The organism is Paenibacillus sp. BSR1-1, from assembly GCF_030403775.1.
In the GTDB taxonomy this organism is placed as follows: Bacteria; Bacillota; Bacilli; order Bacillales; family Cytobacillaceae; genus Neobacillus.
Window position 1 is genome coordinate 1 of the sequence record NZ_JAQMWQ010000016.1, and the last position, 115,343, is coordinate 115,343.

At 39.0% G+C, this 115,343-nt stretch carries 101 protein-coding genes, 1 riboswitch and 4 other annotated features (1 of these 106 running past the window's edge); of the genes, 91 read left to right on the plus strand and 10 right to left on the minus strand.

Features of this window, described 5'->3' with window-relative positions; genetic code table 11:
- Positions 1-87: 87 nt before the first annotated feature.
- Positions 88-1,005 carry a nuclease-related domain-containing protein gene (locus tag PH210_RS19705; protein WP_289987896.1) on the minus strand — a complete coding sequence of 306 codons (918 nt, stop codon included), beginning with the start codon at positions 1,003-1,005 and terminating at the stop codon, positions 88-90.
- 152 nt (positions 1,006-1,157) lie between these two features.
- On the opposite strand from PH210_RS19705, the gene PH210_RS19710 reads away from it, so the two are divergent.
- The 24 genes from PH210_RS19710 to PH210_RS19825 all read left to right on the plus strand — a co-directional run bounded on the left by PH210_RS19710 (position 1,158) and on the right by PH210_RS19825 (position 24,757).
- A complete protein-coding gene (locus tag PH210_RS19710; RefSeq protein ID WP_289988003.1) occupies positions 1,158-1,352 on the plus strand; it encodes a hypothetical protein in 195 nt (64 codons plus the stop codon).
- Positions 1,288-2,841: a spore germination protein gene (locus PH210_RS19715; RefSeq protein WP_483312127.1), complete on the plus strand. Its 1,554-nt coding sequence runs from the start codon at positions 1,288-1,290 to the stop codon at positions 2,839-2,841. Before PH210_RS19710 ends, PH210_RS19715 begins: the two co-directional genes overlap by 65 nt.
- 30 nt (positions 2,842-2,871) lie before the next feature.
- Positions 2,872-3,963, plus strand: coding sequence for a GerAB/ArcD/ProY family transporter (locus PH210_RS19720; protein ID WP_289987897.1), 1,092 nt, complete (start codon positions 2,872-2,874; stop codon positions 3,961-3,963).
- Positions 3,960-5,165 carry a Ger(x)C family spore germination protein gene (locus PH210_RS19725; RefSeq protein ID WP_289987898.1) on the plus strand — a complete coding sequence of 402 codons (1,206 nt, stop codon included), beginning with the start codon at positions 3,960-3,962 and terminating at the stop codon, positions 5,163-5,165. Before PH210_RS19720 ends, PH210_RS19725 begins: the two co-directional genes overlap by 4 nt.
- 236 nt (positions 5,166-5,401) lie before the next feature.
- A complete protein-coding gene (locus PH210_RS19730; protein ID WP_289987899.1) occupies positions 5,402-6,118 on the plus strand; it encodes a response regulator transcription factor in 717 nt (238 codons plus the stop codon).
- Positions 6,115-7,527 carry a two-component system histidine kinase PnpS gene (pnpS, locus tag PH210_RS19735; protein WP_289987900.1) on the plus strand — a complete coding sequence of 471 codons (1,413 nt, stop codon included), beginning with the start codon at positions 6,115-6,117 and terminating at the stop codon, positions 7,525-7,527. The genes PH210_RS19730 and pnpS overlap by 4 nt, the downstream gene beginning before the upstream one ends.
- 12 nt (positions 7,528-7,539) lie before the next feature.
- Positions 7,540-10,176: a DNA polymerase I gene (polA, locus tag PH210_RS19740; RefSeq protein ID WP_289987901.1), complete on the plus strand. Its 2,637-nt coding sequence runs from the start codon at positions 7,540-7,542 to the stop codon at positions 10,174-10,176.
- Between the two features lie 17 nt (positions 10,177-10,193).
- Positions 10,194-11,021 carry a DNA-formamidopyrimidine glycosylase gene (gene mutM / locus PH210_RS19745; protein WP_289987902.1) on the plus strand — a complete coding sequence of 276 codons (828 nt, stop codon included), beginning with the start codon at positions 10,194-10,196 and terminating at the stop codon, positions 11,019-11,021.
- A 91-nt stretch (positions 11,022-11,112) separates the two neighbouring features.
- Positions 11,113-11,748, plus strand: coding sequence for a sporulation membrane protein YtaF (gene ytaF, locus PH210_RS19750; RefSeq protein WP_289987903.1), 636 nt, complete (start codon positions 11,113-11,115; stop codon positions 11,746-11,748).
- Between the two features lie 21 nt (positions 11,749-11,769).
- The gene (gene coaE / locus PH210_RS19755; protein WP_289987904.1) at positions 11,770-12,375 is read left to right on the plus strand and encodes a dephospho-CoA kinase; all 606 of its coding nucleotides are present in this window, start codon (positions 11,770-11,772) and stop codon (positions 12,373-12,375) included.
- 358 nt (positions 12,376-12,733) lie between these two features.
- Positions 12,734-13,765, plus strand: a complete 1,032-nt coding sequence (locus tag PH210_RS19760) for a glyceraldehyde-3-phosphate dehydrogenase (protein ID WP_289987905.1) — start codon at positions 12,734-12,736, stop codon at positions 13,763-13,765.
- A 281-nt stretch (positions 13,766-14,046) separates the two neighbouring features.
- Positions 14,047-14,421 carry an adenosylmethionine decarboxylase gene (gene speD / locus PH210_RS19765; RefSeq protein ID WP_223591041.1) on the plus strand — a complete coding sequence of 125 codons (375 nt, stop codon included), beginning with the start codon at positions 14,047-14,049 and terminating at the stop codon, positions 14,419-14,421.
- 108 nt (positions 14,422-14,529) lie between these two features.
- Positions 14,530-14,910: a hypothetical protein gene (locus tag PH210_RS19770; protein WP_289987906.1), complete on the plus strand. Its 381-nt coding sequence runs from the start codon at positions 14,530-14,532 to the stop codon at positions 14,908-14,910.
- A 91-nt stretch (positions 14,911-15,001) separates the two neighbouring features.
- The gene (gene nrdR, locus PH210_RS19775; protein WP_223591044.1) at positions 15,002-15,463 is read left to right on the plus strand and encodes a transcriptional regulator NrdR; all 462 of its coding nucleotides are present in this window, start codon (positions 15,002-15,004) and stop codon (positions 15,461-15,463) included.
- Between the two features lie 46 nt (positions 15,464-15,509).
- The gene (locus tag PH210_RS19780) at positions 15,510-16,913 is read left to right on the plus strand and encodes a replication initiation and membrane attachment family protein (protein WP_289987907.1); all 1,404 of its coding nucleotides are present in this window, start codon (positions 15,510-15,512) and stop codon (positions 16,911-16,913) included.
- A gap of 13 nt (positions 16,914-16,926) precedes the next feature.
- Complete coding sequence (gene dnaI / locus PH210_RS19785; protein WP_289987908.1) at positions 16,927-17,853, plus strand: primosomal protein DnaI; 927 nt, start codon at positions 16,927-16,929, stop codon at positions 17,851-17,853.
- Between the two features lie 141 nt (positions 17,854-17,994).
- Positions 17,995-18,870, plus strand: coding sequence for a putative sporulation protein YtxC (gene ytxC / locus PH210_RS19790; protein WP_289987909.1), 876 nt, complete (start codon positions 17,995-17,997; stop codon positions 18,868-18,870).
- Positions 18,871-18,959: 89 nt separating this feature from the next.
- Positions 18,960-19,203: a binding site (T-box leader), on the plus strand.
- 69 nt (positions 19,204-19,272) lie between these two features.
- Positions 19,273-21,207, plus strand: a complete 1,935-nt coding sequence (thrS, locus tag PH210_RS19795) for a threonine--tRNA ligase (RefSeq protein ID WP_289987910.1) — start codon at positions 19,273-19,275, stop codon at positions 21,205-21,207.
- 162 nt (positions 21,208-21,369) lie between these two features.
- Positions 21,370-21,504 (plus strand) — a sequence feature (ribosomal protein L20 leader region).
- A gap of 146 nt (positions 21,505-21,650) precedes the next feature.
- Positions 21,651-22,154, plus strand: a complete 504-nt coding sequence (infC, locus tag PH210_RS19800; RefSeq protein ID WP_289987998.1) for a translation initiation factor IF-3 — start codon at positions 21,651-21,653, stop codon at positions 22,152-22,154.
- Between the two features lie 16 nt (positions 22,155-22,170).
- Positions 22,171-22,371, plus strand: coding sequence for a 50S ribosomal protein L35 (gene rpmI, locus PH210_RS19805; protein WP_101649425.1), 201 nt, complete (start codon positions 22,171-22,173; stop codon positions 22,369-22,371).
- A gap of 37 nt (positions 22,372-22,408) precedes the next feature.
- Positions 22,409-22,768, plus strand: a complete 360-nt coding sequence (gene rplT, locus PH210_RS19810) for a 50S ribosomal protein L20 (RefSeq protein WP_289987911.1) — start codon at positions 22,409-22,411, stop codon at positions 22,766-22,768.
- A 62-nt stretch (positions 22,769-22,830) separates the two neighbouring features.
- Positions 22,831-23,091 (plus strand): DUF1294 domain-containing protein, encoded by a 261-nt coding sequence (locus PH210_RS19815; RefSeq protein WP_289987912.1) that lies wholly within the window; start codon positions 22,831-22,833, stop codon positions 23,089-23,091.
- 14 nt (positions 23,092-23,105) lie between these two features.
- Positions 23,106-23,597 carry a dUTP diphosphatase gene (locus PH210_RS19820; RefSeq protein ID WP_289987913.1) on the plus strand — a complete coding sequence of 164 codons (492 nt, stop codon included), beginning with the start codon at positions 23,106-23,108 and terminating at the stop codon, positions 23,595-23,597.
- Between the two features lie 74 nt (positions 23,598-23,671).
- Positions 23,672-24,757, plus strand: a complete 1,086-nt coding sequence (locus PH210_RS19825; protein ID WP_223591052.1) for a M42 family metallopeptidase — start codon at positions 23,672-23,674, stop codon at positions 24,755-24,757.
- Positions 24,758-24,903: 146 nt separating this feature from the next.
- On the opposite strand, the gene sspI is transcribed toward PH210_RS19825, so the two are convergent.
- Positions 24,904-25,110, minus strand: coding sequence for a small acid-soluble spore protein SspI (gene sspI / locus PH210_RS19830; RefSeq protein WP_289987914.1), 207 nt, complete (start codon positions 25,108-25,110; stop codon positions 24,904-24,906).
- Between the two features lie 116 nt (positions 25,111-25,226).
- On the opposite strand from sspI, the gene PH210_RS19835 reads away from it, so the two are divergent.
- The 4 genes from PH210_RS19835 (at position 25,227) to PH210_RS19850 (ending at position 31,061) form a co-directional block, all read left to right on the plus strand.
- Positions 25,227-25,976: a TrmH family RNA methyltransferase gene (locus PH210_RS19835; RefSeq protein ID WP_289987915.1), complete on the plus strand. Its 750-nt coding sequence runs from the start codon at positions 25,227-25,229 to the stop codon at positions 25,974-25,976.
- A gap of 60 nt (positions 25,977-26,036) precedes the next feature.
- Positions 26,037-26,283 (plus strand) — a binding site (T-box leader).
- A gap of 74 nt (positions 26,284-26,357) precedes the next feature.
- On the plus strand, positions 26,358-27,395 hold the full coding sequence (gene pheS / locus PH210_RS19840; protein ID WP_289987916.1) for a phenylalanine--tRNA ligase subunit alpha: 1,038 nt from the start codon (positions 26,358-26,360) through the stop codon (positions 27,393-27,395).
- A 15-nt stretch (positions 27,396-27,410) separates the two neighbouring features.
- Entirely contained in the window at positions 27,411-29,825 is a 2,415-nt protein-coding gene (gene pheT / locus PH210_RS19845; RefSeq protein ID WP_289987917.1) for a phenylalanine--tRNA ligase subunit beta, read from the plus strand.
- Between the two features lie 258 nt (positions 29,826-30,083).
- Positions 30,084-31,061: a nuclease-related domain-containing protein gene (locus PH210_RS19850; protein WP_289987918.1), complete on the plus strand. Its 978-nt coding sequence runs from the start codon at positions 30,084-30,086 to the stop codon at positions 31,059-31,061.
- Between the two features lie 267 nt (positions 31,062-31,328).
- Here PH210_RS19850 and PH210_RS19855 read toward each other — a convergent pair whose 3' ends face one another.
- A complete protein-coding gene (locus PH210_RS19855; protein WP_289987919.1) occupies positions 31,329-31,619 on the minus strand; it encodes a 4a-hydroxytetrahydrobiopterin dehydratase in 291 nt (96 codons plus the stop codon).
- 51 nt (positions 31,620-31,670) lie between these two features.
- Positions 31,671-32,603 carry a ribonuclease HIII gene (gene rnhC / locus PH210_RS19860; RefSeq protein WP_483312128.1) on the minus strand — a complete coding sequence of 311 codons (933 nt, stop codon included), beginning with the start codon at positions 32,601-32,603 and terminating at the stop codon, positions 31,671-31,673.
- A gap of 114 nt (positions 32,604-32,717) precedes the next feature.
- Between rnhC and zapA the strand changes: the two genes are divergently transcribed.
- From zapA to PH210_RS19995, 27 genes are all read left to right on the plus strand, one after another.
- Positions 32,718-32,978: a cell division protein ZapA gene (zapA, locus tag PH210_RS19865; RefSeq protein ID WP_289987921.1), complete on the plus strand. Its 261-nt coding sequence runs from the start codon at positions 32,718-32,720 to the stop codon at positions 32,976-32,978.
- Between the two features lie 6 nt (positions 32,979-32,984).
- Complete coding sequence (locus tag PH210_RS19870; protein WP_289987922.1) at positions 32,985-33,506, plus strand: CvpA family protein; 522 nt, start codon at positions 32,985-32,987, stop codon at positions 33,504-33,506.
- Positions 33,507-33,600: 94 nt separating this feature from the next.
- Positions 33,601-35,316 (plus strand): DNA polymerase/3'-5' exonuclease PolX, encoded by a 1,716-nt coding sequence (polX, locus tag PH210_RS19875; RefSeq protein WP_289987923.1) that lies wholly within the window; start codon positions 33,601-33,603, stop codon positions 35,314-35,316.
- A 188-nt stretch (positions 35,317-35,504) separates the two neighbouring features.
- Complete coding sequence (locus tag PH210_RS19880) at positions 35,505-37,862, plus strand: endonuclease MutS2 (RefSeq protein ID WP_289987924.1); 2,358 nt, start codon at positions 35,505-35,507, stop codon at positions 37,860-37,862.
- An 18-nt stretch (positions 37,863-37,880) separates the two neighbouring features.
- Positions 37,881-38,288 (plus strand): DUF350 domain-containing protein, encoded by a 408-nt coding sequence (locus PH210_RS19885; RefSeq protein WP_289987925.1) that lies wholly within the window; start codon positions 37,881-37,883, stop codon positions 38,286-38,288.
- Between the two features lie 386 nt (positions 38,289-38,674).
- Complete coding sequence (locus tag PH210_RS19890) at positions 38,675-40,381, plus strand: AMP-binding protein (protein WP_289987999.1); 1,707 nt, start codon at positions 38,675-38,677, stop codon at positions 40,379-40,381.
- 176 nt (positions 40,382-40,557) lie between these two features.
- Complete coding sequence (fadR, locus tag PH210_RS19895; protein ID WP_289987926.1) at positions 40,558-41,142, plus strand: fatty acid metabolism transcriptional regulator FadR; 585 nt, start codon at positions 40,558-40,560, stop codon at positions 41,140-41,142.
- A gap of 21 nt (positions 41,143-41,163) precedes the next feature.
- On the plus strand, positions 41,164-41,937 hold the full coding sequence (locus PH210_RS19900) for an enoyl-CoA hydratase (RefSeq protein ID WP_289987927.1): 774 nt from the start codon (positions 41,164-41,166) through the stop codon (positions 41,935-41,937).
- A 116-nt stretch (positions 41,938-42,053) separates the two neighbouring features.
- Positions 42,054-42,827: an electron transfer flavoprotein subunit beta/FixA family protein gene (locus tag PH210_RS19905; protein WP_223591068.1), complete on the plus strand. Its 774-nt coding sequence runs from the start codon at positions 42,054-42,056 to the stop codon at positions 42,825-42,827.
- Positions 42,828-42,866: 39 nt separating this feature from the next.
- On the plus strand, positions 42,867-43,844 hold the full coding sequence (locus PH210_RS19910; protein ID WP_289987928.1) for an electron transfer flavoprotein subunit alpha/FixB family protein: 978 nt from the start codon (positions 42,867-42,869) through the stop codon (positions 43,842-43,844).
- Positions 43,845-43,966: 122 nt separating this feature from the next.
- Positions 43,967-44,281, plus strand: a complete 315-nt coding sequence (gene trxA / locus PH210_RS19915) for a thioredoxin (protein ID WP_335444028.1) — start codon at positions 43,967-43,969, stop codon at positions 44,279-44,281.
- A 237-nt stretch (positions 44,282-44,518) separates the two neighbouring features.
- Positions 44,519-45,463, plus strand: a complete 945-nt coding sequence (locus tag PH210_RS19920; RefSeq protein ID WP_289987929.1) for a carbohydrate ABC transporter permease — start codon at positions 44,519-44,521, stop codon at positions 45,461-45,463.
- Between the two features lie 60 nt (positions 45,464-45,523).
- A complete protein-coding gene (locus tag PH210_RS19925) occupies positions 45,524-46,312 on the plus strand; it encodes a carbohydrate ABC transporter permease (RefSeq protein ID WP_289988001.1) in 789 nt (262 codons plus the stop codon).
- 124 nt (positions 46,313-46,436) lie between these two features.
- Positions 46,437-47,780, plus strand: coding sequence for an ABC transporter substrate-binding protein (locus PH210_RS19930; protein WP_289987930.1), 1,344 nt, complete (start codon positions 46,437-46,439; stop codon positions 47,778-47,780).
- Between the two features lie 163 nt (positions 47,781-47,943).
- Positions 47,944-49,665, plus strand: coding sequence for a sensor histidine kinase (locus PH210_RS19935; protein WP_289987931.1), 1,722 nt, complete (start codon positions 47,944-47,946; stop codon positions 49,663-49,665).
- Positions 49,666-51,252: a response regulator transcription factor gene (locus PH210_RS19940; protein WP_289987932.1), complete on the plus strand. Its 1,587-nt coding sequence runs from the start codon at positions 49,666-49,668 to the stop codon at positions 51,250-51,252.
- Positions 51,253-51,459: 207 nt separating this feature from the next.
- On the plus strand, positions 51,460-55,107 hold the full coding sequence (locus tag PH210_RS19945; RefSeq protein WP_289987933.1) for a polysaccharide lyase family 8 super-sandwich domain-containing protein: 3,648 nt from the start codon (positions 51,460-51,462) through the stop codon (positions 55,105-55,107).
- 255 nt (positions 55,108-55,362) lie between these two features.
- Positions 55,363-56,484 (plus strand): glycoside hydrolase family 88 protein, encoded by a 1,122-nt coding sequence (locus PH210_RS19950; protein WP_289987934.1) that lies wholly within the window; start codon positions 55,363-55,365, stop codon positions 56,482-56,484.
- Positions 56,477-58,498: an alginate lyase family protein gene (locus PH210_RS19955; protein ID WP_289987935.1), complete on the plus strand. Its 2,022-nt coding sequence runs from the start codon at positions 56,477-56,479 to the stop codon at positions 58,496-58,498. Before PH210_RS19950 ends, PH210_RS19955 begins: the two co-directional genes overlap by 8 nt.
- Before the next feature lie 45 nt (positions 58,499-58,543).
- Complete coding sequence (locus PH210_RS19960; protein WP_289987936.1) at positions 58,544-59,206, plus strand: YesL family protein; 663 nt, start codon at positions 58,544-58,546, stop codon at positions 59,204-59,206.
- The gene (locus tag PH210_RS19965) at positions 59,187-61,769 is read left to right on the plus strand and encodes a beta-galactosidase (RefSeq protein ID WP_289987937.1); all 2,583 of its coding nucleotides are present in this window, start codon (positions 59,187-59,189) and stop codon (positions 61,767-61,769) included. The genes PH210_RS19960 and PH210_RS19965 overlap by 20 nt, the downstream gene beginning before the upstream one ends.
- A gap of 82 nt (positions 61,770-61,851) precedes the next feature.
- Positions 61,852-62,505, plus strand: a complete 654-nt coding sequence (locus tag PH210_RS19970) for a bifunctional 4-hydroxy-2-oxoglutarate aldolase/2-dehydro-3-deoxy-phosphogluconate aldolase (protein ID WP_289987938.1) — start codon at positions 61,852-61,854, stop codon at positions 62,503-62,505.
- A complete protein-coding gene (locus PH210_RS19975) occupies positions 62,502-63,515 on the plus strand; it encodes a sugar kinase (RefSeq protein ID WP_289987939.1) in 1,014 nt (337 codons plus the stop codon). Before PH210_RS19970 ends, PH210_RS19975 begins: the two co-directional genes overlap by 4 nt.
- 41 nt (positions 63,516-63,556) lie before the next feature.
- Positions 63,557-64,387 carry a 5-dehydro-4-deoxy-D-glucuronate isomerase gene (gene kduI / locus PH210_RS19980; protein ID WP_289987940.1) on the plus strand — a complete coding sequence of 277 codons (831 nt, stop codon included), beginning with the start codon at positions 63,557-63,559 and terminating at the stop codon, positions 64,385-64,387.
- Between the two features lie 12 nt (positions 64,388-64,399).
- A complete protein-coding gene (gene kduD / locus PH210_RS19985) occupies positions 64,400-65,182 on the plus strand; it encodes a 2-dehydro-3-deoxy-D-gluconate 5-dehydrogenase KduD (RefSeq protein ID WP_289987941.1) in 783 nt (260 codons plus the stop codon).
- 134 nt (positions 65,183-65,316) lie between these two features.
- On the plus strand, positions 65,317-67,089 hold the full coding sequence (uvrC, locus tag PH210_RS19990; RefSeq protein WP_289987942.1) for an excinuclease ABC subunit UvrC: 1,773 nt from the start codon (positions 65,317-65,319) through the stop codon (positions 67,087-67,089).
- A gap of 70 nt (positions 67,090-67,159) precedes the next feature.
- Positions 67,160-67,337: riboswitch (Lysine riboswitch) on the plus strand.
- 113 nt (positions 67,338-67,450) lie between these two features.
- Entirely contained in the window at positions 67,451-68,668 is a 1,218-nt protein-coding gene (locus PH210_RS19995) for an aspartate kinase (protein WP_289987943.1), read from the plus strand.
- Positions 68,669-68,711: 43 nt separating this feature from the next.
- Here PH210_RS19995 and PH210_RS20000 read toward each other — a convergent pair whose 3' ends face one another.
- Positions 68,712-69,164 (minus strand): YslB family protein, encoded by a 453-nt coding sequence (locus PH210_RS20000; protein WP_289987944.1) that lies wholly within the window; start codon positions 69,162-69,164, stop codon positions 68,712-68,714.
- A 448-nt stretch (positions 69,165-69,612) separates the two neighbouring features.
- Between PH210_RS20000 and PH210_RS20005 the strand changes: the two genes are divergently transcribed.
- The 18 genes from PH210_RS20005 to yihA all read left to right on the plus strand — a co-directional run bounded on the left by PH210_RS20005 (position 69,613) and on the right by yihA (position 88,808).
- Positions 69,613-70,221 (plus strand): succinate dehydrogenase cytochrome b558 subunit, encoded by a 609-nt coding sequence (locus PH210_RS20005; RefSeq protein ID WP_289987945.1) that lies wholly within the window; start codon positions 69,613-69,615, stop codon positions 70,219-70,221.
- A 62-nt stretch (positions 70,222-70,283) separates the two neighbouring features.
- On the plus strand, positions 70,284-72,035 hold the full coding sequence (gene sdhA / locus PH210_RS20010) for a succinate dehydrogenase flavoprotein subunit (protein ID WP_289987946.1): 1,752 nt from the start codon (positions 70,284-70,286) through the stop codon (positions 72,033-72,035).
- 20 nt (positions 72,036-72,055) lie between these two features.
- Positions 72,056-72,817, plus strand: a complete 762-nt coding sequence (gene sdhB / locus PH210_RS20015) for a succinate dehydrogenase iron-sulfur subunit (protein WP_289987947.1) — start codon at positions 72,056-72,058, stop codon at positions 72,815-72,817.
- A gap of 109 nt (positions 72,818-72,926) precedes the next feature.
- The gene (gene srtD / locus PH210_RS20020) at positions 72,927-73,505 is read left to right on the plus strand and encodes a class D sortase, LPxTATN-specific (RefSeq protein WP_289987948.1); all 579 of its coding nucleotides are present in this window, start codon (positions 72,927-72,929) and stop codon (positions 73,503-73,505) included.
- Positions 73,506-73,752: 247 nt separating this feature from the next.
- Complete coding sequence (gerE, locus tag PH210_RS20025) at positions 73,753-73,977, plus strand: spore germination transcription factor GerE (RefSeq protein ID WP_026572264.1); 225 nt, start codon at positions 73,753-73,755, stop codon at positions 73,975-73,977.
- A gap of 177 nt (positions 73,978-74,154) precedes the next feature.
- Complete coding sequence (locus PH210_RS20030) at positions 74,155-74,604, plus strand: MarR family winged helix-turn-helix transcriptional regulator (protein WP_289987949.1); 450 nt, start codon at positions 74,155-74,157, stop codon at positions 74,602-74,604.
- Positions 74,605-74,618: 14 nt separating this feature from the next.
- Positions 74,619-75,413 (plus strand): glutamate racemase, encoded by a 795-nt coding sequence (racE, locus tag PH210_RS20035; RefSeq protein WP_289987950.1) that lies wholly within the window; start codon positions 74,619-74,621, stop codon positions 75,411-75,413.
- A 133-nt stretch (positions 75,414-75,546) separates the two neighbouring features.
- Positions 75,547-76,602, plus strand: coding sequence for a GerMN domain-containing protein (locus PH210_RS20040; protein WP_483312129.1), 1,056 nt, complete (start codon positions 75,547-75,549; stop codon positions 76,600-76,602).
- 103 nt (positions 76,603-76,705) lie between these two features.
- Positions 76,706-77,461, plus strand: coding sequence for a ribonuclease PH (rph, locus tag PH210_RS20045; RefSeq protein ID WP_289987951.1), 756 nt, complete (start codon positions 76,706-76,708; stop codon positions 77,459-77,461).
- A 43-nt stretch (positions 77,462-77,504) separates the two neighbouring features.
- Positions 77,505-78,116, plus strand: a complete 612-nt coding sequence (locus PH210_RS20050) for an XTP/dITP diphosphatase (RefSeq protein ID WP_289987952.1) — start codon at positions 77,505-77,507, stop codon at positions 78,114-78,116.
- Positions 78,113-78,631: a metallophosphoesterase family protein gene (locus PH210_RS20055; protein ID WP_289987953.1), complete on the plus strand. Its 519-nt coding sequence runs from the start codon at positions 78,113-78,115 to the stop codon at positions 78,629-78,631. The genes PH210_RS20050 and PH210_RS20055 overlap by 4 nt, the downstream gene beginning before the upstream one ends.
- Positions 78,632-79,193: 562 nt before the next feature.
- Positions 79,194-79,616: a group I intron-associated PD-(D/E)XK endonuclease gene (locus PH210_RS20060; RefSeq protein ID WP_289987954.1), complete on the plus strand. Its 423-nt coding sequence runs from the start codon at positions 79,194-79,196 to the stop codon at positions 79,614-79,616.
- An 83-nt stretch (positions 79,617-79,699) separates the two neighbouring features.
- The gene (locus tag PH210_RS20065) at positions 79,700-80,725 is read left to right on the plus strand and encodes a tetratricopeptide repeat protein (RefSeq protein ID WP_289987955.1); all 1,026 of its coding nucleotides are present in this window, start codon (positions 79,700-79,702) and stop codon (positions 80,723-80,725) included.
- 170 nt (positions 80,726-80,895) lie between these two features.
- Entirely contained in the window at positions 80,896-82,173 is a 1,278-nt protein-coding gene (tig, locus tag PH210_RS20070; protein WP_289987956.1) for a trigger factor, read from the plus strand.
- A 375-nt stretch (positions 82,174-82,548) separates the two neighbouring features.
- Complete coding sequence (gene clpX, locus PH210_RS20075) at positions 82,549-83,808, plus strand: ATP-dependent protease ATP-binding subunit ClpX (RefSeq protein WP_223591105.1); 1,260 nt, start codon at positions 82,549-82,551, stop codon at positions 83,806-83,808.
- Positions 83,809-84,034: 226 nt separating this feature from the next.
- Positions 84,035-85,702, plus strand: a complete 1,668-nt coding sequence (gene lonB, locus PH210_RS20080; protein WP_289987957.1) for an ATP-dependent protease LonB — start codon at positions 84,035-84,037, stop codon at positions 85,700-85,702.
- A 200-nt stretch (positions 85,703-85,902) separates the two neighbouring features.
- Entirely contained in the window at positions 85,903-88,230 is a 2,328-nt protein-coding gene (lon, locus tag PH210_RS20085; RefSeq protein WP_289987958.1) for an endopeptidase La, read from the plus strand.
- Positions 88,227-88,808 carry a ribosome biogenesis GTP-binding protein YihA/YsxC gene (gene yihA / locus PH210_RS20090; RefSeq protein ID WP_289987959.1) on the plus strand — a complete coding sequence of 194 codons (582 nt, stop codon included), beginning with the start codon at positions 88,227-88,229 and terminating at the stop codon, positions 88,806-88,808. Before lon ends, yihA begins: the two co-directional genes overlap by 4 nt.
- 30 nt (positions 88,809-88,838) lie before the next feature.
- Here the strand turns inward: yihA and PH210_RS20095 are convergent, their stop codons facing one another.
- Positions 88,839-89,327 (minus strand): LiaF transmembrane domain-containing protein, encoded by a 489-nt coding sequence (locus PH210_RS20095; RefSeq protein WP_289987960.1) that lies wholly within the window; start codon positions 89,325-89,327, stop codon positions 88,839-88,841.
- Positions 89,328-89,529: 202 nt separating this feature from the next.
- On the opposite strand from PH210_RS20095, the gene hemA reads away from it, so the two are divergent.
- The 9 genes from hemA to ysxE all read left to right on the plus strand — a co-directional run bounded on the left by hemA (position 89,530) and on the right by ysxE (position 99,452).
- Complete coding sequence (hemA, locus tag PH210_RS20100) at positions 89,530-90,873, plus strand: glutamyl-tRNA reductase (RefSeq protein ID WP_289987961.1); 1,344 nt, start codon at positions 89,530-89,532, stop codon at positions 90,871-90,873.
- Between the two features lie 14 nt (positions 90,874-90,887).
- Positions 90,888-91,721 (plus strand): cytochrome C assembly family protein, encoded by an 834-nt coding sequence (locus PH210_RS20105; RefSeq protein WP_289987962.1) that lies wholly within the window; start codon positions 90,888-90,890, stop codon positions 91,719-91,721.
- Between the two features lie 9 nt (positions 91,722-91,730).
- Positions 91,731-92,669: a hydroxymethylbilane synthase gene (gene hemC / locus PH210_RS20110; RefSeq protein WP_289987963.1), complete on the plus strand. Its 939-nt coding sequence runs from the start codon at positions 91,731-91,733 to the stop codon at positions 92,667-92,669.
- Positions 92,663-93,439, plus strand: a complete 777-nt coding sequence (locus tag PH210_RS20115) for a uroporphyrinogen-III synthase (protein ID WP_289987964.1) — start codon at positions 92,663-92,665, stop codon at positions 93,437-93,439. The genes hemC and PH210_RS20115 overlap by 7 nt, the downstream gene beginning before the upstream one ends.
- A gap of 43 nt (positions 93,440-93,482) precedes the next feature.
- Positions 93,483-94,463, plus strand: a complete 981-nt coding sequence (gene hemB, locus PH210_RS20120) for a porphobilinogen synthase (protein WP_289987965.1) — start codon at positions 93,483-93,485, stop codon at positions 94,461-94,463.
- 25 nt (positions 94,464-94,488) lie between these two features.
- Positions 94,489-95,775 carry a glutamate-1-semialdehyde 2,1-aminomutase gene (gene hemL / locus PH210_RS20125; protein ID WP_289987966.1) on the plus strand — a complete coding sequence of 429 codons (1,287 nt, stop codon included), beginning with the start codon at positions 94,489-94,491 and terminating at the stop codon, positions 95,773-95,775.
- A 139-nt stretch (positions 95,776-95,914) separates the two neighbouring features.
- Positions 95,915-97,063, plus strand: coding sequence for a serine hydrolase domain-containing protein (locus tag PH210_RS20130; RefSeq protein WP_289987967.1), 1,149 nt, complete (start codon positions 95,915-95,917; stop codon positions 97,061-97,063).
- 157 nt (positions 97,064-97,220) lie between these two features.
- Positions 97,221-98,327: a stage VI sporulation protein D gene (gene spoVID, locus PH210_RS20135; protein ID WP_289987968.1), complete on the plus strand. Its 1,107-nt coding sequence runs from the start codon at positions 97,221-97,223 to the stop codon at positions 98,325-98,327.
- A gap of 90 nt (positions 98,328-98,417) precedes the next feature.
- Positions 98,418-99,452, plus strand: coding sequence for a spore coat protein YsxE (gene ysxE / locus PH210_RS20140; RefSeq protein ID WP_289987969.1), 1,035 nt, complete (start codon positions 98,418-98,420; stop codon positions 99,450-99,452).
- A gap of 20 nt (positions 99,453-99,472) precedes the next feature.
- Here ysxE and PH210_RS29975 read toward each other — a convergent pair whose 3' ends face one another.
- The gene (locus tag PH210_RS29975; protein WP_223591134.1) at positions 99,473-99,664 is read right to left on the minus strand and encodes a YszA family small membrane protein; all 192 of its coding nucleotides are present in this window, start codon (positions 99,662-99,664) and stop codon (positions 99,473-99,475) included.
- 203 nt (positions 99,665-99,867) lie between these two features.
- On the opposite strand from PH210_RS29975, the gene PH210_RS20145 reads away from it, so the two are divergent.
- From PH210_RS20145 to PH210_RS20160, 4 genes are all read left to right on the plus strand, one after another.
- Positions 99,868-101,187 (plus strand): O-antigen ligase family protein, encoded by a 1,320-nt coding sequence (locus PH210_RS20145; protein WP_289987970.1) that lies wholly within the window; start codon positions 99,868-99,870, stop codon positions 101,185-101,187.
- Between the two features lie 111 nt (positions 101,188-101,298).
- Positions 101,299-101,533 (plus strand) — a binding site (T-box leader).
- A 208-nt stretch (positions 101,534-101,741) separates the two neighbouring features.
- Positions 101,742-104,384 (plus strand): valine--tRNA ligase, encoded by a 2,643-nt coding sequence (locus PH210_RS20150; protein ID WP_289987971.1) that lies wholly within the window; start codon positions 101,742-101,744, stop codon positions 104,382-104,384.
- Positions 104,385-104,456: 72 nt separating this feature from the next.
- On the plus strand, positions 104,457-105,779 hold the full coding sequence (locus PH210_RS20155) for a bifunctional folylpolyglutamate synthase/dihydrofolate synthase (RefSeq protein WP_289987972.1): 1,323 nt from the start codon (positions 104,457-104,459) through the stop codon (positions 105,777-105,779).
- Between the two features lie 71 nt (positions 105,780-105,850).
- On the plus strand, positions 105,851-107,566 hold the full coding sequence (locus PH210_RS20160) for a sensor domain-containing diguanylate cyclase (protein ID WP_289987973.1): 1,716 nt from the start codon (positions 105,851-105,853) through the stop codon (positions 107,564-107,566).
- Between the two features lie 99 nt (positions 107,567-107,665).
- Here PH210_RS20160 and PH210_RS20165 read toward each other — a convergent pair whose 3' ends face one another.
- Genes PH210_RS20165 through PH210_RS20175 form a run of 3 tightly spaced genes read right to left on the minus strand, consistent with a single transcriptional unit; the run spans position 107,666 to position 109,922 of the window.
- Complete coding sequence (locus PH210_RS20165) at positions 107,666-108,997, minus strand: hypothetical protein (RefSeq protein WP_289987974.1); 1,332 nt, start codon at positions 108,995-108,997, stop codon at positions 107,666-107,668.
- Positions 108,997-109,473: a prepilin-type N-terminal cleavage/methylation domain-containing protein gene (locus PH210_RS20170; RefSeq protein ID WP_289987975.1), complete on the minus strand. Its 477-nt coding sequence runs from the start codon at positions 109,471-109,473 to the stop codon at positions 108,997-108,999. Before PH210_RS20170 ends, PH210_RS20165 begins: the two co-directional genes overlap by 1 nt.
- A gap of 5 nt (positions 109,474-109,478) precedes the next feature.
- On the minus strand, positions 109,479-109,922 hold the full coding sequence (locus PH210_RS20175) for a type IV pilus modification PilV family protein (RefSeq protein ID WP_289987976.1): 444 nt from the start codon (positions 109,920-109,922) through the stop codon (positions 109,479-109,481).
- A gap of 258 nt (positions 109,923-110,180) precedes the next feature.
- Here PH210_RS20175 and PH210_RS20180 point away from each other — a divergent pair, with 258 nt between their 5' ends.
- The 5 genes in view from PH210_RS20180 to PH210_RS20200 are tightly spaced (at most 23 nt apart) and all read left to right on the plus strand, a layout consistent with a single transcriptional unit that may run on beyond the window.
- The gene (locus PH210_RS20180; RefSeq protein ID WP_289987977.1) at positions 110,181-110,957 is read left to right on the plus strand and encodes a hypothetical protein; all 777 of its coding nucleotides are present in this window, start codon (positions 110,181-110,183) and stop codon (positions 110,955-110,957) included.
- 23 nt (positions 110,958-110,980) lie between these two features.
- A complete protein-coding gene (locus PH210_RS20185; RefSeq protein WP_289987978.1) occupies positions 110,981-112,291 on the plus strand; it encodes a G5 domain-containing protein in 1,311 nt (436 codons plus the stop codon).
- Complete coding sequence (locus tag PH210_RS20190) at positions 112,275-113,969, plus strand: GspE/PulE family protein (RefSeq protein ID WP_289987979.1); 1,695 nt, start codon at positions 112,275-112,277, stop codon at positions 113,967-113,969. The genes PH210_RS20185 and PH210_RS20190 overlap by 17 nt, the downstream gene beginning before the upstream one ends.
- 12 nt (positions 113,970-113,981) lie before the next feature.
- Entirely contained in the window at positions 113,982-115,031 is a 1,050-nt protein-coding gene (locus PH210_RS20195; protein WP_289987980.1) for a type IV pilus twitching motility protein PilT, read from the plus strand.
- Positions 115,024-115,343, plus strand: partial view of a type II secretion system F family protein gene (locus PH210_RS20200; protein WP_289987981.1) — the 5' portion only. The gene runs 886 nt beyond the window's last position; 320 of the gene's 1,206 nt are visible here — the first part of the coding sequence; the start codon lies at positions 115,024-115,026; its stop codon lies beyond the right edge, outside the window. Before PH210_RS20195 ends, PH210_RS20200 begins: the two co-directional genes overlap by 8 nt.

The window sequence follows — 115,343 nt, forward strand, 5'->3', positions numbered from 1 at the left end:
CATCAAGCCTTCATGAGGACAAAATCCATCATGCAAAAGCCAAAATTGTCCTCATGAATCTTCTAATAGACCATAACAGGAAATTAATTATTCACTTACATAGTAAGAATACTTACCTTGCCCCATCCTCTTAAACTTCTTAGTCAATAGCCTATTTATTTTCTTCTTTGAAACTGCTCCTCCACACCACTCAAAAACACAATTAGTTGTAATTTTCTTATCCGGAAACAAAAGTTTTATTTCCTCGACACACCGTAAAATCGCAGATTCAACCTCTTCCTCGGATCCACAATCATTACAGGACATTTTCCCGCCTGAAACTGAAATTGAAACCTCAAATGAATTGCAGATTTCACAAGTAAGCCCCTTTCGCATTCTTTCAAAAGAATAAGTGGGCAGCACTGTATACGTGGATTCAACCTGATGTAAAGAAACCAGCTTCTCAGCCAGCAATTTATGCTTATTAGATAGTTTTGACGGCTGGGAATTTAATTTTTTCATGAACTTTTTTAATTGTGTTGGATGAATAATAGGCTCGTTAGGAGGTGATTGATATAAGGTGAACTCGGGGTTGATAAATATAACGTAGCCCTTAATAGGGATATTATATCCCATATTTTGGAGTAATTGACGGAGCAGTAAAGTATTCCTATTCAGCTGATCCAATGGATTCTGATATTCCTTCCCAGAAAATGATTCCAACCTGTTAGTTTTGAAAATAAGATCGTATTCATAATTTTTAACCTCAAATAGATGGATCGTTTCTTGAAAAAGAATCACTGTATCATTTTGGAAACTAGTATTACCTGCCTTAAGCAGCAAATCATTTAAAATATAGCATTTATTCTGGAGCTGCTCTGTTAATAAATCAAACTGAACTTCCCCTTCATAGCCTTTCTTAAGGTTGAAATAGTGCTTTTTTTCATCTGCGGTTAATTCCATTCGTGTGTTTAAAATTCTTAATATTTTTAACTCCTTTGATTCAATGCGAGGTTTAAAAGCCATTATCCACTTCCTTTTAGTTTCAACCTTAATTTTACAAAGAAATATATCTGCGGCCGAGCGACAAAAACGACTATTTTGTTAACTATTCTACTTGGATTATTTTCTCAAATAATAGGAAAGATAAAAATAAATCATGGAAGGAAATGGTGAGTATGTGGAAAGCTGTAGTCGATTATCTTCCTGACTGGGAAGTTTTTATCCAAGCCTTCATTACCTTCCTTATCCCATTTACAATTTCACGATTATTTAGATGGATAAGTTCTTCTAAGGAGAGGTATGTAATTGAAACGACGGAAGATCGAGATAAAGCTGTCCCAGCAACAACAACAACAGACCAGTCAAATTGAAAAGCAGCCCGAGACTGCTAAAGTTCCGTTTACAGGTAATATCACTATTGATTTAGACCAAGTCAGGAAAGAACTCGGTCATAACTCTGACGTGGGGTTTCGTGAGTTTTTTTTAGGAAACACAGGAATTCGAGCGTCCATTATTTTCCTTTATGGGTTAACAGACAAAGAGCTCATTAACAAATACATTTTAAAATCGCTTATGACCAATTTTCCAGAAAGACATGAACACCGTGAAGTAAGTCTAAAAGAATTTATTACTAATCAAGCTCTTACTATTAGTGACTTAACAGAAGTTAATAATTTGTATGATACGGTATCTAAAATATTAACAGGTAATACAGCACTTTTAGTCGATGGCATACAGGAAGTCATCATTCTCGGCACGACAAAAGAGAAAGCGCGCAATATCGAAGAGCCTGTTTCAGAGGCTTTGGTTCGAGGCCCAAGGATTGGGTTTACAGAAACGTTAAGCGATAATACAGCTATTTTACGACAGCATGGATGTAATCACAATTTATCTATTATACAAATTCAAGTTGGTGCCAGATCTAAAAAAGAACTTGTTATTGCTTTTATAAACGACATTGCAGACCCAGCATTGGTGGACGAGGTTAAAGAAAGAATTAAGACAATTAATATCGATGATCTGCCGGAATCAGGCTATGTGGAGCAGCTAATCGAGGATAATTACCTCAGCCCATTTCCTCAGGTACAGAATACGGAGCGTCCAGACAGGGTTTTCAGTGCTTTGATGGAAGGCAAAATCGCGATTTTATTAGATGGATCACCTTTTGCTTTAATTGTCCCAGTTACCTTTAGCATGCTGCTACAATCACCAGAGGACTATTATGAACGCTGGATTCCTGGCTCACTAATCCGCCTCTTACGCTTTTTAGCTGCCATTTTATCTCTTTTTGCACCTTCGATGTATATTGCTTTCATCTCGTTTCATCCAGGATTAATACCGACCAAGTTAGCTTTGTCTATTATTTCATCAAGGGAAGGCGTTCCTTTTCCAGCGTTGATAGAGGCACTAATTATGGAAATATCGATTGAAATATTACGGGAAGCAGGTCTCCGCCTGCCCAAACCAATTGGGCCTGCAATGGGGATTGTCGGCGGATTAATCATTGGGGAAGCAGCAGTACAAGCTGGGATTATTAGTCCTATTATGGTAATTGTGGTGTCCATAACCGCAATCTCCTCCTTTGCAATCCCACAATATAGTGCCGGGATCACGTTAAGAATTCTTCGTTTTGTGGCAATGTTCTGTGCTGCAGTGTTTGGGTTGTATGGAATTATTTTATTTTTCCTCCTTCTTTGCAGTCACTTGGTGAAATTGAAAAGCTTTGGAGTACCATATGTCAGTCCAGCCGTTCCTTATCGAATAAGTGACTGGAAAGATTTTATCTTAAGAATGCCTCTATTTATGATGAAACGCCGTCCGAAAATGCTGCACACAAGAGATTCCAATCGTAAAGGGTAGCTGACTTTAAAAAAAGGGGATGAGCAAGCGATGAAAGTAAGTCATAAGGACCGTATTACAACGCCTCAAGCAGTAATTGTCCTAATCAATTATATTCTTGCTGCTGGAATCCTCACCCTTCCACGTACTTCTGTAGAAAAGGTGAAAACACCTGATGTCTGGTTGTCAGTTATCATTGGCGGTTTGATCGCAATAATTGCAGGTGTAATCATGGTCAAATTGAGCCAGCAATTTCCTGGAAAAACCATATATCAATACAGTCAAGTGTTGCTGGGAAAATGGTTAGGAGGCCTGCTCAGCTTGCTAATTGTAGGCCACTTTTTTACCCTTGCAGCCTATGAAGTTAGAGCGCTGGCTGAGGTAACAGGTTTTTTTTTGCTGGAAGGCACCCCGATTTGGGCCATCATAATGCCGTTTATGTGGGTAGGACTTTATTTAGTTTTTGACGGAATAAACCCGATTGCGCGACTGTTTGAAATCATTTTTCCGATCACAGTAGTTATCTTTTTGCTTGTAACCTTTATGGGATTCGAAATTTTTGAGATAGATAATGTACGTCCCGTCTTAGGTTTAGGACTAATTCCGGTGTTAAAAGGTATTAAAACAACGGTTCTAGCATTTTTAGGACCGGAAATTATGCTGCTCCTTACAGCATTTATGCAAAAACCGAATAAAGCCACCAAGGTTATTCTTGTTGGAATTGCTATTCCTATGATTTTTTACATCATAACCGTTATTATGGTCATCGGAGCTTTATCAATTGATGGAGTGGTTTTGAGAACATGGCCCACCCTTGACCTCATAAGGAGCTTTGAAATCCAAGGGTTGATTTTTGAACGCTTTGAATCATTGTTACTAGTTATATGGATTATGCAAATATTTTCCACCTTTACGATCACGTATTATGCCGCTTCCTTGGGTTTGTCCCAAATTTTTAAAATGAAGATGAATCCATTTATGTATGGTTTATTATTCATTATTTATGTCATAGCTTTAATTCCCAAAAATATAAATGACCTTTTTAAATTTGGCGACTTAATTGGCAATGCTGCGTTGGTGTTATTTGGTGTATTGCCGCTGCTATTATTGCTAATTTCGAAAGTGAAGGGTGGGAAAACATGAAACGAAGAAATTTTTTTTGGCTTCTTAAATGTTCCCTAGTCCTTCTGCTCCTGCTGCAGCTTACTGGATGCTGGAGTAGTAAAGAAATTGAAGAGTTGGGTCTTGTTGCAGGTACAGCACTGGATTTAGAAAAAAAGGCAGACTTAAGTGAAGAAGTTGAGGGGCATGAGGAAAGGTATCCTAATAGGGTTATGATTACGATAACAAACCAATTAATCACCTCCCAAACAACGGAGAGTGGAAAAAAAACAGGTGCCCCGCAGCAAAAATCTTTCAAAAATGTATCGGAAACAGGGGATTCCATTCTTCCTGTATTACGAAAAATGATATTAAAAATTGATAAACGTGCATTTGCTCAACATTCAAAAGTGATTGTTATTGGAGAGGATCTTACACGTACTTTGAATCTACAACAGATTTTGGATTTTTTTCTTAGAGAACAAGAGATGAGGTTAAGTGGTCAAATACTTATCGCCAAGAACAACGCTAAAAAAACTTTGGAATCGCAAGAAACCTCCGTTATTCCAGCCTTTCATCTTTTTCAGATTACAAAAAGTCAAGAAAGAACCACGAAGATTTTGCCTCCCTTATCATTGGCTAAAGTAATGGGTAAGTTGCATTCTGGATCCAGCTTTCTTGTACAGACTGTGGTCTCAGAGAAAGGAGAAGTCAAATTTGCAGGTGCGGCAGTAATAAAAGGGAAGACAAAAAAACTGCTCGGGTTTTTGAATGAAAAAGAATTAGAGGGAATAGTTTGGCTAACGGGTAAAGGAAAAGGCGGTGTTGTGAAAAGCTTTGATAAAGCGACCAGTCAGCCGATTATTTACGAGATAAAATCAATGAAAAGTAAAATTCAGCCTCGGATTGTGAATAATAACATTTCATTTGATGTAAAGATCGAATCTGAAGGAAGTATTGCCGAGCATTGGGTTCCTTCAGGAAAACCCTTTGAAAATGAATTTCTAAAAAAAGCGGAAAAAACGACTGAAAAAGAAGTGGAGAGTTTAGTTAAAAATGTATTAGTCAAAACCCAACAAAACTATAGGGTTGATGTAGCAGGGTTTGGAAACAGATTAAGAATTGAATATCCCCGAGTTTGGGAGAAGGTTAAACAAGATTGGGATCACACTTTTAGTAAGATTCCTATCAAGTACAATGTAAATCTTACCGTAAAGGATTATGGGACCAGTGGGTCAAATTAGCTTTTCAGCAATAACAAAATAATTAAATGAAGCCTAATTTTTCCTTTAGAGATAAATTAGGCTTTGTTAAGTTTTTGTAAAGATAATCACAATTAAAATCTTTGACCAAAGACCGGACCTAGGTTTTTAACGATTTTTTTTGCTTCAGCCATACTAATTTAGTTCAGCCCGTAAAACTAGATAATACGCATAATTTATTATTATAATGAAGGTAACTTATGTAGGCGGAGGATATGATGAAAAATAAAATACTAGTAGTCGATGATGAACAGTCTATAGTCACCCTGCTTCAATATAATTTGGAGCAGGCTGGGTTTGAAGTTATTACAGCGATGGATGGGGAAAAAGGAAAACAATTAGCTGAAATTGAATCGCCAGATATTATCGTTCTCGATTTAATGCTTCCAAAGATGGATGGGATGGAAGTATGTAAACAGCTTCGCCAGGAAAAAATCATGACGCCAATCTTAATGCTGACTGCCAAAGATGATGAACTCGATAAAATAATAGGCCTCGAGCTCGGTGCAGATGATTACATGGTAAAACCATTCAGCCCAAGAGAAGTGATCGCAAGAGTAAAGGCCATCTTAAGAAGAACGCAGGTTCAACAAGAAACTTCTGAAGAAAGCGGCAAAGAGGAATCACAAATTTTGATTGGAAATTTATTGATTCATCCAGAAAAATATGAAGCCTATTTTAAAGAGAATCTCATTGAGTTAACCTTAAAAGAATTTGAACTGCTTCTGTATCTTGCTCAAAATAAGGGACGAGTATTAACCCGTGATCAATTACTAAGCGCAGTTTGGAATTATGACTTTGCTGGCGATACTAGAATCGTGGACGTCCATATCTCACATTTAAGGGAAAAAATTGAGGAAGACACCAAAAAGCCTGCCTATATTAAAACCATTCGCGGCCTCGGCTATAAACTGGAGGAGCCAAAAGGAGAATGATAAAATTTCGGACCAGAATGATCATTGCTCTAATCACCTTAATTATTTTTGTATTAGTTGGTATAGGATTATTGCTTGGTCAGTTATTGAAAAACTATTTATTAGACTCACTTGATGATCACTCAAAAATAGTCATCTTGTGGAGCATTTCGTTATTTCTGGGGCTTGCTTTAATTGTCATCATCATTCTTGGATTAAAAATAACTTCGAGGTATACGAAGCCCATTGTCGAAGCGACCAATGTTGCCATTGAGTTGACAAAAGGAAATTACCGGGCGAGAACAAGGGTCGACCAGCTCGATGAAACCGGTATGCTGGGCTCATCGATAAACAGGCTGGCTCAAAACCTTCAAGAGCTTGTGAAAACACAAGAAATGCAACATGATCGTTTGAAGGCATTGATTGAAAATATGGGTGCCGGTCTAGTTTTCATTGATAGCCGCGGGTACATAAATTTAATCAATAAAGGCTTTATTGATATTTTCCAAGTCAGCCCGTCTGATTACTTAAATAAACTTTACTATGAAGTCATTGAAGAAGAAGAAATTAGTGGTTTAATTGCAGAAGTATTTCGAACTGAGAAAAAGGTTAATAAACAAATATTAATTCCTTTATTTATTGAAAGAAAATATTTTGTCGTATATGGTGTGCCGATCATTGGAACCAACAATGTTTGGAAAGGGGTTTTGCTCGTTTTTCATGATATTACCGAACTGAAAAAACTCGAGCAAATGCGGAAGGATTTTGTGGCGAATGTTTCCCACGAATTAAAAACTCCTGTTACTTCTATTAAAGGATTTGCGGAAACACTTCTCGACGGAGCCATGAATAATAAAGAGACTTTAGAAGCCTTCCTTTCTATTATTTTAAAAGAAAGTGACCGGCTGCAAACGCTCATTCAGGAATTATTAGATCTTTCAAAAATTGAGCAGCAGGGCTTTCAATTAGCGATGCAGGATTTAGATTTACATACTTTATTGGAAGAAGTTATTACACTTCTAAATGGTAAGGCACAAACAAAGGGAATTCATCTGGAACTTATAAGTAAACAGCAGCAAGTAATCATAAAAGGTGATGTCGACCGACTAAAGCAGGTATTTATCAATTTAATTGCCAATGCCATTACATACACACCGGCTGGGGGAGAGGTAAAAGTTATCCTGCTTGAGCATGGTGAAAATGTTCGGATACATGTGAAGGACTCTGGTGTCGGAATTAAAAAAGAAGAAATTCCCCGTATTTTTGAGCGTTTTTATCGGGTCGACCGTGCTAGGAGCAGAAATTCGGGCGGAACGGGTCTTGGACTTGCTATTGTAAAACATTTAATCGAAGCTCATCATGGTCAAATCAGTGTTAGAAGTGAGCTTGGTGAAGGAAGCGAATTTATCATTGAACTTAAAAAAGAATAGAGGGTGAAATTGTTGGAAAAGAAAAAGCTTGTGCTGATTGACGGCAATAGTATAGCCTATCGTGCTTTTTTTGCACTGCCGCTGCTTAATAATGACAAGGGGATCCACACAAATGCGGTATACGGCTTTACAATGATGCTTATGAAAATACTCGAAGATGAAAAGCCTACACATATGCTTGTTGCTTTTGATGCCGGTAAAACGACCTTTCGTCATAAAACCTTTGGAGAATATAAAGGCGGAAGACAAAAAACCCCGCCTGAATTATCGGAGCAATTTCCGTTTATTCGCGAATTGCTCGATGCCTATGGAATTTCGAGGTATGAACTGGAAAATTATGAGGCGGACGATATAATTGGAACGCTTTCGTTGTCAGCGGAAAAAGATGGCTATGAAGTGAAGGTTATTTCAGGGGACAAGGATTTAACGCAGCTTTCCTCTGCTCAAACTACGGTTGGAATCACACGAAAAGGGATTACCGATATTGAAGAATACACTCCGGACCACATTGGGGAAAAATATGGACTGACTCCAGAGCAAATTATTGATATGAAGGGATTAATGGGTGATACCTCCGATAATATTCCTGGTGTTCCAGGGGTTGGAGAAAAGACGGCGATAAAGCTGCTTAAGGAATTTACAACGTTAGAAAATTTGTTAAACTCGATCGATCAAGTCAGCGGGAACAAATTGAAGGAAAAGCTCGAGGAATTTAAAGACCAGGCCTTGATGAGCAAAGAACTCGCGACGATTGAAAGACAAGCACCGGTTGAAGTAGACCTAGAAAGCATCCATTACGAGGGTCTTATTCGTGAAAAACTAGTACCTTTCTTTAAAGAATTAGGTTTCAATTCCCTTTTGGATAAACTTGGGGAGGATACAACCGTAACTGAGGAGAAGGAGCTGGAGGATGTTGAAGTCAATATCCCGTCTGAAATAACGCAAGAGATTTTTGCAGACAACAATTATTTTTACGTTGAAATGCTTGATGATAATTATCATTATGCAGATGTAATAGGTTTTTCCATCGTTAATAAAAATGGACACTTTTACTTGCCAACGGAGCTAGCCCTGCAATCGGAAGCTTTTAAAAATTGGGCTGAGGATGAAAGCAAGAAAAAAACGGTTTATGATGTCAAACGTTCCGAGGTTTCATTAAGGAGGCATGACATCCATTTAAAAGGAGCCGATTTTGATATTTTGATGGCTTCCTATATCATAAATCCTTCTGAAAACATCGAGGATCTTGCCGCGATTGCGAAACGATATGACTTACATAATATCCAATCAGATGAATCGTTCTATGGGAAAGGGGCAAAACGTAAAGTTCCGGAAGCTGTCAAGCTTGCGGAACATCTTGTTCGCAAAAGCCTGGCCATGTCCGATTTGAAAGAAAAATTGGAAGATGAATTAAGAAGCAATGAACAGTATGAATTGTTCACAGAGCTCGAAATGCCATTATCGCTTATTTTAGCGGATATGGAATCTTGCGGTATCAAAGTAGAGCGGGAACGACTTGAAACGATGGGCAGGGAACTAAATGAACGGTTAATTGATATTGAGGAGAAAATTTGTGAATTAGCCGGTGAAAAATTTAATATCAATTCAACCAAACAGCTAGGTGTAATTTTATTTGAAAAGCTAGGGCTCTATTCATTTAAGAAAACGAAAACGGGCCATTCTACATCCGCAGATGTCTTAGAAAAATTAGCAGGCGATCATGAAATTATTGAGCATATCTTGCTCTACCGGCAATTAGGGAAGCTTCAGTCCACCTATATTGAAGGGCTGCTTAAATTTATTAATCCAAAAACTGAAAAGGTACATACACGATATCAACAAACGTTAACGGCAACTGGTCGATTAAGCTCGATTGATCCTAATCTGCAAAATATTCCAATCCGACTTGAGGAGGGCCGCAGGATTCGACAGGCGTTTGTTCCGTCTGAACCGGGCTGGGTTATTTTTGCGGCCGATTATTCACAAATTGAGCTCCGCGTTTTAGCAGATATTGCTGGTGATGAAAAACTGATACAAGCATTTAAAGAAGATCTGGATATCCATACTAAAACAGCGATGGAGGTCTTCCATGTCGACAAAGATGAGGTCACCTCAAATATGCGACGGCAGGCAAAGGCAGTGAATTTTGGTATTGTCTATGGAATAAGCGACTACGGTTTGTCTCAATCGTTAGGAATCACAAGGAAGGAAGCGGGAGAATTTATTGAGCGCTACCTTGAGACCTATCCCGGTGTGAAGGAATACATGGATGACATTATCCATTCAGCAAGACAGAAGGGGTATGTTACCACGTTGCTGCATAGAAGAAGATACCTTCCTGAAATAACAGCCCGTAATTTTAATCTTAGAAGTTTTGCAGAGAGAACAGCGATGAATACACCAATCCAGGGAACTGCTGCAGATATTATAAAAAAAGCAATGATTGATATGGCTGAAGCCTTAAAGGATAAAGGCTTAAAAACCCGTCTATTACTTCAGGTACACGATGAATTAATTTTTGAAGCGCCTGAGGAGGAAATAGAAATCCTAAAAAGCTTAGTGCCGCTAGTTATGGAAAATGCGCTCGAATTAAAAGTACCATTAAAAGTCGATTATGCTTATGGTTCGACTTGGTTTGACGCGAAATAAAAAGGGGGCCAAACGAAGTGCCAGAGCTTCCAGAAGTAGAAACAGTCAGGAAAACCTTAAAAAAACTAGTACTCCATAAAACAATCGAAAGCATTTCAGTTTTCTGGCCCAAAATCATAAAGAATCCTGTCGAAGTGGAGCAGTTTACCGATGCTCTAAAAGGTGAGACGATTCTGGATGTCGGCAGACGAGGGAAATTTTTAATTCTGTATACGAACCAATTCGCCATGGTATCCCATTTGCGGATGGAAGGTAAATATGGTCTGCACTCTAAAGAAGAGCCATTTGATAAGCATACACATGTCATTTTTCATTTTACAGATGGAACGGAATTAAGGTACCGTGATGTTCGCAAATTTGGAACGATGCATCTTTATAAAAAAGGCGAGGAATTTCTCAAGCCGCCGTTAATTGAACTGGGTCCTGAACCCTTTTCCAAGGAGTTTACAGAAGAGTATTTAGCTGAGAAATTGAAAAAAACGAATCGTAAAATAAAACCGGCTTTATTAGATCAGAAGCTCTTTGTTGGCCTTGGAAATATCTATGTCGATGAAGCCCTTTTTCGTTCAGGGATCCATCCTGAGAGGATTGCCAGCACGCTAAACAAGAATGAAATATCCATTCTGCACCGTGAAATTGTTGCGACCTTAAGTGAGGCCGTCAAAAAGGGCGGCAGCACCATTCGATCGTATGTGAATTCTCAAGGTGAAATCGGTATGTTTCAGCTCGAATTATATGCATACGGACGAAAGGGCGAAGAATGTAAACGATGCGGGACACCCCTGGAAAAAACAACGGTAGGCGGCAGAGGCACCCACTATTGCCCAAGCTGTCAAAAACTTTAAGTTTGTAAGAGTGGAGGATAATTGAATAACATCGGATAGGCTCCTGCCATATACTATCTTAGTGATTTTGGAGGAAGGAGTCCTAGACGTCATGGTTCAGTTGTTCTCACTTCTTATTCTGGCATTTGCCCTTAGCCTTGACAGCTTTAGTGTAGGTTTTACCTATGGACTGAGGAAAATGGTAATGCCGTTAAAATCAATTCTTATTATTGCAACATGTTCGGCGGTTTCTTTATTAATTGCCATAACAATCGGACATGGTCTTGAAAGGGTTTTGTCCCCGAAGATCACCGCAAGCCTGGGAGGCTTCATTCTGATTGCTCTTGGCGCTGGGGTGCTCTATCAATTTTTCCGGCCTGAGAAAGAAAAAGAAGTCCTTAAACATGAAAAAACTATAGTGAATTTTGAAATACGCTCACTAGGAATAGCCATTAATATTTTGAAAAAACCAATGTCAGCCGACTTTGACCAGTCCGGTACCATTACGGGAATAGAAGCGTTAATGCTTGGTTTAGCCCTGTCACTTGACTCTTTTGGAGCAGGCATTGGGGCTGCGATGCTTGGTTTCTCTCCGTTAATTTTATCCTTTACCGTAGCAACAATGAGTTCCCTCTTTGTTCTATTTGGGATAAAAAGCGGAACCTTTTTTCATAAATTTGAATGGATTCAAAAGTTTACATTCATTCCTGGTATCTTATTAATTATAATTGGAATATGGAAATTATAAGAATCGAGAAAGGAAAAGAGCATGTCACTAATTATCGGTTTAACAGGCGGAATTGCCAGTGGAAAAAGTACCGTATCAAATATGTTTAAGGAAATGGATATTACAGTTGTCGATGCAGACGTTGAAGCACGCCTTGCCGTCATGAAGGGAGAATCTGCTTACAATCAAATTGTTGAAGAATTTGGTAAGGAGGTTTTGCTTGAGGATGGTGAAATCGATAGGCCGAAATTAGGCTCGATTATTTTTCACCAAGCTGAAAAAAGAAATCAATTAAATCAAATTGTTCATCCGGAAGTACGGAAAAGAATGAACGCAAAAGTTGAAGATGCTAAAATTCGTAAGGAACAAGTTGTGGTTCTAGATATTCCATTATTATTTGAAAGCAAGCAAACTTATTTGGTGGAGAAAACCATCCTCGTCTATGTAGACAAACAAACTCAATTAAAGCGATTAATCGAGCGAAATAATCTTTCAATAGAGGATGCGGAAGCAAGAATCCATTCGCAAATGCCACTCTCTGACAAAGTCAAATTAGCCGATGCCGTAATTGACAATAATGGATCAATTGCAGATTCAAAAAAACAGCTCATTGAAATATTAACAAGCTGGGGAATCAATCAGAAATAGATTAAGAAGGAGCCAATCCTTCTTATTTTTTTTTTGAGCTAGACTGTATTAAAAAGCATTGTTGATATTAAAACACTGTTGATTGGAGCGGAAGGCGCGAGACTCCTGCGGGAGTACGGAGCAGGGGAGACCCCACAGGCGCTTTAGCGCCGAGGAGGCTCCCCGAACCGCCCGCGGAAAGCGAAGCGCCTGGAGCGGAAATCAACAGCAAAGTTTACCTCACCCTTGGGTTGAAAAGTCAGAATAATAAAACATTAAAAAATCCGCTTTTTATTCATCACAATTAAGTTTAAATATGTTATACTAATTACATCAAGAGATATAAAAAGTATAACATTAATGTGGAAGGGGTCATACAATGAAGGCAAGAGTAGCAATTAATGGATTTGGGAGAATCGGAAGGATGGTTTTTAGAAAAGCGATTCTTGAAAATAAACTTGATATTGTAGCAATCAATGCAAGCTATCCAGCCGAAACGTTAGCTCATTTATTGAAATATGATACGAACCATGGACCTTTCCAAGGAGAAGTCATTTCATTAGATAATGAATTAATTGTAAATGGAAAAAGAATTAAGTTGCTAAGCAACCGTAATCCTGAAGAACTTCCTTGGAGAGAACTAGGGATTGATATTGTTATTGAAGCTACAGGGAAATTTAATGATAGAGAAAAGGCTGCGCTTCATCTAGAAGCAGGAGCAAAAAAAGTAATCTTAACAGCACCAGGTAAAAATGAGGATGTAACAATCGTTATGGGTGTAAATGATGAAATGCTCGACATCACACAGCATGATATTATTTCAAATGCGTCTTGTACAACAAACTGCCTTGCACCTGTTGCAAAGGTATTAGATGATAAATTTGGAATTGAAAGCGGTTTGATGACAACCATTCATGCTTATACAAATGATCAAAATAATATTGATAACCCGCATAAAGATTTAAGAAGAGCCCGTGGATGCGGACAATCTATCATTCCAACAACAACGGGAGCTGCTAAGGCTTTATCCCTAGTACTGCCTCAGTTAAAGGGAAAATTGCATGGAATGGCACTAAGAGTTCCGACACCAAATGTATCATTAGTGGACTTAGTGGTTGATTTGAAACAAGATGTAACTGTTGATGATATTAATAGAGCGTTTACTGAAGCAGCTGATGGTGCATTAAAAGGCATTTTAGATTTGACAATGGAACCACTAGTATCCGTGGATTTTAATACAAACGAACATTCCGCTATCATAGATGGTCTTTCCACCATGGTAATGGGAACAAGAAAAGTAAAAGTACTAGCTTGGTATGATAATGAATGGGGTTATTCTTCACGCGTAATCGATCTTACACTATACGTGGCAGAGGAAATTGCCAATATATCAAAGGTTAAGGTTGGGTAAAAAAGCTGTCGACTGACAGCTTTTTTTGTTGCCATTTTGACTAATTTGAATATCATTACATGGGAATTATTTAATACTTGCAAAAATTTCATTTTGATAGGTTGCAAAAAAAATATAAACAAAGTATACTAGTCATCGTGAACTTCTTGAAATTGGGAGTGAATAATTACTTAAAGGGTTAGGACCTCTCTGGACTAACTTTCCCCCGTGGTAATTGTTCTGTACCGTCAATAACAGAATTTCAAGAACGGATCTGAAAAAGGTTAGAGGGGGAATTGAATATGGAAACAATGGGACGTCACGTAATCTCTGAATTATGGGGATGCGACTTTGAAAAACTAAATAATATTGATTTTATTGAACAAACCTTTGTAGAAGCGGCTCTTAAGTCAGGTGCAGAAATTCGTGAAGTAGCTTTTCATAAATTCGCTCCACAGGGTGTCAGCGGGGTAGTCATTATTTCTGAATCACATCTAACCATTCACAGCTTCCCTGAGCACGGCTATGCAAGCATTGATGTATATACTTGCGGTGATTTAAATCCAAATATTGCAGCGGATTATATTGCTGAGGCGCTAAATGCCGAAACACGCGAGAACATTGAAATTCCACGCGGAATGGGCCCTGTTCAAGTTAAACAAGCAAGAATTCTTTAAAATTTAAATAAAACAAAAAATGTTAGAGGTGTATTCAGTACACCTCTTTTTATATTTTGGGTGTAATGTTGTACACTATAATAAAAGTGCAATTTGCAGGGGGTTTTTATGGCCAATTTATTTACTCGATTTAAAAGAGAAATTGAAACATCAGAAGGGAACTCTGATGCTTCACTGAAAACTCATTATTATAAAGCTACTTTTAATCAATTATTTGAATCAGCAGAAAAAATGTTTCGTGAAGACGCTGATTGCCGGATAACGACCGTTTCAAAAGAACATGGAGAAATTGCCGTTGAAATCAATAAACCATTTTCCTGCTTCCTTATTGCGACAATCGTTTCGGTAAAACCAATGCACACAGCTGTTGATTTTAATATTTCATCTGAGAAATTCTCCTTGCTGGGCATCTATCCAGACTTGAAAAAGCGAATCGACTCTTATTACCAGCGGTTGAATCAATTACATACGACTATAAAAAACTCTTAATACTTCTACTTGTGAAAAGGTATTCTTTTTTATAAGATAATAGTAAGGATGTTGAACGGATTTATTGTGTAGAGTTGGAGTTGATTAGCAAATGAAATGCCCTTCATGTCAAAATTATGGAACTCGTGTGCTTGATTCTCGGCCTGTTGATGAGGGACGTGCGACAAGACGTCGAAGAGAATGCGAAGAATGCGGCTATCGCTTTACCACTTTTGAAAAAATCGAAGAAATTCCTTTAATTGTCGTGAAGAAGGAAGGCACAAGGGAAGAATTTAGCCGTGATAAAATACTTCGCGGATTGATAAAAGCATGTGAAAAACGTCCGGTTGCCCTAAAGGAATTAGAGGATATTACACATGGAGTGGAAAAGGCACTTCGCAGCCAGGGTGTTTCAGAAATCAAAAGTGAAGCAATCGGCGAAATGGTCATGGACAGATTGGCGCATGTTGACGAAGTAGCCTATGTCCGCTTTGCTTCGGTTTACCGGCAGTTTAAGGATATAAATGTTTTTATTGAAGAATTGAAGGAACTAATCAATAAAGAAAAATCTTAAGGGAGCTATCGCTCTCTTTTTAAATTGAAGGGAGAGTTGAATAGGTATGGCGCAGCATTGGCAGGAAATTCTTCCAATCGACCGTTACCGGGTAGCGGCAAATGGGATCTTGCATGAGTATGACCGAAAAGTGCTGACGTTTTTATATCAGCCCTTAATTGGATCAGTCTGTTTTAGCCTCTATATGACACTTTGGTCGGAGCTAGAAGAAAATAGACTGTGGTCGGAGCACTCTACACATCATCTCTTAATGAACCTGTTAGGGATGAATTTAAAGGATATCTATGAAGCACGCTTAAAGCTTGAGGGTATTGGTTTATTAAAGACATATGTGAAGAATGATGAAGGTGAGAGATCCTTCATTTATGAACTTCACCCTCCCTTAAATCCTGAACAATTCTTTTTAGATGGAATGTTAAATATTTATCTTTATCGAAAAATAGGAAAAAAACATTTTAACCGGCTTAAACGCTTTTTTTCGGATCAGAAAAAACCAAATGGAGAAGAATTCCAGGATGTAACGAAAGCTTTTCAAGATGTGTTTGCTTCAGCCACACCAGGAAGTATGCAGTATTTACAGGATACTTCAAAAGATTTGGAAGCGGAAGAAAATCAGCAATTTATTGGCCGTAATGATCAAAGAGGAATTCAAATTGAAGTTGGTACCTTCGATTTTGATTTGCTGATGGCTGGTTTAAATGAATCGTTAGTACCAAAGAAGGCCTTAACTCCTAAAGTAAAAGAGGTTATTAGCAATTTGGCTTTCCTATACACAATTGACCCGCTGCAAATGAAAAATATTATTTTCAGTGCCTTAAATGAATCCAATGAAATTGATATTGAAGAATTAAGAAAGGGCGCACGCGATTGGTACCAATATGTTAATCATGATCAACTGCCCAACCTGGTTGAACGGATTCAGCCGGCTATTCATCAGGTTCAAATAACCGAGCCGAAAACACAAGAAGAACAACTGATTCGCTATTTGGAAACGACCTCTCCTTTGCAATTTTTAATAGATCTTTCAGGGGGAGCAGAGCCTTCAAAATCGGATATCCAAATTATTGAAGAGGTTATGTTTAAACAAAAGCTTCTACCTGGCGTGATTAATGTCCTCATTCATTTTGTCATGCTTAAAACCGATATGAAGCTGACAAAAGGCTATGTAGAAAAACTTGCCAGTCACTGGGCAAGATTGCAGATGAAGACCGTTAAAGAGGCAATGGACCTGGCGAAGAAAGAACATCGAACCTATCTTGGCTGGACGGAAAATAAAAAAACCGGTGGAAAAGGGACAACAAACAAAAAGCCAATCCGGACAGAACTTATTCCAGATTGGTTTGACGAAAGTTCTAATCATACTGCTAAAGACCATTCACAAGCAAATATTTCTGAAGATGAGGCCAAAAAACGCGCCATCGAAGAGAAATTAAAGGCTTTTCGAAAATAGGGGGTGACGAAGGATGGAGAGAATTAATAAAACATTGCAGCGGCTCTCGGGAAATGAAAACTTTCAAAAACGGTTTGAAGAGCAGCGCCAAGAGGTGCTCCAAAATCCTGGTGTAAGAGCCTTTTTAATGGAGCATCAAGATGAAGTGACGCATGACATGATTAATAAGGGCCTGATAAAATTATTTGAATTCACCAAACAAAGCATTGGATGTAATAAATGTCCAAGTCTTGATGGATGTGTCAATATGATGCAGGGTTATCACCCCGAACTAGTGATCAATCGGGGCTCCATTGATGTTGTTTATAAACGATGCCAGAGAAAAGTAATCGCAGATGAAAAACGGAAAAACGAACAGCTCATCAAAAGCTTGTATGTCCCACGGGATATATTGGAAGCATCCTTCGAGGATTTTGAAGGAGATTCGGGCAGGCTGGATGCCGTAGATAAAGCAGCCACTTTTTTAATGAACTATGAAAAGGGCAAGAAACAAAAGGGATTATATTTTCACGGCAAATTTGGCGTAGGAAAATCCTATTTGTTAGGAGCCATTGCCAATGAACTTGCAAAGAAACAGATTTCTTCGATGGTTGTTTATGTGCCAGAATTGCTAAGGGAAATGAAAAGTTCCATTGCCGATTCCACCTTAAATGAAAAAATCGAAGCGCTAAAAAAAGAACCTATCCTTATGATGGATGATATTGGTGCAGAAGCAGTATCCAGTTGGACGAGGGATGAAGTATTGGGGCCGATTTTACAGTTCCGGATGCTGGAAAGCCTGCCGACCTTTTTTACTTCAAACTTTGATTTTGCCGGGCTGGAACACCATTTGACCTATAGTCAGCGCGGCGAAGAGGAAAAAATGAAGGCGCGCCGGATTATGGAGCGGATTCGTTCTTTAAGTGAACCTGTTCTTGTGGACGGTCCGAACCGTCGTTAATCATCTTAATTTGGGATTGCCTAAGAAAAGGGCAGTCCTTTTTTTTATCTAAAATACAAATGCATCCATTCGCTAACTTCTATTTTGGCCAAGTCCCCCATATATATTTAAAACAAAGATTTGGTTAAAGGGGGGATTTGGTTGGTTGAAATCATTTTCCAAAGTAAGATGGATGCAATGAGGTTTTATAACCACTTACAAAAGTGTTTAAATAAATTGGAATGTGAAAATATTCTTCTTTTTGAAGATCGACATATAGTGAAAATTTTAAATGGCTCTTTTATCGATAACGTTTTTGAAACAATCAAAAATGCATTTTATGAGTTTATTACCGTTATTAAGAGGGATGATTGGTTTTGTGATATTTTGAAGAATCAATATTATTACGAGGATCAAGAAGAACAGCAGCAAATTTTAGAGATTATCTATTCCATACTAGAAGATCAAAGAGAAGACTTTAAAGGTTTATTGAAGGAAACGAGTGAGGAACCGAAAATTAAAGAAGCGATTGAGCAAATTTTTCAGGACAATGTCTCATTTTCATTTGATTCATTGCTGAAATTTCGCTTGCGCCCCTATCTCCAGCTGCTCGAAAGCTATGTAGAGATTTCAATTGACGAATACAAAATGGAGCAGGAGTATCAAATGTTTGTCCAAATGCTCAGGGATTTTTTAGCGAACCGGGAACCGAAAATGGATGTACTGCACATTTTGTTTGATGAGGAAATCACTTTTTACAATGAGCAATTGGTTGAAATGAAAAGGGGAGAATTAACAAGATTGATTGATCGGAAATTACTTTTTAATCACCCAGTTTATGTGGATTCTGCTTCAATCGCACCGCTTCTATCCATTGCACCGAACTCTATTTTTATTTATACAAAAAACGCTGATGAGCCATTGGTTAGAACCATTAAAAACATTTTTGAAGAAAGAGTGTCGATTCATTCGTATGATGCTCTCAGGGGAACAAAAAAATGGGCATCAGATACAAATTCTTCAGAAAATCATGCATAGGAAAATAAAATTTTGTCAATATTTAGTTTTATGTACCTTGATTTTTTAAAAATTAATCATTATAATAACCTACATAGCAAAATACCACAGTAAATGTAATGATGAGGATAACAGTATTTCTTTACGGTTTCTAGAGAGGGAGTCCAACGGCTGAAAGTCTCCCAACACGGAAAAATACTTACCGCCTTTAAACTTCGGCAGTGAACACTTCATTCTCCTGAAGTCAGTAATCGCCGACGGCTTCAACCGTTACCCAATCCTAAAGTCATGTTAAGGAAGGATTTAACATGAAAAATTGGGTGGAACCACGTGTTTATTAAACTCGTCCCTTTTCCAGGGACGGGTTTTTTTATTTTTATAAAGCGACCTATTATGGCGCTCAAAATGAATGGAGGAATTGTTATGTCAGACGTTGTGAAAATTTCGTTTCCTGATGGGGCAGTAAAGGAGTTCCCTAAAGGAACAACAACGGAAGATATTGCCGCATCCATCAGCCCTGGCCTCAAGAAAAAGGCCATTGCGGGTAAATGGAACGGAGAAATGTATGATCTTCGCCGTCCAATCCTTGAGGATGGTCCTATAGAAATTGTTACACCAGAATCCAAAGATGCTTTAGAAGTGTTACGTCACAGTACAGCACACTTAATGGCTCAGGCTGTAAAGAGGCTTTTTCCAAACGTTAATCTTGGTGTTGGTCCTGTAATTGAAGGTGGATTTTATTATGATATGGATTTAGAAGAATCACTAACACCTGAAGATCTGCCAAAGATTGAAAAAGAAATGGCGAAAATCGTCAATGAAAATATTGAAATTGTCCGCAAGGAAGTCAGCCGATCCGAAGCCGTTCAGATTTTTAAAGAAATGGATGATCCATATAAGCTTGAGCTTATTGAAGCAATTCCAAATGAAGAAACTGTAACTATTTATCAGCAAGGTGAATTTTTAGATCTTTGCCGTGGTGTCCATGTTCCATCGACTGGGAAAATTAAAGAATTTAAGCTATTAAGCATTGCCGGCGCTTACTGGCGAGGCGACAGCAACAATAAAATGCTGCAGCGTGTTTATGGAACTGCCTTTTTCAAGAAAGAAGATTTGGCGGAACACCTTCGCTTATTAGAAGAAGCAAAAGAGCGTGACCACCGCAAAATTGGTAAAGAATTGAGCCTTTTTACTAATTCGCAATTGGTTGGTCAGGGCTTACCGATTTGGCTTCCTAAAGGAGCAACCATCCGCCGTATTGTGGAGCGCTATATTGTTGATAAGGAAACTCGCTTAGGGTATGACCATGTATATACTCCTGTTATGGGCAGTGTTGATCTGTATAAAACTTCCGGTCACTGGGATCATTACCAGGAAGACATGTTCCCAGTAATGGACATGGATAACGAGCAGTTGGTATTACGTCCAATGAACTGTCCGCATCATATGATGGTTTATAAAAATGCGATTCACAGCTATCGTGAGCTTCCGATCAGAGTTGCTGAACTTGGTACAATGCACCGCTACGAAATGTCAGGTGCCCTATCAGGATTGCAGCGTGTTCGTGGAATGACATTGAACGATGCCCATATCTTTGTTCGTCCTGATCAAATTAAAGATGAATTCAAACGGGTTGTAAACCTGATTTTAGATGTCTATAAGGACTTTAATCTGAATGAATATTCCTTCCGTCTTTCCTACCGTGACCCGCAGGATACTGAAAAGTATTTTGACGATGATGCCATGTGGGAAAAGGCACAGGGCATGCTGAAGGAAGCAATGGATGACCTTGGACTTGATTATTATGAGGCAGAGGGAGAAGCAGCTTTCTATGGTCCTAAGCTTGATGTTCAAGTGAAGACTGCATTAGGTAAGGACGAAACACTCTCAACTGTCCAATTAGACTTCTTATTGCCAGAACGCTTTGATTTAAACTATGTAGGTGAGGACGGCAAACAACACCGTCCGGTTGTTATTCACCGCGGTGTCGTGTCCACAATGGAACGTTTCGTGGCCTTCTTAATTGAAGAATACAAAGGAGCCTTCCCAACTTGGCTCGCACCTGTTCAAGTTCAGGTTATCCCTGTTTCACCTGGCGCGCATTATGATTATGCCCGCAAGGTTCAGGAGCAGCTTCAAAATGAAGGTTTCCGCGTTGAATTAGATGGCCGTGATGAAAAAATCGGCTACAAAATCCGCGAAGCTCAAATGCAAAAAATTCCATATATGCTCGTTGTCGGCGACAAGGAAGTTGAAAACGATGCTGTTAACGTCCGTAAATATGGCGAGCAAAACTCAGAAACAAAGCCATTTGCAGACTTCCTTGCTTCTATCAAAGCAGAAGTGGAAAAAGGTTAAGGTTCTTAAGGGAGGTTTTTCCTCCCTTTTTTTATGAAAAAAACTATTGAATAATTTTTTATTTCTTGCTAAAATAAATTTCGTTGTCATAAGAAATGTTCATTTGACATTACATCTTTGCTTATGTTATAGTTACTAAGGTAAAAATTGAATACGAGTTTTTGGGAAAAGAAGAAGCACCCGCTTCTCACCTGATTTGACGCTGTTTAAGCAGTTGGCAGGTTTTACGTGAACTTTTTTGTTTATTACTTATGTTTCGTAAAGTGTGGGTGTATTCATCCGCACTTTTTTATTTGTGTACTTAATGAAAAGCTCTGCTTGATCCTGTCGATTCAACATAGTGGCACAAATCAAGGTTCGAATGGTGAGCCTTTCAAATCTTCTTGAACCCGATAAAAGTATTCGTGATTAAACCTTGGAGGTGGCTAATTATTAGCAAAGATATGTTGTTAAATGAGGGAATTCGCGCACGAGAAGTTCGCTTAATTGATCAAAATGGCGAGCAGCTAGGAATTAAATCCAAAAACGATGCGCTTGAAATTGCTGGAAGAGTAAATCTTGATTTGGTACTTGTTGCACCAAATGCAAAGCCTCCGGTAGCCCGGATTATGGACTATGGCAAATTTAAATTCGAGAATCAAAAGAAAGAAAAAGAAGCTCGAAAGAATCAAAAAATCATCACTACAAAAGAAGTTCGTCTAAGCCCAACGATTGATGAGCATGACTTTAATACAAAGCTTCGCAATGCAATTAAGTTTTTGGAAAAAGGCGACAAGGTAAAAGCTTCAATCCGTTTCAAGGGCCGGGCGATTACCCATAAAGAAATCGGTCAGCGTGTGTTAGACCGTTTTAGTGAAGCGTGCAAGGAAGTTGCAACGATTGAATCTCATCCGAAAATGGATGGCCGGAGCATGTTCCTGGTTTTAGCACCGAAAAACGATAAGTAATAAGGAGGATATCCCAATGCCAAAAATGAAAACTCACCGCGGCGCTGCAAAGCGTTTCAAGAAAACAGGTTCTGGTCAATTAAAGCGTGACCACGCTTATACAAGCCACTTATTTGCTAACAAATCAACAAAAGCTAAGCGTAAACTTCGCAAAGGAACTCTTGTTTCTAAAGGCGATTTCAAGCGCATTCGTCAATTATTAACTTACGTAAAATAGTCTCGGACAGATTGATTTATTATAGGAGGGAAATTACATGCCACGTGTAAAAGGCGGTACTGTTACTCGCAAACGTCGTAAAAGAGTTCTTAAATTAGCTAAAGGTTATTTCGGTTCAAAACATACATTATATAAGGTTGCTAACCAACAGGTTATGAAATCTTTAATGTATGCATTCCGCGATCGTCGTCAAAAGAAGCGCGACTTCCGCAAACTTTGGATTACTCGTATCAACGCAGCAGCTCGTATGAACGGTCTTTCTTACAGCCGTTTAATGCATGGCTTAAAGCTTGCTGGTATCGAAGTAAACCGCAAAATGCTTGCTGAATTAGCAGTTAGCGATGCAAACGCATTTGCTGAATTAGCAAACGTTGCAAAACAACAAAATAACAAGTAATTTTAAATAAATGCCATTCTCATTGATGAGGATGGCTTTTTCTATAAGGGGGAAAGGTTTGGATGGCACTATTGGTTGCGGCCTATTTTATCATGAATATAGCAGGCCTTGTGATTATGTGGGAGGACAAGAGACGGGCTAAAAGGCATGAATACAGAATCCGTGAGAGAACGCTATGGCTGGTGGCCTTGTTTGGAGGAGCGGTTGGTACAACTGCGGGAATGCAGCTTTACCGGCATAAAACAAAGCATTTAAATTTTAAAATAGGATTTCCTATTCTTGCAATTATAGAAGTAATTCTGTTATTTAAAGTATTATTATAAGGAGTGATTTTAGGATGAACCTTGAAAAACTGTTTCAAATGCAAAAAGCTTTAGATTTGCATATAGAAGAAAAACATCAATTGCAAGACGAGGATTTATTCAGCCGGAAGGTGCTCGCCTTGCTTGTAGAAATAGGCGAATTGGCCAATGAAACACGCAGCTTTAAATTTTGGAGCGTGAAGCCGTCATCAGCTAAAGATGTTATTTTAGAAGAATTTGTTGACGGTGTTCACTTTATTTTATCGCTGGGAATTGAATGTGGCTTTGACCAGCAAGATTTTGAACTGTCTATGAAGTCCTCGTTGTTGACCGTCACAGATCAATTCCTGAAGGTGTATGCAGGAGTAAGTATGTTTCAAACGAGTAAAAGCATCCATGATTACGTAGGATTATTAGAGGAATATTTAGAATTAGGATTTCTCCTAGGAATCACCTCTGAAGAAATGGAACAAGCATATTTTCATAAAAACGAAGTAAATTATCAAAGACAGCAAAATAACTATTAGCAGAAAATTTGTTAATTTCATTATTGTTTCGGTATAATGAATGCTGTACATACATAAAAAGGGGGTCTACTAGAATGGCAAAATTAGATGAAACATTGTCGATGTTAAAGGATTTAACCGATGCCAACGGAATTCCTGGCAATGAGCGTGCCGTACGCGAAGTCATGAAAAAATACATAGCTCCTTATGCGGATGAAATCACTACAGATGGCCTTGGCAGTTTGATTGCTAAAAAAGTAGGAAAAGAAGGCGGACCGCGGATTATGGTGGCGGGACACTTAGACGAAGTCGGCTTCATGATTACTCAAATTGATGATAAAGGCTTCCTTCGTTTTCAAACTGTCGGCGGCTGGTGGGGACAGGTTATGCTCGCACAGCGCGTGACGATCGTTACAAGAAAAGGCGATGTTACAGGTATTATCGGCTCAAAGCCGCCGCATATTCTATCGCCTGAAGCCCGCAAGAAACCAGTTGAAATTAAAGATATGTTTATCGATATTGGTGCTTCAAGCCGTGAAGAAGCGATGGAATGGGGAATCCGTCCAGGCGATATGGTGGTCCCATACTTCGAGTTCACCGTAATGAACAATGAAAAGATGCTTTTGGCAAAAGCCTGGGATAACCGTATTGGCTGTGCGATTGCAATTGATGTCTTGAAACAGCTTAAGGGTGTTGACCATCCAAACGAAGTATATGGAGTAGGGACGATTCAAGAGGAAGTGGGTACCCGTGGTGCCCGCACTTCAGCGACACAAATTGAGCCGGATATCGGTTTTGCAGTGGATGTCGGTATCGCCGGCGATACCCCGGGAATTTCAGAAAAAGAAGCGATGAGCAAAATGGGTAAAGGTCCGCAAATTATTCTTTATGATGCAACCCTTGTTTCTCATAAAGGCTTGCGTGACTTTATCACCGATCTTGCCGATGAATTGAATATTCCGTATCAATTTGATGCAATTCCAGGCGGAGGAACCGATGCAGGTCCGATTCATATCACTCATAATGGTGTTCCAGCGCTTGCGATTACGATTGCAACTCGTTATATTCATACACATGCTGCAATGCTTCACCGCGACGATTACGAAAACGCCGTTAAGTTGATTGTTGAAGTGATTAAGCGTTTAGATCGTGAAACGGTTGATAAAATTACGTTTGAGTAAAAATTGGTGTTGGTCCCCGGCTGCTGCATTTGCCGGGGATTTTTTTGATTCGCAAATAAAACCTGATTTTCCTCAAATAAACATGGAAGGACCCCACAAAAAAAGCCGCCGACCGTATTTGATCGACAGCTAAAACAAAAAAACTATCACTTCAACCCGCTTTCAAGGGTAGAAAGCATCTCTTTTTTCTCTTCTTCAGATGAATTTTTCCAAATAACTTCAAACAAAACGCCCAATCCTGGCAGCATTTTTTCTTCGCCATTTTGAATGGCATCTACGATTGTATCTTCTAACTCTGCTTGGGAATTACCAGAAACATTGTGAATTATAGCATTTCGTAAATTTAAGTTCATATCTGCACACTCCTTTTTTATCCTGAATTACTTTATTATCATTTCTATAATTTGGTTTTATTATGTATCTTAATTAGGCTATAATGAGAAAATCAACAAATTAAGGAGAACCAGTCTTGAAACACATTGAATCTGTCAATAATCCTAAGGTCAAACAATGGAAAAAGTTATTAACAAAAAAAGAACGGGATAAGTCTGGTACATTTTTAGTGGAAGGCTTTCATTTGGTGGAGGAAGCTTTAAAACAAGGTGAACAGGTTTTGGAAATAATTATCTCTGATAAAATAGGCTTGCCGCCGCGCTGGGACACCGGCAGTACACCAGTCAGCCTCGTTACTGATGAAATCTCAAATTCACTTTCGGAAACGGAAGCTCCCCAGGGGATTTATGCAGTCTGCCGCCAGCTTGATCAAGAAGCTTTAGAGGCAAAAACTTACCTGCTCATTGATGCCGTTCAAGATCCGGGTAATCTCGGCACTATGATTCGTACTGCTGATGCGGCAGGAATTGATGCGGTAATAGTCGGCCGCGGCAGCGTCGATATTTTTAATTCAAAAGTCTTAAGGTCCGCACAGGGCAGCCATTTTCATCTGCCAATCATTAGAGGTGACCTGCATGAATGGACTGACAAGCTAAAAGAAAAAAATATTCCTGTTTATGGAACAGCACTTGAAGGTGCTTCTGCATATACTGATACTTCAACCGGAGAATCCTTCGCTCTACTAGTTGGGAATGAGGGCAGCGGTGTGAACAAGGAGCTGCTTGAAAAAACCACAGCGAACCTTTATATTCCGATATACGGAAAAAGCGAATCACTAAACGTGGCCGTTGCAACCGGTATTCTTTTATACTATTTAAAAAAATAACCGAAAACTTGTTTGAAACGGTGTAATTTTAGTATATAATATTTAACAATGTTGATAATTTTAAAGACAATGACGGAGAAAAGTATCTTGCCTGTTATCCATTTAGGGAGAAAGTGCCTTGACTGAAAGCACTTTTATGGTTCGGGGCTAGAGAAGTTCACCTCCAGAGTCGGCATCGGGACCATTTCAGTAACGAAATGTAAAGATGTATCGGCATATGCCGTTATCCGAATGAAGCGAACACTAGTGTGTTTTACATATGGTGTTTACAAGGGTGGTACCGCGAATTCTAAACCTCGTCCCTTTCCAGGGATGGGGTTTTTTTATTTTTCAAAAAGCTCATTCGACCCATTATCATAATGAAATTAAGGAGGAATCTACATGCAAGAACGTTTAAAAGAATTGCAGGAAGAAGCTATTCAGAAGATTGAACAGTCTGCAAATTTAAAAGAATTGAATGATATCCGCGTTGCTTATTTAGGAAAAAAAGGGCCAATTACTGAAGTATTGCGCGGCATGGGCAAGCTTTCAGCAGAAGAGCGCCCGGTTATGGGAGCATTAGCTAATGAAGTTCGTGAAGCGATCGCTGTAAAAATCGAATCAAAACAAAAGGGCTTAGAAGAAGCGGCTGTTTTAGAAAAATTAGCATCTGAAAGCATCGATGTTACCCTTCCAGGGCGCCCTGTAAAGGTTGGGAACCACCACCCGCTTACAAGAATTATTGAAGAAATTGAAGATTTATTTATCGGCATGGGCTACCAGGTAGCGGAAGGTCCAGAGGTGGAGCAGGATTATTATAACTTCGAGGCTCTGAATTTACCGAAAGGTCACCCTGCCCGCGATATGCAGGATTCCTTCTATATTACAGAAGAAATTTTACTTCGAACCCATACTTCACCGGTTCAAGCACGGACGATGGAAAAACATCAAGGAAAAGGTCCCATCAAAATCATTTGCCCTGGTAAAGTGTACCGCCGCGATAATGATGATGCGACACACTCACACCAATTCATGCAAATTGAAGGTCTAGTTGTCGGCGAGAACATTCGCATGAGTGATTTGAAAGGAACTCTAGAAGTGTTTGCGAAAAAAATGTTCGGTGAAGACCGCGAAATCCGCTTACGTCCAAGTTTCTTCCCGTTCACAGAGCCATCTGTTGAAATGGATATCTCATGTAAAATTTGCGGCGGCAGCGGCTGTAACGTATGTAAGCAAACAGGCTGGATTGAAATTCTCGGCGCCGGTATGGTTCATCCAAACGTACTTGAAATGGCTGGCTACGATTCTAAAAAATATACTGGCTTCGCTTTCGGTATGGGACCAGAGCGGATTGCAATGCTGAAGTATGGTGTTGATGATATCAGACATTTCTATACAAACGATGTACGATTCATAAAGCAATTTTCTAAACACGAGTAGAAGGAGGATGACGACATGTTCGTTTCATATAAATGGCTTCAGGATTATGTAGATTTAACTGGAGTAACAGCAGCTGAATTGGCTGAAAAGATTACCAAAAGCGGGATTGAAGTTGAAGGTGTAGAAATCCTGAATGAAGGAATTAAAGGTGTTGTTGTTGGTCACGTGCTAGAGCGTGAACAGCACCCGAATGCAGATAAATTAAGCAAATGTCTGTTGGATGTTGGTGAAGGTGAACCTGTCCAGATTATTTGCGGAGCACCGAATGTTGCCCAGGGACAAAAGGTTGCAGTGGCAAAAGTGGGTGCAGTACTACCAGGCAATTTTAAAATTAAAAAAGCGAAGCTTCGCGGCGAAGAATCAAATGGGATGATTTGCTCTCTTACAGAGCTTGGCATGGAAGGAAAGGTTGTACCAAAGGAATATTCGGAAGGAATCTTTGTTTTTCCAGCAAATGCTGAGGTTGGTACAGATGCCCTTGCACTATTAAACCGAGACGATGAAGTGCTTGAGCTAAGCTTGACGCCAAACCGTGCGGATGCGTTAAGTATGCTTGGGGTTGCTTATGAAGTGGCGGCAATTTTAGGCAGAGATGTAAAGCTTCCTGAAACTGATCTTCAGGCTTCCACTGAAAAAGCAACAGATTATGTAAAGGTTATTGTTGACGCTAAGGAAGATAACCCTTTATATGTAGCCAAAATGATTAAAAATGTAAAAATCGGCCCATCGCCGCTGTGGATGCAGACTCGCTTAATGTCTGCAGGAATCCGTCCGCACAACAACGTGGTCGATATTACAAACTATATTTTATTAGAATACGGCCAGCCGTTGCATGCGTTTGATTACGACCGTTTAGGATCGAAAGAAATTCTCGTGCGCCGTGCTGCAGATGGTGAAAAGTTTGTTACTCTTGACGATGTAGAGCGTACATTAACAGCTGACCATTTAGTGATCACAAATGGCGTAGAGCCGGTTGCTCTTGCCGGCGTCATGGGTGGAGCTAATTCAGAGGTCACTTCAGACACAACAACCGTCCTATTAGAAGCAGCATACTTTAACGGGGCTGCTGTAAGAAAAGCCTCAAAAGACCATGGTTTAAGAAGTGAAGCGAGCGCTCGTTTTGAAAAGGGTGTTGATCCGAACCGTGTACGTCCTGCAGGTGAACGTGCCGCTTATCTAATGGCGAAGTACGCTGGCGGAGAAGTTTTAGAAGGTGCAGCAGAAGTTGACACATTAACCGTCGAGCCTGCAGTCGTTTCAATCACGCTTGAAAAAATCAACCGCGTTCTTGGGACAGAACTTGTAATGAAGGATGTAGAGGAAATCTTCGCCCGTCTGCAATTCTCTGTAAGTGTTGAGGGAGATACGATTACCGTTACAGCACCGACACGGCGAGGTGATATTAAAATTGAGGAAGACCTTGTGGAAGAAGTTGCTCGTTTATATGGTTACGACAACATTCCTAAAACGCTGCCAATCGGTTCTTCCACGCCTGGCCGCTTATCTGCTTATCAGAAGAAGCGCCGTGTTGTACGCCAATATCTTGAGGGGGCAGGTCTATACCAGGCGGTTACGTATTCTTTAACTAGCGAAGAAAAAGCTACACAATTTGCTATGGAAAAGCGTGACACGATTCGCTTAGCAATGCCAATGAGTGAAGAGCGCAGCATCCTTCGCTTAAGCATTTTGCCTCAATTATTGGAAGTAGTAAAATACAATAGCGCCCGTCAAAACGACAGCTTGGCTGTATATGAAACTGGCGCCGTATTCTTATCGAATGGTACTGACGTACTCCCTGTTGAGAAGGAGCATTTAGCGGGAGCAATGACAGGACTTTGGCATTCGCACTCTTGGCAGGGGGAGAAGAAGGCTGTTGACTTCTTCGTTGTTAAGGGAATTTTAGAAGGCATGTTTGCAAAACTTGGTCTTTCTGAACAAGTTGAGTACGTTCAGGCTCAGGTGGAGGGCATGCATCCAGGCCGTACAGCAGTGATTGTATTGAATGGCGAGAAAATCGGTTTTATCGGCCAAGTTCACCCAAGCATGCAAAAAGAGCTTGATTTGAAAGATACCTATGTATTTGAGCTTTCATTAAAAGCCGTTCTTGAAGCAGATGCACCGGTATTGCAATATGAATCTATCCCACGCTTCCCATCGATCACAAGAGATATTGCTCTTGTGGTAAACAGGGAAACGGTGTCAGGCACCTTAAAGGAAATCATTCTGACCGCAGGTGCACCTTTATTGAAAGAGGTTCAGGTGTTTGACTTATATGAAGGCGATAAGATGGAAGAAGGCAAGAAATCAATCGCGTTCTCGTTGAAATATGTTGACCCTGAGCGTACGTTGACGGATGAAGAAGTAACAAAGGTACATGAAAAAGTGCTTGGAGCTTTAGAAGAAAAGGCAGGCGCGGTATTACGAGGTTAATTGAAGTTGGTGTCAGCTCGAGATTTCGGGCTGGCTTTTTCTATTTTGGGGGGAGAAATTCCTATTCGCTGATAAATGGTCAAAATTTGCTGATAAATAGTCCAGATTCGCTGATAAATAGGCGAAATTCGCTGATAAACTGCTAAAAAGCGCTGATAAAATAATTGGACAAAAAATGTTAACAAAATTCGGCAAAATTCAGCAGGTATTTCATGCTGTTTTTAGAATTTTATTCGTAAAATGAAAGGAGTGATAAGTTTGATCATTAAAAAAAGGACAATTCCACTAGTAATTTTAATTTTAGAGGCATTATGCCGGCGTCTCCCTCTGAATTACCCCAAATACCAGCAAATTTTAGAGGAGCTCGGCAGGCGGCAGGCAGGATACCAAGGAGAAGTAGCTCTTGATTATTATTTGCGACTCCTTCCGATAGATAAGTACATGATACTCCACGATTTAAATCTTCCCGATGGCGACTACAACTGCCAAATAGATACCCTTTTCCTCACACCAGAATTCGCTCTAATTGTTGAAGTGAAAAACATGGCTGGAAAATTAATCTTTGATACCGAAAATGAGCAGTTCACTCAAATTAACAATGACAAGGAAAAGGGTTACCCCGATCCAATTGCTCAAGCGGAAAGGCATAAAGAGTACATACAGAAACTAATGGCTGAGAATAAGTTTCCACAGGTTCCCGTTGATTACCTTGTTGTTATTAGTAATAACTATTCTTCTTATGTTATTTCAGGAAAAAACGCTTTTAAAGTCAAACCGCGAGTATGTAAGGCAGATGCTTTTACAAACAAAATTCAGTTTTTCGAAAAGATGTATACAAATCCACTTCTCACTGCAAAAGACCTCCGAAAACTTGGCCGCCTTCTCGTAAAAATGAATACAATCCCGACTAATTTTATTTTGAATAAATATGGAATCAAAAAGGAAGATATTATAACCGGTGTATTTGGTTCAAATTGTAATCAGCATGCTCCTCTTATTAGGAAAAAACAGAAATGGTATTGCACTGCTTGCGACGAATATTATTATGACGCACATATAAACGCCCTAAAGGACTACTTTTTATTAATAGATTCGAAAATTACGAATAGGGAGTTTCGGGAGTTTGTTCATTTAAAATCGCATGATGCTGCAAAGCGATTACTTCTTTCTGCAAATTTGAATTATACTGGTTCAAAAAAGGTACGTGTTTACTACCCAAAGACTTTTCCTTGGTAAATTTCTAATTCGCTGATAAAGTTAAAAAATCCGCTGATAAACTATAAAAATTCGCTGATAAACACTCTAAATTCGCTGATAAAATCAAGAAACCGCTGATAAATAAACTTGAGATGTAAATTTACTCAATTTTTGTGAAAAAAATCGGCCTTAATATTATTCGAATGTTTATATCATTCTTTTGAAGTGAAAATTTCTCAAAAAACACCAAAAAAGGCTGCCCCATCACCAAAATTTCGGGGCAGCCTCTCAAATTCTCGCATTAAATTAAATTTTTCCATAAATTTCATCATAATTCCGAGCCAATGCCACATCCAAGTCCGTCAATCCCCCGGCATTCCAGGAAGTTAACCTTAATGTTACCATTTTATAGTCAATCGCGATAAAAGGGTGATGATTCTTTTCTTCAGAGAGAGAAGCAATCTCATTCACAAACGTCACACCTTTTAAAAATTCTTGAAAGCGATACTTTTTGACAATAAATTTTCCTTCTAATTTCCAGCCAGTTAATCCGGCTACAGATTCATTAATCTCAGATTCATCTAGTCTCCTAACCACCTAAATCCCCCCATTTATTTTTACCTCATATTTTATTCTTCAAAGAAGACATTAACGCTTCTTATTAACAATCGCCATAGCTTTTTCCGTATTAGCAAAATGCAGTTTCACATACGCTGGCAGCGCCTCACGCCCTTTACTCAAAATAAGCTTTGCGGCGGCTACATCTACCTGAGCGCCGGCACCCTTTGGAATCTTAAATCCGGCTGCCTCACTCAGCTTATCAATATATTGAATAAACGCATATCGGGCAAGAATGCTTGCCGCTGCAACCGCCAGGTGAATGCCTTCCGCCTTCGTGCTAAAATAAACGTTTTCCTTCGCTACCGCTTTTTGACCTTTAACATGCTGAAAATAAGTGCTACCCTGAACAAATTGGTCAATTAGAATCGCTTCTGGTTTTTCCGGAGAAATCTTACCCAACACATTTAAAATCGCCTGATTATGCAGAATGGCCTTCATTTTCCCCTGCGACATCCCCTTTTGCTGCACCTGATTATATTTTTCATTTTTCAGCGTCATCAAGCTGAAGGGGACAACATCTTTGATAACCTTAGCAATCTCAATGATTTTTTCATCGTTTAAATCCTTGGAATCCCGGACACCCAATTCTTTTAATAATGGAATCTGTTCTTTTTTAACATAGGCAGCAACAACGGTAATCGGGCCGAAAAAGTCTCCAGTTCCTACCTCATCAGAGCCGATGACAGACATCCCCCCAATGCCCGTTGGAAGATCACCTTTCGCAGCTGATTTTCCTTTAGAAGAAACAGGAGCCGGATTTCCCCCCCATCTGCCAGCCTCTGTTTCACTAGCATTTCCTTGGAATAATACCTTTCCAGATTTATAAGCGGTGATCATGCAGGAAGGGGTTTTCGCTGCAAACACACTCCCAGGAGGTAATTTATCAACTAGATGCATACTATAATAGCTTTTCATTTCCAAAATCTCTTTCATTCCAACATTAATAACTACATTACCCAAATAAAAGCACCACATTTCTATTAAATATATCTTTTGCCAATTGGTTTAACTTTTCCACTTATATCTGTTCGTGTTATGATATAGTGTAGGATTCTTTGAATGGAGGCATTTGCGTTGTCAAATACAGAAAAAAATCGAACAACCGTAGATATTTACGGACAACGGTACGTTATAGTAGGTACGGAAGGCTCGGGCCACGTAAAATATGTAGCATCATTGGTAGATGACAAAATGCGGGAAATCAGCTCTAAGAATCCTTTATTAGATGCAAGCAAGCTTGCCGTTTTAACTGCCGTCAATGCAGTGAATGATTATTTAAAAATCAAAGACGAGCTGGAACGGCTGCAAGCAGAACTACAAAAAGAAAAGGACTAAAGAATCATGTTGGATTTAGCCATTTTATTATTTCTTATTATCGGATTTTTTGTTGGCCTAAAAAGAGGCTTTATTATGCAGTTTGTACATATTGCAGGCTTTATTATTGCATACATCGTCGCATATTCATACTATGGTGAGCTAGCACCAAAACTGACACTTTGGATTCCGTATCCGAACTTTGGTGAAGGGACGACTTTAAAAATTCTAACCGACTCCAGCGATGCGGAAACTGCCTTTTACCGGACCATCGCATTTGTGATAATCTTTTTTGCCGTAAAAATTTTGTTCCAAATCATTGGTTCGATGCTCGACTTTATTGCCCATCTTCCTATTTTAAGACAGTTAAATATTTGGGCAGGGGGCATATTAGGATTTTTGGAAATCTATTTAATTATTTTCATTGTATTATATATCGCAGCCTTAATTCCAATGGAACTTATCCAAAATCATCTAGACAATTCATTTTTGGCAAACGCGATTGTGAATCATACACCGATTCTTTCACAGCAGATTAAAGGCTTGTAGATTGAATAGACTGCAGCATGAACTTCTCTGTAGCAGAGAAGTTTTTCTTTATGTTGAAAAAAAGGTTAAAATGTACTCAAGGCAGGTGGATTTTATGGAAGTAAACAAAAAAGAAATCATTCGTCTATTAGAAATGATTGCGATTTATATGGAATTAAAAGGCGAAAATACGTTTAAGGTATCGGCCTTTCGAAAAGCAGCAAATGCCTTGGAAACTGATGAACGCAGCTTAACAGAAATTGAGGACTTTACATCGATTTCGGGAATCGGCAAAGGTACTGCCGCTGTGATTGATGAATACATAAAAGAGGGCTCCTCCTCTGTTTTAAAAGAGCTTAAAGAAGAAGTTCCAGCCGGATTGATTCCGCTGCTTCAGCTGCCGGGTCTTGGCGGGAAAAAGATCGCAAAACTCTATCAAGAGCTTGGAATCGAAGATGTCACAAGTCTAAAAGAGGCATGCGAGGCAGGAAAGGTTCAAGGTCTCGCCGGGTTTGGCAAAAAAACGGAAGAAAAAATTTTAAGTGCCATTGCTAATGTTGGCTCAAGACCGGAACGGCTTCCGCTTGCCTACATGCTCCCAGTGGCCGAGCAAATTGAGGCAAGACTTTCGGAAATGACTGACATAGATCGATACTCAAGGGCCGGCAGCCTGCGCAGAATGCGGGAAACGATTAAGGACCTTGATTTTATAATTGGAACTCTAAATCCTGAATCAGTTCGACAGCAGCTGCTAGAATTGCCTTATATAAAAGAGGTCATTGGCGCGGGGGACACGAAGGTATCCTTAGTATTTGAACTAGAATATGATGTTTCCGCTGATTTTCGTTTGGTAAAACCCGAGGAATTTATCACTACCCTGCACCACTTTACAGGCTCAAAAGATCATAATGTCCGAATGAGACAGCTTGCAAAAGAACGCGGCGAAAAAATTAGTGAATACGGTGTTGAAAACGTAGAAACAGGAGAAATCCTCACCTTCTCATCCGAAGAAGAATTTTTTAAGCATTTCGATCTCCCATTTATTCCACCGGAAGTTAGAGAGGACGGCAAGGAAGTCGAAACCTTTTCTCATAATCAAGAGTTAATCGAGCTTGAGGATATTAAAGGCGATCTTCATATGCATTCCACCTGGAGCGATGGTGCACACACGATTGAAGAAATGGCAGAAGCCTGCCGCAAGAGAGGCTATCAATATTTGGCGATAACGGACCACTCGCAATATTTAAAAGTAGCGAATGGGCTGACGCCTGAAAGATTATTGAGGCAAAGAGAAGAAATTAAGAAATTAAATGAAAAGTATGATGACTTTCTTATTCTATCAGGTGTCGAGATGGATATTTTACCTGATGGAACCCTGGACTATGATGATGAGCTCCTTGCTGAGATGGATTTTGTCATCGCGTCCATCCATTCTGCTTTTTCCCAGCCGAGGGAAAAAATTATGGAGCGCCTGAAAACAGCCTTAACGAATGCTCATGTCGATTTGATAGCCCATCCGACCGGCAGAAAAATTGGCCGCCGTGAAGGCTATGATGTGGATATCGATATGCTGATTGAGCTGGCAAAAGAAACGAAAACAGCGTTAGAATTAAATGCGAACCCTAACCGGCTCGACCTGGCAGCCGAATACTTAAGAAAAGCCCAGGATGCAGGTGTTAAACTCCTCATTAATACTGATGCTCATATGGTCGATACATTAAAGCATATGGCGATCGGCGTATCAGCCGCTAAAAAGGGCTGGATAAAAAAATCATCAGTGATCAACGCCCTTGATAGAAATGACCTGCTAGAATTTCTGCATAATAGATAAGGCTCTTTTCGAAAACTTTGTTGCTTTTGGAACTTATTAAGGGTCATTTAAAAAAGTTTCAAGGCAATTTTCACAAATGTTCTTACGAAAAGATGCTACGGAGAATCTAGTTATACGGGTTGATAAACTTATAAGAAAAACAACAATCTTTGCGAAAATAGCCATAGATAAAAAGGAGGCTCGACCTCATGCAAGATAAAGTTTTAAAAGTATTAGAATTCACAAAGGTGAGGGAGCAGCTGTTAGAACATGCTGCGTCTTCACTTGGTAAAGAGAAAATAAAGCACTTAGTGCCGTCAACTGATTTTGAAGAAGTCGTTAAGCTGCAGGCTGAAACGGATGAAGCGGCCACCGTTTTTCGGATTAAAGGAAATGTCCCGTTATCCGGGATTCATGATATCCGTGCCCATATCAAACGCTCCGTCATTGGCGGCGTTTTAAGCCCGCATGAGTTGGTGCAAGTCGCCAGCACAATTCACGCCAGCAGGCAAATGAAGCGATTCATTGAGGAAATCGCAGAAGAACGAACGGAAATTCCGATTTTATTAGAGCAGGTTGACAGAATCATCCCGCTGACGAATCTTGAACAAGCGATTAAATATGCCATCGATGAAAGCGGCGAAGTTCTAGATGGTGCCAGTGAGCTGTTACGGTCTTTGCGAAGTCAGCTTCGATCCAATGAAACACGGGTACGCGAAAAATTAGAAAGCATGATTCGCTCTTCAAGTGCTCAAAAGATGCTGTCCGATGCGATAATCACGATTCGGAATGACCGTTTTGTTATTCCTGTTAAACAGGAATACCGCGGTCATTATGGCGGAATTATTCATGACCAAAGCTCGTCTGGACAAACGCTGTTTATCGAACCGCAGGTGATTGTTCAGCTAAATAATCAGCTGCAAGATATCCGCGTTAAGGAACAGCTTGAAATTGAACGGATTCTGACAGAGTTATCTGCGAAAACGGCTGAACATGAAAGTGAGCTTCAAGTAATCGTAAAGGTTCTGGCTAATTTAGATTTTATTTTTGCAAAGGCAAGGTACGGGAAAAAAATAAAAGCCACCATGCCCAACATGAATCATGAGGGAAGAATCTCATTATTTAAAGCGAGACATCCGTTAATTCCAATCGATGAAGTAGTAGCGAATGACATTATGCTTGGGAAAGATTTTACAACCATAGTTATTACGGGTCCGAACACAGGAGGTAAAACGGTCACATTAAAAACACTTGGCTTATGTTCTCTAATGGCCCAGGCAGGACTGCAGGTTCCCGCGCAGGACGGATCTGAGCTTGCCGTTTTTGATGCTGTTTATGCCGATATTGGTGACGAACAGTCGATTGAGCAAAGCTTAAGTACGTTTTCCTCCCATATGGTGAACATTGTCGATATCTTAAATAAAGTGGATTTTAATAGTCTTGTTTTGTTTGACGAACTTGGAGCAGGAACCGACCCTCAGGAAGGAGCGGCACTCGCCATCTCCATCCTCGATGAAGTTCATAGAAGGGGAGCAAGAGTCATTGCCACCACCCATTACCCGGAATTAAAAGCTTATGGCTATAACCGGGAGGGAGTTCTCAATGCCAGTGTTGAGTTTAATGTCGAGACATTAAGCCCAACCTATAAACTCCTTTTAGGTGTACCGGGAAGAAGTAATGCATTTGAAATTTCTAAGAGACTTGGTCTTAACGACCGGGTAATCGAGGCCGCACGCTCGCATGTCAGCGAGGATACGAACCAAATTGATAAAATGATCGCCTCCCTAGAAGAGAGCAAGCGCAGAGCTGAAATCGAGCAGCAGGAAGCACGCGATTATTTAAAGCAAGCGGAAAAGCTTCATCAGGATTTGCAAAAGCAAATGATGGAGTTTTATGAGAAAAAAGACTCGATGTTGGAAAAAGCCGCTGAAAAAGCCGGAGAGATTGTGGAAGAAGCAAAAAGTGAAGCAGACAAGGTTATCCGCGATCTTCGAAAAATGAGAACAGAAAAGCATGCCGAAATAAAAGAGCATGAATTAATTGATGCCAGACGCCGCCTTGAAGGAGCGGCACCGGAAATAAAAAAATCTGAAAAACTCATCAATAAGAAAACGAAAAAGGTTACCTACATGCCTGGGGATGAAGTAAAGGTTCTGACCTTTGATCAAAAAGGCATCCTCGTCGAAAAAGTGACGGACAACGAATGGCAGGTCCAAATTGGCATTTTAAAGATGAAAGTGAAAGAAAAGGACATGGAATATTTGGGGACTCCGAAACAAGTAGAAACACGTCCGATGGCAATTGTAAAAGGCAGGGATTCCCATGTTAAACTGGAATTGGACCTGCGTGGTGAAAGGTATGAAGATGCCCTCCTGAAGGTAGAGAAATACATTGATGATGCCCTCTTGGCAAGTTATCCCCGCGTATCCATTATCCATGGTAAGGGTACGGGAGCATTAAGGCAGGGGGTTCAAGAGTATTTAAGGAACCATCGTTCTGTTAAGAAAATCCGCTTTGGAGAAGCCGGGGAAGGCGGGTCAGGCGTCACCGTCGTTGAATTTAAATAATGTCCGGGGAGAATGGCAATGGACCAGTTTTGGGAAAACGAGTATATTCAAATAGCTGCTTATTATAGTGTAGTCATTTTGTGTATGATTGTCTTTTTAGCCATTTTTGAGGCTGTAACGAAATACAAAAATTGGGAAGAAATCAAAAAGGGGAATGTCGCCGTGGCGATGGCTACAGGAGGGAAAATATTTGGCGTTGCCAATATTTTTCGTCACACGATTGAACACAACTCTTCCGTGCTGAATATGGTTGGCTGGGGTGTTTACGGATTTGTCTTGCTATTGGCCGGCTATTTTATCTTTGAATTTTTAACACCCAAATTTAAAATTGACGACGAAATTCAAAATGATAACCGGGCAGTTGGTTTGATTTCGATGATCATTTCGATTGGATTGTCGTATGTGATTGGTGCAGGAATTTCGTAAGGGGAGAATGAACAGTGGAGACATTAGCTAAGGTACTTCTCGGATTATGCGGCTTGTTTTTGCTAATCGGTGTCATATATCTTGTTTTCTTTTAATTAGGCTGTGAAAAATACCTTTGTTGATTTTTTAACACTGTTGATTGGAGTGGAAGGCGCGAAGACTCCTGCGGGAGTACGGGGTCTCCCCGGCACGCCTGCGAACCGCACGCGCCTGGAGCGCAAATCAACAGCCTAGTTTAACAGAGCCTTTAATTAAAATCATCGCTGAACAAGCTTCAGCGGTGATTTTTTTTGGCCTGCCTTCAATTGTTAATTGTGAAATACTGTATTATAATAGAATAAGAAATAAGAATATTTTTAATTATTTTTCAAATAAGGAGGTTTATTATTGTGGAGTCCAAACCATGGCTGGCTCTTTATCCAAAGGAAATTCCTGCCACTATTGAATACTCCTCAGAATCCGTACAAACATATTTAGTCAATGCTGCCAAGCACTATCCAGATAAGATTGCCGTTCATTTTATGGGGAAAGATATGACCTATAAACAGCTTTATGAAGATGCCCTAAAATTTGCCGGTTACCTCCAGGAAAAACTTGGTATTACAAAAAGTGACCGAGTTGCGATCATGCTGCCCAATACTCCTCAGGCAGTTATTTGTTATTTTGGAATATTAATGGCTGGTGGAATCGTCGTTCAAACCAACCCGCTATATACAGAGCGAGAGCTGGAATATCAAATGAAAGATTCCGGTGCTAAAGCAATCATCACACTAGACATCCTCTATCCACGAGTTTCAAAAGTAATGCCGCAAACGGATTTGCAGCATATTATTGTAACCGCCATCAAAGACTATCTCCCATTTCCCAAAAATCTCGTTTATCCTTTCATCCAGAAAAAACAATATGGAATTGTCGTCAATGTTAAGCATGATGGAAGCACCCACCTGCTTACGGAAATAGTAAAAATGAAGCCCAAAAAACTAACCAGCTATGAGCTGAATGTAGAAGAGGACTTGGCTTTACTGCAATATACAGGCGGAACTACTGGTTCACCGAAGGGGGTCATGCTAACCCACAAAAATCTAATTTCGAATACAACCATGAGCGAGAAGTGGATATACAAGTGCAAACCTGGGCAAGAAAGTCTTTTGGCCATCGTCCCATTTTTCCATGTCTATGGAATGACTGTATGTATGTTACTATCCATCAAGATGGCCTGTAAATTGATCCTGCTTCCTAAATTTGATACGCTGACAACATTAAAAACAATTCAAAAACAGCGGCCAACCCTTTTTCCAGGAGCTCCAACCATTTACATCGGTTTATTAAACCATCCAGATTTAAAAAAATATGATTTATCGTCTATTGCAGCTTGCATCAGCGGGTCAGCTCCGCTTCCGCTGGAAGTACAGGAGAACTTCGAGAAGGTTACAGGAGGAAAACTGGTTGAAGGTTATGGTTTATCAGAAGCATCCCCGGTTACCCATTCCAACTTCTTATGGGACGTTGAAAGAGTTAAGGGCAGCATAGGTGTCCCATATCCTGATACGGATGCAAAAGTTGTTTCAACGGATACCGGTGAACCAATGCAAATAAAGGAAATTGGCGAAATCGTCATCAAAGGCCCCCAAATCATGAAAGGCTACTGGAATCGTCCTGAAGAAACAGCCGAAGTCTTAAAGGATGGCTGGCTCTATACAGGCGATCTTGGCTATATGGATGAACAAGGCTATTTTTATGTTGTCGACCGGAAAAAAGATATGATAATCGCGGGCGGATATAATATTTATCCCCGTGAGATCGAAGAGGTGCTGTATGAGCACCCTGATGTACTCGAAGCGGTTGCTGCGGGGGTTTCTGACCCATATCGAGGGGAAACCGTTAAGGCTTATATTGTTTTAAAAGAAGGTTCAAGGGTTACCCCTGAAGAAATGAACCAATTTGCCAGAAAATTTTTAGCCGCTTATAAAGCGCCACGCTTGTATGAATTTAGAAAAGAATTGCCAAAATCGGCTGTTGGAAAAATTTTAAGAAGAATGCTGGTGGAGGAAGAGAAACAAAAAATAGAAGAAGAAAATAAAAAACAAGCTTAGAAGTATTTTTTTTTGAAAGTTAAGGCTTGTCTAAAAAATAATCTCGAGAAGTCTATTCAGTAGTTCTTGACAGAAGTACATATAAAAATTATTATTAAAATATGAATGATGATTCATTCATATTTTTCTTTTTACTTACTTAGACTATATCAGTTTTCTTCAAAGGGGGGATAGCATTGAAAAAAAGCAAGCCAAAGTATATGCAAATCATTGATGCAGCAGTCATAGCCATTGCTGAAAATGGCTACCACCAAACGCAGGTTTCAAAAATTGCGAAACAGGCAGGAGTGGCTGACGGCACCATTTATCTCTATTTCAAAAACAAGGAAGACATCCTTATCTCTCTCTTTGAAGAAAAAATGGGTTATTTCGTTGAAAAAATAGAAGAAAAAATTGCAGGAAAAACAACAGCGGCAGAGAAATTATTAATGATGGTAGAAACTCATTTCCAAGCGTTATCTGATGATCATCACTGGGCAATTGTAACTCAATTGGAATTACGCCAATCCAATAAAGAACTCCGTTTACGGATAAATGATGTTCTTAAAGGCTATTTGCAGGTGATCGATAAGATCCTTATTGAAGGAAAAGAAACTGGAGAGTTTTCAAGCGACCTCGATGTTCGTCTTGCCAGGCAAATGATTTTCGGTACGATTGATGAAACCGTTACATCCTGGGTGATGAATGAAGAAAGGTATGATTTGAAGGCATTAGCAGCCCCAGTCCATCGTCTTCTGATTAATGGCTGCGGAATCCGGTAGTTTAAGTTAGGAGGGGAATTAATGGAATATTTAAAATGGTCTCATGAGGACAGTATCGCTACTATTACTTTGGAACGTCCTCCGGCAAATGCCCTTTCATCAGGTCTATTAAGGGAACTTTCTGCCGTACTGGATGAAATCGAACCAAACCGTGAAATTAGAGCTGTGGTCATTCATGGGGAAGGGCGTTTTTTCTCAGCAGGTGCTGATATTAAAGAATTTACCACAGTAACTTCTTCCGAGGACTTTTCTAAACTGGGACAGTTTGGACAAGATTTGTTTGATCGGATGGAAAAGTTCCCAAAACCGATTATTGCAGCGATTCACGGTGCAGCCCTTGGCGGAGGTTTAGAGCTTGCAATGGCTTGTCATATTCGTTACGTCAGTGAAACAGCTAAACTTGGTCTTCCTGAGCTGCAATTAGGGTTAATCCCAGGATTCGCAGGCACACAACGACTGCCTAAATATGTAGGTGTGGCAAGAGCAGCCGAAATGATGTTCACCTCTGAGCCTATCACTGGATTGGAAGCGGCCCAATATGGCTTAGCAAACCGTGCATTCCCAGAGAGTGAGGTTTTGGAGCAGGCTTATAAATTGGCTAAAAAAATTGCCAAGAAAAGCCCAGGATCCATTAAAGCAAGTATCGAGCTTTTAAACTATGCTAAAACAGAAGAGTTCTATCAAGGTACAAAAAGAGAAAGTGAACTTTTTGGCAAAGTGTTTGTCTCCAATGATGCTAAAGAAGGCATCCAAGCCTTCATTGAAAAAAGAGAGCCTCATTTTAAGGGTGAATAGGCTTCCATAATCTTGGGCTTGACCCATCAAGAAGCTTTTTATAAAATTTTTTTGAAGACAATTTTCTTAATCTTTCAAACTGAGCGAATGCTCGAAATTTAACTAGGAGGGTAACCATGAACATTTATGTATTAATGAAAAGAACCTTTGATACTGAAGAAAAAATTGCGATCTCCGGCGGAAAAATCAATGAGGATGGTGCTGAATTTATCATCAATCCTTATGATGAATATGCCATTGAAGAAGCAATCCAAGTTCGCGATGCTAATGGCGGAGAAGTAACGGTTATCTCTGTAGGCAATGAAGAAACAGAAAAGCAATTGCGTACTGCACTTGCGATGGGTGCTGATAAAGCTGTCCTTATTAATACAGAAGACGATGTTGAAAACGGTGATCAATTTACAACTGCAAAAATTCTTGCTGAATACTTAAAGGATAAAAATGCTGATTTAATCCTTGGAGGAAACGTGGCAATTGATGGCGGTTCTGGTCAAGTAGGTCCGCGTGTTGCGGAACTTTTAAACATTCCTTATGTAACAACGATTACAAAGCTTGAAATCGATGGTACAAATGTAACTGTTACCCGTGACGTTGAAGGGGATTCCGAAGTAATCGAAACAAGCCTTCCACTATTAGTTACAGCGCAGCAAGGTCTAAATGAGCCGCGTTATCCTTCTTTACCAGGAATCATGAAAGCTAAGAAAAAGCCGCTTGATGAATTAGAATTGGATGACCTCGATCTTGAAGAAGATGATGTGGAGGCAAAAACAAAAACAATTGAAATCTACCTGCCAGCGAAAAAAGAAGCAGGAAAGGTTTTATCCGGCGATTTGAATGATCAGGTTAAAGAACTGGTTCACCTACTTCATACTGAAGCAAAAGTAATTTAATCGAAATTTCATAAAAATTGTTTGCAGGAGGGAAATGGAATGTCTAGAAAAGTGTTGGTATTAGGAGAAGTTCGTGACGGTTCATTACGTAATGTATCTTTCGAAGCAGTGGCTGCAGCAAAAACGGTTGCAGAGGGCGGAGAAGTTGTTGGTGTTTTAGTTGGCGATGCTGTAAGCGCTTTAGGATCAGAATTAGTCCAATATGGTGCTGATCGCGTTGTGGTGGTGGAAGACGAAAAATTAAAGCAATATACTTCTGATGGTTATGCACAAGCCCTTTTAGCAGTGATTGACCAAGAAAAGCCAGAAGGGTTGGTATTCGGTCATACAGCACTTGGAAAAGACCTTTCTCCAAGAATCGCTGGAAAACTTCAATCTGGCCTTATCTCGGATGCTACGGCTGTTGAAGTGGCTGGCGGCAATGTTGTATTTACAAGACCAATTTATTCAGGTAAAGCATTTGAAAAGAAAATTGTAACGGACGGATTAATCTTTGCAACTGTGCGTCCAAATAACATCGCACCTTTAGCAAAAGATGAAAGCAGAAATGGTGACGTTGCTTCCCTATCTGTTGAAATTAAAGACCTTCGTGCGATTATTAAGGAAGTAGTACGTAAAGCAAGCGAAGGTGTTGACCTAAGTGAAGCTAAAGTTGTTATTTCCGGTGGACGTGGTGTGAAGAGTGAAGAAGGCTTTGCCCCGCTTAAAGAATTAGCACAAGTTTTAGGTGGAGCAGTAGGAGCTTCCCGTGGTGCTTGTGATGCCGAATATTGTGATTACTCCTTACAAATCGGTCAAACTGGTAAGGTTGTAACTCCGGATCTTTATATTGCGTGCGGAATTTCAGGCGCGATTCAGCACTTAGCTGGTATGTCTAACTCTAAAGTAATCGTAGCGATCAACAAAGACCCTGAAGCAAACATCTTTAAGGTAGCTGATTACGGAATTGTTGGCGACTTATTTGAAGTTGTACCATTATTAACTGAAGAGTTTAAAAAGCTTAAAGTTCATTCATAATAATAAAGCGAGCGGAATGTTCCGCTCGTTTTTATTAGCGAGTCAGATTATTAGCTTGAGCAAACAAACGATGTTATACTTTCGGTAGTGTTTCATTATTCATTAGGAGGGCAATAAAAAAAATGGCTATTTCACATTTAACAGACCAAAACTTCTCGTCTGAAACAGGTTCAGGCCTTGTACTTGTAGATTTCTGGGCACCATGGTGCGGACCTTGCAAAATGATCGCTCCAGTATTAGAAGAACTTGATTTAGATATGGGCGATAAAGTAAAAATCACGAAGCTTGATGTTGATGAAAATCCACAAACAGCTGCTAATTTTGGCGTAATGAGTATTCCAACCTTATTAGTAATCAAAGATGGCGAAGTTGTTGATAAAGTAGTCGGCTTCCAGCCAAAAGATGCGTTAGCAAGTGTTTTAGAAAAGCACGTTTAAGATTGAATGGAATCGTTCAAGTACAATAGACCCAGATATCAGACATTCAAATGTCTGATATCTGGGTTTTTTTATGTCCTTTTTTGAAGGAACTACTAGTTAGAGGAATGTATGGGTTCAATAACATTTCATCTTAAATGAAAGTAAAAATATTGCACATTATAGTCAGAATCGTTAATTTATCCAATTCCACTTTCCTTTATAGTGGAATTATAAATAAAAAAGGAGGTATCGTTCATGGAAAATAAAGTCATCAATACGAGTGTTCCGGTGAATTATGTACACAATAAAACATTTTGGACAAACAGGAGAAAAGAAGGTTTATTTGGATGGTTATTTCTATTGCCAGAAATCATTGGAATCTTGTTACTTTATTTATTTCCTCTTGTATTTTCACTTGTCCTTAGCTTTTCAGATTGGAATTTAGTCGGGGGCTTACAAGCTATCCATTTTGCCGGGTTTGATAATTTTCTTAAATTAATTGAAGATGAAAAAGTTATTATGGCTTTAAAAAATAATTTCATATTTACTATTTTCACTGTTCCGATTGGTATGTTCCTTGCCATAATCCTTGCGGTCATTATTCATACGAAAGTTTACATGTCAAGTTATTTTAAAATTGCGTTTTTTATTCCTTATATTTCATCCATTATTGCTATTGGCGCTGTATGGAGTGCACTATTCCACCCATCCCTCGGCCCAATTAATCAATTTTTAACTGGTATAGGAATCGAAAATCCGCCAATATGGTTAGCAAGTCCAAAGACTTCTTTAATATCAATTATTATTATTACGATTTGGGCCGGACTCGGTTATCAAATTATCATTTATCTTTCTTCATTATCAAGTATCCCTGAAGAATTATATGAAGCAGCAAGTATTGATGGTGCCTCTCAGCTTCAGCAATTCTTTAAAATTACTCTTCCATTGCTTGGACCAACAAATGTATTTTTATTTATCACATTATTGATTGGTTCATTTAAGGTATTTGATTTAATTGCCTTTTTAACGCAAGGTGGGCCAAATAACTCTTCAACCGTTATTGTATTCCGTATTTATGAAGAAGGTTTTCAACAATTCAATATGGGTTATGCATCTGCAATTTCATGGTTATTGTTTATCATTGTAGGGGTAATTACATTAATTAGCTGGAAACTGCAAAAACGGTTTGTACATTCTTGATGGAGGGGAATTGAATTGAAAAAAAAGCTTGATATTAGTAAGATCTTATTCACAATTGGTATGTTAGGAATATCAATCTTTTTCCTTGTTCCATTAATATGGATGATGTCGGCAGCATTTAAATTTGAAAAAGATGTAATGGTATTTCCTATTCAGTGGATTCCGAAAGATTGGAATCTTGTTGAAAACTTTAAAGCAGTTTGGATGGCAGATATTCCTTTTTATAAGTTTTATTTTAACTCTATAAAACTAGCTACCATCCAAACTTTATCGACCCTTATTTTTTCTTCAATGGCGGCTTTCTCCTTTAGTAAGCTTCAGTTTAAAGGTAGAGACTTCGTCTTTGCACTTGTTCTTAGTTTCATGATTATACCTGAACAAGCTACATTAGTACCTAGGTTTATTTTAATTAAATGGCTTGGTTTATATAATACGCATGAAGGACTAATCTTGATGGGGTTATTCTCCATTTACTTTACTTTTTTAATGAGGCAATACATGGTCGGGATATCCAATGAATATATTGAGGCAGCAAAATTAGATGGAGCAGGCTACTTTAAAATTTATTGGAGTATTATTTTACCATTATGTAAACCTATTTTGGCAACTGCAGGGATTATCAAGTTTATTTGGATTTGGAATGATTATCAGGGGCCGCTCATTTTTTTACTGAACAAAGATCTTTATCCAATAACACTTGGTCTGCAATTATTTAAAGACGACTACGCTGATAACTTTGCGGTCTTAATGATGGCTTCAATGTCAGCCGTTATTCCACTTGTCATTGTCTTTATTATTTTGCAAAAGCAAGTAATAAAAGGGATTGCACTGGGCGGTGTAAAAGGCTGATTTTACAGACTTGTTAAACTAGTAAAAAATGTGCACAAATAGTATCAAATTGTGCACAACTAGTAAAATGAGTAAGAAGTATAATTTGAAATGTAAGCGGTTAATAAAAAAGAGGGGGATCCATATGAGTTTAAAGAAAAAAGCAGCTTTAGCAGTTAGTACAGTTTTTCTCGCTACGTCAATATTGTCTGCATGTTCGAGCAGCACTGAATCTAAAGTTGATTCGAAGTCTAAGGGCCAAGAGGAAAAGGTAACAATTAAGTATTATAACTGGGACAACGAGGTGATGCAGGCTTCTACTGACAAATATATTGCGCAGTTTGAAAAGGAAAATCCGAATATAAAAGTTGAACATGTATCACTTGTTCCAGGAAACTCTCTTGAAACATTAAAGAAGCTTGACGTATTAATGGCTTCCGGTGAACCAATTGATTTATTTATGACCCCGCACATTGATGCAATTTATCAGCGGGCTGCACAAGGTGTAGTTGAGCCTCTTGATGACTTATATAAAGAAAATAAATTAAATCCTGAGGAAGAGTATTTTGTTAATCCTAAGTACAAAGGTAAATATTATGGGATTTTAACAAATGTCTCAACAAATTTTGTTGTGCTTAACAAAGATGCATTAGATAAGGCAGGTCTTGAAGTCCCAAAGGCTGGCTGGACATGGGATGAATTTGCTGAGTACGCTAAAAAATTAACCAAGGGTGAAGGTACTGATAAACAATATGGTGCATACTTCCATAACTGGGGATTATATGCGAATCCAATTGCCCAAGTACAATTTATGCATCCATTTATGACTGAGAATGGGAAAACGAATTTTACTGATCCTTCCTATGAGTATTTCTTTAACCTCAGACGTCAAATGGAGAAAAAAGATAAATCGATTAAGCCATATGCTGATGTTATTGGAGCAAAACTCAATTACCGGACAGAGTTCTTTAATGGCGACGCTGCCATGTTATTAACAGGCTCTTGGATGATTCCTGATACAGGTAACATCCAACAGTTCCCACACGAGTTTAAAACGGCTTTTGCACCAGTACCAGTATACAAAAAAGGGGACAAGCAAGATGTTTATATGGGTGGTAACTATCTAGCTGTCGGTAAAAATTCTAAACATAAAGAAGCAGCCTTTAAATTTGCTCGTTTTATTTCAACAAACTTAACTGATGCAAGAACTGAGTTGCCTGGTTGGAAAAAGGGAGACGCAAAGCCGCTTGTTGAAAAGTGGATATCTGGTAAAGAAAAATATTATGATGTAGACTCTCTAATGTACACATTATATGGCAGTGGTACTAAGGCATTGCCTGCTTCAAAAGTATCAATCACATATGCTGCACAATTGGATAAAATTTTAGGTGATGGATTTAGTCAGTTCATTCTTGAAGGCAAATCGGCTAAAGATGTTCAAAAATGGATGGCTGAGGAAGCAAATAAAGTAATGGATGAAAATAAATAATAAGAATTTTACCAAAAGGCACGCCAATGGGAGTGCCTTTTGTTTTCAATTTACGAATAAATAATAGGCTAATAGCCGATCCTGCCAATTCGAAAATTAATTTTGTAGTATTATAGAAAATGAAAGCTATTAAATCATAGTTTATAAAAAGGCGGCAAGATATATGAGAAAATTAAGTTATTATCAAAAAGTACAGGCCTCATTTATTATATTAATCTTGCTCCCACTAATGGTAATTTCTATGTTGTCATACAAAAGCACGAAAGATATGGTTAAAGAAAAAATCTCACTCTCAAATCGTTCCGTATTAAATTTGCTTTCGAAAGACATTTCAAAAACAGTAGATGATTTAAATTATGTTACTCATTTTTACGTAGAAAACGATGATACAATTCAGACTCTTAACGATGTTAAAGATACCGCTCAAATAAAAAGTTATCGAGATTATGAAGATTATCAAAGAGTTATTGCATCATTTGATTTTATTTCAATTAAAATGTTAAGCACCGAGATTCATATGTTTTTAGTAAATAACAAAGGTTTTATCATCCCTTACTCAGATAGTATGTCAGGTAAAACAACTTCTATTAATGTTTTAAATCGTCATTGGAAATTGTTGCAGCCTCAAATTGATCGTAATCAAACGACTCATTTACAATCGTTGGGAATAGTTAGTGATCCGAAAGATGGAAACTCCTATTACTATTTTAGTCGTGTTATTAAGCACCCTAAAACGGGAGAACCTTTGGCTGTATTAAATATTGGTATCTCCAAAAAATACTTTGAAACATTATTTGAATCTGCCAGGACTGGCAAACTTGCACTATATGATGAGAATGGAAAGATTATAGCCGGGGATTCTAAAGTTGCATTTGAGGGTGAAAACAAGGTAAACGGAGAAATACGAGATGAAGTTATCATCCCCATTTCAAAATGGAAACTTATTCATAAAACTACGAAAGAGGAAATCACTGGACAAATTTCTAAAACCTTTTTCGTCAGTGCCATTATCGTTATCGTTTTCTTTTTCATCTTTTTGTTTATTTCTTTTTTAATAGCTAAAAGACTACATCGTCCAATACAAAGGCTTTCCTTTGTTGCAACCAAGTTTGGAAAAGGAGAGCGCGACGTACGCTTCTTACCAGCAGGACGAGATGAGATAAATGAATTGGGTAGAACCATTAATAACATGTTAGATGAAATTAATAATTTAATTGAAAAAATTGAAAGGGAACAAGAGGAAAAACGAGAAATTGAACTGCGTGCATTATTTGCACAAATTAGACCTCATTTTTTGCTCAACACCTTAAATTCGATCAAATGCAGTTTATTTATCAATAATGATTATGAACATGCTGATAAAATTAGCGCCTTAATGAGTTTGCTAAGAGCTTATATGAAAATTGATGAATCCTCCACGATTGAAAGTGAATGTAAACTGTTGACTTATTATATAGAAATTATGAGGATGAGGACAGAAGTTAATGTAGATTTGATAGTTGAAATGGAAGATCAAGTTAAAAATATAAAATTACCGAAATTATTATTACAACCATTTATAGAAAATGCCATTGTTCATGGTTTTTCCGAAAGATCGGCTGGGGAAATAGTCATCCGCGTCAATAAGATTGATCAATGGGGCTTTATTACAATAAGTGATAACGGAAAAGGGATGAGTGAGAATCAAATTTTGGAGATAAACCGAATGTTAAAGTGTGACTCAGAAGCAGCCTCTTATAATCGGGTTGGTTTAAAGAATATTGCAAAGAGATTAAAGCTTTACTATGGTTCAAATGGGGATATTAATTTTCAACGAAATGATAATGGCGGCATAAAGATTGTTATTCAAATTCCGTTTGATACAGATAAGGAGGGTGAAAAATAGATGATTAACATTATGCTGGTTGATGATGATGTGCCAATGATTAAATATCTGCGCCAACTAATCAATTGGGGAGAGCATGGCTTAAATGTGGTAGGTACCTCCTATTCAAGCATGAAAGCCTTAGAGATGTTTAAACAGTATAAACCTGATTTGGTTATTTCAGATATTGGATTACCACAAATGAACGGTCTTGAACTAGCTTCCGAACTTAAACAAATCAAGCCGGATGTGAGAATGATTTTTTTAACCTGTCATGAGGATTTTCATTATGCAAAAAAAGCCATTGAGCTAAATGCCGATAGTTATTTGATTAAGGATGAATTAACGAAAGAGCAGCTCGAAGAAAGTTTGAAAAATTCGATAAAAAAAATTATAGAAACCTCTGTTAGCTTGGAAGGTTTATCTTATAAGGAAATACTCAACCGGAATATTGAAATACTGAAACATTCGTTATTTGACCGTCTTATTAAAAGAGATGAGCCAGAAATGCTAATCCAGTTTGCAAAAAAACTTGATATTAGTTGGCAGTATCCTTCGTTTATTTTAGGAACGAGTCAGGTATCCTTATCAACATTTATGGAGAAGTATTCCTATCAAGATTTGTCCATCATTAAATACGGAATTTATAATGTTGCTTGTGATATCGCTAAAAAATATCACGGAATTACAATTTTTAATGAGGAAAAATCCATTGTGTTTGTTTACAACTATCGTCAAAATATAAAATTTGATCATCATCAGTACCTTCAATCTTTCTTAAAGGAGGTACAAGTGAGAATTTTTGAATTTTTAGGACTTGATATTTCTTTTATCTTTGGCCGTCAATCTTATGATATAAAGAATGTTGGCGTTGTTTTCCAAAAAATGATGTGCAATAGTTATCGCTTTTTTTATAATAAGGTTTCTATTTTGAATTGGGATATGCAAACAAATCAAAGCGCTTTTTGTCCAATCAGTAGACTTCTCGACAAAGAGATGAGTGAACTAGTTTTCGCTGTAAAAGAAAAAGACAGTAATAGAGTAAAAGAGATTCTAACATTTATCACTCAAAGCGCAACAGAAAAGAATCTTGACCCTGAAGAATTGAAAAAGGTCATTGCACGGAGAATCCGTTTAATTGAGTTACAGTATATTGAAACGGGAAATGAAGAGTTTTATTCGTTACTTGAAGAATGCTCTAGACTATGTGATGCAGTAAAACTTGTAGAAAACAAGCTTGCTCAGCTTATTCAATGGAATGGAAAACCTAACAGTGCCAGCAGTAGAGAGCCGAAGTTACAGGAGATTGATCAATACATTATTGAGAATCTATCAGAAAATGTTACATCTACAGACGTAGCCACTCATTTATATATGAATCCAAGTTACTTCTCTCGTTATTTTAAACGATTGACGGGTGAAAATTTTACTGATTATGTTCATCGTTTTAAAATTGGTGTTGCTGCAAAAATCCTAGAACAAACGGGAGAATCAGTAGAGGAGGTTGCAATAAAATTCGGCTATTCAGATCGAACCTATTTTTCGAAAGTATTTAAAAAATATACGAAAATGACACCGAGAGAGTACCGATCCAAGGTAGGTTATTAGTTGCGACTTTTTATATTTCGATAGGAAAAGAAAATACAGAAAAGAGTAAAAATTTTCCCTGATAATGAAAAAATTTTACACCTTCCCCTTTGTTGTTCAATAGTAAACTTTATAGAAAAAGGTGAAAGGAGAGTTTTAATTGTAAGCGGTACCAAAAAAATGGAGAATTAGCAATTTACTTAAATTTAGAACTGAGGGGGAAAAAAGGTGCAAAAAGCAATGAGTATTTGTTTTACAATTTTCTTTATTATAAGTTCAATTCTACCTGTAAATAAAGTTGCAGCTGAAGAAACACAAATAATGAATTTAATAAAAAATGGCGGGTTTGAAACAACAACTAATAGCAGTAACTGGACAAATAATGTAGGCCCTGAAAATTGGAGTGTTTGGATTCCGAGTGGCAATCCAGTGTTAACGATTGATTCTGATGTATATCATGAGAGGGGAAAGTCCATCTCGATTAATGCTTCTGAGACAAGTAGAGCAGATGTTCTACAAGATGTTGCCGTCAAACCTGACCAAAACTATCAATTATCATTGTGGACGAAAACAGAAAATATTGAAGCATCTAGTGGAGGAGTTTTTGTCCGAACACAGTATTTGGATAGTAATAATAAAAAAGTTAGTGATGGACCATCAACGGAAAAAATAAAAGGCTCAAATGACTGGAGCTTAAAGAAATTAAATTTAGTTATCCCAAAAAGTGCAAGTAAAGTAAGAATCGAGCTATTCTTTGAAACGGCAAAAGGTAAAGCCTGGTTTGATGATGTAACATTAAGAGAATCTGTGAAAATGGTGACTGATTTTAAATTACAGGAAAATGCTGTTACGTTAGGAATAGGGGAAACAATGACCTTGACTCCTATATTTACACCTGCCGATGTGACGGACAAAACCGTTTTTTGGACATCTTCCAACCCTGATATTGCGGTGATTAATGATACTGGCCATATTACAGGAGCAGCCCCGGGGGTTACAATTATTAAGGCAACATCAAAAGATGGTGGATTTACGGCAGAGTGTCTAGTAAGCGTAGATTCGGCTGAGGCTATTGAATCCTATGAAGAGCTCCGAGTCAATTGGTTCAATAAACTAACAGGCAACGAACAATATAATCCTAACAATCAGGATGCGGCCGCCTATATTGGTAGTTTAGGAGAAAAAGTTACAAACGATGATGGAACAGGTTTATGGGATTCGATGAATAAGTCAGAGAATAGCACGTCCTTGTGGAATGATACCGCAAGTACAACTGATTCAGCTAAAATTACTACTTCCTACCAACGATTAAAGGATATGGCTCTTGCGTATTCTATCGGAGGTTCAAAATTGTATGGTAATCAAACTCTAAAGGCAGACATTGTTCGCGGATTAGATTGGTTGTATACCTATCGTTATAATGAAAGTAAAAATGAGTATGGCAATTGGTGGGATTGGGAAATAGGAACTCCTCAAGTGTTGAACGATATAGTTGTGTTATTGTATAACGAGTTATCATCCACTCAAATTAATAAGTATATAAGAGCAATTGATAGGTTTGTTCCGGATCCTGCTAAACGAGTATCTCTTAGTGATCCAAACTTTCGTGAAACAGGTGCGAACCTTTTGGATAAGGCTCTTGTTGTATCACTTCGCGGCGTAATTGAAAAAAATAGTGCGAAAGTATTTCAGGGCCGTGATTCGATTAGTAAAGAATATCTTTACGTTAATAGTGGGGATGGTGTCTTCAGGGACGGATCTCTTATTCAACACTTTAATATTGCCTATACGGGGGGATATGGAGCAACATGGCTGGGCCGTACAGCTGATATGTTGTATTTGTTAAAAGATTCTCCATGGGAGGTCAAAGACCCGACCGTTAATAATGTGTTTAACTGGGTAACCGATTCATTTGAACCACTTATTTATAAAGGTGCGATGATGGACATGGTGTCGGGAAGAGGTATTTCTCGGCAGAGCACGAATGAGCATGTAACTGGCAGGGCAACCATATTAAGCTTACTTCGTTTGGCTGACGCAGCTCCTCCAGAAAAGGCAATAGCAATAAAGCGAATGATCAAAGAATGGATTCAAACAGATACCACATTTACAAATTATGCAAATGGTTTATCAATTTATCAAATCCATCTTGTGAATTCTTTAATGAGTGATCCTACGATTGAGCCTAGGGGAGAGTTAGTAAAGAATCAAGTCTTTGCAGGCATGGATCGGGTTGTTCATCTTCGTCCTGGATTTGGTTTTGGGATTGGCATGTTTTCTGATAGAATTTCAGGTTTTGAGTATGGTAATGGAGAAAATAAAAAAGGATGGTACACAGGAGCTGGTGCTACTTATTTATATAATAATGACCTAAAGCAATTCAGCAATGATTTTTGGCCAACCGTAGACAGCTATCGATTACCGGGTACAACAACTGATCAATCAAAAGGAACATTGAAGGATTGGGCAGGTTACTACAACCCAAGAACATGGGTTGGGGGTTCTAATCTGAATGGAAAATATGGTACTGCTGGAATGGATTTTTCCCTCGAAAAACTGACTGGCAGTTCACTACAAGGCAAAAAATCCTGGTTTATGTTCGATGATGAGATTGTTGCCTTAGGTGCAGATATTTCGAGCACAAATGAGTCTAAAGTAGAAACCATTATTGAAAATCGACAATTAAATGATCATGGTGACAATAAGCTGATTGTGAATGGGAAAGAAAAGCTAAATCAACTCGGCGATTCTGAGACCTTAAACAATGTTAAATGGGCTCATTTAGAGGGAAATGTTCAAAGCTCAAATATAGGCTATTATTTCCCTGAATCAACTAGTCTATATGGATTACGTGAATCGAGAACAGGCTCTTGGAACGAGATTAATAATGGCGGATCCTCTGAGTCTATCACAAGAAACTATTTAAGTTTAGCGTTTGATCATGGGAGTAAGCCAACAAATGCATCCTATTCGTATGTTCTTCTCCCGAATAAAGATGTCACCCAGACAGAAAGATACAGTAGTAATCCCAATATAAGTGTCCTTGCAAATACATCAGCTGTTCAGGCAGTAAGAGAAAAGACACTTGGGATCACAGCGGCAAACTTTTTTAAAGCAGAAACCGTAGACTTTATTACCGTGCAAAGCCCTGCTTCTGTTATGGTTCAAGAGGATAGTAAAGGATTGACTCTATCAGTATCTGATCCAACACAAAAACAGGATAAAGTGATCCTTGAATTAAACAAAACAGGCCTAGATATTGATAAAAAGGATGAAACCATTACAGTTCTACAAACATCTCCAACACTAAAGGTTGAAGTTAATGTTGCTGGTTCAACTGGGACAACGCATTCCATCAAATTCAAGGATAAGACAGCACCTATCGTTAAAGATCCGGAAATTCTAGAATTCTATCGTACAGATTCAGTCAATGTAGAGTTTGAGATTTCTGATTCCTTTAGCGGTGTATCAAGCGTAGAAGTCAAGTTAGATGGAGTTGAGGTAAGTAATCCGATCGTAATGGAGCCGTATTCATTATCCGAAGGAGATCATACTATTGAGATTACCGCAACCGATCGGGCCGGAAACGTTACAAACAAAACCTATAAGCTAAACATAAAAATGGACATTGCTCATTTAGATGAGGCTATTAACTTTGGAAGAGAGAAGGAATGGATTAGGGATGATGAAATAGCTTCTAGTCTTTTATCAAAGGTTAACAACATTCAAAATGGAAAGATTGAGAGCAAACAAAGTTTGAATAGTTTAAATTCATTAGAAAATCAAATTCGAGCACAATCCGGTAAAAAGATTGATACAACCTTTGCAAAATGGTTACTTGGGGATATATCCAATTTACTTAACTTTTCTAGATGAACTTTGCTTTTATGAATACTTTGCTAACACAATTTGAATATCGCATTTGGCAGTAACTGAAGAGGGAGACAAGAAATGTTTATTTCGGTCTCCCTCTTTTTTTTGCCAAAATACATAAATCGTTTCATAGGTAAAAATAGTGCACGTTTTTCTGTAAATCTCACATATTACATAAACTCGTTTAGCATTACACTTTGTATAAAAGGTAAGTTGAAAAAGTTTTGAACTAAGTTGAAATGTTAGGAGAATGAATTCATGTGGAAATTAGCGATTGAAGATGCAGTCGAAAAAACGAGGAATAATATTGACCGTTTTGGTGAGTTATTCCCGCATATCAGCATGAATGGAAGATATCAGTTGAACGAAAATAACGACTGGACGGATGGTTTTTGGTCCGGCTTGTTATGGCTGTGTTATGAATATTCGAATGAACCTATTTTCAAAGGAAAGGCCCTAAAAACGGTTAAAAGCTTTGAAAATCGCTTAAAAAAACATATCGTCCTTGACCATCATGATATTGGTTTTTTGTATTCGCTTTCTACTAAAGCCCAATGGATGATTGAAAAAAACGAGTCCGCAAGAGCATTAACATTGCGAGCTGCTGATAAATTGCTTCTCCGCTGGCATGAAAAAGGTCAGTATCTGCAAGCGTGGGGAGCAAAAAACGATGAAAAAGAAAGCGGAAGAATTATTATAGATTGTCTGCTGAATCTTCCGCTGCTCTATTGGGCGAGTAAACAGACCGGTGATCCCAAATATCGGGATGTCGCTTTAGCTCAAGCAGAAAAAAGCAGGCGTTATCTTGTTCGCGGAGATGACAGTTCATATCATACGTTTTTCTTTAACCAAGAAACAGGTGAGCCAATTGGAGGAGCAACCCATCAAGGATATACAAATGGGTCGACATGGACACGAGGCCAGGCATGGGGAATCTATGGATTTGCCCTTTCTTATCACTATACAAAAAATTCTGCTTATTTAGAAACAGCAAAAAGAATGGCTAAATATTTCATTGAACATTTACCTGAGGACTATGTCTCCTATTGGGATTTTAATGCACCAGTGGATGAAACTACACCTCGTGACAGTTCAGCGACCGCAATTGCAGCATGTGGATTACTTGAAATAAACAAACATTTAAATGAAGATGACTCGGATCGAAGTTATTTTGAAGATACTGTTATTAAAATGATGAAATCACTGGTAGTAAACTATTCAACGATTAAAGAAAAAGATGCAGAAGGGCTTCTAAATCATGGTTCTTATCATGTTCTTGGTAATCTAGCAATCGATGATTATATGGTCTGGGGAGACTACTATTATCTGGAGGCTTTAATGCGGTTAGAAAAAAATCACGAAGGTTTCTGGTATGAATAATCATAGAGTCAATACTACTTTATATTTTCCAGATCATGAAAAGGAGCTTATTGTAAAGTTGGCAAAAAGGCATTATCGCGAAGACGTCGAACGGGTGCGGGTTGTAGCTGAACAAGTAGTCAATCAAGTATTTGTATTCCAAGAAGCATGGGATATGGAACGGACAAATATACCTGTTTCATTCCAAGGGAAAATCGATTGGTCATATATTCCATTAGAAGACCCAGAGTGGACGTATATGCTAAACAGACATCGTTTTTTTATCCCACTTGGCCAGGCATACATGTTAACAGGGGATGAACGGTATGCTGAAAGCTTTTGTGAACAGCTTTCGGACTGGATTGATTCCAATCCTAAACAATCAAATACGGCATTGCTGACATGGCGAACAATAGATGCAGGTATACGAAGCAGCAACTGGATCAAAGCCTATGATTATTTTAAAAATAGTCCCCATTTTACAACGGAGATTTTTGAAAAAATGCTGTGTTCTTTATATGAACATGCCCAATTATTAGCCAGTGATTTTTCGAATTGGAAAGCGATTAGTAACTGGGGGGTTATTGAGAACAAAGCTTTATTTGAATTATCCATTTTTTTACAAAGCTTTAATCAGGCGGGCATTTGGCAAACTATAAGTTTAGAGCGATTGAAGAAAACCGTGCGTCTTCAAATCATGAAAGATGGTGTGCATTGGGAGCAGTCACCAATGTACCATAACGAAGTTCTATTATGTTATCTAAGAATTGTTCACCTTTGTCAAAACAATGGATTGGATATAGACCCGTCCATAATAGAAGCAGCAAGAAGAATGGCTTATGCAGATGTATTCATGGCTAAACCTAATCATCATCAGCCGATGAAGGGGGACAGTGACAGCTTCGACCTTAGGGATATCATTACGCGGGCTGCTATCCTTTTAAGGGATCCCTATTTAAAGTTCAGAGGTTTTCCAAGAATCGATTTTGAGAACCTATGGGAGTTTGGATTAGAGGGAATTGAAAATTACTCTGCGCTACCTGCTGAGAAACCAAAATATCTGTCACTTGGGTTTGAGGATTCTGGAAACTTCTTCATGCGCTCAGGATGGGGCGAAGATGCCCTATATCTATATTTTCATTGTGGACAGTTAGGTGGCGGTCATGGTCACGCAGATCTTTTTCACATCGATGTCCATGCCTACGGCAAAGAGTTTTTAACTGACCTAGGAAGATATAATTATAGCGATAGCTATACTTTAAGACGAGAATTAAAAAGCGCAAAGGCTCATAATACCTCCCTCGTGGATGGTGTAGAATTTACGGAATGTATAGATACATGGGGCTTTGGCAGGATTGCATCCCCGCTAATGACGAAGTGGACCAGCCATGAACAGTTTGATTATGTTGAAGGCAGTCATGACGGTTACATGCATTTAGATGACCCGGTTTATACCCGCAGAAGAATTGTCTTTGTAAAGCCGTATTACTGGCTGCTAGTGGATGAGTTTGACTGTAAAGGTGAACATATCTTTTCGCAAAGCTTTCATTTTTCACCTGGTGAAATTGAGTTAAATGAATCCACTAAAAACTGCTTTACAAAAAATGAGAATGAAGCAAATCTCTATCTCATTCCTATTAACTTAACTCTTTTTACTGCTGTCATCAAGGAGGGGAATATCTCGTATGAGTACAATCGGTTTGAAAAAAACATAAGTGTTCACTATAAAGCCAAATCAACTGGCCCAACAGCTTTGATGCAGGTAATATATCCACAGAAACCAGCCGAAAAAGATATCCCAACTGTGGAAACAGTTGCAGTTTATGATTTATTCGGAGAGATAGTTGATCAAAAAGATGCACAAGCAATTAAAATTTATATGCCTCTTCTGAAAGAGGAACATATAATCATTGTTTGTCATAAAAAGCCTTCGCTGCACCGAATGTCTTATTTTATTGACGGGACTCAGATTTTTGGAGAGATTGTTATCATCAAAAGAAAAGGTACAGAAGAAGAAGTGATTGTTATTAAATAGTACTAGCATGAGAGACTAATTTAACGGAAAAGGATAGGAATGGTGATGATGGAAACAAAGGGAATGCTTTCGGGGATTTATCGAATTTCAGAGAAAGTCATGCTGATTGCTTATACAAACATTTTATGGATCATGTTTTCATTTCTCGGCCTAGTTTTAGTGGGTCTCATGCCGGCAACGGTGGCCATGTTTGCGGTCATGCGTAAACTTGTAATCGAGGAGGAACAGGTACCAATCTTTCGTTTGTTTTGGACTAAGTACAAGGAAGAATTTGGTAAAGCTAATCTATACGGTTACTTATTATTATTTGTTGGTGCAGTTTTTGGACTGGATGTCATGTTATTTCAATCTTTAGATGGTTTGCCATATATGCTTTTGTCAATCCTATCTGCCGGACTAATGCTTGTTTTTTTGGTCGTTGTCCTTTATTTCCTTCCCTTGTATGTCCATTATGAATTAACATTTTTTAAATATATTAAAACAGCATTCTTATTGGCCGTTACACATCCCATTCAAACGGTCATAATGATCGTTTCCGGTATCGGAATACTTTTCATCTTATTGCTGCTTCCTGGCTCTTTATTTTTCTTTAGTGGAAGCATGTATTGTTTTATTGTAATGAAAACAGTTTTCAAAGTATTTGGTCATGTGGAGGGACAAAAAGAACTATTAGAAGGGGAGAGCCGGTATGGCGAGTATTCAATTTGATAAAAATAGCTGGATTATTGATGGAAATCGAGTATTCATCAAGTCAGCAGCCGTTCATTATTTCCGCTTGCCACGTGCTGAGTGGGATGAACTGCTAGATAAAGTAGAAAAAGCAGGCTGTAATTGTATTGAAACCTATATCCCTTGGAATTGGCATGAAGAGGCTGAAGGAGTATGGGACTTTGCAAACGATAAAGATTTAGAAGCTTTCTTAAAGAATTGTGCAGAAAGAAACTTATATGTAATTCTCCGGCCAGGACCATATATTTGTGCGGAATGGGATTTCGGTGGTCTGCCTTGGTGGCTGAGTATCAAGGAAAACATGAAATACCGCTGTTATAATGAACCATTTTTACACTATGTGGATCGGTATTTTGACGAATTAGTGCCTCGGGTTCTACCTTATTTAATTACGAATTCGGGTACAGTCATCATGGTGCAGGTTGAAAATGAATTTCAAGCACTTGGAAAACCGGATAAAAAGTATATGGAATATTTACGAGGCGGACTCATCACAAGAGGAATTAATGTTCCATTAGTAACCTGTTATGGCGGTGTTGAAGGAGCCGTTGAGTTCCGGAACTTTTGGTCTCATGCAGAGGAACATGCAAAAATACTAGATGAAAGGTTCGAAGGCCAGCCAAAAGGAGTTCTTGAATTTTGGGTTGGATGGTTTGAACAATGGGGAGGACCAAAAGCTAATCAAAAAACAGCCGGGATGTTAGAAAAAGCGTTATATGAATTGTTGCGTGAAGGTTTCACAGCCATTAATTATTATATGTTTTTTGGCGGAACGAATTTTGACCATTGGGGCGGACGTACGATTGGGGAACATACATTTATGATTACCTCGTATGATTATGATGCACCTCTAACGGAGTACTTGCAAGAGACGCCAAAGTATCATGCAATAAAACGAGTTCACAGCTTTATTGATTGGGTTGAACCGATATTAACTAATTCAGTGGCAATCGAAAAGTGTTACGGACTGCCTGAAGGCTTGCAAGGCAAAACATTGCAGAGTAAAGCTGGAAGTATTACGTTTCTTACCAATTCGAAATCGGAGCGTGTTATTCACAAACTTTATAACCCAGAGGGCCAATATCAACTCATTATTACAATTGAGGCAGATGGAATTTTACCTGTCGTAAAGAATATGAAAGCAGGAAAATTAGCGGGTAAAACAGTGAAGATTTTAGCACTAACTGCGTATTCCACTGGTTTTTCAAAGAATATCGGTACTGTCTACCATGAAACGGGGCAGCAATCCTCACTAGTTTTACAAGTAAAAGATGTTGATGAACTAACCATTTCATGCCCATTCCCGCAGCGTTATAAAAAACTTGCCAATGGAGAATTGCAATTTACTCTCTTCCACGGATCAAAGCCTCAGGTTATTTCAATTAAAGATCGTAAAGGTGAGTGTTTTGAAATTATCGTGAATGATCGAATGACGGTGGAGAAAATTAGCGAAATAATTGAGGCTAAATCACAGGTTACATTTTCATTAGCTGATTGGTATCGAGCACCCGAAAAAATGGATGATTCAATCGGCAGGGAATCGGTTAAACCGCAGGATTTTAGTTCATTTGGACAATGGAGCGGATATTTATCGTATACAGCACAATTTGAATCGAAGGAAACCTGCCATAAAACATTAATCCTACCGAGAATTGAAGATCCGGCACGAGTGTTCCTTAATAATCAATACATCGGCCTTGTGAATGATTTAGGGGCAGCTTCTATCGAGCTTCCTGTTGAAAAAGGCAATAATAGCATCCGCTTCTTGGTTCAAAATATGGGCCGCTACAATTTCACACAAGCTTTAGGGGAACCGAAGGGAATAAGTGAGTCTCCTAGTCTTGATGGACTTGTTGTTGACTTATTAGATGGCTGGAAAGTGGAAGGTATCGGTAAAACACATTCCTTAAGAAAGATTCCGGAAATTGAGGGAAGAATTTCGTTTTTGAAAGAATTTGTCAATGATCAAGGCTTCGATAAAGCCATCCTTATTGGAGAAGGACTTCAAAGATTGCGCTTGAATGAAGGGGTGCCGGTCATGCTCATGACGAACGAAACTGCTTGGAATCGTTTTGATGCACCATATGGAGTGGCAGATGTAAGTCATCTCTTAAATGATGGCTTTAATGAATTTGATTTTGATGGACAGGGGCTCAAAGGAATTTCGAAAATTAAGCTTTATTTATATAAGGAAGCAAATCAGATAAATCATTGGAGAATGCATAGTGCTGCACTTTTAACCGAACCGAACGAATGGCAACGGATTGATCATCTATTAAGTAAGGATAAATTCGAACCATGTTGGTATAAAACCACCTTTACAACATCATTACAATTTACTGATGATGTAAAAGTGAAGATACGTTTAGATGGGTTATCGAAAGGGACTTTCTGGGTGAATGGTTTTTGTTTAGGACGATACTGGCAAATCGGACCTCAAGAAGAATATAAAATCCCTGCAAGTATTTTAAAGCAGGAAAACGAACTAATTATTTTTGATGAGGAAGGCTGTTTACCGCAAGTAAAAATAGAAACTCTTTAATTGATTTTTTTCCTTTATTTAAATAAAGGATTATAGATTTTAAGAATGATGTTGAAGTATCTAAAAGTAAGGGGGGGTTTTTATGAAAAAACTAGAAGTGTTAAATAGGATTATTGGGTGTGGAGTGGTAGCCGTTGTCAGGGCAGATTCCACTGATGAGGCCTTACAAATTTCTGAAGCATGTGTAAAGGGTGGAGTTACTGGGATTGAGATCACCTTTACCATCCAAAATGCAGAAGAGGTTATCAAGGCATTGGCTTTAATCTATGCTGACCACCAAGAGGCAGTCATTGGAGCAGGGACGGTTCTAGATGCAGCTACTGCAAGGATTGCCATTTTATCTGGTGCGCAATTTATCGTAAGTCCATGCTTTGATGAAGATACAGCGAGACTTTGCAATTTGTATCAGGTTCCATATATTCCTGGTTGTATGACCATAACTGAAATGAAAAATGCGTTACAACTTGGGGTCGATATTATTAAATTATTTCCTGGTAATGCCTTTGGACCTGAGTTTATCAAAGCGGTAAAAGCTCCGCTCCCACAGGTAAATATTATTCCGACCGGTGGTGTCAGTCTTGATACGGTTGATCAATGGATCAAGAATGGCTGCATCGCTGTTGGAGTAGGAGGAAACCTTGTTGCACCTGCAAAAACAGGGGATTATGGGAAAATTACCAATTATGCCAGCGAATATGTTAAAAAAGTCCAGGAAGCAAGAGAGGCTTTAAAATGAAAAAGGTAGTTACACTGGGAGAAATCATGCTGCGCTTATCTACACAAACTGGAACACGGTTAAACCAAGCCGACCTTTTTACCGTTCATTACGGCGGTGCAGAGGCCAATGTTGCTGTTTCTCTAGCGCATTTTGGCTATGAGACTTATTTTATTAGCAAAGTTCCGAATAATCCATTGGGAGAGGCTGTGAAGAAGCATTTACGATCCCATGGCGTTCATACTGATTTTTTACAAAAAGGTGGAGAGCGTTTAGGAACGTATTATTTGGAGACAGGTGTTGGTGAAAGAGGTCCGCAGGTAATTTACGACCGTAAATACTCCAGTTTTTCACAGTTAACAAAGGAAGATATTCAAATAGAAGAAATGTTTAAAGGGGCGGCACTGTTTCATGTGTCTGGAATAACCCTTGCACTATCACATAATTTAAGAGAACTCACTTATTTTGCGATAAAAAAGGCTAAGGAAATGGGTGTGAAAATCAGCTTTGATTTTAATTATCGTGCCAAACTCTGGGGTCAACAAGAGGCTTCGGAGGCAATCAAACCATTGCTGCCGTATGCCGATTTTTGTTTCTGCGGGGAATTGGACGCGATTCACATCCTTGGGTTTGATAAGGTTAACGATTCCATTCCAGCGGATGAAAGATTGAAATACTATTATCAAAGAATACGAGAAAAATACCCGAATATCGAATATTTTTGTTCAACATTCCGGACATCCATATCGGCTTCAAGCAATAACCTGCAAGGGAATTTGTTTGCAGCCGGTGAGCTTTACCAATCCAAAATTCACCATATTGAGCCAATTGTTGATCGCGTCGGAGGTGGTGATGCATTTGCTGCTGGAGTTTTGTATTGCTTCTTCGAAGGCCTCACGCCACAGGAAATTATTTCTTTTGCAACAGCAGCATCAGCCTTAAAACACACTGTTCATGGAGATTGCAATTGCTTTACGAAAGAAGAAGTATACCAGTTTTTTGGAAGTGAACAAGGTAAAATCGCTAGATAATCATTTTATTTTTATATTTCAACAAAAAGGAGATAAGAATTATGGAAACTCGCTATGCTATTCACCCCGAAGATATGAAGAAATATACAACGGATGATCTGAGAAGGGAATTTCTAGTTGAAACACTTTTTGAAGTAGGCCAAGTACACTTGACCTATACCCATAATGATCGAATGATTTTTGGCGGTGTCACCCCTGCTGATAAAGAATTAACAATAAAGTTAGATAAAGAATTAGGGGTTGAATATTTCCTAGAACGCCGTGAATTAGGCATCATTAACATTGGTGGAGAAGGTTCTGTAATTCTTGATGGGACCAAATTTGATATGCAGATGCGTGACGGTTTATATGTAGGAAAAGGAACAAAGGAAGTGCTTTTTCGTTCCAAGGATGCTAGTAATCCAGCAAAATATTATATTAATTCAACACCGGCACACCACACCTTTCCAACGGTAAAAATTGATATTAACAAAATTGATCCGTTACAAATGGGTGATCCTTCTACATTAAATGAGCGGAAAATCTATCAATATGTTCACCCGAACGTTTGTCAGAGCTGTCAACTGCAAATGGGGTTAACAATGCTTGCAGCGGGGAGTGTCTGGAACACAATGCCTTGTCATACCCACGAACGCCGGATGGAAGTGTATTTGTACTTTGATATGGAGCCAGAAACACGTGTATTCCATTTTATGGGGAGACCAGAGGAAACAAGACATTTAGTGATGAAAAATGAACAAGCAGCCATTTCACCAAGCTGGTCAATCCACACAGGAACAGCCACAAGCAATTATACTTTCATTTGGGGGATGTGTGGTGAAAACATCACCTATTCAGACATGGATCACATCAAAATGGATGATTTAAGGTAGGGGGCTAATAGGATGACAACAGATATCAGTTCTTTTTCACTTGATTTTTTTAGCTTGGCTGGAAAAGTGGCTATTGTTACAGGTGGCAATAAAGGTTTGGGACAAGGGTATGCAGTGGCCCTTGCCAAAGCAGGTGCAGATATATTTGTTGTATCTCGCAGTGATGATTGGGAACAAACCAGGGAATTAATTGAAGAAACAGGCCAGAGAGCAGAGTTTTTCATGGCTGATTTAAGTAACAGAGATGCTGTTAAACAAGTCACAAATCGATGTTTAGAAATGTTTGGCAAGATTGATATTTTAGTAAACAATGCTGGTACAATTCGGCGTGCCCCATTACTGGAGTATAAGGAAGAAGACTGGGATGATGTAATGGAAATCAATTTAAATTCCCTTTACTTTTTGAGCCAGGAAGTAGCAAAGCTGATGATCGAACAAAAAAGCGGAAAAATCATTAATATCGCTTCAATGCTATCTTTTCAAGGTGGAAAATTTGTGCCTCCCTATACTGCCAGTAAACATGCTGTTGCTGGTCTTACCAAAGCGTTTGCGAACGAATTGGCAGAATACAATATTCAAATCAACGCTATTGCACCTGGATATGTTAAAACTGCAAATACAGAACCTATTCGTGCAGATAAAGAACGGAATATGGAAATTTTATCACGGATTCCAGCGGGCCGCTGGGCGAATCCTACAGACCTAATGGGGGTTGTTGTGTTCCTGGCAAGTAAAGCCTCCGATTATATGAATGGGCATATTTTAGCGGTTGACGGCGGTTGGCTGGCAAGATAATCTTATGAATTTCATTATTAAAAAACCGGGCTTTCTCCGGTTTTTCTTTTTTTCCAGATACATATGCTTTTCATTATGGATTGTTTGTTTTAAAATTTTATAGATAGACAAAAAAGACGGATGGAGTGGCCGGAATGAATGAAACTATTAAGCAAAAACTGACACTGCTGCCGGATCAGCCTGGCTGCTACTTAATGAAAGACCGTCAAGGAACAATCATTTATGTGGGGAAAGCTAAAATATTAAAGAACCGGGTCCGGTCATATTTTACCGGATCACATGACGGAAAAACGCTCAGGCTTGTTCAGGAAATCGAAGACTTCGAATACATTGTCACCTCCTCTAATATAGAAGCACTTATTTTGGAATTAAACCTAATTAAGAAATACGACCCAAAATATAATGTCATGCTTAAGGATGACAAAACGTATCCATTTATCAAGCTGACAGCCGAAAGGCATCCGAAACTGATTATCACCAGGAAAGTAAAAAAGGATAAAGGCAAATATTTCGGTCCTTATCCGAATGTTATGGCGGCTAATGAAACGAAGAAGCTGCTTGACCGGATTTATCCTCTCCGTAAATGTGCGACACTTCCCGACCGGGTCTGCTTGTATTATCATCTAGGACAATGCCTGGCACCATGTGTCAATGAGGTAACGGAACAACAGTATAAAGAAATGACTGATGAAATTACCCGCTTTTTAAATGGCGGTTATAAGGAGATTAAAAAAGAATTAACCGAAAAAATGACCTCAGCAGCAGAAGAACTGGATTTTGAAAGAGCGAAGGATTTCCGTGATAAAATTATCCATATTGAAACGATCATGGAAAAGCAAAAAATCACGATGACTGACTTTACCGACCGCGATGTATTCGGCTATGCAGTTGATAAAGGGTGGATGTGCGTTCAGGTCTTTTTTGTGCGACAAGGGAAGCTAATCGAACGCGACGTATCGATGTTTCCAATCTACAATGAACCAGAGGAAGAAATTCTCACGTTTTTAGGACAATTTTACCAGAAGACAAACCATTTCAAACCGAAGGAAATTCTCATTCAGGATGAGGTCGACCTAAATATGGCAGAACAGCTTCTTGAGGTAAAAGTGATGCAGCCGCAGCGGGGACAAAAAAAGGATCTCGTCAAAATGGCGATTAAAAATGCGAAAATTGCCTTAAATGAAAAGTTTTCGCTGATTGAAAAGGATGAGGAACGGACTATAAAGGCAGTGGAAAACCTGGGGGAACTCCTCGGAATTTATACTCCGCACCGCATCGAGGCATTTGATAACTCTAATATCCAAGGAACCGATCCTGTTTCGGCAATGGTTGTGTTTACGGATGGTAAAGCAAACAAACGAGAATATCGCAAATATAAGATTAAGTCAGTAAAAGGTCCCGATGATTATGAATCTATGCGGGAAGTCACTCGAAGAAGGTATTCAAGGGCGTTAAAGGAAGAGCTGCCGCTTCCTGATTTAATTATTATTGACGGCGGCAAGGGGCATGTAGAGGCTGTCAGGGATGTTTTGGAGAACGAGTTAGGGTTAGATATCCCCCTTTCGGGTCTGGTGAAGGATGAAAAGCACCGCACCTCCCAGCTTTTATATGGCAATCCATTAGAAATTGTCCCATTGCAACGGAATAGCCAGGAGTTTTATCTGCTTCAAAGAATCCAAGACGAGGTTCACCGCTTTGCGATTACCTTCCATCGACAAATTCGCGGCAAAAGTGCCTTCCAATCTTTGCTCGATGATATTCCCGGAATTGGCGAGAAGCGAAAGAAATTATTGCTTAAGCATTTTGGATCTGTGAAAAAAATGAAGGAAGCTGGACTCGATGAGTTTCGGGCGATTGGAATCCCTAAAGATGTGGCGGAAGAATTAATGAAAAAACTTCAGTCATAAGGATTGTCAGAGTAATATTATCATGCTATAATAAGTGAAAATTTAATTTACTGTCACTTTTACGTACTAAAGTGAAGGTAGAGGTGCGAGCTTCAAAAGTAAGGGTTCTGAGAAGGATGAGCTTCCATGACGAGCCTTGAAAGGGGATGTTCGCCGAAGTGAAGAAAGTCTCATTTCTTTCTTTGCTGGTCCTGTATTGAATAAATGCTGGATTGTCAAGGCTATTGTCTTGGAGAGCTATCTTACATTGTAGGCGCAAGATTTTTTTGTGTTTATTAAGCAATGAGATATTCTCTCATTGCTTTTTTTATTTTTTCTAGGGAAAACTATAGCAATCATTTGAAAGTAGGGGAAAACGAACATGGGGCTTATTGTACAAAAATTCGGGGGGACTTCCGTAGGAAGCGTCGAGAGAATTTTAAATGTAGCAGAATGTGTTAGAGAAGAAACCGAACGGGGAAACAAGGTTGTTGTTGTCGTTTCGGCAATGGGGAAATCGACAGATCAGCTCGTCAGCTTAGCAAAGGAAATCTCCGAGCAGCCTAATAAGCGGGAAATGGATATGCTTCTTTCTACCGGGGAGCAGGTGACCATCGCGTTACTGAGCATGGCTTTAAATCAAAAAGGCTTGAAGGCTGTTTCTTATACTGGCTGGCAAGCAGGAATCGTGACTGAACCTGTTCATGGAAATGCAAGGATTTCAAAAATAAATACTCAGGCAATTGAAACCCAGCTTAATGATGGGAAGGTCGTCATTGTTGCCGGTTTCCAAGGAATTACCGAAGAAGGTGAAATCACCACTCTCGGACGCGGCGGCTCTGACACGACCGCAGTGGCGCTAGCTGCTGCTTTAAAAGCCGATAAGTGTGATATTTATACGGATGTTACCGGAGTATTCACAACGGATCCTAGGTATGTGAAAAATGCTCGTAAATTATTATCCGTGTCCTATGATGAAATGCTTGAGCTTGCTAATTTAGGAGCAGGTGTGCTGCACCCTAGAGCAGTAGAGTTTGCCAAGAATTATAATGTCCGATTAGAAGTTCGTTCTAGTATGGAGAAAATTGAAGGAACAGTAATTGAGGGGGAAGCTACAATGGAACAAAACTTAGTCGTCCGCGGAGTCGCATTTGAAGATGAAATTACACGGGTAACCGTTTTAGGACTTAAAAATTCATTAACAAGTCTTTCTACAATTTTTACAACACTTGCACAGAATCACATTAATGTCGATATTATCATTCAAAGTACAACCGAAGCTGGTACAGCTAATTTGTCTTTCTCCATTCACACAAATGATTGGGTTGACACGTTAAAGGTTCTGGAAAACAATAAGGCAAGCCTTGGATATGAGCAGCTGGATGCCGAGAATAAATTAGCGAAAGTATCCATTGTAGGTTCTGGTATGATCTCCAATCCAGGCGTGGCCGCAAAAATGTTTGCAGTGCTAGCAGAGAACAATATTGCTGTAAAAATGGTCAGCACGTCTGAGATAAAAGTTTCAGTTGTAGTAGAAGAAAAAAATATGCTGAAAGCGGTAGAAGTATTGCACGACGCATTTGAACTTGGGAATAACTAAAAAAATAGTGAAAGGCACCTCAATGGAGCGTGCCTTTTACTATTTAAATTGGATCTTTCTTATCCCATTTGACAGTGAAGCGGACGGTGTTGGCTTTTTTGACCGGATGTTCAAAGGTTTCGGCAATGGCTTCCTTTTGCATCCCAATTTGCTGGGCAAGGAATCCTGCTTCCAGCTGAAAAAAGTTTTCTGCTTTTGATTTGATACGGGACACTAGAAGTGGACTAGATAGTTCGAATTCTATCTCATTTTTATTTTCATGATTGATGGATAACTGTCCCCAGGAAGCATTGGCAAAAAATTCAACCATTTGACCATAATCGGATAAAGGAAATTTACGTGCTAGCCGTTTGCCGGCCCAATACAAAATTTCTGGCGTATCTTTTCCTAAAATCTCTGGCAAAAGAACTTCTCGGATCAGTTCATAACCGAAGGTAGATATGGTTCTTGGTTCTTCAATAGGCTGTTTGAATTCAACGACTGTACTATCTTTCACTTGTTTCCCCTCTTTCTATCATTCTATTATATACAAACTATGTTACAATTCAGTACCGTTTTTATAAAATAGCGCTTACATTTTGAAGGGATTTTTTGTTATATTACGATATCATCGCTCGTTTACTATCATAATTATAATTCCCTAAAAATATTATTTTCCAACCGTAAGATGTTGGAAATTTCAATGTAAAAATCTAGATTATTTTTAAAATAAAACCAATTAAAAATGAATGCGCTTTCATAGCCTATTATAATATCAATATATAATAAAAACTTTATTTATTACCAAAGATTTGTGTATCCGGTTTCTTGACGCTCTATGATGATGGGAGTAAAATGGACATGTCACATTATTGTCACAATGGTGCTAGGTTACATATTCTTTAAAAGGATTGAAGAAAGGAAAGTACTTAACATCATTTTAAAAATTAAAAGGGGGTAAATGTATGGCGAGTAATCGAGAGTTTTTTAATCGGAGATTGCATTCATTGCTGGGAGTTATTCCTATCGGGATTTTTCTCGTGCAGCACCTAGTAGTTAACCATTATGCAACAGTGGGAGTCGAGTCTTTTAATAAGGCTGCGAACTTTATGGGGAATCTTCCTTTCCGCTATGTCTTAGAGACAGTAATTATTTATTTACCATTGTTATTTCATGCAATTTATGGGCTTTATATTGCTTTTACTGCCAAAAATAATACTAGCAGATTCGGATTCTTTAGAAACTGGATGTTCTTGCTGCAACGTGTCACTGGCGTAATCACGCTGATCTTTATTGCATGGCATGTATGGGAGACCCGGGTTGCTGCCGCTTTTGGAAATGAAGTTAATTTTCAAATGATGCAGGATATTCTTTCTTCACCATTCATGTTTGGATTTTATATTGTTGGGATTATTTCAGCTATTTTCCACTTTGCAAATGGTTTATGGTCATTCATGGTTAGCTGGGGCATCACTGTATCGCCACGTTCACAGGTCATTGCAACATATGTGACAATCGTGATTTTCTTAGCACTTTCCTATGTTGGAATTTCAACTTTGTTGGCATTTGTATAATAGTTCACATTTACATTTGTTCGGAAAAAATAATTGGATTTTGGATTAAGGGAGTGAGTTAAATGAGTAAAGGTAAGGTAGCCATAGTCGGCGGCGGTTTAGCAGGCTTAATGGCAACAATTAAGGTAGCGGAATCCGGAACACCAGTAGAATTGTTTTCGCTTGTTCCTGTTAAACGCTCTCACTCTGTTTGTGCCCAAGGCGGTATTAATGGAGCAGTAAATACAAAAGGTGAAGGTGACTCCCCGTGGATTCACTTTGACGATACTATTTATGGCGGAGATTTCTTAGCAAACCAGCCGCCTGTTAAGGCAATGTGCGATGCCGCACCTGGAATCATCAATTTATTTGACCGGATGGGAGTTATGTTTAACCGTACCCCTGAAGGACTTTTAGATTTTCGTCGTTTCGGAGGTACACAGCACCACCGTACAGCGTTTGCCGGTGCAACAACTGGCCAGCAGCTTCTTTACGCATTGGACGAGCAGGTTCGCCGTTTTGAAGTAGATGGATTAGTAACCAAGTACGAGGGCTGGGAATTCTTAGGAGCAGTAATCGACGACGAAGGCACTTGCCGCGGACTTGTTGCTCAAGACCTAAAAACAATGGAAATCCGTTCTTTTGCCGCTGATGCCGTCATTATGGCATCTGGTGGACCTGGAATTATTTTTGGAAAGTCAACGAACTCTGTAATTAACACTGGTTCAGCTGCTTCCATTGTTTATCAGCAAGGTGTTTATTATGCGAACGGTGAAATGATCCAAATTCATCCTACCGCTATTCCTGGCGATGACAAGCTTCGCCTTATGAGTGAATCAGCACGTGGTGAAGGCGGACGAGTTTGGACTTATAAAGATGGTAAGCCATGGTACTTCTTAGAGGAAAAATATCCTGCCTATGGAAACCTTGTACCACGTGATATCGCAACACGTGAAATTTTTGATGTGTGTGTAAATCAAAAATTGGGAGTTAACGGCGAAAATACAGTTTTCCTTGATCTTTCCCACAAGGATCCACACGAATTGGATATTAAACTAGGCGGAATCATCGAGATTTATGAAAAATTCATGGGTGATAATCCACGTAAAGTACCGATGAAAATTTTCCCTGCGGTTCACTATTCAATGGGCGGCTTATGGGTTGATTACGATCAAATGACTAATATCAAAGGTCTTTTTGCAGCAGGTGAGTGTGATTATTCACAGCACGGTGCCAACCGTCTTGGAGCAAACTCACTACTTTCAGCGGTTTACGGCGGAATGGTCGCAGGACCAAATGCAGTTAAATATATCAACGGACTAGAAAAGAGTTCCGATGCTGTTTCTTCTTCTGTCTTTGATCGTCATGTAAAAGAACAGGAAGATAAGTGGAATTCAATCATGTCATTAAATGGAACGGAAAATGCTTACGTTCTTCATAAAGAGCTTGGTGAATGGATGACAGATAACGTAACGGTTGTTCGTTACAATGACAAGCTTTTAAAAACAGATGAAAAGATTCAAGAGCTCATGGAGCGCTACCAAAAAATTAACATTAATGATACATCTAAATGGAGCAACCAAGGGGCAGCCTTTACACGTCAATTACAAAACATGCTGCAAATGGCTCGTGTTATCACTCTTGGTGCTTACAATCGTAATGAAAGCCGCGGTGCTCATTACAAGCCAGAATTCCCAGAGCGTAATGATGATGAATTTATGAAAACAACAATGGCTAAATTTGTTGATTCTAATTCTGCTCCAGCTTTCCATTATGAGGACATCGATGTATCCTTGATTAAGCCACGGAAGCGCGATTACACTACAAAGCATTAATGAAAGGGGAGTAGGAATAAATGTCTGAGAAAAAAATGGTAAAATTTATTATTCAACGTCAGGATAGCGAAAATGCCGCTCCGTATGAGGAGACTTTTGAAGTTCCTTATCGTCCGAATATGAACGTTATTTCTGCGTTAATGGAAATTCGTAAAAATCCTGTCGATGCCAGTGGAAAAGCTACTACCCCAATCGCTTGGGATATGAACTGTTTAGAGGAAGTTTGCGGTGCTTGTTCAATGGTTATCAATGGCAAGCCTCGCCAATCCTGTTCCGCTCTTGTTGATCAATTGGAACAGCCAATCCGTTTAGCACCGATGAAAACATTCCCTGTTGTTCGTGACCTTCAGGTTGACCGCAGCAGAATGTTTGATGCTTTAAAGAAAGTAAAAGCATGGATTCCAATCGATGGAACTTATGACCTGGGTCCTGGACCTCGTATGCCAGAAAATAAGCGTCAGTGGGCCTATGAACTTTCAAAATGTATGACATGCGGTGTTTGTCTAGAGGCGTGTCCGAATGTTAACAGCAAATCCGACTTTATCGGTGCACAGCCATTATCTCAGGTTCGTCTATTTAACGCCCATCCAACAGGAGCAATGAATAAGGCTGAGCGTTTAGAAGCGATTATGGGTGACGGTGGACTTGTAAACTGTGGTAACTCACAAAACTGCGTTCAATCCTGCCCGAAAGGTATTCCGTTGACTACTTCAATTGCAGCATTGAACCGTGATACAACGATTCAATCATTCAGAAGATTCTTCGGAAGCGACCATCAATAATCTGTTTATTAACCTTCTTTTCAATGTTGAAAAGAAGGTTTTTTTGTTTTTAAGCTTGAACTCCTTTGTATACTGGTAAATAATTTTTTAAAAAGGCAGGTACCCTATCGTGAGAGCTAAGTTTCCGCTGTTCATTATTTTTATTGGTCTCGTTCTTTTAGGCATCGGTGCCTGGCAATATATTGATGTTAAACTCCAAACGAAATCGTCCCTAAAAGAGGCTAAAGAGATGGTGCGGGATCAGCCTGCCAATGCAGAAGTGCAGCAGCAAAAACACGAAGCGCCTAAGATGGGGGAAACGGCCGGTCTTTTAGTCATTCCTAAAATTAAAGCAGAACTAGCGATCGTCGAGGGAACCGACCCGGATGATCTTGAAAAAGGTGTCGGCCATTACAAGGGCTCATTTTTCCCTGGAGATAAGGGGCAAATTGTATTATCTGGGCACAGGGACACGGTATTCCGACGATTAGGTGAATTGGAAATTGGCGACTCCCTGAAAATGCAAATGCCATATGGGAACTATACCTATGAAATTACCCATACCAAAATTGTTAAATCCGATGATACCAGCATCATTACCTTACAGCACGAAAAGGAAGAATTGATCCTCACAACCTGTTACCCTTTTAGATACATCGGAAATGCCCCGAAACGGTATATTATTTATGCGAAATTGAAAAAAGCTTAATTAATATACAGTTCATTGCCCGTATGAGTTGAACAATCGTTCAGATCTCCAAAAAGACAGGCAAAGGGTTTCAATGGACAGAGCAGCAGAAAAAAATAATCGTAAAACATGAAAAAATTAGCATATAATTTTATTTTCCTTTAAAGAAATATAGTCACTCCAATTGCCTTATGCACATAAGATATGGTGACTAAATATATACCCACCCCCGGTGCATAACTGGCGAAGGCAAGGAGGGTCACATTACTTGAAGGAGAATGATTATACTCACAAGCCATTACTCACCAAACGCGAAAGAGAAGTATTCGAACTGTTAGTACAGGACAAAACAACTAAGGAAATCGCTGGTGAACTTTTTATAAGTGAAAAAACGGTTCGAAACCATATTTCGAATGCCATGCAAAAGCTTGGTGTAAAGGGGCGTTCACAAGCTGTTGTAGAGCTCCTTCGAATGGGAGAGCTCGAACTATAATAATGACCGGCATCCTTTTTGGAGGCCGGTTCATTATTTTTTATAAAATACTCTTCGAATATTTCAACTTGAAATTTTAGCGGAAAAAGTAGAAAATAAGTACAAGCATTAATAATATATATGAAAAAATAGATAAACTTGTCTTGGGAGAAGCTTTTATATAGGAGTGTATGAATCATGAAACTCGATAATACCGAAAAAATTAACGGGGAAATTGTCGCCAATATTGAAAAAGATTTACGCTACATATCCGGAATCATCAAGCAAAAAGGAAGAGAAATGCTAAGCAATTATAAAATTACTCCTCCGCAATTTGTTGCCTTGCAATGGCTGTTTGAAGATGGCGATATGACAATCGGTGATCTTTCAAATAAAATGTATTTGGCCTGCAGTACAACAACGGATCTTGTAGACCGAATGGAGAAAAATCTTCTTGTTGAACGAGTGAAGGATCCAAGCGACCGTCGTGTGGTTAGAATCCATCTGCTTGAAGAAGGAAATAGAATTATTGATGAAGTAATTAAAAAGCGTCAAGTTTATTTGGAAGAAATATTAGACGATTTCTCAATGGAAGAAATTCAATTTCTTCAAAAAAGCTTGATGAAACTTCATCAGGAAATGCGGTAAAAGAGGCGAGAAATTTGAAACAACCAATTGGTGTGATCGATTCAGGTGTGGGTGGATTAACCGTTGCCAAAGAGGTAATGCGGCAGCTTCCTAATGAGAAAATCATTTATTTGGGTGATACCGCCCGCTGTCCTTATGGGCCTCGGACACCTAGGGAAGTAAAAAAATTCACATGGGAATTGACCACCTTTTTACTAGAAAAAAACATTAAAATGCTTGTAATTGCTTGCAACACGGCAACGGCTGCAGCTCTTGATGAGATCCGAAAAGAACTATCGATTCCCGTCCTTGGGGTCATTAATCCAGGAGCAAGAGCAGCTATTAAGCGGACGAAGAACTACAGGGTTGGGATTATTGGTACAGAAGGGACGGTTAAAAGTGGTGCGTACGAAAGAGCACTTAAATCACTTAATAGCCGACTTTTTGTGACTAGCCAGGCCTGTCCCAAATTCGTCCCACTTGTTGAGAGCAGTGAGTTTGACGGTCCCATTGCAGAGAAAATAGTCGATGAGGCATTAAAGCCGCTCCAGAATCAAAATTTGGACACGTTAATTTTAGGCTGCACTCATTATCCGCTATTGGAACCTTTAATTAAAAATGTTATGGGTGACCATTGCAGTGTCATTAGTTCTGGCGATGAAACAGCAAGGGAAATTAGTGCCATCCTGCAGTATAATGGCTTGCTGGAAACTTGTGAGGAAGAACCAGCGCATGAATTTTATACAACTGGATCAAGAAGGATTTTTTCAAAAATTGCTTCACAGTGGCTGGGAATCCCGATAAATGAAGTAAAGAAAATCAAACTGTAGAGTTCTCAATTAGAGAGCTCTTTTTGATGGAAAAAATTTTTAAAAGATGTTCTATTTTTCTGTCCTAAGGCGGTCTAATTTTTTCCTAGGCTCGTATACATATTAGTACAAACTGTCTTAGGGGGGAATTAATTTGTATAAAAATAAAGCAAAAATCCTTGGTTTAACGGTGCTGACTTCATCAATGCTGCTATCTGGCTGCGGCTTGTTTGGCGGTGAAATACAAAAGAAAATCGATCCGCCAAAAACAACACAGGTAGTCGATAAAAAAGAAAATAAAGAAACAGCAGCTGCGAAGAAGGCCAACGCTGAAAACACTGTTCCAACAGAACTATACTTAATTGATAAAAACGGCTATGTCGTTCCACAAACCATTGCTCTTCCGAAGACAGCTTCAGTAGCCAAGCAGGCCCTTGAATATTTAGTGGTGAATGGTAAGGTAACAGACCTGCTCCCAAATGACTTCCGTGCCGTCCTGCCTGAGGACACGGACATATCAGTTAATATTGATAAAGACGGAGTAGCGACCGTTAATTTTTCAAAAGAATTCAAGGATTACAAAGCAGAAGATGAAAAGAGGATTCTTCAATCGATCACATGGACACTAACACAATTTGATAATATTAAGTCAGTTGCTCTTAAAATGAATGGATCTCCATTGACGAAAATGCCTGTGAAAGGAACCCCAATCAGCGAGCATCTTTCAAGAGCATCGGGTATTAACATTGATACAACGGATGTAATGGATATTACGAATACGAAGCCTGTAACCGTCTATTACATAGGTGGAGAGGAAGAGGGCTCCTATTACTATGTACCGGTAACCCGTCGTGTCCCTGCCAGCGAAAAGGATAACATTACTGCGGTAGTGAACGAATTGATTCAAGGGCCAAGTGAAAATTCAAACTTAGTCTCTGAGTTTATGTCTGATGTAAAGCTTTTAGAAGCGCCAAAGATTGCCAATGGTCAGGTGACTTTAAACTTTGATGAAAATATTTATGGCAGCTTTGAAGAAAAAGAAATCTCTCAATCATTATTAAATGCTCTGGTACTTTCCTTAACGGAGCAAAAGGACATTAAAAAAGTGGCTATTCAAGTTAAAGGCAAGGCAGAGCTGAAAAATGATAAAGGCAAAAAATTAACTGAACCGGTAACTCGTCCAGAAAAAGTCAATACAGGTAGTTTCTAAAAAATAATTTTTGTTATACTATATAGTGACCATGAAAGAGGTTGGCTTTTAAAGGCCGCCTCTTCTTTATTTGGCATTGCAGTAAATGAAGGGGGCGTATGTTATGCGTGTTGATGGCAGGGAGCCATTACAGCTTAGGCCAATACATATTGAAACAAACTATTTAATGCATCCCGAAGGATCTGTCCTCATTTCCGTAGGGAATACGAAGGTAATTTGTACGGCGAGCATCGATGATCGAGTCCCGCCGTTTATGAGAGGCGAAGGCAAGGGTTGGATTACGGCCGAATATTCGATGCTTCCACGGGCAACAGAAACGAGAAATATAAGGGAATCCTCAAAAGGAAAGGTCTCCGGCCGGACAATGGAGATACAGCGTTTAATTGGCAGAGCACTCCGTGCAGTAGTAGACCTTAATGCCCTTGGCGAGAAAACTGTCTGGATTGATTGCGACGTCATTCAAGCAGATGGCGGCACCAGAACGGCTTCGATTACAGGGGCTTTTGTCGCGATGACTATCGCAATCAATCGTCTATCGGAGAAAAAATCTTTGTCAAAGTTTCCTATTATCGATTATCTAGCGGCTACCAGTGTTGGAATTCTACAAAAAGGTGAAACGGTCCTAGACTTGAATTATGCTGAAGATTCCAAGGCCCACGTCGATATGAATGTTGTAATGACAGGCAGCGGAGAGTTCGTCGAATTACAAGGGACTGGCGAGGAATCTACTTTTTCTTATGAACAGCTGCAAGGCTTACTCCATGCTGCACAGGAAGGGCTGATGGAGCTGTTTGAACATCAAAAAACAGCCCTTGGCGAAGAGATTACAAAAAAAATAGAAGGCCGGCGAAAGAAATAGCTAATATTTGATTTCAAATAAGCCTAGTAAAGAGGAGATTATGATGAAAGAAGTTATTATTGCTACTAAAAACCCTGGCAAAGCAAGAGAATTTGAGCATATATTTGCTCCTAGAGGATTTTCGGTCAAAACCCTGCTAGATTTTCCAGAAATCCCTGAAGTAGAAGAAACAGGCTCAACCTTCGAAGAAAATGCCATTTTGAAGGCGGAGGCTGTTTCACAGGCTTTAAATAAAATGGTAATTGGTGACGATTCCGGCCTCATCGTGGATGTCTTAGAAGGCAGACCAGGAATCTTTTCAGCACGTTATGCAGGAGAGCCAAAGAACGATCAAAAAAATACAGAAAAAGTTCTATCTGAATTAAAAGGCGTTCCTGAGGATGAGCGAACTGCCCGTTTCTATTGTGCATTAGCAGTGGCAGTTCCAGGGCAAGAAACCTTCACGGTGTCTGGCACCTGTGAAGGGCGTATTTTAGAAGAGCAACGTGGTACTAATGGTTTTGGCTATGATCCTGTTTTTTATGTCCCTGATAAAAGCCGTGCTATGGCTGAGCTTACTTCTGATGAAAAAAATAAAATCAGCCATAGGGCAAATGCACTTAAGAAGCTGGATGATGTGCTGGATAGTATTTTAGAAAAGGCTAATGAGGCATGAGCAGGGTTTTAGTCGTTAGCGATAGTCATGGATTGACAAAGGAACTCGAGATTTTGCGGGTAAGACATTTGAATGATGTCGATTTGATGATTCATTGCGGCGATTCACAATTGATGCCAGATGACAAATCCATTTCAGGCTATTTGACCGTAATGGGAAACTGTGATTTCGGCGGAGGGTACCCGTTAGATACGACCACCGAAATTGCCGGCAGAAAATTCTTCATTACCCATGGACATCGATATTCTGTGAAAACATCTTTGATGAATTTAAAGTATAAAGCACAAGAGGTTAATGCCGATATCGTCTGCTTTGGACACTCGCATGTCCTAGGGGCGGAAGAGATTGGCGGAACGCTGTTCTTAAATCCAGGCAGCATCCGTCTTCCTCGTGAGCGATTGGAAAAAACATATGTTATTTTGGATTTATTGGATGATAAAGTAAAAATGTCCGTGTTTGAAATCAATGGACGGGAGATCTTAGATTTGGCAAGAGAATTTGTTGTAGGAAAATAAGGGGGAAAATCCCCCTTATAATTTATTAATAAAAAATTATTTAAAAACCCGTTGACTTTTAGATATTAGGATAATATAATAAATATTGTCCTTGATAATTAAATACGTCCCAGTAGCTCAGCAGGATAGAGCAACGGCCTTCAAGTAAATTAGGAGCCTTTATAGGGAAACAAAAACCTATAAAGTGGACGACACTATATCGGTGAAGCCTTAACAGATAATGCTGATGGTAATACCGAGGAAACTTACGCCTTTACATAGGAAAAGAGAACCTGAATGACTAACATAAGTTAGAGGTAAGGGTCTCAAAAAATAATCTTTTAAGATTATCGTGAGGTTCCGTAGAGACTACACGTGTCGCACCTGAAATGGTGAAGATATAGTCCAGACTACAAACAACGTTAGTTGGTGGCGAAAGTCATAGTGGTAAGCTAAGCCGTCGGTCGGGAGTTCGAATCTCTCCTGGGACGCCATACTACATACCAGAACTTAACTCACTTTTAATAGTGAGTTTTTTTTCGTGTATAGGGATAAAAAATGGATCATAAAGGGATGTGTTTAAATGAACCACCACACAAAAGATAAAGGTGATTTAGGTGTTTTAAAGGCACAAGTTGATCTTTTCGAAAAAGGATATATGATTCTACTCCCGCAAACTGAGCACGCGCCATTTGATTTAGTAATTTATAAAAATCAAACTTTTAAAAGGGTTCAAGTAAAATATCGTGAATTAAATAAAAAAGGCATATTGGAAGTTAGATTTCGGTCTTCTTATAGCACAAGTAATGGTATAGTGAATAAAAAGGTGGATAAAAATCAAATTGATATTTATGGTATTTACTGTCCTCAAACGGATGAATGTTATTACTTCGATCCAAAGACCTTCAAAAATTCATTTAGTCTAAGAGTAGAAACACCAAAAAATAATCAAATGCAAAATGTGAAATTTGCAAAAGACTACCGTGAGATTCCTCAACTCGATTAGCAGGCTCACCCATACCGGTGAGTTTTTTTTGTGCCTCATTTATGCTACAATATTTTCCATGACACGCAAAAGGACGGATTTTTATGAAAAAACGGGAAAAGGCGAAACGAATCGATAATGTCATTTTCTTTCCCGGAATCGAAAAAAGATTAACAGATAAAGGCTTAGAGAGCCTGCATAATAAAAAATTTCAAGAAGCTATTACCCTTTTAGAAGAAGCAAAAGAACTAGATCCGGAAAATGACGACATCCTAATCGGCCTGGTTCTTGCCTATTTCGAGGCTGGATCTTTTAAAAAAGCAAGAAAGCTCGCGAACGAAATGCTCCTAAAAGGCATTGGCGACTATTTTCAAATGGTAGACCTTTACTTAACAATCCTTATCCAGCTCCATGAATACCAAGAAATCGTCTCTACCATTGAAGCCTTGTTAGAAGAAAAAGAGATTCCACTAGACAAACATGACCATTTTTTAACCATCCTCCAATTCAGCCAGAGAATGGCGGAGAATCGAAAGCTGGACATAGATGAACCGGAGATTGAGGAAAATCATCCACATCAGTTGAATCTTTTATCATCAAACAATCTAAATGAACAAATGCTGCTAATTTCGAACCTGGCAGAAAAAAATATCCGCCCCTATGTTCCTGAGATTGAAGAATACCTCATTACAGAAGAAGGGCATCCATTTCTTAAAACGATTCTGTTAACGCTTCTCAAAGAGCAAGAAATCGATAGGGAATTAAAAATAACAAAATTCTCACAAGAAAACACAGTTATCCCCACGCAATTGCCGGATGTTAGACAACAGCCCAGAATGCTCCAAATTAAAGCTCTACTAGAAAATCAACTTGAAAGCAGTGACCCAATACTCTTTGAAAATATCAGCGGCATGATCGAACGGATATTTTTTATTAGCTATCCCTTTGAATTACTGCCAGCGAATCCTGCTTCTTGGGCTGCTGCCTTCTACACGTTGGCACAAGAATACATGGGATTTGATCCAAGAATAACAAAAGTAACAGAGGAATATGGGGTAACACCGCAAGAAATAGAGCAAGCGAGAGACCAAATTGAGTTAATTGAGAAAATTTCTTATCCTAATATATAACCTACAGTGTTGAAACACAGCAATCCTGTGTTATAATGTAGGGGTTGCATTGTGTAAAAAATTATATTTTACATTAAAAAAAGTGGAAATATGACTTATTGGACAAGACATATTTCGATTCTTAATTCGTTACGAATGAAATGAGAATAGATGTTGGAGGGAAAATAGGTATGACAGTAAAATGGGAAAAATTAGAAGGAAACCGCGGCGTCCTTACAGTTGAAGTAAGTGCTGAACAAGTAAGCAAAGGTTTAGACGAAGCATTCCAAAAAGTTGTTAAGCAAGTAAACGTTCCAGGCTTCCGTAAAGGAAAAATGCCTCGCGCTATGTTTGAAAAGCGTTTCGGTGTAGAGTCACTTTACCAAGACGCATTAGATATTCTTCTTCCAGAAGCATACGGTAATGCAATCGACGAAACAGGAATCGAGCCAATTGACCGTCCTGATATCGACATCGAACAAATGGAAAAAGGCAAAGAACTTATTTTCAAAGCAACAGTACAAGTTAAGCCTGAAGTAACTTTAGGCGAATACAAAGGCTTAGAAGTAGAAGAGTTAGAAACAAACGTTACTGACGAAGACGTTCAAAAAGAATTAGAAACACTTCAAAACCGTCACGCTGAGCTTGTTGTGAAAGAAGACACTGCTGCTGAAAACGGTGATACAGTTGTTATCGACTTTGAAGGATTCGTTGATGGCGAAGCATTCGAAGGCGGCAAAGCTGAAAACCATTCTTTAGAACTTGGAACAGGATCTTTCATTCCTGGCTTCGAAGAACAATTAGTTGGTGTTAAAGCTGGAGAATCTAAAGATGTAGAAGTAACATTCCCTGAAGAATACCATGCAGCTGAGCTTGCTGGCAAACCAGCTACTTTCAAAGTAACTGTACACGAAATCAAAGGTAAAGAACTTCCTGTATTAGATGACGAGTTTGCAAAAGATGTTGACGATGAAGTGGAAACATTAGATGCATTAAAAGAAAAAATCAAAACTCGTTTAGAAGACAGCAAAAAGCATGAAGCAGAACACAATCTTCGTGACACTTTAGTGGAAAAAGCTGCTGAAAACGCACAAGTAGAAGTTCCTGAAGTAATGGTTTCTAATGAAGTAAACCGCATGCTTCAAGAGTTCGAACAACGCCTTCAAATGCAAGGTATGAACCTTGAGCTTTACTTCCAATTCTCTGGTCAAGACGAAAATGCACTTCGTGAACAAATGAAGGAAGAAGCAGCAACTCGCGTTAAAGTGAACTTAACACTTGAAGCAATTGCAAAAGCGGAAAACCTTGAAGCGACTGACGAAGATGTAAACGCTGAGCTTGATAAAATGGCTGGTATGTACAACATGTCAATTGATGCTATTAAACAAGCACTTGGCGGCGTAGAAGGCATCAAAGGTGAACTTAAGTTCAAAAAAGCGATCGACTTTCTTGTTGAAAACAAAAAGTAATTTTTATAAGTAATCGCAAGGCACGATTTTGATCGTGCCTTGTTTTATACATTTTTTCAATTACATATTATAATTATGTCAGGGAAACCTTTTTAACAATGGGCAGGAAAATCAATACTACATATCGAATTAATAATTTCCAAAGAGGTTTTAGATTTAATTTTAAAAAATATGGCAAAGATTAATGAGTACATAAGTTTCAAAAGGTGCTTCTCCAAACAAATCAAAACATAAAGCATTTTAGTTCCAGTCCATTGGCCAAATATGATACAATGCAGAATACATACCATTTTAGAAATAGTTTGAACTCGGCTTTTGTTTGGATGATCCACCAGCTTCAAAGAAGGAAATAACACGTTTCAAGGGGTGAAAGAGTTGTTTAAATTTAATGATGAAAAAGGACAATTAAAATGTTCATTCTGTGGAAAAACGCAGGATCAAGTCCGTAAACTAGTGGCAGGGCCGGGAGTTTATATATGTGACGAGTGCATCGAGCTTTGCACAGAAATTGTGGAAGAAGAGCTTGGAACTGAAGAAGAAGTAGAATTTAAAGATGTTCCAAAACCGAAGGAAATTTGTGAAATCCTTGATGAATATGTCATCGGCCAGGATCAAGCAAAGAAATCCTTGTCTGTTGCTGTTTACAACCACTATAAGCGCATCAATTCCAACAGCAAAATTGATGACGTCGAGCTTTCTAAGAGTAATATTGCTATGATCGGGCCAACAGGAAGCGGGAAAACTCTATTGGCACAAACATTGGCTCGTATCTTGAATGTGCCATTTGCGATCGCGGATGCTACTTCTCTTACAGAGGCAGGCTATGTCGGTGAAGATGTTGAAAATATTTTATTAAAATTAATTCAAGCTGCCGATTATGATGTAGAAAAAGCGGAAAAAGGCATTATCTATATCGATGAAATTGATAAAATTGCCCGCAAATCCGAAAATCCATCGATTACACGCGATGTTTCCGGTGAAGGTGTACAGCAGGCATTATTAAAAATTCTTGAAGGTACGGTGGCAAGTGTTCCTCCTCAAGGCGGAAGAAAACACCCGCATCAAGAATTCATCCAAATTGACACCACCAATATTCTATTTATCTGCGGTGGAGCGTTTGATGGAATTGAACCGATTATTAAGCGCCGTTTAGGACAAAAAGTAATTGGTTTTGGTGCTGATCCAAAGCAAGCAGAGATTACTTCCAAAGAGCTGCTTTCAAAGGTACTGCCTGAAGACTTGCTGCGATTCGGCTTAATCCCTGAATTTATTGGCCGTCTTCCAGTTATCGCCAGCCTAGAACAGTTGGACGAAGCGGCATTAATTGAAATTTTAACAAAGCCAAAAAATGCGCTAGTAAAACAATATCAAAAAATGCTGGAAATTGATGATGTTGAACTTGAATTTGAAGAAGGCGCATTAACGGAAATCGCGAAGAAAGCGATTGAACGCAAAACGGGTGCCCGTGGATTACGTTCAATCATTGAAGGAATCATGCTTGATGTCATGTTTGACCTTCCTTCCCGCGATGATATTACAAAGTGTATCATTACGAAAGAAACAGTCATCAACAACAGCGTTCCGAAGCTTGTTTTAGAAGACGGGACAGTAGTTGTTGAAGAAAAATCAGCATAATATAGTAGGGCCTGGCATTTGCCAGGTTCTTTTTTTTTTTTTTACAAAAATTGTTAAAATAGACAAAACACCCCCGAAAATAGACAATACACCCCAAAAAATAGACAAACCCATCCCAACACAAATTCCCAGCATATCAGTTTCTTGCATTTTGTGGTTTATTCCACCTCTCGGCAGGAGATACTTATTAATATCTATAGAAGTACAAAGTGCTGGAGGGAAAAAAATGAGTTGGACGGGGATTGCTTTATTTATACAGCTGTTTTTTGGAATCATAATCGGGTTATACTTTTGGAATCTGCTAAGAAATCAGCGGACTCAAAAGGTCTCCATCGATCGGGAATCCCGGAAAGAAATGGAACAGCTTAGAAAAATGAGATCGATATCATTAACAGAACCATTATCTGAAAAGGTACGTCCTACAAGCTTCGAAGATATTGTCGGCCAAGAGGATGGAATAAAATCTTTGAAAGCAGCGTTATGTGGACCGAATCCGCAGCATGTCATTATTTATGGACCACCTGGAGTCGGAAAAACAGCCGCCGCACGCCTCGTATTGGAGGAGGCTAAGAAAAACACAAAATCACCTTTTAAAAAAGAATCCGTTTTTATTGAACTGGATGCTACAACAGCGCGATTTGATGAGCGGGGGATTGCTGACCCGTTAATTGGATCTGTCCACGACCCGATTTATCAAGGGGCTGGTGCAATGGGACAGGCTGGGATACCGCAGCCTAAACAAGGGGCTGTAACGAACGCTCATGGCGGGGTCCTCTTTATTGATGAAATTGGTGAACTTCATCCAATTCAGATGAACAAGCTGTTAAAAGTATTAGAGGATCGTAAGGTTTTCCTTGAGAGTGCCTATTATCATGAGGAAAATAACCAAATTCCAACCCATATCCATGATATTTTTAAAAATGGCCTTCCTGCCGATTTCCGCCTCATCGGGGCAACGACGAGAACACCAAGTGAAATTCCCCCGGCGATTCGTTCCCGCTGTATGGAGGTATTCTTCCGTGACTTAAACCAGGAAGAAATTGTGACAGTAGCCAAAAAAGCAGCAGATAAGGTGAATATGGAAATAAACGATACGGGTGTGAATACACTTTCTACATATGCCCGTAATGGCCGTGAAACGGTCAATATGATTCAAATCGCAGCGGGACTTGCGATTACGGAAGACCGCAATTTTATTAAAGATGAAGATATCGAATGGGTGATTCATTCCAGTCAAATGACTCCGAGAATGGAACGAAAAATCAATGATATTTCCCATGTTGGTCTTGTCAATGGACTAGCTGTATATGGACCGAATTCCGGTGCGCTTCTCGAAATTGAAGTGACCGTCATTCCGGCAAAAGAAAAAGGAACCATTAATATTACAGGAATCGTCGAGGAAGAAAGCATTGGCGGACAGGGTAAATCGATACGCCGCAAAAGTATGGCGCGGGGCTCGATTGAAAATGTTATTACCGTTCTCCGCTCCATGGGTGTCCCGGCAAATGACTACGATATCCATGTGAATTTCCCAGGCGGTGTTCCGATTGACGGACCATCAGCAGGAATCGCCATGGCGACAGGGATTTATTCGGCGATTTATAAGATTCCTATCGACAACACCGTAGCGATGACAGGCGAAATTAGTATTCATGGAAATGTAAAACCGATTGGCGGCGTATATCCAAAGGTGAAGGCAGCCAAGAAAGCCGGTGCGAAAACGGTTATTATACCGGAAGAAAATATGCAAACGATTCTAAATGAAATCGATGGAATTCAAATCGTTCCAGTTAATCATTTACATGAGGTATTTGAAATTGCCTTGAAAAATGATTATCGGAAAAATATCGCTATCCCCGCTTCCATTGAACTATCTAAAAAAGAGTCGATTTAACTAAAAACTTCGGTTTGACCTAAAAAGCAAACCGGAGTTTTTTTGTGAGAATGTTGGGGAAAATAATTATATTGCTAAAGAGATACCCAGCCTAACCCTAAAAATAGACACGTAAAACCAAATAAGATAGAATTGTACAACAAAGACTATTCTGCATTTGCAGTAGTAAAAAAGGATTATGCATGTGGAGGTGCTGTATTATGGCGAAAAATAATGAATTGCTCGTCCCCCTCCTGCCGCTTCGGGGATTGCTAGTTTATCCGACCATGGTGCTTCATTTAGATGTCGGCCGTGAAAGATCAGTGCAGGCCCTTGAAAAAGCAATGGTAGATGACCATTTAATTTTTTTAACCACTCAAAGGGATGTCTCGATCGATGAGCCTTCTGAAGAGGATTTATACAAGGTTGGAACCTTAACAAAAGTTAAACAAATGCTTAAATTGCCAAATGGAACAATCCGTGTATTGGTGGAAGGACTAAGCAGAGCGGAAATTGTTACTTTTTATGATGAAGAAGATTACTTTTCTGTTACCATCACCACCTTCGATGACCCAGAAACGAAAGATGTGGAAGACCAAGCCTTGATGCGGACGATGCTTGATTATTTCGAGCAATACATAAAATTATCCAAAAAAATCTCTGCTGAAACCTATGCGTCTGTCGCAGATATTGAAGAACCTGGGAGAATGGCTGATATCATCGCTTCCCATTTGCCGATCAAGCTGAAGGAAAAACAGGAAATTCTTGAAACGATTGACGTTAAACAGAGAATGAACATGGTCATTGACACGATTCATAATGAAAAAGAAGTGCTAAATCTCGAAAAGAAGATTGGCCAGCGTGTCAAACGTTCCATGGAAAGAACGCAAAAGGAATATTATTTGCGTGAACAGATGAAGGCGATCCAAAAAGAATTAGGCGATAAGGAAGGCAAAACAGGTGAAATTGCCGAGCTTACCAAAAAAATCGAGCAAGCAGGAATGCCTGAACATGTCCATCAAGCAGCGCTTAAGGAATTAGACCGCTATGAAAAGGTGCCTACAAGCTCAGCAGAAAGTGCAGTCATCCGCAATTATATTGAATGGCTGATTTCCATTCCATGGTCAAAAAAGACAGAGGATGACATTGATATCCTTCGTGCCGAAAAAATCCTTAATCAGGACCATTACGGCCTTGAAAAAGTGAAGGAACGTGTGCTGGAATATTTAGCAGTTCAAAAGCTGACTAACTCCTTAAAAGGACCAATTCTATGTCTTGCCGGACCTCCAGGGGTTGGGAAAACAAGCTTGGCCCGTTCAATCGCCACATCGCTCAATCGTAATTTCGTCCGCGTATCGCTTGGCGGCGTACGTGATGAATCCGAAATTCGCGGTCATCGCAGGACGTATGTCGGGGCGATGCCAGGCCGGATTATTCAAGGGATGAAGAAAGCGGGCACGATAAACCCAGTCTTTTTATTAGATGAAATCGATAAAATGTCGAGTGATTTCCGCGGCGACCCATCTGCAGCACTGTTGGAGGTCCTTGACCCGGAGCAAAACCATAATTTCAGCGACCATTATATAGAAGAAACGTACGATTTATCGAAGGTCATGTTCATCGCAACGGCAAACAACCTGTCAACCATCCCGGGACCATTATTAGACCGAATGGAAATTATCACAATTGCCGGCTACACTGAAATTGAAAAGGTCCATATTACCAGGGATCATTTGCTGCCTAAGCAAATTAAGGAAAATGGCCTTTCAAAAAGCACTTTACAGGTTCGTGATGATGCCATTTTAAAAGTGGTTCGCTATTATACACGCGAAGCAGGTGTCAGAAGCCTGGAGCGCCAAATGGCGACCCTTTGCCGAAAAACGGCTAAAATCATAGTTTCTGGTGAAAAGAAGCGCGTTGTTATTACAGATAAAAATGTAGAAGAGTTTTTAGGAAAGCCACGATTCCGGTACGGCCAGGCGGAAACAGAAGACCAGGTTGGAGTGGCAACAGGCTTAGCATACACTACCGTGGGCGGCGATACTTTACAGATAGAAGTTTCTTTAGCACCGGGTAAAGGAAAGCTAGTTCTCACGGGTAAACTTGGCGATGTCATGAAGGAATCAGCACAGGCGGCCTTTAGTTATATTCGCTCTAAAGCGAAGGAACTGGGTATTGATGAGAATTTTCATGAAAAATATGATATTCATATTCACGTACCGGAAGGAGCTGTGCCAAAGGATGGACCATCTGCAGGAATTACGATGGCAACCGCACTAGTATCGGCGTTAACAGGGAGACCGATCCGCCGAGAAGTCGGCATGACCGGTGAAATTACCTTACGCGGCAGAGTACTTCCGATTGGCGGCTTAAAAGAAAAAACACTTAGTGCTCATCGAGCTGGCCTGACAAAGGTCATCCTTCCGAAGGATAATGAAAAAGATATCGATGACATTCCCGAAAGTGTGCGAAATGAATTAGAGTTTGTTCCAGTAACACATGTAGATGAAGTATTGAAGCATGCTCTATTGGAAGGCGGAGCAGAATGAAAGTAGTAAGTTCAGATATAGTCATTAGTGCAGTTAAACCCGAGCAGTATCCGGAAACGGATTTGCCGGAATTTGCACTGGCCGGCCGTTCGAATGTCGGCAAATCTTCTTTTATCAATAAAATGTTGAATCGAAAGGGCTTGGCGAGGATTTCCTCCAAGCCTGGGAAGACTCAGACATTAAACTTTTTCCTCATCAATGAAATTCTTCATTTTGTTGATGTCCCGGGATATGGGTATGCAAAGGTGTCCAAGACGGAGCGGGCAGCCTGGGGGAAGATGATTGAAACCTATTTTACGACCCGCGAACAATTAAGGGCTTGTGTATTAATCGTTGACCTGCGCCATCCGCCAACAACTGACGACGTCATGATGTATGATTTTTTAAAGCATTATGAAATTCCTTGCGTTGTTATTGCCACTAAAGCGGACAAAATCCCAAGAGGAAAGTGGCAGAAGCACCTAAAAGTGACACGTGAGGCGTTAGATCTTGACCCTAATGACCAAATCGTCCTGTTCTCCTCGGAAACCGGGGAAGGAAAGGATAAAGCGTGGGCAATATTACAAAGCTATATGTAAACAAAAACCGCCAGGCATAAAGCCAGGCGGTTATTTTTTCTTTTTTAGTAAAAAATAAATACCAACAACGATTAAGAGAGCAGGCCAAAATTTCCAAACCAAGCTCATACCGTTTTGTAACAAGCCAAGATATCCCGCAATTTTATCATAAAAAAGCAGCAACACTGCTAAAATGAGAAAGAGGAATGCTTGAAATAATCCTGTGTTGGTTTTTTGAAAACGGAGAAAGAATCCGATTGAAATAATTAAAATTAACATACCGATTGTATTTGTTGGCCAAATCGAAACGTGGCCGGCAAGATGAAAGTGAAGGCCAAATCCTGTCATGATAACACCGGGAAGGATGGCTTCCTGGTCATTAGCCTTAAACGCTTGGCCGAGGAACGCTATTCCTACAATAATGAGTAACGTCGGCCAGGTGAAAAATTGTTGAAAGAGAGTAATCCCCGCTTGCTGTAATAAAAAGTAGGCTCCAAAACCAATTAAAATAATTCCAGGGAAAATACGCTGGTTTTTCATAGATATACACCACTTCCAGTAAGGTTCACTTGAATATCATCGATTTTTTTGATACTGTACATAGGGAAGTAATTTTGCCCATATAATTTTCTATGTTACCACATAGTTTCATTTAATGTTCACATTTTCGAGCGAATGTAAAAAATGCTCGTGATATAATCAATCTAGTTATTCATGTTATTAATGGGGGTGTTCTTAACAAATGCATATATTAGTTGTCGGTCTAAACTATAAAACTGCCCCTGTCGAAATCCGTGAGCGGTTAACCTTTAGTGAAACTGATCTTGTGGATGCCATAAAAAAATTAAGTACCAAGAAAAGCATCCTTGAAAATATCATCTTGTCTACCTGTAATCGTACCGAAATTTACGCGGTCGTCGATCAATTACATACAGGCCGCTATTATATTAAAGAATTTCTAGCTGAATGGTTTGGAATGGAACAAGCAGAATTTTCACCGTTCCTCTTCATTAATGAAGACGATGGTGCGGTCGATCACTTATTTAATGTAACCTGTGGACTTAATTCAATGGTCTTAGGTGAAACACAAATTCTAGGACAGGTACGTACAAGCTTTATGCTTGCTCAGGAAGAAGAAACGACAGGTTCTGTGTTTAACCACTTGTTTAAACAAGCAATTACTCTTGCCAAACGTGCTCATTCTGAAACAGAGATTGGTGCCAATGCGGTTTCTGTCAGCTATGCAGCAGTTGAACTGGCGAAGAAAATTTTCGGTTCTCTTGCCAATAAGCATGTGTTGATTTACGGCGCTGGAAAAATGGGCGAATTAGCGGCACAAAACCTGCACGGCAACGGCGTCAAAAAAGTAACGGTCATAAACCGGACGTTTGATAAAGCAAAAGTGTTAGCCGGCCGATTCAGCGGCGAGGCAAGAACAATTTCTGAATTGGAGAAATCGCTGGTCGAAGCAGATATTCTAATCAGTTCAACCGGTGCAAAGGATTTTGTCATTTCCAAAGCCATGATGGCAAAGGTAGAAAAAATGCGAAAGGGCAAGCCGTTATTTATGGTGGACATTGCCGTACCGCGTGACTTAGATCCAGCCATTGCCGAACTCGAAAACGTCTTTTTATATGACATTGATGATTTAGAGGGAATTGTTGAGGCTAATCTGCAAGAGCGCAAAAAAGCGGCTGAAAAAATCATGCTCATGATTGAAAAGGAAATCGTCGACTTCAAGCAATGGCTTGGGATGCTTGGTGTGGTTCCTGTCATTTCAGCTCTTCGCGAAAAAGCCCTTGCGATCCAGGCTGAAACCATGGAAAGTTTGGAAAGAAAACTTCCTAATTTATCAGATCGTGATATCAAGGTGTTAAATAAACACACTAAGAGTATTATTAACCAAATGTTAAAGGATCCAATTTTACAAGCAAAAGAATTGGCTGCTAAACCTAATGCCGAACAGGCAATGGACTTATTTATGAAAATATTTAATATTGAAGAGCTTGTTCACGATCAACATGCGAAAGCAGCCGAAACCAATAAAATATCGGTTACAGAAGCACAGGCTTCCTTTCAGTCATAAGGGGGCCCCCTGTTATGTCTGATGTCTTTATGACGAGGCTTCATGAGTTTACCGTTGTTCTGTATGCCTTCTGTGTGTTGTTATATTTTTTCGACTTCATTCACCATAACCGGAAGGCAAACCGAACTGCTTTCTGGTTACTTGCATTTGTATGGGTTTTACAAACGGTGTTTCTATTTTTCTATATGAATAAGACAGGTAGATTCCCAGTACTCACGATCTTTGAGGGACTCTACTTTTATTCTTGGGTATTAGTAACATTGTCAATTGTTATAAATCATTTACTACGAGTCGATTTTATTGTTTTTTTTACAAATATATTGGGCTTTACTGTCATGGCAATTCATACCTTTGCTCCCATGCAATATCATTCGAACATTATGGCAAAACAGCTTGTTTCTGAACTTTTATTAATTCATATTACAATGGCGATACTGTCATATGGGGCTTTTTCCTTATCGTTTGTTTTTTCATTGCTATACCTGATCCAATACGATCTATTAAAACGAAAAAAATGGGGAACACGGCTTATTCGGCTCGCAGATTTAGAGAAGCTAGAAAGATTATCCTACATATTAGCGGTTATTGGTGTTCCCATGCTCCTCTTGGCTCTCATATTGGGCTTACAATGGGCATTTCTAAAGGTTCCCGGGATGCCTTGGTATGATATGAAAATTATTGGATCTTTTCTATTATTAACGGCCTATAGCGTTTTTTTATATTTGCGGATCGCGAAGAATCTATCAGGGAAACAATTAGCCCTTTGGAATACAGCATCTTTTTTAATTGTATTAATTAACTTTTTCTTATTTGGTCGATTATCATCTTTTCATTTATGGTACTCATAGGAGGCAGTCATGCGAAAAATAATTGTAGGCTCTAGACGCAGCAAGTTAGCTTTAACACAGACAAATTGGGTGATTGAACAGCTTAAGAAATTAGATCCCCGCTTCGAATTCGAAGTAAAAGAAATCGTCACAAAAGGTGATAAAATATTAGATGTCACCCTTTCCAAGGTAGGCGGAAAAGGGTTGTTCGTAAAGGAAATTGAGCAAGCCATGCTCGATAAAGAGATTGATATGGCCGTGCATAGTATGAAAGACATGCCGGCTGTCCTTCCAGAGGGACTGACTATTGGCTGCGTGCCGTTTCGTGAGGACCACCGTGATGCCCTTATTTCTAGAGACCATGTTAAGTTAAAGGATTTGAAGCCAGGTGCCATTATTGGTACGAGCAGCCTGCGCCGCAGTGCCCAGCTGTTAGCGCAGCGTCCGGATTTAGAGATTAAGTGGATCCGCGGAAATGTCGATACAAGATTAGAAAAATTAAAGAGTGAAGAATACGATGCCATCATTTTAGCCGCAGCAGGGTTATCCCGCCTCGGCTGGGCAAGCGACGTCGTGACTGAATTTATTGATGCCGACATTTGTATTCCTGCAGTAGGCCAAGGAGCATTATCAATCGAATGCCGCGAAGATGACAAAGAGCTTCATGAGCTGTTTGAAAAATTCACCTGCAAGAAAACGGAAAGAGCTGTTCGCGCTGAGCGTGCCTTCCTGCAAAAAATGGAGGGCGGCTGCCAGGTGCCGATTGCCGGGTTTGCCCGTATCGATGAAAACGATGAAATCGTCCTTAATGTTTTAGTTGGTTCTCCTGAAGGTCAAGAGATCTTTAAAGAAGAAATTCGCGGACAAAATCCGGAAGAGCTTGGTGTTCAAGCTGCGGATTTATTAACTCAAAAAGGAGCCAAGGACCTGATTGATCGAGTGAAACGTGAGCTCGAAGGTCAATGCTAAACTCCCTGCCACTCCTTGATAAAAAAGTTCTTGTTCCAAGAGGAAAAGATCAAGCAAAATCTTTTTCGCAGCTTGTTGAAAGCTATGGAGGGATTCCCATTGAAATCCCTCTTATTGCTTTTCGGCCGATAGCATCAAATGAGCGCCTTCAAGACTGTTTGAAGGCTCTTGGTACATATGATTGGATTGTTTTTACGAGTAATATTACGGTGGAAACCTTTTTTACTTTTTTAGACGATAGTGTGGGGGCTTTGCCAAGGGTTGCCGTCATAGGTAAAAAGACGGAAGAAGTTTTGAAGGACAAAGGGGTTCAAGCTGAGTTTGTTCCTTCGGTGTATGTTGCCGAAGAATTTGTGGAGGAGTTTTTACCGATTCTAAAGAGCGGTTCAAAGGTACTAATTCCAAAAGGCAATCTTGCCCGTGAATATATCGCCTCTGCTTTAACGGAGGCTGGTGCCCAGGTTGACGAGGTCATCATCTATGAAACGTATCTGCCTGAGGAAAGCCGATTAAAAGTACGTGGAATGCTGGCTGATGGAGAGATTGATATTTTAACCTTTACAAGTCCATCAACGGTGGATCATTTCATGGAAGTAGTAAAGGATTACGGTTTGCATGAGCAGATGTCTAGCTGCATCATCAGCTGCATCGGGCCTGTCACCGAGAAAAAATTACATGAATATGGCCTTGCGGTCCATGCTTCACCAAAGGAGTATACCGTGAAAGACATGATCAAAAGCACGATAGATTTTTTAGAAAAACATCGTTAAAATCGGATTCGCAAATAAAGCTCTATTTTGGGAGGAAATTACTATGGATCTTCAATTTAAACGCCACCGCCGCCTGCGTTCAAGCGCAAGCATGCGTGCACTTGTTAGAGAAAACCACCTGAAAGCGGAAGATTTCATTTATCCGCTGTTTATTTATGAAGGAGAAAACATCCGCAATGAAGTTTCTTCTATGCCAGGGGTATTCCAAGTATCAATGGACAATCTTCAAGCGGAAATGGAAGATATCGTTGCCCACGGAATTAAGTCCGTATTGCTATTCGGTATCCCAAAAACGAAGGATGCCTGCGGAGAGCAAGCCTACCATGATCATGGCATTATCCAGGTTGCAACCCGCTATATAAAAGAAAAGTTCCCGGAAGTCATCGTTGTCGCTGATACATGCTTGTGTGAATACACCAGCCACGGCCACTGCGGCGTCGTAGAAGGGGAGAAAGTCCTTAACGATGAATCACTTGAATTGCTTGTAAAAACAGCTGTAGCCCAAGCTGAAGCAGGAGCAGATATCATTGCCCCGTCTAACATGATGGACGGCTTTGTAGCAGCAATCCGCGCCGGTTTAGATGAAGCTGGATTTCAAGAGATTCCAATCATGTCATATGCCGTAAAATATGCTTCCGCATTCTACGGACCATTCCGTGAAGCGGCAGAAGGTGCTCCACAGTTTGGAGACCGCAAGACCTATCAAATGGACCCGGCAAACCGATTGGAAGCTTTTAGAGAAGCAGAATCCGATGTAGCGGAAGGCGCAGATTTCTTAATCATTAAGCCAGGTATGCCTTACCTAGATATCGTTCGTGATATGAAAAATACCTTTAATTTACCTGTTGTCGTATACAATGTCAGCGGTGAATATTCCATGATCAAAGCGGCTGCTTTAAACGGCTGGATTGACGAGAAAAAGACTGTTCTTGAAATGCTTATTGGCATGAAGCGTGCCGGTGCGGATCTAATCATTACCTATGCCGCAAAAGATGCGATTCGCTGGTTAAAGGAAGAAGAATAATCCATTTTTGAAAAGAGGGAAAAAGATGCGTTCATATACAAAATCGATTGAAGCATTTAAAGAAGCCCAAAAACTTATGCCTGGCGGTGTCAACAGCCCGGTCCGCGCCTTTAAATCAGTCAATATGGATCCGATTTTCATGGAGCGGGGCAAAGGCTCTAAAATTTATGATATTGATGGCAATGAATATATTGATTACGTTCTTTCCTGGGGTCCGCTTATCCTCGGCCACACCAACGACCGAGTGGTGGAAGGACTTAAAAAAGTAGCTGAATTAGGTACAAGCTATGGTGCTCCAACCTTAATGGAAAACGAACTGGCGAAACTTGTGGTTGAACGTGTACCTTCAATCGAAGTGGTTCGCATGGTTTCATCTGGAACGGAAGCAACGATGAGTGCGCTTCGTTTAGCCCGCGGCTACACTGGACGCAACAAAATTTTGAAATTCGAAGGCTGTTATCATGGCCATGGTGATTCATTATTAATTAAAGCTGGTTCTGGTGTAGCAACGCTCGGATTGCCAGACAGCCCAGGGGTGCCTGAAGGCGTTGCCTCCAATACCATTACTGTCGCTTATAACGATCTTGAAGGTGTACAATATGCGTTTGAACAATTCGGCGAGGATATCGCTTGTATCATCGTTGAGCCAGTTGCCGGTAATATGGGACTTGTTCCGCCGCTCCCAGGCTTCTTAGAAGGTCTTCGTGAGATTACTTCGGCGAACGGTTCATTACTTATTTTTGATGAAGTCATGACTGGATTCCGTGTAGGCTATAACTGTGCGCAAGGTTATTTCAACATTACTCCGGATATTACTTGTTTAGGTAAAGTAATCGGCGGCGGCCTTCCTGTTGGAGCATACGGCGGCAGAGCGGAGATTATGGAACGCATTGCCCCATCTGGTCCGATTTACCAAGCAGGAACTTTGTCGGGTAACCCGCTTGCCATGACTGCTGGCTTTGAAACGTTAAGCCAATTAACTCCAGAGCATTATGACGAGTTTATCCGCAATGGAGACCTCCTGGAAAAAGGCTTTAAGGCAGCGGCTGAAAAATATGACATTCCAATTTCATTCAACCGCGCTGGTTCGATGATTGGTTTCTTCTTTACAAATGAAGCGGTTATCAATTATGAAAAAGCAAAAACTTCTAACTTAGAATTCTTTGCAGCGTATTATCGTGAAATGGCAGATCAGGGCATCTTCCTTCCGCCATCACAATTTGAAGGATTGTTCTTATCAACAGAGCACTCTGATGAAGATATCAAAAAGACGATTCAGGCAGCAGAAGTTGCTTTTTCAAAACTGAAATAAACATAAAAGGGACACTCTTATCATATTTGATAAGAGTGTTTTATTTTAAAAAACTATTAATTTTGGACATATTTTTGCAACATTCTTTTGATAAACTAAGACAGTTGTAATAGATGATCAGGGGGCAGGGTGCGGAAATGTGAAGAGAAAAGGTCTGGCTTTACTGATGCTAATGTTCGTGGTTTTGATTAATACGACTGGTTGTGAAATGCAGTTTCTTCAAAACAGCAATGCGATGATAAAAAAGCCTGACCAAAAACAGGTTAGTAAAAAGAGTAATCTGGTAAACACGAACCTAAAGGATAAAGAAAGTACTTATGAGGACAAAGAACAACTTCAAAAGAATATTAGAGAGCTTTTGTTTTCAAAAAATGTTAGCGGCAGCGTACTAGTAGCTAAAGATAATCAAGTTATTTTTAGTGAGGGGATAGGTTATGCCAATAAAGAGAAAAAATTATTAAATGATGCTTCCACTACTTATCCTATTGGTTCGATTTCCAAATTATTTTTAGCTACCAGCATTATGAGGCTCCAGGAGGAGAAGAAATTAAATATTGAGGACCCTGTCTTGAAATATATCCCAAACTTTCCAAATGGTTCTAAAATAAAACTCTATCATCTCATGACACACACTTCCGGAATCCAAGCACTTCACTGGCATAAGGGAGATGTTACACCCCTGAATCTGATTCAAGAAATTGAGAAAGGTCCTATAAAATTTCAACCTGGGACCAAATGGGATTATCTAGATGCTAATTATATTGTCCTTGGATATATTTTAGAAAAGGTGACTGGTACGTCTTTGCACGATTTTATCCAAAAAAACATCCTGGATCAAGTTCCAATGTTGCACACGGGTTTTATGACTCATGAACATCCTGCCCCATTTACTTCAATTGGGTATATAATGAAAAATGGAGAAGTCGAACCTGTGAAATTCATGAATGTCTATCATTTATTTGCCTGTGGAGATATATACTCGACACCATATGACATGTCTTTATTTGATCGTGCCTTATTAAACGGAAAACTTGTTTCAAAAAGCAGCGTAGAACAAATGCTTACCCCTGGATATAACAGGAAATATGGCCTGGGGCTTTACTATAATAAATCAGCTGCTTACAGTTTAGGCGTGGTAGGCGGATGGTATACGATGCATGCCTATTTTAACGATCAAACTTCTGTAGTCGTCTTTTTAAATGAAAAGGACAAAATAACGCAGATTGACTCTGTAGTTTTTCAAATTTATCAAATGGTGAAGGATTATTCCGAACAACAGAAAAAATAAAATCGTCCTTCATTAAATGTCTAAACACACTCGTCTGAAGAAGACTGGTGTGTTTTTATTCTTTAAAGATGCTTTTTAATCATAAATAAAAGAGATGCCTCATAGAGTGAAAGTGACATAGTGATTTTGCGTGAAGGAAACGAAAGGAGGAGTCGCTTTGTCCCAGGAGAATCAATCGTGTCTGCGATTTTCCTTGGAGGAGTCTCTGTGGTTTAGAAAAGGACAGGAAGTCGAAGAGCTTATCTCCATTTCTCTAGACCCGGACATCACCATCCAGGAAAACGATCAGTACGTAACCATAAGAGGTTCGCTGGAACTCACCGGCGAATATAAAAGTTACGAAGAAAGCCAAGTAAGCGAAGAAGAAGGGTTTGCCTCTCAAAAATTTGTCGAGCGAGTGGCAGAACGCGAAGGGGAAGAAACCTGTGAATTTTCACATCGATTCCCTGTCGATATCACCATTCCGAACAATCGGATTCAAAGTATTTATGATATTGATGTCCTTGTTGAATCATTTGACTACTCCCTCCCAGAGCGCAGCTGCCTTAAGCTTTCAGCTGAGCTGACTATCAGCGGCCTTTACGGAACTGAGCAGCAGGAGGAGGAGGAAATTGAAGCAGCAGAGCCTGAATTTGAAGTACTTCACCGCTCCGAAACCGAAGAGGATGAAGTAGAATCCATCCAGGCTGCGTACCAAAGCAATTATCAAGACAGTTTCTTATTTGAAACAGAAGCAAGGAAACCGCTTGAAGAAGAAAGTGTTGACGCTTTACCAAAATTCCCAACCTTCAATTATCAGCCGCAGCAAAACTTCTATCAAGAAGAGGAAGAAGAAAACTATCAGCCTGCCTGGAGCTTCCAAGAAGCAAGAGGCGGCGAGAAAAAGGCGGTTGTAGAAGAAGAGAAAGTTGTCGCTGAAAAAGAGCCAGTTCAAAAAGTGGAAGTCAAAGAAGAAGAGGAAGAAGTTTCAGCAGAAGAAGAAAGCTCCTCTTCATCAGATAATATCATCCATAAGTTAAAGAAAAAGATGCCGATTAAAAAGAAAAGCATGACATTGACAGAATTTTTTGCCCGGAAGGACGAGGGAGCAGAACAAGCGAGATTAAAGATGTGCATCGTTCAAAAAGGGGATACCGTAGACAGCTTGGCAGAACGCTACGATGTGTCCATCAGCAATCTCCTCCGCGTCAACCAGTTAGAACTGAATCAAGATGTTTATGAAGGCCAGGTATTATACATCCCGGCAACATTAGCTAAAAAATAATTTTTTCAAAAGAAGTTGAGCGGGTTTTCTAGCCTGCTCACCTTCATTTATCTGTGCTTCTGTTTTTCGAAGAAAGAGAGATGAGTTCTTATGAGTGACTCAAGCAGAGTAGAAGAAATGTCGCCTATTTTACAAAACTACCTTATAGAGCCTTATTTTGTTGAGGATTTTGGACCTGTTCATAAAGTCTACTCCAACAAAGGCACCTTCGCACTAAAAAAAATTGCCCCTTCAATCGGAACCGATTTCATTCGTCACGTTCATCTTCTTTATCAAAAAGGCTATAATCGCATCGTCCCGATCTATCCGACGATGGATGGGAGGTATGCTGTCCTCCACGATAATAACCTTTATTATCTAATGCCATGGATGCCAGATGATTACCGAGAAGATCGTCAGCAGAAGAATCACCAGCTTTTCCGTGAACTGGCCAGACTCCATACTCTTTCTGCGAAAGAAATCACGATAAGCAAGGAAGAACGAACTGAACATTATGAAAAGACGATTCAACAATACGAAAAACATCAGGAATTCCTCGAGGGGTTCGTAGATGAATGCGAAAAGAAGACCTATATGTCGCCATTCGAATTGCTGTATTGCCTGTATTACAATGAAATAAACCAGGCACTTAGATTTTCGAAAACAAAATTTGAAGAATGGTATGAGGGGACAAAAGAAACCGATAAGGCCCGAATGGTGATTACCCATGGGAAATTTTCATCTGAACATTTTCTATACGATGAACGTGGCTACGGCTATTTTATGAACTTTGAAAATGCCCGCTATGGTTCGCCGATTCATGATCTTCTGCCTTATTTATCCCGCGCCTTAAATACCAGCCCGAAGCGCAGCGATGATGTGATCGATTGGATTTATCATTATTATAAATATTTTCCGTTTAAAGCAGATGAAAAATTGTTATTCTATAGCTATTTGGCGTATCCAACACCAATTATTCAAATGGCTGAAAAATATTACCGAAAGCAGCGGCCAAAGAACGAGTTGAAATTTGTCCGAAAGCTGCAGCAGCGATACTGGCATTTGAAAAACTCGGAGTATGTTGTGATGAGAATGTCGGAGATCGAAGCCCAGCAAAAAGCAAAAGAAGGAGCCCAGCAGCAGTGAAAAACTGCATTATGGGCTCCTTAAACTACGTCAAAATAGATGGAAATCGCAATCGCGATAAAAACCGCTAATAATAAAACGTCAAAGACTGTAGGCAGTATCAGCGTTCGTATAAATTGAAATATCACAAAAGGGACAATAAATTGTCCGCATATTCTCCGGCACGTTCTAAACCAGGGTTGGTATTTGATTTTGTTGAAATTTCCTTTCACCTGGTAAACCTCCCCTTACTTTTATGACATTTATTTTATGTATATTCCAAACCCACTGCGTATTCCCCTAAAATAAATCAATTTCATGAAAAATTCAGATTGAATAGTTTATTAGGAAATGGAATAATTAAGAGTAAATGATTTACCAGTTATATAGGAATATTTTTTCAGAGACTTTTGACATAAGGGAGTAATTATTATAAATGTATTGGTTTATCGTTTTGTTTCCGTTAATGATTTATCCGTGGGGAATTGACCCGTATTACACCACCACAAAGACCAATTACTTGTATCTTTTTGTGGTCGCTGCCTGGCTGTTTATTATTTTTAAACGAAAACATCATACTTTATTACCAGGGAAAGATGAATCAAAGGCCATCTATATATTATTAGCTTTCTTATCATTAGTGGAGCTTTCAACTGCTTTTTCTAATTATACATATAGTTCGGTTTATGGCTCAATCGATCGGAAGGAAGGACTTATTACCTTCTTTTCTTATGGCAGTGTTTTCCTTTTTTCATATAAGTTAGTAGACTTAAAGAAAGTAAATAAAGTTTTTCCTGGCATAGCCATCGTCTCAATGATCGTTTCTGTGTATGGAATACTGCAGCATTATTCTTTAGATTTTTTGCCGAGAAACAGCGCAATGCGCGGTTATACTGGAACTTATACCTTTTTTGATAATCCTAACTTTTTTGGATCGTATCTTGTGTTGATTTTGCTAGTCTCGATGATGATGTACTTAACGGAAAAAAATAAAAAGTTATTATCGTTATATTTTATTGCTTCAAATTTAGGCTTTATTACTCTTATTTTTTCGAGTACCAGAAGCGGTTATGTCGGCGTTTTCTGCGGAACTGTATTTCTTTCCCTATTTGTTGTTCTAAAAAGAAAATACCTTTGGAAAAAATGGGCTTTCCTATTAATCACATTAGGACTAATGCTCTTAGTGATTAATATTTCAGAAAATGACCAATACTTTAACCGAATTAATTCAGTGGTTACGGATACCTATAGTGTTGCTTCCAATCAAAGTACCGGCCATGAAGGTTCATCCCGCTTTTTTATTTGGGAAAAATCGCTGCCGCTTGTTCCAAAGTATTTTTGGGTTGGTTCTGGTCCTGACACATTTGAATTTGTTTTTAAAGCCTCTCCCAAGGAACTGCAAGAATTTTTTGGCGATCCAAACATAACAGTTGATAAGGCGCATAACGAATATTTGCAGATTGCCATTACATTAGGAACACCGGCACTTTTGACGTACTTACTTTTCATCTTTGTCATTTTTAGGAGAGCATTCAAAGCGGTTAGACAAGCAGAGGGGAATGAAAAACTAATTCTATATGGCCTAATTGCGACGATTATTGGATATCTTGTACAAGCATTTTTTAATATTAGTACCGTTCCAGTTGCTCCGATTTTTTGGGCTATCCTAGGCATCACCATGGCCAAATCGGAATTTATTCTTAAAAATGCGAAAGCAGTACACCAATTTGAAGAAGTAACTGAAAAAAGTGCATAATAAATACAATCAATTTCGTCGGCTGCACATAAAGTATAAATAATAAAAAAATCGGCAATCATGATTGACGTGAAACCCTTTTTTTCGGTAGTATTACTATATAATTTAAATAGCTTAGCAAAGACAGGGAAGAGTACGATGCCAGCCTGCTTCAAGAGAGGGAAATCATTAGCTGAAAGATTTCTTAAGTGGAACATCCGAAGGTCGCCCAAGAGCTTCTTCTGCGAAAAGGTCAAGTGACCCGAGTAGTTGAAGACGGATGAAATCCGTTATCCAGTTAAGTGCCAATCATTGAATGTGATTGGAAAAAAGGTGGTACCGCGAAGCAACTCCATTCGTCCTTTTATGACGAATGGGGTTTTTTGTATTTAAGGTAAAGGGGCGGAGCGCCGCAACAATTTATCGCCAGATCTAATCATAGTGAAAAGTAATGATTTACCACTCCAGAAAGGGATAGTATAGCTTTGCTCACACCGCCTTTATTTAAATAATTGGTGTTTTGCATATATTAATTCTCTTCTTTGGATAGGTTGATTAAAAGGAGGACGTTTCAAATGGAAACAAAAGAATTAACAATGCCAACCAAGTACGACCCGCAAACGATTGAAAAAGGCCGTTATGACTGGTGGTTACAAGGAAAGTTTTTTGAAGCATTAAATGATGAAGGCAAACAGCCATATACGATTGTAATCCCGCCGCCAAACGTTACAGGCAGACTTCACTTAGGTCATGCGTGGGATACAACTTTACAGGATATCATTACACGTATGAAAAGAATGCAGGGCTATGACGTTCTTTGGCTGCCTGGTATGGACCACGCCGGGATTGCGACCCAGGCAAAGGTAGAAGAAAAGCTTCGCGGTGAAGGCAGAAGCCGTTATGATTTAGGAAGAGAAAAATTTGTGGAAGAAACGTGGAAATGGAAAGAAGAATATGCTTCCCATATCCGCCAGCAGTGGGCAAAACTTGGCCTAGGCCTTGATTACTCACGTGAACGCTTCACTCTTGATGAAGGCTTATCTGCAGCAGTTCGTGAAGTATTTGTTACCCTATATAACAAAGGACTCATTTACCGCGGCGAATATATTATTAACTGGGATCCGTCCACGAAAACGGCTTTATCTGATATTGAAGTTATTTACAAAGATGTTCAAGGTGCTTTCTACCACATGAAATATCCGTTGGCAGATGGTTCCGGACATATTGAAGTGGCGACAACTCGTCCTGAAACAATGCTTGGTGATACAGCGGTTGCCGTTCATCCTGAAGACGAGCGCTACAAGCATTTAATCGGTAAAACTGTTATTCTGCCAATCGTTGGCCGTGAAATTCCAATCGTAGGCGATGATTATGTCGATATGGAATTCGGTTCTGGGGCAGTAAAAATTACCCCAGCCCATGACCCGAATGACTTTGAACTTGGCAACCGTCACAATCTTGAACGTGTCCTTGTGATGAACGAAGACGGCTCCATGAACGAAAAGGCTGGTAAATATCAAGGCTTAGACCGCTTTGAATGCCGGAAGCAAATTGTTAAAGACCTTCAAGAACAAGGTGTTTTGTTCAAAATCGAAGATCACCTGCATTCCGTTGGCCACTCTGAACGAAGCGGTGCGGTTGTTGAGCCATATCTTTCAACCCAGTGGTTTGTTAAAATGCAGCCGCTTGCCGATGAAGCGATTGCTCTTCAGAGCAAAGAAAACAAAGTAAATTTCGTTCCGGATCGTTTTGAAAAAACATACCTGCACTGGATGGAAAATATCCGTGACTGGTGTATTTCAAGACAGCTTTGGTGGGGTCACCGTATCCCGGCATGGTATCACAAAGAGACTGGCGAAGTTTATGTAGGCCACGAAGCGCCAGCTGACAGTGAAAAATGGGAGCAGGATAAAGACGTATTAGACACTTGGTTCAGTTCTGCACTTTGGCCATTCTCGACAATGGGCTGGCCTGATACGGAAGCGGCTGATTTCAAACGTTTCTTCCCAACAGATGTTTTAGTAACCGGTTATGATATCATTTTCTTCTGGGTATCCAGAATGATTTTCCAAAGCATCGAATTTACTGGCGAGCGTCCATTTAAAGATGTTCTCATTCACGGTCTCGTTCGTGACGAGCAAGGCCGAAAAATGAGTAAATCTTTAGGTAACGGCGTTGACCCAATGGATGTTATCGATAAATATGGTGCAGATTCTTTACGTTACTTCTTATCAACTGGAACTTCTCCGGGGCAGGATTTACGTTATAGCACTGAAAAAGTTGAAGCGACCTGGAACTTTGCCAATAAAATTTGGAATGCTTCCCGCTTTGCGTTAATGAATATGGACGGCATGACTTATGAGGAAATTGATTTCAGCGGTGAAAAATCAGTCGCAGACAAGTGGATTTTAACCCGTCTAAATGAAACAATTGAACATGTAACAAAACTATCAGAGCGATATGAATTCGGTGAAGTGGGCCGTGCCCTTTACAACTTTATCTGGGATGATTTCTGTGATTGGTATATCGAAATGGCGAAGCTTCCACTATATGGTGAGGATGAAGCAGCTAAGAAAACGACTCGTTCGATTCTTGCCTATGTATTAGACAATACAATGCGTTTATTACATCCATTCATGCCGTTTATCACCGAGGAAATTTGGCAAAACCTTCCTCACGCTGGAGAATCGATTACAACAGCAAAATGGCCTGAGGTGAAGCCTGAGCTTTCTGATGACGAAGCAGCCGGAGAAATGAAGCTGTTAATGGAAATGATCCGCTCAGTACGGAATATTCGTGCCGAAGTAAATACACCATTAAGCAAGAAAATTAAAATGCTTGTTAAAGCAAAAGATGAGAAGATTTTACAATCCATCGAAAAGAACCGCAGCTATATTGAACGCTTCTGTAATCCGGAAGAATTAACAATGGGCACTGAGGTTCAATCTCCGGAAAAAGCGATGACAGCGGTTATTACAGGGCTTGAAATTATCTTGCCGCTTAAAGGCTTAATTAATATCGATGAAGAAATTGCTCGTCTGCAAAAAGAATACGAAAGACTGAACAAAGAAGTAGAACGTGTTCAGAAGAAATTAAGTAATGAAGGCTTTATCAAAAAAGCTCCGGAAAGTGTAATTGCTGAAGAACGTGCCAAGGAAAATGATTATCTTGAAAAGAGAAGCATTGTTGAAGCGCGTATTAAAGAATTAAAAGGTTAAACAATAAAGAGACGAATCCAAGTTGGATTCGTCTCGCCTTTATTACAAGACTAAATAGATGGAGTGTCAGGAATGTTTACTACATATCAAGAAGCATTGGACTGGATTCATGCCAGGTTGAGACTTGGGATTAAGCCTGGTTTGAAACGGATGGAATGGATGATGGAAAGACTTGACCATCCCGAAAATAAAATTAAAGCTGTCCATATAGGCGGGACAAATGGAAAGGGTTCAACTGTGACCTTTTTACGTTCCATTCTAGAAGCAGCTGGTTATACAGTTGGTACATTTACTTCTCCCTATATTGAACAATTTAACGAAAGAATCAGTGTGAACGGAAAGCCTGTAAGCGATCAAGAAATCCTGGATTTAACCAATATCATCCTTCCATTAGCAGATGAATTAGAGGAAACGGAACTGGGCGGTCCAACGGAATTTGAAGTAATCACAGCCATGTCCTTTTATTATTTTGCTAATATGAATAAGGTTGATATTGTTCTGTTTGAAGTAGGTCTAGGGGGCCGGTTTGATTCCACCAATATTATTCAACCGTTAGCTTCGATTATTACAAACATTGGGCTCGACCACACCAATATTCTCGGAAATTCTTACGAGGAAATTGCTTTTGAAAAGGCTGGAATTATAAAAGAGAAGACACCTATTTTTACAGCAGTAAAACATCCAGGTGCATTAAAAGTCATCGAAGACAAAGCTGAAAAAAAGGCAGCACCCATTTATCGGTTAAATCAGGAATTTTCGATAAGATCTCATACATCGCTCTCAAAAGGCGAAGTTTTTAATTTACAAACTCAAACCACTAGCTTGGACCGTCTTGAAATCAGCATGATTGGCCAGCATCAAACGGAAAATGCTTCACTAGCTGTTTGTGCAGCGCAATTTTTAAATCAAGCAAGTTCATTCAACATTTATGAGGCAGCGATCAGGAGCGGATTAAAATCAGCCTACTGGCCAGGAAGATTTGAAGTTCTTTCGGAAAATCCGTTGGTTATTATCGATGGCGCCCATAATGATGAAGGGATTACGGCCTTAGTTCATGAATTATCTTCTAGATATGCCGATCGAGATATCCATATTATTTTTGCTGCCTTAAAGGATAAGAAGCTCGATAAGATGATTGCCAAGCTCGATTCCATCGCGAATCAGATTTCCTTTGTCAGCTTTGATTTCCCGCGGGCCGCCGATGCGAAGGATTTGCTGAACATCTCCCAATCCCAAAACAAAGTGGCCGTTGACAACTGGAAATCTTATATAGTAGAAGAGATGCAAAACCTTCAAGAAAATAGCATGATGGTCGTGACAGGGTCTCTTTATTTTATTTCGGAAGCAAAACCATTTATTTGTAAAAATTTGAAAAATTTGACGATTTCATTGTGACAAGCCTCCAATAATTTGTTAAAATTATTTTATCTTGAATTAATAATATTTGTTCTGTGAGGGGGAGGAAGATGCAAGTAAACCCGCAAATGAAAAGGGTCATTTTTATCGTATGGCTCATTTTAGTTCCTGCAGGAATGTGGTATACCTATGAATCCCATCCTCCTCATATCTCTGGTCATTGGATAGATGTATTAGCGTTTTTGCTATTAACTTGTGTTATTGCCTGCATGCCGATTGTCATTAACGAGATGTTTATTTTCTTGATCCAATGGGTAGCACTGGCAACCTTTTTAAGGTATGGCTTATTTGTGGAAATGGTCTTTGCACAAGTAGCTGTCATTGCTTTACTCTTAAAGCTCCAGATTCTCCGCAAAGGTCAATTATTTCGCTTACCTCTTAATTTGATCATGTTTTTTCTTGTTTCATTATGTAGCGGACTCATTTATTATGCTCTTGGAGGTCAGACCCGCCCTATTTTAGCTGAGGATACCACCTCATTATGGCTTGGGATTTTGTATGCTTTTTTAAGTTATCTGATTAATCAATTAATAATTTCGTTTAATTTATACTTTATTTATAAAAGCAAACAGCCTTATTTTGGGAAGGATTTCTTTGTCGAAACAATTACAACTCTTATTACATTCCCAATAGGGTTTGTGTTATATATCCTTTATAACCAGGTCGGATTATTTGCCTTGTTATTTGTGGGAGCCCCGTTTGTCAGCTTATCAATCATATTTAATCTCTATTATTCAAGTGAAAAAATAAATGAGTATTTACAAAAAGCAGCCGAAATAGGTCATCAAATGGCTGAACGATTACAGGTGAAAGATGTTATTGACCTATTTATTCAAAAGCTCGGAGAAATGCTCCCAGTAGACTATGCCTATATTTTGGAAGCAAATGAAGATGAACTTATATTGATTCGTCGAATGGAAGCTGGTAAAGTACAATCCAATGATTTGCCACCAGTGAAAAAAAATGAAGGCATAAGCGGCAGAAGCTGGGCTAATCAGAAGGCCTATCTTTATTCGGCAAGATTTGAATGGCGGGGATTAACATCAGGGCGTATACCCGATGATGCTGAAAGTATTTTGTGTGTGCCAATCGTCAGAAATAGAAAGGTAATTGGGGTTTTACTGTTAGCATCAAAACGGAGACGTGCCTATGAAAAATTCCAGCTTATGATCATTGATATCCTTTGTTCCTACTTTGCAGTGGCGATGGAAAATGCCAAGCATTATGAAGTGACGAAAATGCAAAGTGAACGCTGTTCCTTAACGAAATTATACAATTATCGTTATTTTGAAAACTTGTTGAATGAAGAATTTGAAAAAATGACCCGATTTGCGCGAAAAAATTTATCGTTAATTATCCTAGATATCGACCATTTTAAAAAGGTAAACGATACATATGGGCATCAAAGCGGAAATGAAATCCTGCGGGACCTTGCTAGCAGAATAAGTGAAATAGTAGAAGTTAGCGGGACAGTTGCCCGGTATGGTGGAGAAGAATTTGTAGTTTTATTGCCAGATGCCACAAAAATAGAAGCCTATCAAATGGCCGAGCATATTAGGCAATCGATAGCGAATAGGCCTTTTTTCCTTCGTCAGTCTTTTGATTACAATCAACAGCAAGTAATGATAACTGCTTCTATTGGTGTTGCAACTGCTCTAGAGGATGCTGAAGATCCATTAGCATTGATTCGACATGCTGACCGAGCATTATATGTTGGAGCGAAGAGGGCTGGTAGGAATCGGGTGGCGGAGTATTCGTCTTGTTAAGACTAATATTATTAATAAAATTAAATAATAAAAAGGTGAGAAAGATTAGTAGATAATCGACTAATTTTTTCTCACCTTTTACATTATCCATCCTTAAAATTAAGGGTAAATAACATCATTAACCATTGAATTTGTAATATTTCCCCATTCAATAGTATTAGAGGTAGTTGCCGTAGAAACTTCAAATGTATTTAGACATTGTTGCTGAAGCCATTGTTTATCAGTTGAATCAGTAACATACTTTATTTTGCTGTCATTAATCTGGGTTCCATTGTTATCAACAACTTTTCCCTTAATAATTAAACGATCCTGATAAATATCTAATCCATTCGTAACTTTAATATCTCCATTTATACACATTTTAGAGGTAGAATCAATCTTCAAATGTCCAGAAATTGTAGAGATGGTATTATTTGAAATTTCATTAGCTGTTCTTGTCCCACGAATATAAACATTGGTACTATTGCTTAAATCAAGGTGACCATTGATATTTATTAGTCCTCCTATAAATAAATTGACATGATCAGTATTTTGAACATTGCTCCCAATCGTGAAATTATGTTTAGTCTCTATAGATAGTGAATTTCCATTATTAAAATTCTTCTCTGAATTAAGAGAATCAGCATAAATCATTAAAGAGCTTCTATTATTAATGTTGCCTGTAAAAACTAAACCAATTGTAGAGTAAATTTTCGAAACATCTATATCATTATTCCCAGAATAGCTTCTAGTTCCGTTAGTTGAATTGGATTGATCAATTAATACGTCTGAACAAATTTGATTCATATTGCTATTGCCATTATTACCATTGCCATTGTTACCATTACCTTGACTTAAATTCAAAGATTGTGGGTTATTGCAATTTGGATTAATAATATCTGGTCTTGTAACCTGGCCAAATACTATTTCCGTAGCTGTATTTGTGGTAGTGTTAATTTTAATATCAGATAGGTTGTTAATGACCATTTCTACGCTAAGGTTTGTAGGATCATCTTTTTTTGTACCTATAACGTTTAAATTGATTTTCAATTTATTTCCCACTGAAGTAACCGTGATTTTATCGTCACTTTTTTCAATGGTGAAGGATGCATCATCACCTACAGAGGATGGAGGCACAATATTTTTAATCCGTTCCTTTAAAGCTAATTTCAGGTAATCGATTACCGCTGTTTGGGTAGTTAATTCCTTATTCTCCACTTTAACTTTAATTTCATCTTTTAATTTTTCAAAGATATCTTGAATTGCAACATCGTAATAAGAAACGCCCATTTCAGCTAATGCTACGGATTGTGATGATTTCTCAACTACTTGATTTTGTTTTACGCTATTTAGCGAATGTCCCATAAATGCAAGAAATAAAGTAGCAAATAATGTTATGATTACAAGTACGGTTACTAGTGCATAGCCTTGTTCATTTTTTCTATTTTTCATTAATAACCAACCCCCTTTAATTTATAAAGATAGGACTTCATAGTAACTTTATTATTGGGATTATGTTTATCACTAGCAGTTAGAGTTATAGAGACATCATTCTCATTTGGAACGATTTTATTAGGATCAGAACCGATTGCTTTATTTTTAATACTCAGAACAAATTCAAAACATATTTCTGAATGATTAAAAATTTTATTGGGCTGAATAACATCCTTTTTTTTAGAGCTAACGGTAATTTCACAATTATTAACTCCAGTACTAAGGATTTGATACTCACTGGATGTTTGATGGATTTTAGTTAAATTAGCAATGAGAATGTTTGTTTCTTGAATCATAAAGTTTTCGGAAACAGATTTTTGAGAAAAATTAAAACCCTGAAAAAAGATACTCCAAATAATTAAACTGACTATTGAAAAAATTGTTAAAGTAGCTAAAACTTCCACAAGTGTTAAGCCACGTTCGTCATGTTTCAACTACTTCATCTCCTAACTTTTACATAACCGTATGTTTCACTTACGGCAATATCTCTTTTATTATTTTTATATAGTTTAATAAAAATTTGATGTGCGTTATAAATCTTGGATTCTTTACTAGGATTTATCTTAATTTGAATATTAACGAAAAAATCACCTTCAACAGTTTCAAAATTATAATAATCCTTCCCGGTAATTGGTTTGTATTCAGCTATTATTGATGCATTAGGATTTTTAAAGAATAAATTCAATCTGTCACTGTCATTTTGCCACTTAAGTAGTAGTTCTTTTGCTGTGTTAATCCCTTGTGTTTTTACTTTATTTTGGTTATTCATCAAACCCATTTGTGGGAAAAAACTCATAGTTGTCAATAGGATCATTGATAAAATAACAATCGAAATAAGAACCTCAATTAATGTTAATCCCTTTTCATTTTTCGACAATTCCACCTAAATTCCTTCCCTTCTTGGGATAAAAGATTAGTTTAATAGAATCATTTTAACAAATTTACAAGATAAAATTTAACAAATTTCAGTAATTAATACCTATAAAAGTTTTCCATCTTTTAAACTACATGAAAATATTATACAATATTTAGTAGGCGAATTTTGTCTAATTTTTGTATAAAATAATTAAATCTAGGATTATTTCAAATAATTTGTAGTTTAATAGTATAAAAGTAAGGTGAATAGAAAGGGAGAAAAGGGATGGGAATGATTGTTTGGGCCTTTGGAGCCATGCTGGTTTTGATGTTAATTATAGCTTTTTTACCTATTGGTTTCACGTTAAGAGGGAAGATTTATTTGGTTTTAGCTAGTTTTATATTGGCCCTTGGAGGTCTTGGAGCAGTTACTTCTTTCCCATTATGGCAGTCGGCATTAATGATTTTTTTATTAATCTTAGTTACAGCATATATCATGAACAGCCGTCTTGCTGCCGTTTTTTATAGTCAAGAAATAGATTCTATGGAAGATGATTACAAAGACGAAAGTCCTGAATCATTTGACATTGTTAAACAACCAGAAAATTCTACAGATTTAGACATGATTGATTTAGGTGAAATCGAAATCACTGCCCCTTCAACAGAAAAAATTGAAAATATTTATGAAGACTCTCATGAATTGCAGCCTCAAATGCTAGAAGAAAATGATGAATTAGCGGATATAGAAGTTGAAGAAGTTTCGTTTCTGGATGAGCAGCCTGAAATACAATTAGTTGAAACTAGTAAGGATATCGAACCGGAAGAGGGTTATTTAGCGGATATTGAAAGTTTATTACTCGAAGAAACAATTGTACCGACTACTTTCCAAGAAGACGATTTACCCGAGGAAATTAATAAGGATAAGTCAAAAGAGGAAAATATCCTTTTTGATGATGAAAACGACTTAGAAGAGTTATTTTTTGCAATGAAAGAAACGGCAGCCACAATTGAAGAAGATCACGAGAAAAGCCGTTCGAAAAAAACTGTCCAATTGCAAAAGTAATTTGAAAGAAAGGGGGAATATGGATGAGGAAAAACCAACAATTTATTAAGCTTTTTGTCGTACTTTTTTTGGGTACAGCGTTTATATTTAGTTTTTCACACTTTGGAGCACAGGCTTTCGAAAAATTAGGAAACGCAGATGGAAAATATTCAGATGGAACGACAATTGGAAGTTTAGATGTTTCCGGAAAAACGGGTAGTGAAGCATCTAATTTGCTCGAAGATAAATATGTCGAATGGCTAAAAGCTGCAAAGTTTGAATTGCAATATAGTGAGCTGAGTGTTCCTTTTGACGTAAACCTTTTAAGCTTGGACACAGAAACAACGGTTAATTCCATTAAGGACGGTCAGAATAACCCAGTTTATATTAAGTTAAACCCATCTGATGTTGAGGATCAGCTTCATATTCTTTTCCCGCAGCTGAATAGTAAAGAATTTGACTTAAGTAAACTGAAAACGAATATAGAATCAACTGCTTCTAACTTTCAAACAGACTCTTTTACTTTCAATCTTTATAATGATTATTCGCTTGGAGCTAAAAAGGATTTTGTCGTAAGTGAAACATCACTTAAATTAACAGATATCCCAGCACAACTTCAGACAATCGTGAAGAAAAATCCTGAAATCAAAATTGCCGAAGGAGCTACTTTCTCCCTTTTGGATTTTGCTGAAAATCACAAAATTGAGAATTCCGAAGCGCTTAGTGTGCTGGCTACAGGATTATACCAAACTATTCTGCCAACGAATTTTACAATAGTTGATCGAAATATTAGCAGTACAATCCCTGCCTATGCAGAACTCGGATTTGAGGCAAGAGTTAGCCCTGCACAGAAGACGGATTTAGTCTTTACCAATCCTAATAAATCTGCCTATACTTTACTGTTAACACTAGAAAACAATACTTTAAAAGTAAGCCTTAAGGGTGAGAAGCTACTTTATAATTATAAGATTACTAAAAAAGACCAACAGCAATTAAAGCCAAAAACAATTGTTCAATATAGTCCGCTATTAAAAGCTGGTAAAACCATGGTTAAAGCTGCAGGGGCTGATGGAATTTCCGTAAAAGTTTACCGGGATATATACCAAGGTGAACAATACCAAAAAAGTGAACTTATATCTGAGGAATATTACCCGCCAATTTATCGTGTTGAAGTTCATGCTTTAAGTGGAACACTTCAGGGGGCTACAACTGCTGCCAGCCAAACTAACAGTACAGTGAATACTGCTACTCAAACGAATCCTGATGGAAGTCAAACTACTTCAACATCTGACACAACACAACCAGATTCTGATGTTGATAACCTTTGGGGGAAGCCGAATGAACAGCCAAAATAGTGTTGAGTTAAATAAAAAGAAGCAAACTAGAACACGACTTGGTGATTTATTGTTAGAAGAAGGAATCATCACCGTTGAACAATTAGAATCTGCTTTGGATGAAAAAGGATCCAACCAAAAACTTGGTGAAGTATTGCTGCAAAAGGGATATATAACCGATCAACAATTGGCAGAAGTGCTTGAACGCCAGCTTGGTATTCCGCATGTAAATCTTTTTCAATATCCATTTGATACGAATCTCTTTTCGATTATTTCGAAGGATACAGCAAAACGGAATTTAATTGTTCCTCTTAAAAAAGAAGGAAACAAGCTGTTTGTTGCTATGGTTAATCCGATGGATTTTATCATCATTGATGATTTGCGATTATCGACTGGTTTTCAAATTGAAACAGCGATTTCAACAAAAGACGATATATTACGAACGATTAATAAATATTATGACGATGATGAGGGTTTAGAGGAGCTCTTCGATGACTTTTCAACAAGTGAGCGCGGCAGGGATGAAGATGTTACGAACCAAGACTCACCGATCGTTCGTCTGGTAAATCAAATACTTAATAATGCAGTTATTCAAAAAGCCAGCGATATTCATATTGACCCGCAGGAAACGAAAATTGTTGTCCGATACAGAGTAGATGGCGTGCTAAGGACTGACCGTGTATTACCTCGCCAAATGCTAAGTGTGTTAACAGCCAGGATTAAAATTATGTCAAATCTCGATATTACCGAACACCGGATTCCTCAAGATGGCCGGATTAAATTGCATCTTGATTTTCATCCTATCGATCTTCGTGTTTCTACATTGCCGACCGTGTACGGCGAAAAAATTGTAATGCGTATCTTAGATATGGGTGCTGCTTTAAATGATATCAATAAGATTGGCTTTAATACTTTGAATTTTAAAAGGTTCAATGAAATGATTGAGCAGCCGACTGGAATTGTACTTATAACTGGACCAACGGGTTCTGGGAAATCCTCTACTCTGTATGCTGCCCTAAATAAGCTGAACAGTGAAGAAGTTAATATCATCACGATAGAAGACCCGGTTGAGTACCAATTAGAAGGCATTAATCAGATTCAGGTCAATACCAATGTTGGGATGACATTTGCAGCAGGTCTTCGTTCTATCCTACGTCAGGATCCAAATATCATCATGGTCGGAGAGATTCGAGATAAAGAAACAGCGGAAATTGCGATCCGTGCCTCTTTAACTGGGCATTTAGTCTTAAGTACTTTGCACACCAATGATTCTTTAGGGACCGTAACACGTCTGGTTGATATGGGTGTAGAACCATTTCTAATTGCTTCCTCATTAAGCGGGATTGTTGCCCAGCGGTTGGTTCGAAAGGTATGTAAGGATTGTGCAGAAGTTCAAGAACCTTCATTGAGAGAAAAAGATATTTTTGCAAGACGCGGGCTGAAGATTGAAAAGGTTTTGCGAGGAAAAGGATGTCCTTCTTGCAATATGACTGGTTATAAAGGAAGGGTAGCTCTCCATGAAGTATTAGTGCTTAATGACGACATGCGTCGAGTTATTATGAATGATAATTCCTTTCAAAAGCTGAAAGAACATGCAATTAAAAACAAAACCATCTTTTTGATTGATGATGGTTTATTAAAAGTAAAACAAGGCTTAACAACCACAGAAGAAGTATTACGTGTAGCTATTCTGGAGTAGGAGTTCGAACAGATGAAAGAAAGAATCGATAATATTTTACGTGCCGCACTAGAATTTAAAGCATCCGATATCCATTTAACAGTAGGGGTTCCCCCTGTATTTCGTATCAATGGTGATATTAAGCGTTATGGGAAGGACATGCTTTTGCCTGTTGATACAGAAGCGATTGCAAAAGCAATTGTCCCTGAAAACATGTATGACCTGTTTAAAGAAAAGGGAGAGCTGGATTTTTCTTATGGTATTCCTGGCGTTTCACGTTTCCGTGTTAATGCCTATCATCAACGGAAAAGTGTCTCCTTAGCTCTTCGTGTGGTAGCGTCAAAAACACCAACGATTGAAGAGTTAGATTTACCGGAAATCGTTCCAAAGCTAATGGATAAGCCACAGGGGCTTATCCTTGTTACGGGCCCGACAGGAAGTGGTAAATCAACCACCCTTGCGTCAATGATTGATTATATGAACCGGACCATGCGTAAGCATATCATCACACTTGAAGACCCAATCGAGTACCTTCATAAACATGGAAATTCAATCATTGACCAGCGTGAGGTTGGTTTTGATACGAAATCCTATGCCAATGGTTTAAAAGGGGCACTTCGTCAAGACCCAGATGTTATTCTTGTTGGGGAAATGCGTGACCTAGAAACGATTGGGATTGCCATTACAGCAGCGGAAACTGGGCATTTAGTGCTAGGTACCCTTCATACATCTAGTGCCCCGTCAACTATTAACCGGATCATCGACGTATTTCCGCCGGCGCAGCAGCCTCAAATTCGGGTTCAGCTGGCATCGGTATTAGTAGGAGTTATTTCACAGCGTTTATTTCCCACTGCCGATAAAAAAGGTCGAAAGGCAGCAACTGAGATTTTAGTTAACAATCCGGCCATTGCCAATCTTATCCGAAGTGAAAAAATTCACCAAATTTCAAGTACAATGCAAACATCTCGTGCCCAGGGAATGCATACACTTGAAATGAGTATCCGAGACTTGCTTGACCGCAATTTGATTGAAAAAGAAGCAGCAACAAAATATCTCCACGAAAAGATGATGCAAGATGCCTAGGTTTAAATATTCTGGCCGAGACAAGCGTGGGAAAAAGCAGGGCACTGTAACAGCGGCTTCTAGACGAGAAGCGATGATGAAGCTAAAAGAAGATGGCGTTCGTGTTGTTGAAATGAAGGAAGTCCCTGAAACCCTTATGACGATGGAATTAACGATTGGTAATCTGGTTAAGCTTCAGGATTTTGTTATTTATATTAGGCAATTTGCTACACTACTAAAAGCAGGGGTTACCATTGTTGAAGCAACATCTGTACTTGCTGCCCAAACTGAAAGTAAAGCACTAAAAAGAATTTTACTAGATGTGGAGCAAGA

What these genes read in the sequence shown, in the direction of transcription:
- hemC (WP_289987963.1), top strand. Translation starts at nt 91,731, where the DNA reads ATGCGAAAAATAATTGTAGGCTCTAGACGCAGCAAGTTAGCTTTAACA.
- dnaI (WP_289987908.1), top strand. Translation starts at nt 16,927, where the DNA reads ATGGAGAGAATTAATAAAACATTGCAGCGGCTCTCGGGAAATGAAAAC.
- PH210_RS19705 (WP_289987896.1), bottom strand. Translation starts at nt 1,005, where the DNA reads ATGGCTTTTAAACCTCGCATTGAATCAAAGGAGTTAAAAATATTAAGA.
- PH210_RS20115 (WP_289987964.1), top strand. Translation starts at nt 92,663, where the DNA reads ATGCTAAACTCCCTGCCACTCCTTGATAAAAAAGTTCTTGTTCCAAGA.
- PH210_RS19880 (WP_289987924.1), top strand. Translation starts at nt 35,505, where the DNA reads ATGCAAGATAAAGTTTTAAAAGTATTAGAATTCACAAAGGTGAGGGAG.
- hemA (WP_289987961.1), top strand. Translation starts at nt 89,530, where the DNA reads ATGCATATATTAGTTGTCGGTCTAAACTATAAAACTGCCCCTGTCGAA.
- PH210_RS20160 (WP_289987973.1), top strand. Translation starts at nt 105,851, where the DNA reads ATGCAAGTAAACCCGCAAATGAAAAGGGTCATTTTTATCGTATGGCTC.
- pnpS (WP_289987900.1), top strand. Translation starts at nt 6,115, where the DNA reads ATGATAAAATTTCGGACCAGAATGATCATTGCTCTAATCACCTTAATT.
- PH210_RS20105 (WP_289987962.1), top strand. Translation starts at nt 90,888, where the DNA reads ATGTCTGATGTCTTTATGACGAGGCTTCATGAGTTTACCGTTGTTCTG.
- PH210_RS19935 (WP_289987931.1), top strand. Translation starts at nt 47,944, where the DNA reads ATGAGAAAATTAAGTTATTATCAAAAAGTACAGGCCTCATTTATTATA.
- infC (WP_289987998.1), top strand. Translation starts at nt 21,651, where the DNA reads ATGTTGTTAAATGAGGGAATTCGCGCACGAGAAGTTCGCTTAATTGAT.
- yihA (WP_289987959.1), top strand. Translation starts at nt 88,227, where the DNA reads ATGAAAGTAGTAAGTTCAGATATAGTCATTAGTGCAGTTAAACCCGAG.
- PH210_RS20095 (WP_289987960.1), bottom strand. Translation starts at nt 89,327, where the DNA reads ATGAAAAACCAGCGTATTTTCCCTGGAATTATTTTAATTGGTTTTGGA.
- sspI (WP_289987914.1), bottom strand. Translation starts at nt 25,110, where the DNA reads ATGAACTTAAATTTACGAAATGCTATAATTCACAATGTTTCTGGTAAT.
- PH210_RS19960 (WP_289987936.1), top strand. Translation starts at nt 58,544, where the DNA reads ATGATGGAAACAAAGGGAATGCTTTCGGGGATTTATCGAATTTCAGAG.
- PH210_RS20155 (WP_289987972.1), top strand. Translation starts at nt 104,457, where the DNA reads ATGTTTACTACATATCAAGAAGCATTGGACTGGATTCATGCCAGGTTG.
- kduI (WP_289987940.1), top strand. Translation starts at nt 63,557, where the DNA reads ATGGAAACTCGCTATGCTATTCACCCCGAAGATATGAAGAAATATACA.
- PH210_RS20005 (WP_289987945.1), top strand. Translation starts at nt 69,613, where the DNA reads ATGGCGAGTAATCGAGAGTTTTTTAATCGGAGATTGCATTCATTGCTG.
- PH210_RS19825 (WP_223591052.1), top strand. Translation starts at nt 23,672, where the DNA reads ATGGCAAAATTAGATGAAACATTGTCGATGTTAAAGGATTTAACCGAT.
- PH210_RS19820 (WP_289987913.1), top strand. Translation starts at nt 23,106, where the DNA reads ATGAACCTTGAAAAACTGTTTCAAATGCAAAAAGCTTTAGATTTGCAT.
- PH210_RS20190 (WP_289987979.1), top strand. Translation starts at nt 112,275, where the DNA reads ATGAACAGCCAAAATAGTGTTGAGTTAAATAAAAAGAAGCAAACTAGA.
- PH210_RS19760 (WP_289987905.1), top strand. Translation starts at nt 12,734, where the DNA reads ATGAAGGCAAGAGTAGCAATTAATGGATTTGGGAGAATCGGAAGGATG.
- lon (WP_289987958.1), top strand. Translation starts at nt 85,903, where the DNA reads ATGGCGAAAAATAATGAATTGCTCGTCCCCCTCCTGCCGCTTCGGGGA.
- kduD (WP_289987941.1), top strand. Translation starts at nt 64,400, where the DNA reads ATGACAACAGATATCAGTTCTTTTTCACTTGATTTTTTTAGCTTGGCT.
- PH210_RS19770 (WP_289987906.1), top strand. Translation starts at nt 14,530, where the DNA reads ATGGCCAATTTATTTACTCGATTTAAAAGAGAAATTGAAACATCAGAA.
- sdhB (WP_289987947.1), top strand. Translation starts at nt 72,056, where the DNA reads ATGTCTGAGAAAAAAATGGTAAAATTTATTATTCAACGTCAGGATAGC.
- PH210_RS19955 (WP_289987935.1), top strand. Translation starts at nt 56,477, where the DNA reads ATGAATAATCATAGAGTCAATACTACTTTATATTTTCCAGATCATGAA.
- thrS (WP_289987910.1), top strand. Translation starts at nt 19,273, where the DNA reads ATGTCAGACGTTGTGAAAATTTCGTTTCCTGATGGGGCAGTAAAGGAG.
- PH210_RS19870 (WP_289987922.1), top strand. Translation starts at nt 32,985, where the DNA reads ATGTTGGATTTAGCCATTTTATTATTTCTTATTATCGGATTTTTTGTT.
- PH210_RS19885 (WP_289987925.1), top strand. Translation starts at nt 37,881, where the DNA reads ATGGACCAGTTTTGGGAAAACGAGTATATTCAAATAGCTGCTTATTAT.
- PH210_RS20195 (WP_289987980.1), top strand. Translation starts at nt 113,982, where the DNA reads ATGAAAGAAAGAATCGATAATATTTTACGTGCCGCACTAGAATTTAAA.
- rph (WP_289987951.1), top strand. Translation starts at nt 76,706, where the DNA reads ATGCGTGTTGATGGCAGGGAGCCATTACAGCTTAGGCCAATACATATT.
- PH210_RS19730 (WP_289987899.1), top strand. Translation starts at nt 5,402, where the DNA reads ATGAAAAATAAAATACTAGTAGTCGATGATGAACAGTCTATAGTCACC.
- PH210_RS20055 (WP_289987953.1), top strand. Translation starts at nt 78,113, where the DNA reads ATGAGCAGGGTTTTAGTCGTTAGCGATAGTCATGGATTGACAAAGGAA.
- nrdR (WP_223591044.1), top strand. Translation starts at nt 15,002, where the DNA reads ATGAAATGCCCTTCATGTCAAAATTATGGAACTCGTGTGCTTGATTCT.
- sdhA (WP_289987946.1), top strand. Translation starts at nt 70,284, where the DNA reads ATGAGTAAAGGTAAGGTAGCCATAGTCGGCGGCGGTTTAGCAGGCTTA.
- PH210_RS20180 (WP_289987977.1), top strand. Translation starts at nt 110,181, where the DNA reads ATGGGAATGATTGTTTGGGCCTTTGGAGCCATGCTGGTTTTGATGTTA.
- PH210_RS19940 (WP_289987932.1), top strand. Translation starts at nt 49,666, where the DNA reads ATGATTAACATTATGCTGGTTGATGATGATGTGCCAATGATTAAATAT.
- lonB (WP_289987957.1), top strand. Translation starts at nt 84,035, where the DNA reads ATGAGTTGGACGGGGATTGCTTTATTTATACAGCTGTTTTTTGGAATC.
- PH210_RS19920 (WP_289987929.1), top strand. Translation starts at nt 44,519, where the DNA reads ATGGAAAATAAAGTCATCAATACGAGTGTTCCGGTGAATTATGTACAC.
- trxA (WP_335444028.1), top strand. Translation starts at nt 43,967, where the DNA reads ATGGCTATTTCACATTTAACAGACCAAAACTTCTCGTCTGAAACAGGT.
- PH210_RS19965 (WP_289987937.1), top strand. Translation starts at nt 59,187, where the DNA reads ATGGCGAGTATTCAATTTGATAAAAATAGCTGGATTATTGATGGAAAT.
- PH210_RS19925 (WP_289988001.1), top strand. Translation starts at nt 45,524, where the DNA reads ATGTTAGGAATATCAATCTTTTTCCTTGTTCCATTAATATGGATGATG.
- rplT (WP_289987911.1), top strand. Translation starts at nt 22,409, where the DNA reads ATGCCACGTGTAAAAGGCGGTACTGTTACTCGCAAACGTCGTAAAAGA.
- hemB (WP_289987965.1), top strand. Translation starts at nt 93,483, where the DNA reads ATGGATCTTCAATTTAAACGCCACCGCCGCCTGCGTTCAAGCGCAAGC.
- PH210_RS19780 (WP_289987907.1), top strand. Translation starts at nt 15,510, where the DNA reads ATGGCGCAGCATTGGCAGGAAATTCTTCCAATCGACCGTTACCGGGTA.
- PH210_RS19995 (WP_289987943.1), top strand. Translation starts at nt 67,451, where the DNA reads ATGGGGCTTATTGTACAAAAATTCGGGGGGACTTCCGTAGGAAGCGTC.
- PH210_RS19710 (WP_289988003.1), top strand. Translation starts at nt 1,158, where the DNA reads ATGTGGAAAGCTGTAGTCGATTATCTTCCTGACTGGGAAGTTTTTATC.
- rpmI (WP_101649425.1), top strand. Translation starts at nt 22,171, where the DNA reads ATGCCAAAAATGAAAACTCACCGCGGCGCTGCAAAGCGTTTCAAGAAA.
- PH210_RS19900 (WP_289987927.1), top strand. Translation starts at nt 41,164, where the DNA reads ATGGAATATTTAAAATGGTCTCATGAGGACAGTATCGCTACTATTACT.
- PH210_RS19950 (WP_289987934.1), top strand. Translation starts at nt 55,363, where the DNA reads ATGTGGAAATTAGCGATTGAAGATGCAGTCGAAAAAACGAGGAATAAT.
- PH210_RS20030 (WP_289987949.1), top strand. Translation starts at nt 74,155, where the DNA reads ATGAAACTCGATAATACCGAAAAAATTAACGGGGAAATTGTCGCCAAT.
- PH210_RS19905 (WP_223591068.1), top strand. Translation starts at nt 42,054, where the DNA reads ATGAACATTTATGTATTAATGAAAAGAACCTTTGATACTGAAGAAAAA.
- ytaF (WP_289987903.1), top strand. Translation starts at nt 11,113, where the DNA reads ATGGTTCAGTTGTTCTCACTTCTTATTCTGGCATTTGCCCTTAGCCTT.
- PH210_RS19970 (WP_289987938.1), top strand. Translation starts at nt 61,852, where the DNA reads ATGAAAAAACTAGAAGTGTTAAATAGGATTATTGGGTGTGGAGTGGTA.
- tig (WP_289987956.1), top strand. Translation starts at nt 80,896, where the DNA reads ATGACAGTAAAATGGGAAAAATTAGAAGGAAACCGCGGCGTCCTTACA.
- PH210_RS19725 (WP_289987898.1), top strand. Translation starts at nt 3,960, where the DNA reads ATGAAACGAAGAAATTTTTTTTGGCTTCTTAAATGTTCCCTAGTCCTT.
- PH210_RS20145 (WP_289987970.1), top strand. Translation starts at nt 99,868, where the DNA reads ATGTATTGGTTTATCGTTTTGTTTCCGTTAATGATTTATCCGTGGGGA.
- coaE (WP_289987904.1), top strand. Translation starts at nt 11,770, where the DNA reads ATGTCACTAATTATCGGTTTAACAGGCGGAATTGCCAGTGGAAAAAGT.
- uvrC (WP_289987942.1), top strand. Translation starts at nt 65,317, where the DNA reads ATGAATGAAACTATTAAGCAAAAACTGACACTGCTGCCGGATCAGCCT.
- PH210_RS20065 (WP_289987955.1), top strand. Translation starts at nt 79,700, where the DNA reads ATGAAAAAACGGGAAAAGGCGAAACGAATCGATAATGTCATTTTCTTT.
- pheT (WP_289987917.1), top strand. Translation starts at nt 27,411, where the DNA reads ATGTTCGTTTCATATAAATGGCTTCAGGATTATGTAGATTTAACTGGA.
- polX (WP_289987923.1), top strand. Translation starts at nt 33,601, where the DNA reads ATGGAAGTAAACAAAAAAGAAATCATTCGTCTATTAGAAATGATTGCG.
- PH210_RS19975 (WP_289987939.1), top strand. Translation starts at nt 62,502, where the DNA reads ATGAAAAAGGTAGTTACACTGGGAGAAATCATGCTGCGCTTATCTACA.
- hemL (WP_289987966.1), top strand. Translation starts at nt 94,489, where the DNA reads ATGCGTTCATATACAAAATCGATTGAAGCATTTAAAGAAGCCCAAAAA.
- pheS (WP_289987916.1), top strand. Translation starts at nt 26,358, where the DNA reads ATGCAAGAACGTTTAAAAGAATTGCAGGAAGAAGCTATTCAGAAGATT.
- PH210_RS19910 (WP_289987928.1), top strand. Translation starts at nt 42,867, where the DNA reads ATGTCTAGAAAAGTGTTGGTATTAGGAGAAGTTCGTGACGGTTCATTA.
- PH210_RS20185 (WP_289987978.1), top strand. Translation starts at nt 110,981, where the DNA reads ATGAGGAAAAACCAACAATTTATTAAGCTTTTTGTCGTACTTTTTTTG.
- PH210_RS20060 (WP_289987954.1), top strand. Translation starts at nt 79,194, where the DNA reads ATGAACCACCACACAAAAGATAAAGGTGATTTAGGTGTTTTAAAGGCA.
- PH210_RS19815 (WP_289987912.1), top strand. Translation starts at nt 22,831, where the DNA reads ATGGCACTATTGGTTGCGGCCTATTTTATCATGAATATAGCAGGCCTT.
- PH210_RS19930 (WP_289987930.1), top strand. Translation starts at nt 46,437, where the DNA reads ATGAGTTTAAAGAAAAAAGCAGCTTTAGCAGTTAGTACAGTTTTTCTC.
- ysxE (WP_289987969.1), top strand. Translation starts at nt 98,418, where the DNA reads ATGAGTGACTCAAGCAGAGTAGAAGAAATGTCGCCTATTTTACAAAAC.
- PH210_RS20165 (WP_289987974.1), bottom strand. Translation starts at nt 108,997, where the DNA reads ATGAAAAATAGAAAAAATGAACAAGGCTATGCACTAGTAACCGTACTT.
- PH210_RS20050 (WP_289987952.1), top strand. Translation starts at nt 77,505, where the DNA reads ATGAAAGAAGTTATTATTGCTACTAAAAACCCTGGCAAAGCAAGAGAA.
- PH210_RS19720 (WP_289987897.1), top strand. Translation starts at nt 2,872, where the DNA reads ATGAAAGTAAGTCATAAGGACCGTATTACAACGCCTCAAGCAGTAATT.
- speD (WP_223591041.1), top strand. Translation starts at nt 14,047, where the DNA reads ATGGAAACAATGGGACGTCACGTAATCTCTGAATTATGGGGATGCGAC.
- PH210_RS20150 (WP_289987971.1), top strand. Translation starts at nt 101,742, where the DNA reads ATGGAAACAAAAGAATTAACAATGCCAACCAAGTACGACCCGCAAACG.